Consider the following 114929-nt stretch of genomic DNA (forward strand, 5'->3'; position numbering starts at 1 on the left):
CCCAGATCAAACTCACTGAACCCCGCCATCGCCATGTAAGTCAGCGTCCCGGCCAGCGCCACCGGCAGGCTTAACGGATTGGCCATGGACGTCGCCTGACTCATGCTCAGCCCGCAACGCCGCAACAACGGCACAGTCATGACGCTGCCGCCCACGCCGAGAAACGTCGCGACCGCGCCGATTCCTGCGCCACCACCCGACACTTCCGCCCTCCCCAATCGCCGTGGGATTGCGGTGTCGGACGCTGTTAGAAAACCGCGTCGGAACAGGCAGTCGACGATGGTTACGCCCAGGTACGCGATGAACGCATAACGAATCAATTCACCACTCACCCACATCGCGGCGCCTGCTCCGACGATTGCGCCCAGGCCGATGAATCCGCTCAACGGCCACAGGTAATGGTGAATGAGATGACCAGCGCGGTGATGTTTTCGGGTGGCGATCAACGCATTGACGACCATCACACCAGTCGAAGTGGCCACTGCAATGTGCATCGCCGATTGGCCGATAGGGTCGTCGACACCGTGGCTGGCAGTGAGCAGGCGGTAGAGCAATGGCACCACGACGAAGCCGCCACCAAAACCGAACAACACCGCGGTGACACCCGTCATGCAGCCGAAAAATGCCAATAAGAGATAAAACATCACGCGTCGTCCGTTGATTGAGAGCGGTCGACAATAGAGCGATGCGTCTTGGCCTGCTTCAGCAAGTCAGCCAATAATGTTCGCGTTTACGCCAACTGCTGGAAGCCGCTCAATGCGCAATGTTTCGATCAATCTGCTGGACGACACGCCCCGCTCGGTGGTGGCGGTCGGTACGGATTATTCCCACGGTCATGTGTTGCCCCGTCATACGCATAGGCGGGCACAACTCCTGTACGGCGCCACGGGGGTGATGCAGGTCAGCACGCATGACGGCAACTGGGTGGTGCCGCCGCAGCGGGCGGTGTGGATTCCGGCGGGAGTGGCGCATGAAGTGCTGATGCTGGGGGTGAGCACGCGCAGTTTGTACATCGAACCAGGCACGGTTGATCTGGGGGCTCGTTGCCAGGTGATCAGTGTGTCGCCGTTGATGCGGCACTTGTTGATGGAAGCGGTGGAGATCCCGCTGGCGTATGACGAGGCCGGGCGCGATGGCGCGCTGATCGACTTGCTGCTGCATGAACTGGCGCGCAGTGCTCACTTGCCGTTGCACATTCCGTTACCGGTCGACGTGCGGTTGCTGGGGTTGTGCCAAGGCTTTTTGCAGCGGCCCGACGCGCATCAATCGCCACAGCAATGGGCCGATCATTTGCACATCAGCCTGCGCACGTTCAATCGGCTGTTCCGCCAGCAGACTGGCCTCAGTTTCAGCCAATGGCGCCAGCGGGCCTGCGTGGTGCTGGCCCTGGCGCGGTTGGCGGCGGGTACGCCGGTAACGCGCATTGCGCTGGATTTCGGTTATGACAGCCCGGCGGCATTCTCGACGATGTTTCGCCGCGTTTTGGGACAGGCACCGTCCGTCTGGATGGAGGGGGCGAAATAGCAAAAATCAAAAAATGAGTTTGATCCGGGCGCAAAACAACTGTACAAAATCACAGTACTTTTTGGATTAGCACTCTCGAGCCCGGAGAACACCATGGCCTCTCTTGCGATGAAAATCACCCTGGAACGTATCACCCTTTTCCAATTCACCCCGGCCCACTGTGCCCAGGCCCGAGTGATGCTGGGTTGGAGCGTGGAAGAGCTCTCGGAGGAGTCCGGTGTCTCCGTGGACGCCATTGTGCGATTTGAGGCTGAACGCGATGTGCTGGATGTCACCCGGCTGGCGTTGGCGTATCGGTTTGAATCCGAAGGCCTGGTGTTCTTCCCGGGATTTGCGCCGGGTCGGGGGATGAATGTGAAAGGGTCGACGCCTGATCCGGTGGGTCGGGCGGACTACGCGATGGTTGAGTGAGGAGTCAGCAGATGAATGGAATCAATGAATGCGACAGGCGCGGTGATCCGTCTTCGGGTGCTGCCGATGTGGGTGAGATGAGGGCCAAGGCCGAATACCTCATGAAGATAGGCATGCTGCTCGACACCGGTCAGTTGGGCAAGGTGGAAGCGGCGCAAAGGCTTGGGCTGTCAGCGGGGGAAATGGATGAAATTCTCGACGGGAATGTTCGCGACCTGACGGTGGCGAAGATCGCGGGCCGCTCCATGGCGAGCGGCCCGACGGCAGAGGATCAGGCGTTCTGAGTGACGACCAGATCGCGTTCATCTTCCAGCCTGGACCACCAGGTTCTTCCCCGCTGCGGATACATGACGTTGAACGCCTCGCCCATTTGCGGCGTGGTGATCGACACATTGCGTTCCCAGGCCAATGCGAGAATCCGGTCGAAGGGCTCGAACCAGGCGTGCATCGACAAATCGAAGGTGCCGTTGTGAATCGGCAATAACCAGCGCCCTTTGAGGTCGATGTGCGCTTGCAGGGTTTCCTCAGGCTGCATGTGAATGTGCGGCCACTCGACGTTGTAGGCGCCCGTTTCCATGAGGGTCAGGTCGAACGGGCCGTGCTGTTCGCCGATGCGTTTGAAGCCATCGAAATAACCGCTGTCGCCGCTGAAGAAGATCCGCGTGTCGCCATCGATCATCACCCACGAGGCCCAGAGCGTGCTGTTGCCATCGAACAGGCCGCGCCCGGAAAAGTGCTGGGACGGTGTGGCGATAAACTGGATGCCATGCACTTCCGTGCCCTGCCACCAATCGAGTTGGCGCACTTTGCTGGCATCGACGCCCCACTTTATCAGGGTGTCGCCCACGCCCAGTGGGGTCAGGAAGTAGTTGGCCTTATCCGCGAGTTTGAGCACCGTTTGATAATCGAGGTGGTCGTAGTGGTCGTGGGACAGGATCACCGCTTCAATCGGCGGCAGTTCTTCGAGGCTGATTGGTGGCTGGTGAAAACGCTTGGGGCCGGCCCACTGCACGGGTGAAGCGCGCTCGGCGAAGACCGGGTCGGTGATCCAGAATTTGTCCCGCAGTTTCAGCAGTACGGTGGAGTGGCCGAGGCGGTAGACGCTGTGGTTGGGGGCCGCAATCAACGCGGCCTGGGTCAGGGCTTGCACCGGGACGGGCGCCGTCGGGCGAGTGTTGCGCGGTTTGTGGAAAATCATGTTCCACATGATGCGCAGCATTTTTCGCAAGCCTTCACGTTGCACAGGCACATGATTTTGGAACAGCCCTTGTGCCTGACGGGAGGCTTCAGGCGTGGAGGCATTGTCCACGGGGGAAACTGAGTTGGCCATGACTGAGGAACTCCAGAAAACCGCAAAGCGGTATTTCACGGTGGGACGATAATTGGCCAAAGCACGCACGCATCAGCCGAAGATTCTATTGTTCACTGTGCAGGATTAACGAAACATTACACTGCACAGTGTAGTTTCTAGGTTGCATCAAAGCCGATCACAAGTAAACTGCCGAGTGTAATTCTTCTCTGGCCACTGCCGAAACGTACTTATGACAGCTCCACAGCGCCTCACCGACCGAAAACGCGAAGCGATCATCCAGGCGGCGATTGCCGAATTCCGTGCCAACGGTTTCGACATCACCAGCATGGACAGGATCGCCGCCACTGCTGGCGTGTCGAAGCGCACGGTGTACAACCACTTCCCCAGCAAGGAAGAATTGTTCGCCGAAATCCTCAATCAACTGTGGGCCCGGGTGACGGCCGAACAGGAAACGCCCTACCGCCCTGACCTGCCCCTGCGCGAGCAAATGCGCCGGATGTTGCAGGCAAAAATGCAGATGCTGGGCGATGACAATTTCCTCGACCTGGCACGGGTGGCCATCGCCGCCACCATTCATTCTCCTGAGCGCGCGCAGAACATGGTGGCCCGAATGGGTGAGCGTGAAGAGGGCCTGACCGTGTGGATTCGCGCCGCCCAGGCGGACGGTCGATTGAAACCGGTCGACCCCGAATTCGCCGCCCAGCAGATCCAGGGAATGCTCAAATCCTTTGCGTTCTGGCCGCAGATTTCCATGGGGCTACCCGCGCTGTCAGGCGAGATGCAACGCACCGTGGTGGAGTCGGCGCTGGACATGTTCCTGGCCTGTTATCAGCGCTGAATCGAGCTGCCATAAATGACAATCTCTGCCGGAAGGATCGATCACGGGACGCGCTGAATAAAACGCGGCAATGTGTTTCAGGATGAAACTGGCGCTGGGGCTATAGTGAGCGTCAGTCCCAGCGCCAGGCAGAGAGCATCATGACCACCCCGACCCACGAAACCAAACCCTCCGCTGCAGTCGATCACCTGCGCTTTCACCGCCCCCACGCTCACTTGGCGCCAACGTTCGGCAACGACAAGTTTGCCCTGCGTGCCGAAGCCTTTGCGCGTTTTTTCGGTACACCGACCTTTTTGGGCGCCCAGACGCTGATTGTGGTGCTCTGGGTCTGCCTCAATGTCTTTGGCGTGACCCACTTCGACGTTTACCCGTTCATCCTGCTCAACCTGGCGTTCAGCCTGCAATCGGCTTACGCCGCGCCCCTGATTCTGCTGGCCCAGACCCGTCAGGCGGCGCGGGACAAAGCCCAGTCCGATGCCGACGCCCTGCACCGGGAATCCCTCGCCGTGGCCAACAGCGAACGTCAGGCACAAGCGGCACAGACCACCACGCAACTGCTTGAACTGCTCGAACAAAACACCCGGCTCACAGAAATGACCAAGACCCTGACCGAACGCATCGAAAACCTCACCTCGGAAATGCATCAGCATTTAGTGAAAGATCATCCGAAGGATTAGCACCCGGTCACGGCAATCGAAGCGCCCGCCCCAACTCATCGAACAACGTCACCACCGAACGCAACGCGCGGCAGTCCGGACGGGTCAGCAACCACAGCGCGGTGTCGTAGCCGTTCAACGGGCCGGTCAGCGGTTGCAGTTCGTCACCGATCAAGAAGTCCGGTAACGCCGCGACGCCCAGCCCGGCACGCACCAACTCGGTCACCGACAACATACTGTTACAGCGATAACCGGGCGTGACGCCGGGCAATTGCTGGCGCCGCCACGCAACGGTGGGATGGTCGGGTAGAAAGTCATCCGGCGCGATCCAGGTCAGTGAAGCCAGGTCTTCAGGATCGACCGATTTCAGGTATGCCGCACTGGCACAGACACGATAGGAAATATCCGCCAGACGTCGGCCGACCAGATGCTCGGGCGGTGTGCGAGTCAGTCGCAAGGCGATGTCGGCATCCCGGCGGCTGAGGTTGGCGAAGTCGTTGGAGGTGCTCAGTTCGAGGGTCAGCGCCGGGTAGGACGGCATGAACTGCGCCAGCGCCGGCAGCAGCAACCCTTGCAGAACAGAGTCGGTGCAGGTCAGCCGCACCGTGCCGCTGATGACTTCACCGCCCTGCTCCACACCAATGCGCGCCGCGTCCAGCGCTTGTTCCGCGCGCTCGGCTTGCTCGGCCAGGGTCTGGGCGAGCGTGGTCGGCAGGTAACCGGCACGGCTTTTTTCGAACAGTTGCTGGCCCAGCGCGGCTTCCAGTCGGCGAACGGCGCGAAACACCGTCGAAACGTCGACCTTCAACAGCGCCGACGCCCGAGCCAGAGAGCCGCCGCGCACCAAGGCGAGAATCAGCGCCAGGTCTGGGTAGTCGAGTCGATAGTGCGTTGCTGCATTGATCACTTGGAATAACGCCAATATTGAATGCGTGAACGCCAATCTATAGTGGGTGCCGGGAATCAACAAGCGTCGAGATCACTCATGGAAACCACCGCAATCCGCATTGCCCTGATCGGTGACTACGACCCACAGGTCACCGCCCACCAGGCCATCCCCGTGGCACTCGGCATGGCTGCCGAACAGCTGAACGTGGATGTGCACTTTCAGTGGCTGGCCACCGACCACATAAACACCGCCACCCCTTTGCAATACTACGACGGTTTCTGGTGCGTGCCCGCCAGCCCTTACCGCGACATGGACGGCGCGTTACGGGCGATTCGTTTTGCCCGTGAACAGCAGCGACCGTTCCTCGGCACCTGCGGCGGTTTTCAACATGCGGTGCTTGAGTTCGCTCGAAACGTATTGGGCTGGGAGGACGCCGAACACGGCGAAACCCATCCCGATGCTGCGCGCGCGTTACTCACGCCGCTGACCTGTTCATTGGTGGAAGCAACGGACAGCATTCATCTGGTCGAAGGCTCGTTGATCGCCAATGTGTACGAAAGCGCTGAGATCGTTGAGGGATATCGCTGCCGCTATGGCGTGAATCCAGCGTTCGAGCGTGAGCTGCTGACCCAACAGTTGTGCGCCGTTGGCCATGACTCGACCGGCGACTTGCGGGCGGTGGAGCTCCAGGGTCATCCGTTTTTCGTCGCCACCCTGTTCCAACCCGAACGCGCCGCGCTCATCGGCACGCTACCGCCGCTGGCTCGGGCGTTGGTCGAAGCCTGCAAAAGGCAACAAGCATGATTGCCGATACGCCATCAGCGCCGTACTACGCGGTGATTTTTACCTCTCTGCGCACCGACGGCGATCAAGGCTACGCCGAGGCCGCCGAACGCATGGTGGAACTGGCCCGCGAGCAACCGGGGTTTCTCGGTGTTGAATCGGCTCGGGGCGAAGAGGGGGTGGGGATTACGGTGTCGTACTGGGCCAGCGAGGCGGCGATTCTGGCGTGGAAACATCATCCCGAGCACAGTGAGATTCGTGAGCGGGGGCGGTCGACGTGGTATTCGGCGTGTCATACGCGGGTGTGCAAGGTTGAGCGGGCGTATGGGTTCAAGCAGTAAAGCAATGAGGTGTTCTTTCGGCCTCATCGCTAGCAGGCTAGCTCCCACATTGGATTTGTGTACGACACATATCCACCTGTGGGAGCTAGCCTGCTAGCGATGAGGCCAGCCCTGTCACTACAAAACTCAGCCCCGAACCAGACTCCGCACCGCCGCAATCTCCGGCACTTCCGGCCGATTCATGTACACCCGCAACGGCTCGGTCACGTTGATCCGGTCATCGATATTCTGGTCCAGCAACAATTGAATCAACTCACGCTTGAGCGTCATGGCCTGATCCGGTCCCGATGCCCAGACAAATTCACTGGTGGGAATAATCCCGTCATCAGCCACGTCCATGCCAAACGAGTCTTCGCTGAAACGCACAATGTAGTGGCCGGTCTTGCGATTGAGGCCGACGAAGCCTTTGAGTTGGTCGGCGGCCTGGCAGATAAGCTCGGAAGTGATGCGCATATAAACCTCACAAAAGGTCGTTAACGACCGGTGAACGATGGTTTACACGCAAGGACAAACAATCGGATTTCCCTCTGCCGGGGAAACGCCGGGGCCAAGAGTACTGCAAAGAACTGCACAAAAGCGCTGAAAAAATCTGCTTTAAACATGTTTATGTCGGTCTGGCGATAGCGCTGGCGGCGCTCAGTTGTTAAAAGAGACGTCTTTGAAAACTCAACGCGAAAGGACCTCGACCATGCCTGTTACCTTCACCAAAAGCGCCCTGCTGCTGAGCATGCTGCTGGGCTTCGGCCAGGCACAGGCCGCCAACGAGCCCAGCCCGACTGCACTGGCAACCCGTTTGGGCATCCCGCACCCGGCGGTGATCGCCCACCGTGGCGCGTCCTACGATGCACCGGAATCCACCGCCGCGTCTTATAAACTGGCCCGTGACCTGGGCGCCGACTACTTGGAACTGGACCTGCAACGCAGCAAGGATGGCGTGCTGTTCGCCCTGCACGACAACAACCTGCAACGCACCACCGACGTCGCCACCAAATTCCCTGATCGCAAGGACAGCCCGGCCAACGCGTTCACCCTCGCCGAACTGAAAACCCTGGATGCCGGCAGCTGGTTCAACGCCGCGTACCCGGATCGCGCACGTCCTTCCTACGTCGACTTGAAGATCCTGACCCTCGACGAAATCATCGACATCGCCCAGGGCAATCCACTGCACAAGCCCGGCCTGTACATCGAGACCAAAGAGCCAAAGCAATTCCCCGGCCTCGAGCGCGACCTCAAGGATAAATTGCAGGATCGCGGCTGGCTGAGCCCGGCCGGTTCCAAACTGGCGAAAAGCAATCTGGCGGTCGGCCAGGGCAAAGGCAAGGTCGTGCTGCAAACCTTCGAGAAGAGCAGCCTCGAACTGCTTGAGAAGGAAATGCCGCAAGTGCCGAAGATCCTGCTGCTGTGGGTCGGCGAAGGCAGCATCGAGCCGAAATCCAAAGTGACGTTTGCCGAGTCCGGCGACAAGGACAAGGCCACTTACTACGCCAAACAGGAACCGAAAGACAAAGCCGAATTCCAGCAATGGGTCGAGTACGCCAAGGCCCAGGGTGCGATCGGCACCGGTCCTTCGGCTGCGTTGACCAAGGGGGGCGATCAGAGCTATTCGGACCTGGTGAAACCGTGGATGAACCAGTACACCCACGATCAAGGCCTGCTGGTGCACGTCTACACCATCGACGAAGCGGTTGATTACCAGAAAGTCATGGACGCCGGCGTCGATGGCATCTTCACCAACCGCGCCAGCGAACTGCTGAAGTTCTACAAGCGCCCAGCGGCCGGGACAGTCGCGCAGTTGCTGCAGAACAACGGCTACTGATCGGTAGCAGGCACGACACCGCGTCGACTTCTTCGCGGGCAATCCGACTTGCCCGCGAAACCTTCCAAACGACACGGTCTTTGGAATTAAGGGTGAATTAAGTTGCCACAGTTAATCTGGACTTACTTAAACAGATCACCCCAAGGAAAGAACCCCATGAAAACCCTGACTGCCCTGTTCACTGCTGCTGCCCTGACCCTCACCGCTGGCTTGGCTCAGGCTGACGTTCGTGTCGACCAGATCCCTGAGCTGGTCAAGAGCGGCAAGATCAAGCCACTGGAAGAAATGAACCAGGCTGCACTGAAACTGCATCCGGGTGCGACCATCACCGACACGGATCTGGACAACCACTTCAACAACTACGAGTACGAAGTGGAACTGAAAACCGCTGACGGCAAAGAATTCGACGTGGACTTCGATGCCACCACCGGCAAAGTCCTGAGCGACAAACAAGACACCTGATTCCCGTCTAAAACAAAGCCGCACGATCTTCGGATCGTGCGGCTTTTTTTTGCCTATCGGCTTCAGACAGTGAAGCTTGCGCAGTCCCATGGACCGGACTTGGGATCGACGGTGTAGCGACTCCGCAAGCAAAGCGCTACACAGCCATTTCCATTACGCGCTCAGACGCGCCGTCACTTCATTCAACTGCCCCGACAACCCATGCAAATTACGGCCGGCCGCTTCGGTGCGCTGCACGTTATCCAGGTTGGTGCTGGCGATGCTGGTGATTTCAGTCAGGTTGCGCGAGATGTCCTCGGCCACCGAGGTCTGCTCTTCGGCGGCGGTGGCGATCTGGCGGTTCATGTCGCGGATGGCTTCCACGGCGTGGGTGATCCGCTCCAGCATGGCGCCGGCCTGGGTCACTTGCTCGACGCTTTCTTCACTGCGCGACTGGCCGCTTTCAATCGCCTGAGCCGCGTCCACCGCACCGGTTTGCACGGTCTGGATGATCTGGTTGATCTCGATGATCGACGCCGCCGTGCGCTGGGCCAGGCTGCGCACTTCATCGGCGACCACCGCAAAACCGCGTCCGGCTTCACCGGCACGGGCCGCTTCAATTGCCGCGTTGAGCGCCAGCAGGTTGGTTTGTTCGGCGATGCCGCGAATCACTTCCAGCACCTTGCCAATGCGTCCGCTGTCGGTTTCCAGCTGGCGAATGACCGTGGCGGTATTGGCAATTTCGCCACGCATCCGGGTGATGGTGTGAATGGTGCCCTGCATGACTTTTTCGCCGTGCTGGGCGGACTGGTCGGCATCGTCGGCGGCACGTGCCGCATCGGCGGCGTGACGGGCGACTTCCTGGGCGGTGGCCGACATTTCGTTCATCGCCGTGGCCACCTGATCGGTGCGGTTGAACTGCTCGTTGGTGCCACTGGCCATGAGGCCGGCGATCGAATTCAATTCACCGCTGGCGCTGTCCAGGTCCTTGGCGCTGCGCTGCAAACGGCTGAACGTTTCGGCGAGGAAATCACGCAAAGTGTTGGCCGCGACTGCCAACTTGCCCAACTCATCCTGCCGGGTACTGGCCACGCGGTCGGCAAACTTGCCCTGGCTGAGTTGCGCGACGTAGTCGATCAGTTTGCGGATCGGTTCAACCAGGTAGCGATTGACCAGCCACAGGCTCAACAGGCCGATCAACAGACCCGAGGCGAGCATCACAATGATCCCCAGCAACACCGTGCGATCGGCGTCGGCGCTGATCTGCTTCGATTGTTCGGCTCCCTGCTTGCGCAATTCGCTGACCAACTCGGTCATCTGTTCGCTGGCGGCACGGTCGACACCTTTGACTGCAGCGTCGCCAGCCGTTGGGTCGGCACCGGCCGCCACATAGGCATCACGGCCCTTCTGATAGGCGGCGCCCAGCAGACGGTGTTCGTCACGCAGGCGTTCGATACGGGTTTTCAGTTGCGGCTCGATACCTTTTTGCCCGGCCAGCTCACCGAGAATGCCCTGCACATCGCGCTGACGGTCTTCGAACTGCTTCCAGTATTTGTCCAGGTCGGCCGGTTGCTTGCCACGCAGCAGGACGTTTTTCCATTCCTGAACCTGCACCTTGAATTGCAGGTTGGCTTCGTCGATCAACTGCGAGGTGTGCAACGGGCCTTCGATCAGGTTCGCGTAGCTCTGAACACCGCTGGACAGAAAGTGAAAGCAGGCCAGCGCGATCAGCAACATCGCCAACAGACTGCCGCTCAGCAACGCGAGGATTTGTGCTCTCAGGGATTTTTGCAGCATCGAGTAATACTCATGACAGGGGGTGAGACACGCCGTAACCAAGCGTGAAAGGTGTCCGGACTTCCCTGTCTGCGACGTCGGCGGCTGGCCGAGGGCGCGCAACTTAACCTAAGCGTGATCGGCGTGCCAGAGCGGTTCTTGAGATGTATCCGACCACCGGCAACGCAATCGTTTGCGGTCACTTCATCGTCACAAAATCGTCATCCCGGCTTGCGATGATGCGGCTCAAGTGAACCCAGCCGTAACCCTGCTGCCCCGTAGCAGCTGCCGAGCCTGCGAGGCTGCGTTCGGCTGCGAAGCAGTCGTAAAACCTGATTGCGCGGTCTTCCTGGGACACCGCATCGTCTGATTTCACGACTGCTGCGCAGCCGGACGCAGCCTCGCTGGGGCTCGACAGCTGCTACATAGAGCGATTGCCCCTCTTGCGAGCCCTCATGAACCACAGCATCGACCAAAGCCATCGCGACCCGGACCTGTTCGGTCTGCTCTACGGTTTCAGTTTTCGCCCCGGTGAGCGTGGTCGGGAGATCGACTCGGCCAAGGCGTTGCAATGCCTGCAACAACCGGACGACAGCGATGAATTTCTGTGGCTTCACCTGAACCTCGCGCATGCCGCGTGCGAGCGCTGGATGAAAAGCCATCTGGAATTGCCGGACGAATTTTTCGAGGCGTTGCACGAAGGGTCTCGATCCACGCGCATTGAACATGTGGATTCGGCGTTGCTGGCCGTGGTCAACGATGTGGTGTTCAACCTCAGCAGCATGGTGTCGTCGGATGTGTCGACGCTCTGGGTCTGTGCCCGCAGTCGGCTGATCATCAGCGCCCGCCTGCAACCGCTGCACTCGGTGGACAAGCTGCGGTCGTCGGTGAAGGCCGGCGAGTGCTTCCGTTCACCGCTGGAATTGCTGGTGCATTTGCTGCGCGACCAGGGCGAAGTGCTGACCCAGATCGTGCGCAAGACCAGCCTCAGTGTCGATCAGATCGAAGATGAATTGCTGTCCTCGCGCCTGTCGACCAACCGCGCAGAACTGGGTGCCAATCGCCGGGTGCTGGTGCGCCTGCAACGGTTGCTGGCGCTGGAGCCGGGTTCGTTGTTGCGATTGCTCAACCGGCCGCCGCAATGGTTGCAAAAGGAGGACGTGAAGGAACTGCGCAAGTCCACCGAGGAGTTTGCGCTGATCATCAACGACCTCACGGCGCTGGGTGAGCGGATCAAGCTGTTGCAAGAAGAGATCGCGGCCAACCTGAACGAGCAGAGCAACCGCACGCTGTTCACCCTGACGGTGGTGACGGTGCTGGCGCTGCCGATCAACATCATTGCCGGTTTTTTTGGCATGAACGTGGGTGGGGTGCCATTGTCGGGGGATCCAGAGGGGTTCTGGATTCTGGTGGCGCTGGTCGCGACGTTCACCGTGATTGCGGGGCGTTGGGCGTTTCGTAAGCGCCAGGATTATTGATCTTCAAAACGCCATCAAACCCCTGTGGCGAGGGAGCTTGCTCCCGTTGGGTCGCGCAGCGGCCACGGCATTCTTCCAGCCACACCCTGCCAGCAGGTTTTGCGACTGCTTCGCAGCCGAGCGGGAGCAAGCTCCCTCGCCACAGTCGTGCCCGGCCTCAAACCCGGGGTGAATTCTGATTAACGGGAATGCAAAAACCCCAAACCCTGATCCAAGGCAGTCTCTCTGTAACATTTGGCAACGATCATGACGGACACTCCTTCCTTCTTCAGGATTGTCCGTCATGGCTACGCCGTCCTACACCGCCAAAACCCAGGCTCCCGCCCGTAGCGCCAGGCCCCAATTCGATAAAAAACCCAGCCTGTTCACCCTCGTGGTGTTTTTCGGGGTGCTGGCCAGCGGGCTGTTATTCACCGCTTACAGCCTGATGCACGACATGAACGAACTCGGCACGGTGGTCACCACCTGGACACCGTTTCTGCTGTTGGGCGTGGCGCTGTTGATCGCACTGGGTTTTGAATTCGTCAACGGTTTCCACGACACCGCCAACGCCGTGGCCACGGTGATTTATACCAACTCGATGCCGCCGAACTTTGCGGTGGCCTGGTCCGGGTTCTTCAACTTCCTCGGGGTGCTGCTGTCGAGTGGCGCAGTGGCGTTCGGCATCATCGCCCTGCTGCCGGTTGAGTTGATTCTGCAAGTCGGTTCCTCCGCTGGTTTCGCGATGATCTTCGCCTTGTTGATCGCGGCGATCCTGTGGAACCTCGGCACCTGGTGGCTGGGCTTGCCGGCCTCGTCGTCGCACACCTTGATCGGTTCGATCATCGGCGTCGGCGTGGCCAACGCCCTGATGCACGGCCATGACGGCACCAGCGGTGTGGACTGGGCGCAGGCCACCAAGATCGGTTACGCGCTGCTGTTGTCGCCGCTGGTCGGTTTCGGTTTTGCCGCGTTGTTGCTGCTGGCCTTGCGTGCGTTCGTCAAGAATCGCGCGCTGTACAAGGCGCCGGTTGGCAACACGCCACCGCCGTGGTGGATTCGCGGCATGTTGATTGTGACCTGCACCGGCGTCTCGTTCGCCCACGGTTCCAACGACGGGCAGAAAGGCATGGGCCTGATCATGCTGATTCTGGTCGGCACGCTGCCGATGGCCTATGCGCTGAACCGCACCATGCCGGCCGACCAGGCGCTGCAGTTCGCCGCCGTCGCCGAAGTCACCCAGCAAGCGCTGGTGAAAAGCGCGCCGATGCCGGCTCCGGCCGATCCGCGTCCGGTGCTCTCCGAGTACGTGCGCAGCAAGGAAGCCACGCCGCAACTGATCCCGGCCCTCGCCGCCCTCACGGGCAGTATCGGCGCGCAGGTCAAGGGTTACGGCTCGCTGTCCAAAGTACCCGCCGAGGCCGTGGGCAACGTGCGTAACGACATGTACCTGACCAGCGAAACCATTCGCCTGATGGACAAGAACAAAGTCGGCCACTTCGACGCCGACACCACCGGCAAGCTGCAACTGTTCAAGCAACAGATCGACAACTCGACGCGCTTCATTCCGCTGTGGGTGAAGATCGCCGTGGCGATTGCGCTCGGGCTGGGCACCATGGTCGGCTGGAAGCGCATCGTGGTGACGGTCGGCGAAAAGATCGGCAAGACCCACCTGACCTATGCCCAGGGCGCCTCGGCGGAAACCGTGGCCATGCTGACCATCGGTGCGGCGGACATGTTCGGCTTGCCGGTGTCGACCACTCACGTGTTGTCCTCGGGCGTGGCCGGGAGCATGGTCGCCAACGGCGGCGGCTTGCAGATGAAGACCATCCGCAACCTGCTGATGGCCTGGGTGCTGACCCTGCCGGCGGCGATCCTGTTGTCGGGCAGCCTGTACTGGCTGTTCACCAAACTCTTCTAGTCCCAACACATACCCCTTGTAGCAGCTGGCGAAGCCTGCGTTCGGCTGCGCAGCAGTCGTAAAATCGGAACACGCGGTACATCAGACGGAACGCGTGTGCCGGATTCACGACTGCTGCGCAGCCGAACGCAGGCTTCGCCAGCTGCTACAGGGTTTTTTATCGCCTGTAGAAGGCATTTCGTCGCAAATTCAGGCGTTTGCCTTTTTATTGATCCACCACCCGCCGGATTGCACTTCAGTTTGCTAACGTGTGGCCGACTCTTAAGAGACTCGATGCATTCAGGAGTGGAATCGTGAATCTGTACATCAATCAGCTTCAACACAAAGCTGACTTCAAAGAAGCCATCTACGCCGGCGACATCTTCCTGAACACCCAGCTGCGCGCCGCCAAAGAGCTGTGCGCGTTCGCCCAGGAAAGCATCACCGCCGCCTTCGACGGTGAGACCAACCACAAGGCCCTGCACACGCTGATGCCGGTGGAAGAATTCGTGGTACTGGTGACTCGCCTCAAAGGCCAATTCACCAACAGCCAGCGCGCCAAGGACCTGATCCTGTCGTTTATCGACGAGATCGGCGTCGACCCGCACGAATACATTTTCGACGTGCCGCGCATTCGCGTGGTGCCGAACTATGACTACCTGCACGCCGGTGTCAGCTATGCCTACAAACCGCATCGCGACACGTGGTACGGCAGCGTCGATTGCCAGATCAACACCTGGATGCCGGTGCACACCATCAGCCCCGACCAGACCATGATGATCAACGCCGGTTACTTCGACGTGCCGGTGAAGAACACCTCCAGCGAATGGAGCCTCAACGACTGGATCAGCAACCAGCGGCATAAGGCCAAGGACAACCTCAAAGAGGAAGTCCGCGTGCACCCGGTGCCGATGGAAGCGATCAACACCGCGTCGGAAGTGCGCATTGCCGGCAATACCGGTGAAATGCTGATCTTCTCCGGCTCGCACCTGCACGGCACGGTCGCCAACCACACCAACCAGACCCGCTTCAGCGTGGACTTCCGCCTGATGCACCTCGACGACCTCAAGCACAAGCGCGGCGCGATCAACGTCGACAGCGCCTGCCCTGATGTCGGCGCCGGTTTCAAAGACTATTTCCACGCCCACGACTTCTCGAATTTCCAAGGAATCCAGCAATGACCAAGCGTCGCATCACGCCTGCCGAGGCCCAGTACAACGAAACCCGTGCCAACGTTCTGAAACGGGTCGATGCCGAGTACGTGGCCGACGCCCCGTTCGTCTTCGCCAACCGCATCGGCGTGACCGCTGCGCTGTCGCGCATGGAACTGTTCAAGAAAGTCGCTGAAGTACCGGGCGCGATCATCGAGTGCGGCGTGTACAAGGGCAACTCGCTGATGCTGTACATGCACTTGTCGATGATTCTCGAGCCCTACGCGATCAACCGTTCGATCGTGGGCTTCGACACCTTCGAAGGCTTCCAGAGCATCGACAAGAAAGAAGACCCGGCCGACGTCAACGAGACCATGTTCTCCGACACCGACCAGTCGCTGATCCAGGACATGATCGACGCCAACGACCTGCTGCGCCCGGTTAACCGCATCCCGCGTTGCGAACTGGTCAAGGGCGACATCGTCAAGACCGTGCCTGAGTGGGTCAAGACCCGTCCAGACCTGGTCGTGGCCATGCTAATCCTCGACACCGACCTGTACGAATCGACCAAAGTCGCGCTGGAAACCTTCCTGCCGTACATGCCAAAAGGCGCGATCGTGGTCCTGGACGAAGTCGCTTACCGCAACTTCCCGGGCGAAACCAAAGCCCTGCGTGAAGTGCTGGACCTGAACAAGATCGAACTCAAACGCCTGCCGTTTGATAGCTGCGTAGGCTATTTCCACGTCTGACACATAACCCGCCCCTGTAGGAGCCGGCTTGCTGGCGATTCAGACAACACGGTGAACCAGACACACCGCGTTGCCTGAATCGCCAGCAAGCCGGCTCCTACACGGAACGCGTTAAGTTGTGGACTGGATGACGTTCGCCAGCCAGTCCATGAACGCCCTCACCCGCAGCGGCAAATGCCGTTGCCGGGCGTAGAGCAACGAGACCTCCATCGACGGTGCGCTGAACTGCGGCAACACCGCCATCAGATCACCGCTATCCAAATGCGACTGCATGCCCTTGACCGGTGCCTGAATCAGACCAAATCCCCCCAGGCACGCCGCTTCATAGGCGTCAGTGCTGTTCACCGTGACGCTGCCCGCCATCGGCAATCGATGCAACATGCCGTCCACCTCGTACAAAAAACCCTCCGAGCGCGAACCCAGTACGCCGACGTAATGGACCAGTCGATGGTGTGCCAGATCCTCAAGACTTTCCGGCACGCCAAAGCGCTGCAAGTAGGCGGGACTGGCGCAATTGACCATCGCAAAATCACACACGTGACGCGCAACTACCGATTGATCCGGCTGCACACCGACCCTGACGACGCAATCAAAGCCTTCCCTCTGCAAATCAACCCGGCGATCAGTGGTGCTGACTTCCAGTTCCAGGTTGGGGTGCAGCGCCATGAATTCCGGCAAGCGCGGCAGCACCATCTGACGGCCCAAAAAGTTCGGCATGTCAAAGCGAATCCGCCCGGTGAGCGACGCCGCATCCTGACGAAACAGCCCTTCAATTTCATCCATGTGCGACAACAAATCCCTGCTGCGCTCGTACAGCACCAGGCCGTCCTGCGTTGCCTGAACCCGGCGCGTAGTGCGTTGCAACAAGCGCGTCCCCAACAACGCTTCCAACGCCTGAACGTGCTCCGAAACGGTCGACCGGGGCACGCCCAGACTTTCGCCCGCCAAGGTAAAACTCGACATCTCGCTGACACGAACGAAGGTGCGCAGCAGTTCCAGCTTGTTCATGGGCGGCCCCTCTATTGTTCGGTTTAACCGACCAGTGATTCCAGTTTCAGTCTGTTTATCACCATACGCCGGATAAATAAACTTCCTCCACACCGTCACTCCCCCCCCTTGAGGAAGTCCCATGAACACTAAAATCGCACTGATCACTGGCGCCAGCCGCGGCCTCGGCAAAAACGCAGCCCTGCATCTGGCTGCCCAAGGCGTCGACATTATCGGCACTTACAACAGCAAGGCCGATGAGGCGCAGGCACTGGTCGCCGACATCGAACGCCTCGGCGCTCGGGCGGTGATGCTGCAACTCGATGTGAGCCAAAGCGAACATTTCGAAGCGTTCGCCACCCAGGTCGCCGACGTGTTGCACAGCCGTTTTGATCGCCAGCACTTCGACTTTTTGCTCAACAATGCCGGCATCGGCCTGACCGCGAACTTCGTCGACACCACCGTCGCCCAGTTCGACTTGCTGATGAACATCCACCTGAAAGGGCCATTTTTCCTCACCCAGAACCTGCTGCCGCTGATGGCGGACGGGGGGCGCATCCTCAACGTGTCCAGCGGTCTGACCCGCTTCAGCCTGCCGGGTTACGGCGCTTACGCGGCGATGAAAGGCGCGATGGAAGTGCTGACCCGCTACCAGGCCAAGGAACTCGGTGCCCGCGGCATTTCCGTGAACACCTTGGCGCCGGGCGCCATCGAGACTGATTTTGGTGGTGGCACGGTGCGTGATAACAGCGACGTGAACAGCTACGTCGCCAGCAATACCGCGTTGGGTCGTGTGGGTCAGCCGGATGACATCGGGGCTGCGATTGCATTGCTGCTGGCACCGGGTAGCCAGTGGATCAACGGCCAGCGCGTTGAAGCGTCGGGCGGGATGTTTTTGTAACTGAAACCTGTGGCGAGGGGGCTTGCCCCCTCGCCACAAAAACAACAGCGATCAACTGACTGCGCGAGGCATCAGGATGCGCTCGCGCACCACGTCATACGCCCAGTGATAAACGTAGGTGTACGGCAGGAAAAACAGCAACACGCCAATATCCAGCAGGAACGCCTGCCACAGGCTGACGTTCAGCCACCAGGCAATCAGCGGCACTCCCATCGCGACCAGCCCGCCTTCGAACAACAGGGCATGGACAACCCGTACCCAGGCGTTGTGCACGATGCCGTAGTGTTTGAGCAATCGGTCGAACAGCCCGTTGAAGACCACGTTCCAACCCAGAGCAAGCGCGGCAATCACAACGGTGACAGCGCCCATTTCAATCATCGGTTTGTCCATGATCCAAGCCAGTAGCGGCGTACAGATCAGGATGGCCAGCACTTCGAAACAGATGGCCTGGAAAATACGTTCAGTAATGGATTTGTTGACGCTCATGATCAGGACTCCCTGAGTGACTGTGGTTGCCATGATCCGGCCTCACGCCGATACTTCATAACCAATAACCATCGATCAAGGCGATAGTTCATGGCTTCTCAGGAAGTGTTGCAAGCGTTTGTCCAGGCGGCGACGCAAGGTTCGTTTTCCGCGGCAGCGCGCAAACTGGGGCGCAGTCAGTCGACCGTCAGTGCAGCGGTCGCGAGCCTTGAAATCGATTTGAACCTGGTCCTGTTCGACCGCAGCAGCCGCAAGCCGAGCCTGACCCCGGCCGGGCACGTGATGCTGCAGCGGGCCGAGGAGATACTGGCCGCCACCAGCCGCCTGGAAATGACTGCAAGCCAACTGTCCCAAGGGGTTGAGCCGAAGCTGACAGTGGCGATTTCCGACACCTATCAGTCCGACCGTTTCGAAGCGGCGCTGAGTGCGTTCGATCAGCGTTATCCGGACCTTGAACTCGAATGCCTGATCGCTGAATGCGATGACCTGGTGGCGCTGGTGCAAAGCGGTCGGGCGCATGTGGCCTTCGCCGAAAAGCAGGACAGTTACCCGCCGGACCTGGTCAGCTCGACCGTGGAGGAGCGGACGGAGATTGCCCTGTTTGTGTCCCGCGAGCATCCGTTGGCGGCGCTGGGCCACGTCGATCAAGACGTGTTGCAACAACATCGGGAGTTGCGTCTGGCGACGATCGTCAATCCGTATGAAAGCCGTGCGAAGGGCCGCGTCTGGTCGGCGCCGAGCTATCTGATGCTGCTGGAAATGGCCCAGGGCGGGTTTGGCTGGGCACCGTTGCCGCGATGGTTGGTGGAGCGGTTTGGCCCCGGGACATTGCAGGAGTTGGACGTTCGGGGCTGGCCGAAACCGGTGTTTGTCGATGCCTTGTGGTCGCGGCTGCATCCGCCGGGGCCGGCGGGGAGTTGGCTGCTCGGCAAGATGCTGGAGTGAAGGTCCTTCGGCCCTTTTCGCGGGCAAGCCACGCTCCCACAGGTTCTGCGCCAACCCTGTGGGAGCGGGCTTGCTCGCGAAGAGGTCCGCACATTCACATCACTTCAACGCCTTGATCCGCGCCTCAATAAACCGCCGCTCCGGCACCTGCTGCGTCAATTCCAGCGCCCGTTCATAGGCCGCCCGCGCCTCTTCACTCCTTCCCAACTGCCGACAAAACTCCGCCCGCGCCGAATGTGCCAGGTGGTAGTCCAGCAAATCACCCCGATCCAGAATCCCGTCCACCAACACCAACCCCGCCAACGGCCCATCCCGCCTGGAGATCGCCGCTGCACGGTTCAACTCAATGACCGGTGAAGGCACCGCCGCCAACAGCACGTCATACAACCCCACAATCTGCTGCCAGTCAGTCTCCCCCGCCGTGGGCGCTTCGGCGTGCACCGCCGCAATCGCGGCTTGCAGGCAATAAGGCCCGAAGGTTCCGGTGGTCAGCGCCGCTTCCACCAGCGCGCAACCCTCGGCAATCATCCCGGCATCCCACAGCGAGCGATCCTGTTCATCCAGCACAATCAACTCACCGCTCGCCGACGTCCGGGCCGGGCGGCGTGATTCATGCAACAACATCAACGCCAGCAGCCCCATCACTTCCGATTCCGGCAGCAACTCCATCAACAACCGCCCGAGCCGGATCGCTTCGCGTGTCAGGTCCTCGCGGGTCAGTTCGGCGCCGACAGAGGCCGAGTAACCTTCGTTGAACACCAGGTAAATCACCCTGAGCACACTGTCGAGACGCTCGGGCAGTTCCGCCAGTGTCGGCACTTGATAAGGGATTTTGGCGTCACGTATTTTCGCTTTGGCGCGCACGATGCGCTGGGCGATGGTTGCCGGTGCCGAGAGAAAGGCGCGGGCGATTTCTTCCGTGGTCAGGTCGCACACTTCGCGCAGGGTCAACGGCACCTGGGCATCCGACGCGAGGGCCGGGTGGCAACAGGTGAAGATCAGGCGCAAGCGATCATCTTCCACGTCTTCATCACTCCAGTCGGCCTGCTCCAGCTCCTCCAGTTGAGCAATCAACATCGGCCGGGACGCGGCAAAACGCGCGCGCCGACGCAACACATCAATGGCCTTGAAGCGCCCGGTGGACACCAGCCAGGTGCGCGGGTTGTCCGGCACTCCGTCACGCTGCCAACGCTCGACCGCGACGAAAAACGCTTCGTGCAGAGCCTCTTCGGCGAGGTCGAAATCGCCGAGCAAGCGGATCAGCGTCGCCAGAATCCGCCGCGAATCCTCGCGATAGACCTGCTCGACCCGAGCCGTGACCGAAGCGTCAGTCATCAGTCCGGCATGCCATCAGTCACCAGCGTCACCAATCGATCGAGGCTTTGTCCCCAGCCATCGTAAAAACCCATGGCCTCATGGGCCTGGCGGTCTTCTTCGGACCAGTGCATGGCCCGGGCGGTGTAGAGGGTTTTTCCGTCCCTGTCTTCGAGGGTCACTTCGGCTGACATGAAGGGTTTGCCCGAAGGAATCCAGCCAGGAATGAACGCGTCGGTGAACACCAGTCGCTCAGGCGCGACAATCTCGAGGAAGACCCCCATGGTCGGATACTCAGTCCCGTCCGGCGCGCGCATCAGGGTGCGAAACTGGCCCCCGAACCACAGGTCCATTTCGCACTCGGGCGTGGTCATGCCATGCGGCCCCCACCACTGAACGAGTAGGGCCGGCTCGGTCCAGGCGCGGAAGAGCTTGCGGCGCGGCGCGTCGATCAGACGACTGATGGACAACTCGAATTCGGCAGGCTGATGCTTATAGGGTTGCGGACTCATGCAGATCTCCTGTCTTGTGATTGTTATTCAGGGATTCAACTGGCGAACGGGACGCACCTCGACGCTGCCGACCCGAGCCGCCGGGATATTGCCGGCGACCTGGATCGCTTCGTTGAGGTCTTTGGCGTCGACCAGGTAGAAGCCGGCCAGTTGCTCCTTGGTTTCGGCGAACGGGCCATCGGTGATCGACAGCTTGCCGTTGCGCATGCGCACGGTGGTCGCGGTCTGCACCGACTCCAGCGCCTCGGCCGCGATCATCCGGCCACTGCCCTGAATCGCCTCGGCGTAGGCCATGCACTCGGCGTCATGGGGGCTGTCGGGCAGCGAGTGCAACGCCTGTTCGTTGCTGTAGACCAGGCATAGATACTTCATGTGGGCTCTCCCGGATCGAACTGATCAACTATGGCTGCTGATTGGCATTTTGGCGCTGCTTCCCGATAAACAGCCCGACGATCAGGGCTCAAGGTTGAACAGCGTCGTGCCGCTGGTCATGTCGAACGGGGCCGACCAGTGTTCGTGGACGATGCGCCATTGCCCGGCATCGCGCCGATAGCAGGCGGTCACACGCATCCAGCAGGCCTGGGTTTCACCTTGTTCGTTGGTGCCGCCGCAATGGGCCAGCCAATGGGCGAAGGCGATGTGCTCGTCCGCGACGATGTTCATGTGGTCGAAGTCGAACGTGTGCGCGCCCTGGCACATTTCCATGCACTCCTCCCAATGCGCGCGGTAAGCCGCCTTGCCCCGGAATTGCAGAGCTTTGACCGCGTCGTAGGAGACGATGTCGTCGGCATACAACGGCATGAGTTTCTCGACATTTTTGGCGATGACCGCCTCACGATAGGTGTCGATCAGGGCCTGGATTTCGTGGGTAGCATTCATGGTGGTTCTCCGTGTTTTTTGTTGTGAAGACACCCTTAGTCGTCTGGCGCACCGCCAGATCGACAGTCGAAATAAAAATAATCCATGAACGCAAACTCGTTAGAATCCGACACACATTTACGTTGGAAAAAGGACACTCCAGTGACAACCCGACTCGTGCCTTACGAAAGCCTGAACGCGCGCCAGCGCCAGCAGGTCGAGGCCATCGAAGTGCATAAAGAACAGATTAAGTTCTCCGGCGACATCCACGGTGCGTTGCACACCTTGCTGTCCAAACCCGGCCCCGGCGTCAAGGGATTTGCGCTGCTGGCCAAGGAGGTTCCCGTGGCCTTCCTGCTGCTCAAACGCCCGCCCGTGTTGCCAGACTGGGCCGACGAACACAGTGCGACCCTGCATGCGTTGCAGGTCGATCACCGCGCTCAGGGCAAAGGTTATGGGAAAGCCTGCCTGCAAGCCCTGCCCGACGCGGCTCGGCAGGCGTTTCCGGAGATCAAGGCACTGGAATTGTCGGTAGATGCAGACAACGAGGCCGCCATCGCGCTCTATGCAAAATTCGGCTGGGTCGACAGCGGCGAGGCGTACAAGGGCCGGATCGGTTATGAACGGCGCATGAGTCTGATTTTCTGAGGTGGTTATGCTCGACAGTATCGAAGCACTGGAAGCGATCTACGGCCAACCCCACGACCGCGCCGTGCGCAAGCAGATTGCCTTTCTGAATGAGGACTATCAGGCGATGGTCCGCGCCTCGCCGCTGGTCATCATCAGCTCGGTCGGCCCCGACGGCCTGGATGGTTCGCCCCGGGGTGATTCGCCGGGGTTTGTGCGGATCATCGACCCGAAGACCCTGGCGATCCCGGATCGTCCGGGCAACAACCGCATCGACACGCTGCGCAATGTGGTGCTCGATTCGCGGGTGTCGCTGCTGTTCATCATTCCCGGGATCGGCGAGACGTTGCGGGTCAACGGCACGGCGCACATCAGTGCGGAACCGGCGTTGCTGGAGAGCTTCGCGGTGAACGGCAAACCGGCGCGCACGGTGATGCTGGTGACGGTGGACGCGGCGTACTTCCATTGCTCGAAAGCGATGGTGCGGTCGGACTTGTGGAACCCCGAGAAGCATCTGGATCGCTCGGCACTGCCGACCGCGGGAGCGTTTCACAAGCGGTTGAACGATGGGCAGTTCGATGCCGAAACGTATGACCGGGAAGCGCCGGCGCGGGTGCGGGACAGTCTTTACTGACACGACACAAATCAATGTGGGAGCGGGCTTGCTCGCGAAGGCGGAGTGTCAGACGACATCATTCGTGACTGACACTCCGTCTTCGCGAGCAAGCCCGCTCCCACATTGGATCTTCGGTGCTGGGTAGAGGTTGGTTACAACTCCAACACCATCTCATGCCACGCCATGCCGCCGTGGTCCGAAGCTGACGGCTTGATGTAGGCAAAGCCGAATCCGGCATACAGCGCAATATGCCGCTCCTTGCACATCAGGTGGATGCTGGCCTTGCCCATCGCGCGCATGCGTTCGATGAATTCGCCCATCAAACGCTTCGCCAGCCCCTGCCCCTGATAATCCGGGTGCACCACCACTGACATGATCACGATGTGCGGCCCGGCCGGGTCGTGGCCGATCAGCTCCTTGAACGCTTCGTCTGACATTTCCACTTCAAACGCCGCACCGGCGTTGATGAAACCGGCTACAACGCCGTCCACTTCGGCGACGATAAAACCGTCGGGCCAGGTGGCGATGCGTGTGGCAATTTTTTCCCGGGTGGCTGCTTCGTCACCTTCGTAGGCAACGGTTTCGATGGCGTAGCAGCGGTCCAGATCAGCAGGCAGGACGTTTCGGATAACAGGGTTCGACGAGTTCATTGTGGATCGCAGCGACCTTGGGGCGAGTGAGATGACAGGATAACGCTCGCCGATTCTAGCAATACTTGCTTCCTTTCGAACGCTCCCTATCCACCTCTCGTATGAAGTGCATAGGGTTCAAGGACGGCTCCGTAAAGCTTTCATATAAGTGCTACCCAATGCTCCGGGTTCGTACTATTTATCTGTGCCTCGACGATTGACGACGCCCGGCCAAGGCAGGTTGAGCGCTCCTCGTCCCACCCACAGGACTTTGATCATGAGCACGACTCAAATCGGCCTTCTCGTGTTATTCAGCATTTCCTCGTTCGGCTTCATCACGCTGTACATCGATTTCCTGCACGAGCGCCGGATCAAGAAAGACAAGTGAGCGACCCACGGCCAGGCGCTGCAACCTGCGCCTGCCGTGCCTTACAGCCCCACCAGGCGATAACCTACCTGCAATTCGGTGATGAAATGCTGCGGCTGCGCCGCATCGGCCTCCAGTTTTTGCCGCAAGTGCGCCATGTGCACCCGCAGGTAGTGCGCACGATCGACGTAATCCAGCCCCCACACTTCCAGCAATAGCTGGCGATGAGTCATGACCCGGCCTTGCCCGCGAATCAGCGCGCACAGCAAGCGATACTCGATGGGTGTCAGATGCACCGATTGGTCCTCGCGCCGGACCTCGTGCGTGGCCAGGTCCACGTCGATCATGCCGAACGTCACCTTGCTGGTGACGGCGGCGGTCCCGTTTTGCACATGCCGACGCAACTGGGCGCGGATACGCGCCAGCAGCTCGGGCACGCCGAAGGGTTTGACCAGATAATCGTCGGCGCCCGCATCCAGCGCCGCCACTTTTTCCTCTTCACGATCACGGGCCGACAGCACCAGAATCGGCACAGTCATCCAACCTCGCAACTCACTGATCAATTGTTTGCCGTCACCGTCGGGCAAGCCCAGATCGACAATCACCAGATCCGGTTGACGGCTGGCGGCGTGGATCAGGGCGCGTTTGACGTTGTCGGCCTCGAACACCTGAAAACCTTCGTCCTGCAGCGCGATACCGATGAAGCGGCGGATATTGGCCTCGTCCTCGACAATGAGGATGCGTGCACTGGTCATAGCGATTCCATGGAAGGCGGGTGACCCGCCGGTAGTGTGATGACAAAGCGAATGCCCGAGGTGGCCTGGGGTTGCGCCTCGATCGTTGCGCCATGGGCCTGGACAATCCGTTTGACCAACGCCAGCCCAAGGCCGATGCCGGCCACGGCCGACTCCTGCTGACCCCGGGTGAACGGCTCGAACAAACTCTGAGGCGTGCTGCCCTGAGGACAACCGGGACCGTCGTCGATCACCTCCAGCACAATGCTGTCCTGCTCTTGCCGGGCCGTAACCTGCACCAGCGTTCCGGCCGGGGTGTACTTGGCAGCGTTGTCCAGCAGGTTGACCAGCACGCGTTCGATCAACAGCGCATCGACTTCCACCAACGGCAACAGCGGCGACAGCGCGGTGCGCACCACATGCCGCGCCAACGGCTCGCGCAGTTGACGCAAGGCGCTGCCGACGATTTCCTCCAGCGAGTGCCATTGTCGGTTCAGGCGCACACCGCGCTCCTGCATCCGGGCCATGTCCAACAGGTTTTCGATCAACCGCTGCATGGCGCTGGCCTGATCGCGGATACCGTCCAGCAACGGTGTCAGCGGTCCGGGCGGCGCATGGGGCGCCGCTGCATCGGCCGCACCGATAATGGTGGTCAGCGGCGTGCGCAGGTCATGAGAGATCGCGGCCAGCAGCGTATTGCGCATGCGCTCACCCTCCATCTGTACCAACGTGCTTTGCGCCACTTCGACGAAATGCACCCTTTCCAGCGCGATTGCCAGTTGGCTCATGCAGGCCTCGAGCAAACGCTGCTCTTCAGGCTCGTTCAACCGTTCCGGTTCAGCCAGCTCCAGCACCAACACCCCGCGCACGCGCATCGGGGCCTTCAACGGCAAATAGCGGCCTTGCGCGGCCGCCAGCGTATGGGTGCCCTGTCCAGCGGGTTGCCCATGGTCGTAAACCCATTGGGCAATGCTTTCATCAATCGGGAATGCACCCGCGCCACGAACACGGACACTGTCTGCGGCGTCCGGCAGTGTCAGCCCGACCCGCGCTTCAAATACGCCGCTGAAGGTGATTAGCGCCACCTCCGTGATCTGCTCCACCGTCAGCGCCGCCGACAAGTCGCGAGCCAGCCTCGCCAGCGAAGTCGCACGCCGCTCACGTCCGGCCGCCGTTCGAGCCTCATGGCGCAAGCGTGCCGTGAGCTGGCCGGTGATCAACGCAATCCCCAGCATCAGGGCGAAGGTAAAAAAGTACTGGGTGTCGTTGACCGTAAACGACCAGCGTGGCTGGACGAAGAAGAAATCAAAACACAGCACCGCCAGCATCGCCGCCCAGACACCCGGCCCTCGCCCATAGCGCAAGGCGACCAGCACCACCGTGAGCAAAAACAGCATGACCACGTTGGCCAGATCGAACACCTGTAACAGCAAGGCTGCCACTGCCGTGGCGGCGAAACAGGCCAGGCTGGCCCACAGATATGCCGGCGCCCTGCTGGGCGGCAGCGCGGCATCAGTATTGACCGCCACCGCAACCACGACGGGCAGCGAACCATGAGCGATGACAATCTGATCGATCTCGGGATGCCGACGGCTGATGCGGTCACTGACCGACTGGTGCCAGAACTGCCAGACCTTGCGCGGGTAGTGCCCCAGCACCAGGCGGTTGGCGTTGTGCTCACGGGCAAACGCCACCAAGGCCTCGGCGACGTCCATGCCCGACAAGGTGGCGGTGTCGGCGCCGAATTCGGCGGCCAGCGCCAGGGTCTTCATGGCGGCGGCATAACGGCTCGCCCCCGCTCCACGCCGCTGCGCCGAAGGCACATGGACGACAATCCAGTCCGCCTCGAGCTTTTGTGCCAAGCGCGCTGCTTCCCGCACCAGTCGCTCATCCGAAGGGTAGCCTGCCACGCCCACCAGTAAACGCTCGCGCGCGGGCCAAAGGGTGTTGATGGACCGCTCGCGGCGATAGTCGCGCATCTGTGCATCGACACGATCGGCGGTGCGCCGCAGCGCCAGCTCGCGCAAGGCCAGCAAGTTGCCCTTGCGAAAGAAATGCCGGGACGCGCGCTCAGCCTGAGGTGGCAGGTAGACCTTGCCTTCCTTGAGCCGGCGCAGCAGGTCATCGGGTGGCAGGTCGATCACCACCACTTCATGGGCAGCGTCGAACAGATGATCGGGCACGGTCTCACGCACCCGGGTGCCGATGATCCCGCTGACAATATCGTTGAGACTTTCCAGGTGCTGGACGTTCAGGGTGGTCCAGATGTCGATGCCGGCGCGCAGCAGTTCTTCGACATCCTGCCAGCGCTTGGGGTGACGTGAACCGGGCACATTGCTGTGGGCCAATTCATCCACCAGCAGCACCTCCGGACGCCGCGCCAGCGCGGCATCCAGATCGAACTCGCTGAGGGCACGCTCGCGATGCATCACGTTGTAGCGCGGCAGCAGTTCCAGACCGTTGAGCAGTTCAGCGGTTTCCCGGCGGCCATGGGTTTCTATCACGCCAGCCACCAGGTCACGGCCCTGGGCCACTTCGCGCTGGGCCGCGGTGAGCATGGCGCAGGTTTTCCCTACCCCGGCATTGGAACCGAAATAGATGCGCAGTTTCCCGCGCAGGGCAGCCTGTTCGTCTTGTTGAAGCTTCTCCAGCAGCGCGTCGGGATCAGGACGGCCGTCACGTGAAGCGGTGGACGTATCAGTTTCGAGCATGGCAATCCTTTTGAACGGTCCGGCGCCACAGAGGGCGCCGGACCGTCAGTCCTTTCAAACCAAGCCAAGCCCGGCCAACAGCATGTCGATCACCTTGATCCCCGCGAACGGCACCAGCACGCCACCCAGGCCATAGATCAGCAGGTTGCGATTGAGCAACGCCGCCGCGCCGATGGCTCGGTAGGTCACGCCCTTGAGCGCCAGCGGGATCAGAAACACGATGATCAGGGCATTGAATATCACCGCGCTGAGAATCGCCGAATTCGGGCTGCTCAGGTGCATCACGTTCAGGGCGCCCAGTTGCGGATAGGTCGCGACGAATGCGGCCGGTACGATAGCAAAATACTTGGCCACATCGTTGGCTACGCTGAAGGTGGTCAACGCGCCGCGCGTCATGAGCATCTGTTTGCCGACTTCAACCACCTCGATCAACTTGGTCGGGTTGCTGTCCAGATCGACCATGTTGCCCGCTTCCTTGGCGGCCTGAGTCCCACTGTTCATGGCCACCGCCACGTCCGCCTGGGCCAGTGCCGGCGCATCATTGGTGCCGTCGCCGGTCATCGCCACGAGCTTGCCCTGGGCCTGGTAGTCGCGGATCAGTTGCAGTTTGTCTTCCGGCCGGGCCTCGGCAAGAAAGTCGTCAACTCCGGCTTCCACGGCAATCGCTGCCGCCGTCAGGCGGTTGTCGCCGGTGATCATGACCGTCTTGATGCCCATGCGCCGCAGCTCGGCAAAACGCTCCTTGATGCCACCCTTGACGATGTCCTTGAGCTCGACCACACCCAATGCCTTTTCACCATCGCACACGACCAGTGGCGTACTGCCCCGGCGCGAGACTTCATCGACCTTAATCTGCAATCCCGGCGGAAAGCTGCCGCCCAGCGCCTCGACGTGCTGGCGAATGGCATCTGCTGCGCCCTTGCGGATGCGCCGGCCACCGGCCAGATCGACGCCGCTCATGCGGGTTTGCGCGGTGAAATGCACGAAGCTCGCCCCCAGGGCATTGAGGTCCCGCGCCCGCAGGTCGAACTTCTGCTTGGCGAGCACCACAATGCTGCGTCCTTCCGGTGTTTCGTCGGCCAGCGAGGCCAATTGCGCAGCGTCCGCCAGTTCCGATTCCTTGACCCCGGGTGCCGGCAGGAAACCGCTGGCCTGGCGATTACCCAAGGTAATGGTGCCGGTCTTGTCCAGCAGCAAGACATCCACGTCACCCGCCGCTTCCACGGCTCGCCCAGAAGTGGCAATGACGTTGGCCGACATCATCCGGCTCATGCCCGCCACACCGATCGCCGACAACAGACCGCCAATGGTCGTAGGAATCAGGCAGACCAGCAGCGCCACCAGAACCGTTGCGCTGACCACGTCGCCGCCGCTCATGCCCACCGCAAACATCGAGTACGGGCCCAGGGTCACGATCACCAGCAGAAACAGAAACGTCAGGCCCACCAACAAAATGGTCAGTGCCACTTCGTTGGGGGTTTTCTGGCGTTTCGCGGATTCGACCATGGAAATCATGCGATCCAGAAACGACTCGCCGGGATTGACGCTGATACGCACCACCAGCCAGTCCGAAAGCACTTTGGTGCCGCCGGTGACCGATGAAAAGTCGCCGCCCGCCTCACGAATCACCGGTGCCGATTCGCCAGTAATCGCGCTTTCATCCACCGACGCCACGCCTTCGATCACCACCCCATCGAGGGGCACCAGATCGCCCGCCTCGATCAACACCACATTGTCCTTCAGCAGTTCGCCGGAGGGCATCGGCATCCAGGCGGAGCCATGCCGGGGTTGTTTCAAAAGCTTGGCCAGGGTCTGGCGCTTCATCCCACGCAGGCTGGCTGCTTGCGCCCGGCTGCGGCCCTCGGCCAGGGCTTCGGCAAAGTTGGCGAACAGCACGGTGAACCACAGCCACAACGTGATGCTGAGAATGAAACCACTGGGGGCTTCTCCCTTGCCGACCAGTGATTGAACCCACAACAGCGTGGTGAGAATACTGCCCAGGTACACCACAAACATCACCGGGTTCTTCCACTGCGCCTGGGGCAGCAACTTCTTGAACGCATCCAGGCACGCCGTGAGCAACAACCCACGGTCAAACAAAGGCAAACGAGCTTGCTTACTCATGGTTGTTTCTCTTACTCACTGGCCGCAAGGGGTGGCTGATGCGCAGGTTTCAAAGCATCCAGCGCGAGGTTGAGTTGCAGCACATTGACCCGAGGTTCGCCGAGCAGGCCGAAGGTGCGTTGCTCGGTGTGGGTATTCACCCGTTTCAACAGCTCGGCTTCGGGCAGGTGGCGCAGGCGTGCGACGCGCGCCGCCTGAATCTGTGCGTTGGCCACCGAAATGTGCGGGTCCAGGCCTGAAGCCGACGAGGTGACGGCATCCACCGGCACCTGTGCATCGGCTGCCAGGCCATTCTGTTGGCGGTAGGCTTCGACGCGCAGGGCCACGGTGTCGATCAACTTCTGGCTGGTAGGGCCAAGGTTGCTGGCGCCACTGGAACCGGCGTTGTACGGCTGCGCCACGCTCTTGCTCGGGTCCAGTGGATCGGCGCCAAGCGTCATGCTTGCGCGCCCCTGGAAATACTCGGGCCGGGTGAAATGCTGGCCGATCACCGCCGAACCGATCACCAGACCGTCCCGTTCAACCAGACTTCCCTGGGCTTGAAACGGGAACAGCACATTGGCCACCAGGGTGGTGAACAACGGATAGGCAAGACCGGTCAGCAGCATGAAGAACGCCGCCGACATCAGCACCGGACGCAACAGGCCGACAAACAGAAACTGCACTTTGGTTTGTGGTTGAATTTGAGTCATCACAGCCCCCTCACTTGTAGGTCTGGCCGGTCAGCAACTGCAGTTGCTCAACCAGCGGGCCGAGCGCGAGCGCCGGCAGGAAAGTCAGGCCGCCCACCACCAGCACCACGAACACCACGAGGAACATGAACAGCGGTGTGGCGGTCGGGATGGTGCCGGCACCGGCCGGGATGTTCTTTTTCATCGCCAGAGAACCCGCGACCGCGAGCATCGGCAGCATGGTGAAGAAGCGTCCGAGCAACATGGCAAGACCGATGGTGGTGTTGAAGAACGGCGTATTGGCATTCAATCCGGCGAACGCCGAACCGTTGTTGGCAGTCCCCGAGGTGTAGGCATACAACACCTCACTGAAGCCATGGGGCCCCTGGTTGTTGAGACTGTTCAGGGTGTCCGGCCAGAGTGCCGCCAGGGCGGTGAAGCCGAGAATGCAGATCGGGTGCGCCAGTACCGAGAGCATGACCAGCTTGATCTCCCGAGCCTCGATCTTCTTGCCGAGGAATTCGGGGCTGCGCCCGATCATCATGCCCACCAGAAACACTGTCAGCAGGGCGTACTGGATCAGGTTGATAAAGCCCACGCCGTCGCCGCCGAACACGCAGTTGAGCATCATCTGCGCCAGCGGTACGAAACCGCCCATGGGCGTCAGCGAGTCATGCATGGCATTCACCGAGCCGGTGGTGGCACCGGTGGTGGTGGTCACGAACAGGCTGGTGTCGGCAATCCCGAAACGCAGTTCCTTGCCTTCCATGTTGCCGCCACTCTGGGTGGCCGACAGCACCTGGTCCGCGCCCACTCGGGTCAGCAGCGGGTTACCACTTTGTTCAGCGGTGTAAACGATGCTCAGAAAACCGACGAACATCACCAGGAACGTGCCGAAGAATACCCAGCCCTGACGCCGACGCATCAGCATGCTGCCGAAGGTGTATGTCAACGCTGACGGGATCAGCAACATGCTGAGGATGTGCAGCATGTTTGTCAGCGGGGTCGGGTTTTCGAAAGGATGCGCGGCGTTCATGCTGAAGAAGCCACCGCCGTTGGTGCCGATGTGCTTGATGGATTCAAAGCTCGCCACCGCGCCGACGATCAACTGCTGCTGCGCGCCTTCCAGGGTAGTGGCCAGGGCCTGGGAGCTCAGGGTTTGGGGCATGCCTTGCCAGACATACACCAGCGCCATGGCGAAACACAGCGGCAACATCACCCGGTACAGCGTGCGGGTGAAGTCCACCCAGTAGTTGCCGATATCAGCGGAATTCGACCGACTGAGGCCGCGAATGAAACCCGCCGCCGCCACAACGCCCGCTGTTGCGCCGACGAACATCAGGAAGGTAATGACCGCCATCTGGCTGAAGTTGGACAGGCTGGTTTCACCTGAATACGCCTGCCAGTTGGTGTTGGTGATAAACGACGCCGCGGTGTTGAACGCCAGATCCGGTGTTTGTGCGCTCAGCCCCAAGGGGTTGAGTGGCATGAAACCTTGCAGGCGCAACACGATGTAACCCAGCAACATCATTGCCGCGTTCGACAGCAACAGGGCCGAGCCGTAACGCGCCCAGCCCATGGTTTCGGTCGAATCGATCCCCAGCAAACGATACGTGGCGCGCTCGGCCAAGGCATGCTTTTGCCCGGTGAAAACCCGCGTCAGCCACTTCCCCATCAAGACGGCGAGCCCGGTCATCAACCCGAGAATCACCGCAAATTCCAGCATAGTGCTCAACATGTCGATGCTCCGTTCAAATCTTGCCCATGGCGACGATGACCATGGCTGTCGCAGCAAAAAACACCACGCTAACCCCCATGAAAATCAGGTCGTACATTGCCGGTTTCCTTTCTCAAGACCGCCCTGACGGGCGAATAAAAACGCCTGTGCCGCAATGACTGCGGCCATCAGAACTTTTCAGCACGAATAAGGGCGTAACCCAGGTAGGCGAACAACAGGGCGGCACACAGGCCGCTGGCGACGTAGATGAACTCGAGTGTTAACAAGACAGCTCCCCCTGACTAAACGAAGGCACCCGCAATCGGGTCCCGGTAGCGCGCGCCAGAGCATAAAACGCACTGGATACGCGCTCTTATCTGCGCCGTGCAGGTTAGGTGAGGGGGTATCAAGGACGGACACTGATTGGGGGCAGCGGTATTAAGACGGCGTATAGATCGAGCGGAACGGAGGTTGTGCGGGGGTGATGCGAGGTGTCAGCGAACGCTACGAACGGGCACTGTGAAGTGCCCGTCCGGGGCTCGGTTCATTACGGTTTGAGCGGTAGCCAGATTTCCAGCACGCCGGTGTTGAGCTTCGGGTTGAAGTCTTCGCTGTAGCGTTCGAACTCCGGAGCGTCCGCCGCTTGATGGCCAGACTGAGGCAGCCAGGTTTTCCAGATGTACTGGAAGGTCTCGGGTAAATGGTCCAGCGAGCCTTTGTGCTCGAACACCGCGTAATGCTGGGGTTGAACTTCGACCCAGCGATACTTATCGGGTAGGTCGTCGAGTTTGCTGATTTCGACGCCTGCAATGTATTCGAAACCACCTTTGCCATCCGGATTGCAGCAGATTCCGTAGGTCACTTCGCTTTTCTGACCGGGAATCTGGCCAATCTCGGGGATGAGTTTCTCCCAGAGATCGGGAATACCTTTAGTGGTTTGCTGGGTAAATCGTCCGCCAAGCCCGGCAATGAGCAAGAAGTGCCCGTTTTCGAAGCGTGGCTCGGCCGGTTTTACGCCTGTTTGCTCATCCATGACTCAACTCCTGAGACGAAAAAAGTGGGTTCGGCTGGGAGTATAGAAGCCAAACCCGATTCGCCCAATTACAGGGCGCGCAACGGCTCGACGGCGCCCGCACCAACAAACTCGTTATAGCCCGATAGAATCACGTACACCGCGAAATAGCAGAAGATCGCCGCCGATGCCATGTAGGAGTAACGCAGCAGTTTGTCGCCCAGCAACTTGCCGCCGTGGCTAGCGGCGAAGCACAACGCGACGCACCAGAGCACCCCGGCGCACAGAAACCCGCCGAGAAACAGCGTCGAGCTGACGGCATCACCGCCACCGGAGCGCGCGATCAACGTGCCGCCCACGGCCGCAAACCAGAGAATGGCGCTGGGTGACGACATGGCGAGGAAGATCCCGCGGAAAAACTCTTTGCGGTGAGAGTTCTGCCCCACCTCGGCGGACTGCGCCAGCACCGCTTCATGGTGGATCGCCGAATAAATCATCTTCGCCGCGAAGTACACCAGCAACGCTGAACCGCCGATCCACAGCACCCAACGCACGGTTTCGTATTGCAGCAAAACGGTCATGCCCGCCAACGCCAGCACCGCGTAGATCAGGTCGCCGACGCAGGTCCCCAACCCAAGCGCAAAGCCTTGAAAATACCCGCGTTGCATCGCCAGGGTGATCATCGCGATATTGGCCACGCCGATATCCAGGCACAGCGAAAGGCTCAGCAGAAAGCCGCTGGTAAATTCCATCAACCGGTTTCCTTCGGACAAATTTGTTTACAGAGTCGCTGGACAGTGTGCCACAACAGCCCTTACATTCCGCCACAGGCCACCGCAGTGGCCAGCGTCGCTCGGACGGTTCCGGGCGCTCACGTTACCGAGGCAACAATGGCCAACCCAGGTTCGCCGCGCCGCTTTGCGCGCATAGATCGACTCCCCCCTTACGTATTCAATATCACTGCCGAGCTGAAGATGGCCGCCCGTCGTCGTGGCGAAGACATCATCGACTTCAGCATGGGCAACCCTGACGGCCCGACTCCGCCGCACATCGTCGAAAAACTGGTCACCGTCGCCCAGCGCGAAGACACCCACGGCTACTCGACATCCAAGGGTATTCCGCGTCTGCGCCGGGCCATTTCCAATTGGTACAAGGATCGCTACGCGGTCGACATCGACCCGGAAACCGAAGCCATTGTCACCATCGGCTCCAAGGAAGGCCTGGCGCATCTGATGCTGGCCACCCTCGACCAGGGCGACACCGTGCTGGTGCCAAACCCGAGCTATCCGATTCACATCTACGGCGCGGTGATTGCCGGCGCCCAGGTGCGTTCGGTGCCGCTGATCCCTGGTGTGGACTTCTTCGCCGAACTGGAAAGCGCGATTCGCGGCTCGATCCCGAAACCGAAGATGATGATCCTCGGCTTCCCGTCGAACCCCACCGCCCAATGCGTGGAACTGGATTTCTTCGAGCGGGTGATCGCCCTCGCCAAGCAGTACGACGTTTTGGTGGTGCACGACCTGGCCTACGCCGACATCGTCTACGACGGCTGGAAAGCCCCGTCGATCATGCAGGTGCCGGGCGCCAAGGACATCGCGGTGGAATTTTTCACCCTGTCCAAGAGCTACAACATGGCGGGCTGGCGCATCGGTTTCATGGTCGGCAATGCCGAACTGGTCAACGCCCTCGCGCGGATCAAGAGTTACCACGACTACGGCACGTTCACCCCGCTGCAAGTCGCAGCGATTGCAGCGTTGGAAGGCGATCAGCAGTGCGTCAAAGACATTGCCGAGCAATATCGGCAGCGTCGCAACGTGCTGGTCAAAGGCCTGCATGAACTGGGTTGGATGGTCGAGAACCCGAAAGCGTCGATGTACGTCTGGGCGAAGATTCCCGAGGCGTATGCGCATTTGGGCTCGCTGGAGTTCGCCAAGAAGCTGCTGGCCGAGGCCAAGGTTTGCGTCTCGCCGGGTGTTGGATTTGGTGAGTATGGGGATGATCATGTGCGCTTTGCGCTGATCGAAAACCAGGACCGGATTCGTCAGGCGGTGCGCGGGATTCGCGGGATGTTCCGGGCGGATGGGTTAGTCACCAAAACCAACGCCTGATACCGAACCTGTAGGAGCCGGCTTGCTGGCGATGGCATCGACTCGGTTAGAAGTTAAACCGAGTCGTCTGCATCGCCAGCAAGCCGGCTCCTACAAAAGCGTTGCGGTGTTGCTTAAACGAACATCGACAGCAGCAGGATAAAGCCCAGCGCAACGATGGACAGGATGGTTTCCATCGCGGTCCAGGTCTTGAAGGTTTCAGCCACGGTCATGTTGAAGTACTGCTTCACCAGCCAGAAACCCGCGTCGTTGACGTGAGACAGGATCAACGAACCGGCACCGGTGGCCAGCACCAGCAGCTCACGGTTCACACCCGGAATCATCCCCACCACCGGCACCACGATGCCCGCGCCCGTAATGGTCGCCACGGTTGCAGAACCGGTGGCCACGCGAATCACCGCCGCCACCAGCCAGGCCAGCAGGATCGGCGAAATCTGCGCGTTCACTGCCATGTGGCCGATCACGTCACCCACACCGCTGGTCACCAGCATCTGCTTGAAGCCACCACCGGCACCGATGATCAGAATGATCGCGGCGGTCGGCGCAAGGCTGGCGTCGAGCAACTTCAGAATCTTGTTCGATCCCATGCCCTGACGGTGGCCGAAGGTGTACAGCGACAGCAGCAAGGCCAGCAACAGCGCCGAGATCGGGTGACCGACCAGGTCCATGAAGGAGCGTGCGAAATTGCCTTCCGGCAGCACCACGTCGGCAAAGGTCTTGAGCAACATCAGGAACACCGGCAGCAGCACGGTGATCAGGGTGATGCTGAAGCTCGGCAGCTCGGCGGAATCCGGCTCGCGAGCCAGTTGATCCACCAGTTCCTGGTTTGGATGGCCGGGGATGTATTTGGCGATGAAAGTGCCGTAGATCGGGCCGGCAATAATAGCGGTCGGCAGCGCAACGATCAGGCCATAGAGAATGGTTTTACCGATGTCGGCACCGAACACGCCAATGGCCAGCAACGGACCCGGGTGCGGCGGAACCAGGCCGTGCACAGCGGAAAGGCCGGCCAGCAGCGGGATGCCGATCTTGATGATCGACACGCCGGTACGCCGGGCGACGATGAACACCAGCGGGATCAGCAGCACGAAACCGATTTCGAAGAACAGCGGAATGCCGACCAGGAACGCGGCGAACATCATCGCCCACTGCACCTTGTCCTTGCCGAACGCCCGAATCAGCGTCTGGGCAATCTGATCCGCCCCGCCCGACTCGGCCATCATTTTGCCGAGCATCGTGCCCAGCGCCAGGATGATCCCGACGAAACCGAGCACCCCACCGAAGCCGTCCTGGAACGCCTTGATGATGGTGCCGATCGGCATGCCGGAGGTCAGCCCGAGGAAGGCTGCGGCGATGATCAGGGCAATGAAGGGGTGGAACTTGAACTTGGTGATCAGGACGATAAGCCCGATCACCGTGACCACTGCATCGAGCAGCAGGAACGTCTCGTGGGACATGCCAAACATTAGGGGTGTCTCCTGGTTGTTGTTGTTATTAAAGCGGGTAATTCGCAAGCCATAAGGACAGCGCTATCTCTTCCGGCAAAACTCATACGGCCTGTTTCAGGCCATGGGCCTGCCACCAGACATGCGCTTGCTTCGCCAATTGCTCGACGCTGTGATTCGAAGCGTCCAGCGCCAGGGTCAAAGGCTCGCCTACAGGCGATTCAAGCGTGGCGAACTGGCTGTCGATCAACGTCGAAGGCATGAAGTGGCCCGGCCGATGGGAGACACGATCAGCGGCAACTTCAGGGGTCAGCTCAAGGAACACGAAGCCCAGGCCCGGCAAGGCGCTGCGCAGACGTTCGCGGTAACTGTGTTTGAGGGCCGAGCAGGTCAGCACCGGGCGCTGGCCTTGAGCGTCGACGCGGCGCAACTCATCGCACAGGCTGTCGAGCCAGCCGGCACGGTCTTCGTCGTTCAGGGGGATACCCGCGCTCATCTTTTCGATATTGGCGGCAGGGTGGAAAGTGTCGCCTTCAATGGCGGTCGCGCCGCTGAGTTGGCACAAGGCCTCGCTGACGCAAGTCTTGCCGCAACCGGCAACGCCCATGATGACCAGGGCGGTGATGGAATGATTCATGTAACACCTCAGCGCGCAGACAGCGCTACCTTTGCCAGATATGACACTGGATCAAAAGCAGAAGTTGCCGACGCCTTCTTGTCATTTTTGTGGGTTGCAGCATGTTCGTTCCCAATGCCAAAAAGCGGGGATCAGGCAAACCCCGCTCACGCATTTGCAGCTGCATCGAGACAGCGCTACCTTAGTGCCTCGAATTTTGTTTGGCAAGCCGTCCGATGATCTCCCCTAAAAACGATAAAAATACGCGCACCACTGGCCGCCCTACCCTGAACGAAGTTGCACGCTTGGCTGGTGTCAGCCCGATCACCGCCTCCCGCGCCTTGCGCGGCGTCAGCACGGTGGCCACCGAACTGGTGGAAAAAGTGCAGAAAGCGGCCCTTGAACTGAACTACGTGGTCAACCCTGCCGCCCGCGCGTTAGCCTCGGCCCAAAGCCATTCGGTGGTGGTTCTGGTGCCGTCGCTGTCCAACTTGCTGTTCATCGATACGCTGGAAGCCATTCATCAGGTTTTGCGCCCCAAGGGCTTCGAAGTGCTCATCGGCAACTTCCATTACTCGCGCGATGAAGAAGAAAACCTGCTGCGCAATTACATGGCGTATCAGCCTCGCGGTTTGCTGCTGACCGGTTTCGACCGCACCGAAAGCTCGCGCCGGATGATCGAGGCGAGCAACATTCCATGCGTGTACATGATGGAACTGGACAGTGCCGCCGGGCTCAATTGCGTGGGTTTTTCGCAACTTGCGGCGGGTGAAACGGCGGCTCAACATTTGCTGTCCCGTGGGCGCAAGCGCCTGGCCTACATCGGCGCGCAGCTGGATCAACGTACCTTGCTGCGCGGTGAAGGCTTTCGCAAAGCCCTGCAAAAGGCCGGTTTGTATGACCCGGACCTGGAAGTGCTGACGCCGCGCGCCTCCTCCGTCGGCCTGGGCGGCGAACTGTTCCTGCAACTGCTCGCCAGTCATCCTGATGTCGATGCCATTTTCTTCGGCAACGACGACCTGGCCCAGGGCGCCCTGCTTGAAGCCATGCGCTGCGGGATTAAAATCCCCGAACATGTGGCGATCCTCGGTTTCAACGACCTGCCCGCCTCGGCGCACATGGTGCCGCGCCTGAGCAGCATCAGCACCCCGCGTGAGGCGATTGGCCGGCGTTCGGCGGAGTTGATGCTGACCTTGCTGGCGGGCAACACCGTGGCCAAACCGGTGCAGGACATGGGATTTGAGTTGAAGGTACGCGAGAGCACCTAACCCATGTGGGAGCGAGCCTGCTCGCGATGGCGGTGGGTCAGGCTCCATCAATGTTGACTGTCAGGACCTCATCGCGAGCAGGCTCACTCCCACAAGGGATTGCCTCAGCGCCCCATCAGTTCGACAAACGCCATCGCGCCTTTCTGCAACGGCTGGCTCTTGAGCCACACCGCGTGCACCGGCAGCACCAAACCGTTTTCGATGTTGCGGAAACTCAGGCGCTTGAGTCTTCCCGCATCGAGCAACGGCTGCACCACGGATAACGGGAAATTACCCCAGCCCAACCCGGCTTCGACCATTTCCAGCGCCATGGCGAGGGTGTCGGTGCGCCAATAGGATTCGCCCACCAAGGGCCGGGTTTCGCTGATCGGCAGGTCGCGACTGGCAACGATGATTTGCCGCACCTGAACCAGATCCTCCAGAAACAATTCCTCGCCTTGAAACAGCGGATTGTCCGCCGCCAGTGTGGCGATCACGCTCTCGGTGCCGACGAACTGGAATCGCTCCAGCACGTTCATGCTCAACCCCGCGAACGCCAGGCAAACGCTGACGCGACCGCTGTGGAGCATCGCCAGCACATCGTCCTGGGGCGCGCTGAGCACTTCGATTTCCAGGAGCGGATGACGCTCGGCGATGACCTTGATCGCGGCCAGCAAACGGCGCTTGTCGAGGTCCGCCACGACGCCAATCGACAACTTGCTTTCCAGTCCCAACGACAATTCGATTGCATGCACCTGCAACTGCTTGAGCTGCTCTGCGATCAATCGCACGTGCGGCACCAACGCACTGGCCATCGCCGTCGGCACCGGTTCGCGATGGCTGCGATCGAACAGCAGATAACCGAGCTCGGCTTCCAGGTTGGCAATACCCATGCTCACCGCCGACGGCACTTTACCCAGCGCACGCGCCGCCGCCGAAAACGAACCGCGCTCGATCACGGCCAAGAACAATTCGATGCTGTCGCTGTTGAAATTCATTCCTCGTCCTATCAATAAAACTGAAAGCTTCTAACTTTTTCTGTCAGCCCTATTGAAGCTATCTTTCGTCGCCTTCGCCAGTGCTGCTGGCTTCAAGTTCGGAAGAAAGAGGCAAATCAACATGCAAGGCGTTAAACGCAAACTGGTTTACGTGTCGCTGTACGAAATCATCGGCATGTCGTTTTCGGCGCTGGGGCTCGCGTTGTTATCCGGCACATCACCGGGCAACACCGGGCCATTGGCGGTGATCATCACCACGATCGCGGTGACCTGGAATTTCATCTACACCACGCTGTTCGAGCGCTGGGAAAGTCGTCAGCCTTCACGCACACGCACCGTTAAACGGCGCATCGCCCATGCCGTGGGATTTCAACTAACCTTGATAGTGTTTCTCATCCCGCTGATCGCCTGGTGGATGAACATCAGCCTGGTGCAAGCTTTCCTGCTGGACTTGGCGCTGATCATTTTCATCCCGTGCTACACCTTCGCGTTCAACTGGCTGTTTGATCGCACGTTTGGTTTGCCCGCCTCGGCACTGCCGGATCCGGTTTGAAAACCGCGCGATGTCTGTCAGATTCCTGAAGCGTCGAATCGCTAACGGAGTAGCTCAATGGAACATGCACTGAAGATTTTGGGTAAAGCGTCATCCATCAACGTCAGAAAGGTCCTGTGGACCTGTGAGGAACTGGGCGTGACCTACGAACGTGAGGACTGGGGGGGCGGTTATGCGTCCACCCACACGCCGGAGTTTCTCCGACTCAATCCCAACGCGCTGGTGCCCGTGATCATCGACGACGCCGGTGTGCTGTGGGAGTCCAACACCATCTGCCGTTATCTGGCCGGCAAACACCAGAACACCGATCTGCTACCCCACGAACCGGCCGCGCGCGCTCGGGTCGAGCAGTGGATGGATTGGCAAGCCACTGAACTCAATGCCTCATGGAGCTACGCATTCACGGCATTGGTGCGCAAAGATCCGGAGTTCCAGGATCCGCATCACATCGCTGCCGGTGTACGCACCTGGAACCAGAAGATGGGCATCCTCGAGCACCAGCTCGCAGCGACCAAAGCTTACGTCGCCGGGCCACGCTTCACCCTGGCCGACATTGTCATCGGGCTGTCCGTCAACCGCTGGCTGATGACGCCGATGGAGCGGCCCGATTACCCGGCCATCGACGAATATTTCCAACGACTGGCCCAACGTCCGGGCTTCCTCAAGTACGGCTGCAACGGCTTGCCTTGATGCCCGCCCTGTTTGCCGCCAGGCGGCAAAGGTTAACCGCAAACCTCACATCATCCATCCGAAAAATACGCATTAACTGACTGATTTATAGTGATTTTTTATTACAGGCATACTATTTGCTCAAATCACTGCACTACAAATACCTACAAGGTCTACTCATCATGTTGGTCAGCGCCAAACAACAAACGTTAACGGTGCCGCTCCCCAAGAAGCCCGGCGAAGATTCTACCGCCGAAGCCGCTGCCGGACTTCAGGGTGCGATGCTGCAAACGTTGCAAATCAACGTTCAGGCGAAAGCCGCGCAGATACAGCAATCGGCCACTCAAAACGCCACGCAGCAAGTCAGTGAGGCGAGCCGAATCAGCGACAACGTCGATGAAGCGTTCGCGAAAACCCGTGTGGGGCTGCAAGCCTCGTCCGCCACACTTCCAGCCGAGACTCAATTAGCCACGGATGCCTTCAAGGAATACATGAGCAAAACCCCGGAAGAGCGCATGCAAGACGCCATTCTGGAAGAGATGGGTTTGACGAAAGAAGAAGTGGAGCAAATGCCGCCGGAGAAACAACAGGCGATTGCTAAAGAGATGGCCGAGCGCATGGAGGACAAGATCAAACTGGCGCAGGCCGAGAAAGAAAACGCCAGCAGTGAAAAAGGCAGCAGCCAGGTGGTCGACAAGTTCCTCGCTTCGCTTTAACGGCGCTCAACTACAAGAAGGGCCCTTGGAGCGGGCCCTCTCCCTATCTACCGAAAGACAACCATCCGTCGATTTTTTTCATCTAATCGTCCCAACCTGTAATTTCTGACAGTAGTCGTCTCTGTTGATCCGATAAATCATTCCTACTCCTGATCTGAAAGCTAGTTCGTGAATTGCTTTCGCATTCGCATATGCGCTTGTCTAAGCGAAATTCAGGAATTTAATTCACAACATTTTGGATCCAAATACCGAAGGAAGGGTAACCAATCATGAGCCTGGACGATTACGTTTTTGAAGCAACTATCGTTGAAAACACGGATGGAACTGAGCATAAAATCACTACACACGTTCCTGAATCCACCATCACCGGCAGCCAATTTGAGGTCGTCGGACAGGTGCCTCCCTCCCTTCGTTCAGTCGCAATCTATATTAGGGATAGATCAGGTTCAATAACCGCCAAGAGATACGATTTCCCTAACAACAACGACCCTGACCGCCCTGCTTATGGTGGCCACTATAACCCTGACCGAGAAGAAAACTCCTGGATCGGGACTGCAGGGCACATCCAAATAACCGAATACGATTCGAAAAATAAAAGAGCTAAAGGAGTGTTTGAATTCACTGCTGTATGGGAGGGCGATCCTAAGAAAACAGCAGAGATCAAAGGCCGTTTTAATCTAGGAAACACGCCACCAACAAAAACGAGCTAAAACCGCCGAACTCGCACCTTCACCCGCCCCTGGACGAACAAACTTCGTTGAGGGGCGGTTTACGTTCAATTAGTTTATTTGCAACGTCTCGCTGAACTGGCTGATCGCATCGACCACATGCCGCGACCCTTGCTGAATCTCCAGGATCACTTCCCCCGCCTCGTTCGCCAGTTCCACCCCAAGTCCGGTTCGGCTCAAGCTCGACTGCATGCTCGACACCGCGCTCAACGACAGATCGTGGTTCTTGCGCACCACGTCGACAATCTCCAGCGTCGCTTGGCTCGTGCGTGCCGCGAGGCTGCGCACTTCATCAGCGACGACCGCAAACCCTCGCCCATGCTCCCCCGCCCGGGCAGCTTCGATGGCTGCGTTGAGCGCCAGCAAGTTGGTCTGGTCGGCAATGCCACGAATGGTCTGGACGATGGTGCCGATGATGTCGGACTGTTTGCTGACCGCATCGATACTGAGCGCGGCTTCGTTCAGGTCCCGGGAAATGTCCTGGATGATCTGCACCGTTTGCTGCACCACCTGAGAACCTTTCTGTGCACAGGCATCGTTTTGCACGGACGTGCTGTGCGCCGACTCCGCAGCGGCTTGCAAGGTAGTGACTTGCTGGGTGATGTCGCTGGCAAACTTCACCACTTTGTAGAGCCGGCCCTTGGCGTCGAACAAGGGGTTGTAGGAGGCTTCGAGAAACACGGTATGGCCGTGTTTGTCTTTGCGTTCGAAACGATGCGAGTGATATTCGCCGCGATTGAGTGACGCCCAAAACGCTTTGTAGGCCGGCGACTCGGCTTCGGCGCGGTGGCAAAAGAGACTGTGGTGCTGCCCCACCACTTCGTGGAGCGAGTAATGCATCGTCTTCAGGAAGTTTTCGTTGGCCGTGATGACTTTGCCCTCGGGGGTGAATTCGATCACGGCCATGGAACGACCAATGGCAGCCAGCAGGCTTTCGTTTTCATGCTCCTGATTGATGCGCGTGGAGATGTCCGAGGCGACTTTGATCACGCTTTTAACCTGGCGATCAGCGTCGAGCACCGGCATATAGCTGGCTTCGAGCCAAACTTCCTGACCGCGCTTGTTCAAGCGCAAGAAAGTCCCGCTCACCGGTTCGCCACGGGCCAGGTCGCGCCACAACTTCGCGTAAGCCTCGCTGCGATAAAAAGTTTCTTCGCAAAAGATCCGGTGATGTTTGCCGCGCACTTCGTCAGTGCTGTAACCCATGACACTGCAAAAGTTGTCGTTGGCATCAAGCACGATGCCGTCCGGAGTGAACTCGATCATCGCCATTGATCGACTGACCGCTGCCAACTTGGCGTTGGCCTCCGTCAACGCACAGCTGAATCGTTGGATTTCCAGCAGGTCAGCCTTGTGATGTAGGTTAAACATGGTCGTATCACCTTCAGCGCGTTCTTTGATTGATGAAAGTTCTTTGGTCTTTCAACGGAATCCACCACATCGCTCTATGGAACAGGCACACGCGTTCCTCCATGGGAGGAAGTGTCAGGTGATCAATGATGTTCAATCGGAGGGTCCATGCAGCAACGCTCTTATCAAGACATCCTTCTCTTGATAGCCCGGGACCGGGCCAGCCCTAACGTTTTCATAAGTAACTCCCTTTACCGGCCAGCTCCGTTTTTGCTCCGTGTCGGCGCCTTGGGTTGGGCACTCTTGCTGCGCCATCTTTCATATGGCGAGCGACATGGTTAGCTACGAGTCAGCTTAGACACCCACTTCAGGGACGCAAGGCCACTAGTCGGCCAGTATTGAGGACAAAATCGGTTCAGCGAGGGTGTTTGGCGTTTATTGCTGAATGGGTGTAAGCCTCTAGATCATCGCGGGCAAGCCCGCGATGGCGGCAGCTCAATCGCTGCAAAAACATCAGGGAAAACTACAAACTCGCACTCACCTTGGTGGCCACCTCCCCCGGCACCCAGGCTTTCCAGATCTGCGGCTGATCGCGCAAGAACGCCTCGGCCACCTGACGCGGTTGCTGGCGTTTTTCGCTCATCTGCCCCAGCGTCTGGTTCAGTAGATCGATCGGAAAATCGACCTTTTCAAAGAACGCCACCAGGTCCGGGTATTGCGCCTTGAACGGCGCAGACACACCAATCGCCAGGCTCGCCGGCATCGAGCGCGTGCCTTTCGGATTTGGGTTTTTGGCATCAGCCAGGGTCTTCCAGGCTTCGGCATCGAACGGCGGCTCGTCGAGCTTTACCAGTTTGAAGCGCCCGAGCAGCGGTGTTGGCGACCAGTAGTAAAACAGCACCGGTTTGCCGCGGCGGATCGATGAAGCGACCTCAGAATCCAGCGCCGCGCCGGAGCCGGTACGGAAGTTGACGTAGCTGGCGGTCAGGTCATAGGCCTTGAGCTTCTGGCTGTTGACGATTTCCGATGTCCAGCCGGTCGGGCTGTTGAGGAAACGACCGCGGCTCGGGTCTTCCGGGTCGCGGAACACATCCTTGTATCGGGCCAGGTCGGCGACGGACTTCAGCTCCGGGGCCAACGGCTTGATGCCGCGCTCCGGGTCGCCCTTGATCACGTACTCGGGCACCCACCAACCTTCGGTGGCGCCTTTGACCGTGTCGCCCAAACCGAACACCTTGCCCTCGGCGGACGCCTTGACCCACGCCGGGCTGCGCCCGGCCCACTCTTCGCCGATCACCTGAATGTCGTTTTTGGCCAATGCCGCTTCGAGGCTGACGGTGCTGCCCGGCAAAGTATCGGTCGGGTAGCCGTACCCCTTCTCGACAATCAGCCGCAGGATTTCGGTGATCAGACTTCCACTCTCCCAGGTGATGTCACCAAAGTGAATTGGCGCGTTTTTTTCGGCTGCCGGAACCTGGAAAGCCACCAGGCTCAGGGCCAGCAGCGAACTGCCGAGCAGGGTTTTGATCGATCTCATGCGGACCTCTGGGTCAAGGGTTGGTTGGCACTGTGCTGGGCGCACAAGGCGTGGGTGCGGGTCATGTAGACGCTGACCGAGCGCTGGGAAATGCCCAGCTCGGCGGCAATTTGCGGGTACGTCAGACCGTCGACGCGGGACATCAGGAACGTCGCCCGGACTTTGCCCGGTAAGCGATCAAGGGTGCGGTCCAGACTGTTCAGGGTTTGGGATAACTGCAGCAAATCCTCAGGCGACCGCCCACCGACAAGGTCGGTCTGCTGCAGGTGTTCCAGGTGTTGGCGCTCCAGATCGCGGCGACGCCAGAGCTGATAAACCAGGCGACGGGCGATGGTGGTGAGCAAGGCGCGAGGCTCGCGGATGGGTGTCAGCACTGGCGATTCGAGCAGGTGCACGAAGGTTTCGGCGGCGATGTCTTCGACACTGGTGTGGGTGCCCAGGTGTCGGCGCAGACGTGCGCAAAGCCAGGGGTAATGGGCGCGGAACAATCCGCCCACGTTGTTGCGATGAGACACGTCGGCGCCGGACATAGAGGCTCCAAGGGTTAGGGGTCGCTGAATGTCCGGTGATCCGGTAACGCGATCCTAGCAAGGGGCCTTATTCTTTAATAATACTTAAAAAGTATTTTTATATTCCTTTAAAGAATTTAGATGATGAGTGCCTGATCTATCGCTTTCGCGGGCAAGCCACGCTCCCACAGGGTTCACCGACACCCTGTGGGAGCGTGGCTTGCCCGCGATTGATGTCATTGTCGACACAACTTTTATGCCTCATCGCAACCGCCCATACCCCAACGCTTCAGCCTCCTGCTCATAGTCGAGAATCACTTGATAGTCGGTCTCGGTGGCCGGCAGCACTTCTTCCAGACCAAGGATTTGCGCGACGTCGGGCAACTCATGCAACGAGGTGTTCATCACCTGCCGAAGCGCCTCAACTTGTTCATCGGTCAGCGTCGCGGCCGTGATGTACGGCAAGGTCGGACTGAACGCGCTTCGGGCCACGACGCGCAGGCCGGCGACTTCTTTGTCGGCATGTCGCGCCAGGTAGGCGAAGGTCACGCTGTCGATGGCCGCCAGGTCTGCCAGCCCTTCGCGCAGCCAGCGCAGACTCTCGCGATGGCTGCCGCTGAGGGCGACACTGGAAAAAAACTGCCCGTCGCGATGCAGCGGCGCCAGGCGGTGCCGCAACAGGTTCATGCCGCTGTTGGAGTCTTCGCCATTGATTACCCCACGACTGCCGCGCAACTCAGGCAAGGTCCGCCGTGGATCATCGGCGCGGCTCAGCAGCAGACTGCAATGGTTGCCGCCGTTGCTGTCGGGGAGTTCATAACGGGGCCGTCCGATGACCCGGACCTTGCCGCGCAATGCGTTCATCAGCGGGTAGCCGCAGGTTTGGGTCAGCAGCAGATCCGGCGATAACCAGAGTTCGGGCAGCGACAGGCCATCGGCACTCAAGCGGGCATGGCCAAGGTGTTCGAGGATGCGCGAGAGCCAACGCTCGTTTGCCGCGCGGATCGGCTCGGGGGCGATGTACATCAGGAGTTCGGCGATGTGTTCAGTCATCAAAAATCTCCCCGACAACGAAATCCCCCTGGGGGACCGTAATGCTGTTCACTTAAGAAAATCTTCAGTCGAGCAAGAAACTTGTGGCGAGGGGGCTTGCCCCCGTTCGGCTGCGAAGCAGTCGCAAAACCGTACAACTCGGTTTGCCTGAACGGACGCTGGGGGCCGCTTCGCAGCCCAACGGGGGCAAGCCCCCTCGCCACAAGGGCTCGCTCCCACAGGAGTCAGGTGTCGATCATGAAAAATCAATGGAATGGGTGCCTTGGGCTATCAATGGCCTTCACTCCATTCTCCCGCCACAACTGCCCATAACCCTGCACCAGAAACCCGCCGCTGCGCGCCACCCATTGCTCGCGGCGCGCCTGGTAGGCGCGTGGCAAGTCGTACCACGGCAGGCCCGGCAAGTCGTGATGCACCAAGTGAAAATTGAGGTTCAGGAACAGCCAGCGCCACGGCCAGGCCGCCTCGTTCAGCACGGTGCGTTGCTCGGGTTCGGCGTGCGGACGGTGTTCATAGTAGGAGCGAATCATGGCAATCGACAGCGCCGGCACGCTGATCAGCAACAGGTAATGCCAGACCGGCAACACACTGTAGCGCGCGATAAACACCAGCATCAGCAGAGTCAGCGCGCCGTGGGTCAGCCACATCAGCCACGCCTGTCGCTCACCGTGGATCAGCCGCTGAAACTCTTCCTTCGCCAGCGCCAGCAAGGCCAGCGGCGCGCCGAGCATGAAGCGCCCGAGCACGGTTTTGTTCAGCCAGTGCAGGCTTTGTTCGAAGAGCGAACTGCCCTGCCACTGCTCGGCCGTCAGGTAACGGCTTTCCGGGTCACGGCCGGGCAGGGTCAGGTCTTCGTCGCGGTGATGCAGCAAATGGCTGTCGCGATACAGGGTGTAGGGATACCAGACGGCAAACGGTGCGTAGCCGAGGAGTTTGTTCAGCAAAGTCCAACGGGTCGGATGCCCGTGAAGCAATTCGTGCTGCACCGACAACCAGAGCACCACCAGCGGAATCAGCAACAACGTGCTCCACCACACCCCCAGCCGATCACTGTTCAGGACAATGCCGAACCAACCGACATACACGCCGGCCAGCAACAGCCAGGTCGGCCACTCGGTGCGAGCGGTGAGGCGTTGGCGCAGGGTTTCGATTTCTTCTCGGTGGGCGGCATCGAAGTAATGGGGCATGGCGTTGCTCAGATCGGGGACCAGTCCCCCTCTGTGCAATGGCGCAGGGAAATCTTGCAGATTATTTGGTTATTTCGACAATCACCTGTAGCAGCTGTCGAGTGAAACGAGGCTGCTACAGGGGGAACAGAAGGTAACTGGACCTCAATGACCGAACACATCCACCTTCTTGGCCTTCTTGTCTGCGCGCTTTTCATCGGCGGTTTTCGCCGGTTTCTTCTTTGCCGCTTTTTTTGAATCCATGCCTTTGGCCATGATACGTACTCCACTCATACGGGATGTGAGATCAGGTATACACCTATCCCTGGCCGCGCGTTCTTTTATAATCGCCCGCTTTGCGCACTGACAGATCAAACCCATGCCCGACACCCAGTACTCCCTGCTCGTCGAGCCGTTATGGCCGTTGATGAACAAGTTTTATCGCGCCCACCAATCGCCGATGAAAGCGGTTCGCGACGCTCAGCTGTGGGTCGCCAGACGCGAGGAGATCATTGGCGCGCTGTGTTTGCGGCCGGTGGCGGGCGGGCATTGGTTGACGGGGTTGTTTGTCGATCCGGCCTGTCGCGAACAAGGCATCGCGGCGGCGTTGATGGCCGCAGCGGTGAGCGGGCTCGACCAACCGGTCTGGCTATTCTGCCACCCGGACTTGCGAGGCTTTTACGAACGCCGAGGGTTTTCCTTCGATCCACAAATGCCTTACGCCATGACCGAACGCTTGAGCCGTTACGCGCGCAGCAAACCGATGATCGCCATGGGCCTGGAACCGTTGGCAGGCCCGGCCACCGATTAAAGTCGGATCGACTGACGTTGCGGTTCGTCAAACCTGCAAAGTGAAGCATTTAAAACCAGTGGAGCCCGCTCCCACAAGGTCTTACGGTTTCCAAAGCTTAGTCGTCGGCGTTCGGGTCGAGGTCCGGGAACATCACTTCGGTAAACCCGAATTTGCTGAAGTCGCTAATCCGCGACGGATACAACCGGCCGATCAGGTGATCGCACTCATGCTGCACCACTCGCGCATGGAATCCCTCGGCAATCCGTACAATCGGCTGGCCCTTGGGGTCGAACCCTTCGTAGCGAATATGTTGATAACGATCCACCGCGCCGCGCAAGCCGGGCACTGACAGGCACCCTTCAAAGCCCTCTTCCATCAGCGGGCTCAACGGCGTGATCAGCGGGTTGATCAGGATGGTCTGCGGCACTGCTTCAGCGTCCGGATACCGTTCGCTGTGCTCGAACCCAAAGATCACCAGTTGCAGATCGACACCGATCTGCGGCGCGGCCAGGCCAACGCCGCCGACGCTTTCCATGGTCTGGAACATGTCGTCGATCAGTTGCCACAGTTCAGGGCTGTCGAACATTTCCGCAGGGACCGGCGGGGCAATGCGCAGCAGGCGTTCATCGCCCATTTTCAGGATTTCACGGATCATTTGGTGACTTCGTCAGTAGCAGGCTTGATCGAGTGATCCCGACCCAGTCCCGAAACATGCTGCTTGGGTTCGTGGTCGAGTTCGCCGGGGACTTTTTCGCCATCATTCTTGCCCTCGGTCGACATGTGCTCGATCACCGCATTCATCTCCGCGCCGAGCAACAACACCGCGGCGGAAATATAGAAATAGAGCAACAGCACGATGATCGCGCCGATACTGCCATACATGGCGTTGTAGTTGGCGAACTCCTTGACGTACAGGCCAAAGCCCACGGAAGCGAGGATCCACACCACCACCGCCAGCACCGAGCCTGGGGTGATAAAACGAAACTCCTGTTTGACGTCGGGCATGACGTAATAAATCAGCGCCACGGCCACCATCAGCAAAATCACCACCACGGGCCAGCGCACAATGGTCCACAGGGTCACGATGAAGTCTTCCATGCCGACTTGCGCGGCAATCCAGCCCATCACTTGCGGCCCGAGCACCATCAGCGCAGCGGCAATCAACAGCATGCCGGCGATGCCAACGGTGTAGATGATCGACAGCGGAAAACGCTTCCACGCGGGCCGGCCTTCAACCACGTCGTAGGCGGCGTTCATCGCACTCATCATCAGCCGCACGCCGGCGGACGCGGTCCACAGGGCAATCACGATACCAATCGACAGCAAGCCACCCTTGGACTGCTGGAGTTGGTCGATCACCGGGTTCACCTGTTCCAGCGCCTGGGGCGGCAGGACCAGCTCGGATTGCAGGCGCAACCAGGAGAAGAAGTCCGGCAGGTGCAGGAAACCGATCAGTGCGATGAGAAAAAGAATGAAGGGAAACAGCGAAAACAGCATTTGATAGGCCAATGCCGAGGCATAGGTCGACATCTCATCGTCGACGAACTCGGTGACCGTGCGCACCATGACACGGTGCAGGCGCAGGCCTTTCATGTGTGGGAAAAACATTAGCGTCTCCTTTCGCCGCAAAAATGGGTTGAAGTCGAGGCGACTCAGGGGCCGTTTTCTACATCAAAGTAGCCTACTTGGCGACTTTGAAACAATTTCCGTGTGCAAGTTCAGGCTGACACAAAAACGGCCATCCGTGGATGGCCGTTCCTGTTGCTCATCAAAGGCCGAATCACGCCTTGTCGACGCCTTTCTTGATCGCGTCCTTGGCTTTGCCGACCGCTTGCTGGGCCTCGCCTTTCCTTTCCTGCACGACGCCTTCGGCGCGCATTTTGTCGTTACCGGTGGCCTTGCCGACGCCTTGCTTGACGTTGCCGACGGCTTCGTTGGCCAAGCCTTTTGCTTTATCGCCAGTGCTGCTCATGGTGTTTCTCCTGTGAACAATTCAACGGAAAAAGTCGTTACACAAAGATTGACCGGGGGCATTTGCACGGAGTTTCATTTATTTTCACGGTGACATTTCATCGTTCAGTGCAGGTTGGGCTTTATGTTTGCCGACCAACCCCCGAGAATGCGCAACGTATTCAGGCCATGGCGCTGAAGATCCAATCCCGTAGGAATGTTATGAAACTCGATAAAAAGCAGGCCATTGCCCGCAGAAACCTGGAACTCGGCGGTGCTGTGCTTGGCGTCAACAACTGCCATTTCACCGAACTGAACCGCAACCGCAACATCTGGTGGTTCGATATACCGGTGGCGCGCCTGGCCATTGGTCAGTACGAATGGGTTCACCTGCTGATGCACACGCCGGAAACCGACGAACTGCTGCACCTGAAAGTGCCGACGGTGTTCCTGCGCGAGAAGCTTGAAGGCCTGGTGGTGCGCAACGAAGGCAAGCGCAAAGCCGCTTTGAGCCTGGAACTGAGCGCGGACAAGGACTCGTACCTGCAAGACATGCGCCCGGCGGGTACCAACGTCAATTTCGCGCCGTTTCGCCTGTAAATAACACATCCCCTGTGGCGAGGGAGCTTGCTCCCGCTGGGCTGCGAAGCAACCCTGAAACCTGCAACCCCGTTTCGTCAGATGCACCGCACACGCCGGGTTTGCGACTGCTTCGCAGTCGAGCGGGAGCAAGCTCCCTCGCCACAAAAGCGGTCCTGATAGCGCTATAAAAAAAGCCCCGCATCTGCGGGGCTTTTTGTGGGTTACGCGCCGACTTTCTTGGCGTTGAGCTTCTTCAGCTCTTCGTCGCGCAATTCGCGGCGCAGGATCTTGCCGACGTTGGTGGTCGGCAGCGCATCGCGGAACTCCACGGAGCGCGGGACCTTATAACCGGTGACGTTGGCACGCATGTGCTCCATCACCTGCTCCTTGGTCAACGTCACGCCCGGTTTGGCGACGATGAAGATCTTGATCGCCTCGCCCGACTTCTCGTCCGGTACACCGATGGCCGCGCATTGCAGCACGCCCGGCAGGGTCGCCAGTACATCTTCCAGTTCGTTCGGGTAAACGTTGAAACCGGACACCAGGATCATGTCTTTCTTGCGATCGACGATGCGCATGTAGCCGTCCGGCTGGATCAGCGCGATGTCACCGGTCTTCAACCAGCCTTCGCTGTCGAGCATTTCATCGGTGGCGTCCTGACGCTGCCAGTAGCCCTTCATCACTTGCGGACCTTTCACACACAGTTCGCCGATTTCGCCCAGCGGCTGCTCAACGCCTGCATCGTCGATGACTTTGCACACGGTCGATGGAACCGGAATACCGATGGTGCCGATCTGGATGTGCTGAATCGGGTTCACGGTGGCCACCGGGCTGGTTTCGGTCATGCCGTAACCTTCGCAGATGGCGCAACCGGTGACCGCTTTCCAGCGCTCGGCTGCCGCCAGTTGCAGGGCCATGCCGCCGGACAGGGTGACTTTCAACGCCGAGAAATCCAGCTTGCGGAACGCTTCGTTGTTGCACAGCGCAACGAACAGGGTGTTGAGGCCGACGAACCCGCTGAACTTCCACTTCGACAGTTCCTTGACCATCGCCGTCAAATCGCGCGGGTTGCTGATCAGGATGTTGTGGTTGCCGATCAGCATCATCGCCATGCAATGAAAGGTGAACGCATAGATGTGGTACAGCGGCAGCGGTGTGATCAGGATCTCGCAGCCTTCGTTGAGGTTGGAACCCATCAGCGCCTTGCACTGCAGCATGTTCGCCACGAGATTGCGATGGGTCAGCATCGCGCCCTTGGCCACGCCGGTGGTGCCGCCGGTGTATTGCAGGACGGCAACGTCACTGCTGGCCGGGTTGGCTTCAGCCACTGGCTGGCCGTGGCCCTTGCTCAGCACGTCGTTGAACTTGATCGCCTTGGGCAAGTGATACGCCGGGACCATCTTCTTCACGTACTTGATAACGCTGTTGACCAGCAGGCGCTTGAGCGGTGGCAGCAGGTCGGCCACTTCGGTGACGATCACGTGCTTGACGCCGGTTTTCGGCACGACGATTTCCGCCAGATGCGCCATGTTGGCCAGGCAGACCAGGGCTTTGGCACCGGAATCGTTAAATTGATGTTCCATTTCCCGCGCGGTATACAGCGGGTTGGTGTTGACCACGATCAGCCCGGCGCGAATGGCACCGAACACGGCGACCGGGTACTGCAACACGTTGGGCAGCTGCACGGCGATTCGATCGCCCGGCTGCAAGTCGGTATGCTGTTGCAGGTAAGCGGCAAAGGCACCGGACAATTCGTACAGTTCACCGTAGGTGATTGTCTTGCCCAGGTTGCTGAATGCCGGTTTGTCGGCGAAGCGCTGGCAGGAACGTTTCAACACTGCCTGAATATTCGGATACTCGTCTGGATTGATCTCGGCAGCAATCCCGGCAGGGTACTTATCCTTCCAAAAGTCTTCGTTCATGGAAGCCCACTCCTCAGCAACGCGAATTCAGCACCGCATTTGATGCGATTATTATTGGTGTGTGTTTGTCGGTGAATCTAGCGCTTTCATAAGCCCGAGACGTCACAAAGCGCGCCGAGAGTAGCAGCTTTGCCAAGGGTCGACTAGAGCCAAAAGCGGCCTCCACGGTCACAATTGTGACTCAAGAATTGCTAGCGGTCATTTTAGAGCAAAGATTCTATACCACCCTGAAAGCCCCGTATTTTGGGGCTTCCCTTAAAAGCATCGCGGGCAAGCCCGCTCCCACAGGATCAGCGATGACCTTGTGGGAGCGTGGCTTGCCCGCGATCCGCGCAAGCGCGGCCATTCAACGCCTATGCAATATCACGCAGTTCCCGTCGCAGAATTTTCCCGACTGGTGTCATCGGCAACGACTCCCGCAAGACAATGTGCTTGGGCACTTTGTACGCCGTGAAGTTTTCCTTGCAGTACGCCTTCAGCTCCTCAAGGCTGACCCCCGACTCACGGGCCACCACAAACAGCTTCACCGCCTCCCCCGAACGCTCGTCCGGCACACCGATCACCGCGCAGTTGGCGACTTTCGGGTGAGCCATCACGATGTCTTCGATCTCATTCGGGTACACGTTGAAGCCCGAGACGATGATCATGTCTTTCTTGCGATCGACGATGCGCACAAAACCGTCCGGGTCGATCACCGCGATATCGCCGGACTTGAACCAGCCCTCGGCATCCAGCACCTCGGCGGTGGCCTCCGGTTTCTGCCAGTAGCCCTTCATGATCTGCGGGCCCTTGATGCACAGTTCGCCACGCTCGCCCAGCGCCTGCTCGACGCCTTCATCGTTGATCACTTTCAGCGTGGTGCCCGGCACCGGCAGGCCGACCGTGCCGATCCGTGATTTGTCGCCGTAGGGGTTGGTGCACGCCACCGGTGAGGTTTCGGTCAGGCCGTAGCCTTCGGTGATGCGGCAACCGGTGATCTGTTCCCAGCGCTCGGCGGTGGCCTTGACCAGCGCGGTGCCGCCGGAGTTGGTGAGTTTGAGGCTGGAGAAATCCAGGGTCTTGAAGTCTGGATGGTCCATCAGCGCCACGAACAGCGTATTGAGCCCCAGCAACGCCGAGAACCGCCATTTCTTCAGCTCCTTGATGAAGCCGCCGATGTCGCGAGGGTTGGTGATCAGCACGTTGTGATTGCCGGTCACCATCATGCACATGCAGTTCGCCGTGAAGGCATAGATGTGGTACAGCGGCAGCGGCGCGATCATCACTTCCTGACCTTCGCGCAGCAATGGCTGACCGTCGCTGCCGAACTGCCCAAGGCACGCCCGCGCCTGTTGCATGTTCGCCACCAGGTTGCCGTGGGTCAGCATCGCGCCCTTGGCCAGGCCGGTGGTGCCGCCGGTGTATTGCAACACCGCGATGTCGTCGAGGCTGACGTTCAGCGGCTTGATGCCCAGGCCCCGGCCCAGACGCAGGGCGCTCTTGAAGGAAATGGCCTGGGGCAAGGAATAGTCCGGGACCATTTTCTTGACCTTGCTCACCATCGTGTTGACCAGCCAACCCTTGGCGGCAGGCATCAGGTCGCCCATCTTCGCTTCGATCAGGTACTGGATGTCGGTGTCGGGCAGCACTTCCTGGACCTTGGCCCCGAACATGTTCAGGTACACCAGCGCCCGGGCGCCGGAGTCCTTGAACTGATGACGCATCTCCCGCGCGGTGTACAGCGGGTTGGTGTTGACCACGATCAGCCCGGCGCGCAAGGCACCGAACACGGCAATCGGGTAATGCAGGACGTTGGGCATCTGCACCGCGATGCGATCCCCCGGCACCAGATCGGTGTGGGCTTGCAGGTAACCGGCGAACGCCAGGCTGTAGCGTTCCAGTTCGGCGTAGGTCAGGGTCACGCCCATGTTGCTGAAGGCGGGGCGATCAGCGAATTTCTTGCAGGAACGCTCGAACACCTCAAGCACCGACTTATAGGCCCCAAGGTCAATATCCAGGGGCACGCCGGCCGGGCGTTTGTCATTCCAGAAATCAGGTTGCATTGTTCTTGTCCTCTTTACCTGAGCCTATCCGGGCCGCTTTTCTCCGCTTCAAAAACAAGGAGCGAAAGGCGGGGCTTCACGGACACTAGCAGTTATGGCGAATCAGGCAAATATGCCAATGGGCGTCATTGACCGTGTGAATCTTGCTGCAGCGGCGTGGCCTGATCAGACGGGAGCGAAAGGATGCGCTATACAATGCATCGTGCCTGTGACCCATCCATGCAAAGGAATCGCCATGATCCACGACACTTTCTGGCTGACCGCGAGTGACCGCAGCCGCCTCTACGTCAACCAGTGGCTGCCCGATCCGCATTTGAAAGCCGTGATCCTACTGGCCCATGGCATGGCCGAACACAGTGGTCGCTACGCCCGCCTGGCGGAAAAACTCTGCGCGCAGGGTTACGGCGTCTACGCGCCGGACCTGCGTGGACATGGCAAAACTGCCGAAAACGGGACACTCGGCCATTTCGCCGATGACGATGGCTGGTGCAAAGTGGTCGGCGACCTGGCCAGCCTCAACCAGCACATCGGCCAGCAACATCCCGGCGTGCCGATCGTGCTGCTCGGCCACAGCATGGGCAGCTACATCGCCCAGGCCTATCTGCTGCATCACAGCGCCAGCCTGCACGGCGCGGTGCTCAGTGGTTCGAACTTCCAGCCCATCGCGCTCTATCGCGCGGCGCGTCAGATTGCCCGTGTCGAAAAACTGCGTCAGGGTCCCAAGGGCCGCAGTGCGCTGATCGAATGGCTGTCGTTTGGCTCGTTCAACAAGAAATTCAAACCGGTGCGCACGCGCTTCGACTGGCTCAGCCGCGATCCGACGGAAGTCGATCTGTACGCCAACGACCCGCTCTGCGGCTTCAGGTGTACCAATCAGCTGTGGATCGATTTGCTTGGCGGCTTGCAGCAAATCAGCAAAGCGTCCAATCTCGCTCAGATTGATCCGGGCCTGCCGCTGCTGGTGATTGGCGGTGAATGTGATCCGGTGAGCGAAGGCAAACGTCTGAACGATCTGGCCCAAGCGCTACGCGCGGCCGGCAGCCAGAACCTGCAACTGACTATTTACCCGCAGGCACGGCATGAACTGTTCAACGAGAGCAACCGCGATGAAGTGATCAATGACGTGTTGAGCTGGATCGCCCAGGCGCTGAGCCACCGTCGGCCACCCAGATCGGAATAGTTTTTTTTGTGAATTTATTTATTCGTGACAGGAATTGAAACAGATGACCCAGGTTACCAACACCCCTTACGAAGCCCTCGAAGTCGGCCAGACCGCCAGCTACAGCAAGACAGTCGAAGAGCGCGACATTCAGCTGTTCGCCGCGATGTCGGGTGATCACAACCCGGTGCACCTGGACGCCGAATACGCCGCTGGCACCATGTTCAAAGAGCGTATCGCTCACGGCATGTTCAGCGGTGCGTTGATCAGCGCGGCCGTGGCGTGCGAGTTGCCTGGGCCGGGGACTATTTACATCGGTCAGCAGATGAGCTTTCAGAAGCCGGTGAAGATTGGCGACACCCTGACCGTGCGTTTGGAGATCCTCGAGAAACTGCCGAAGTTTCGTGTACGGATTGCCACTCGCGTGTTTAACCAGCGCGATGAATTGGTAGTGGATGGCGAAGCCGAGATCCTTGCGCCCCGCAAGCAGCAGACCGTGACGTTGACTACCCTGCCGGCGATCAGCATCGGCTGATTCACTGCTCACCTGTTGTAGGCAGGTTGGGCTTCCTGTGGCGAGGTGGCTTGCCCCCTCGCCACAATGATTGCGGCGCAGCGTACTTAGCGTTCACTGACCTGCACACTCGCCGTCATCCCCGAACTCATATTCATCCCCTGCGGCAACTGATCGATCTTGATCCGCACCGGAATCCGCTGCGCCAGCCTTACCCAGTTAAACGTCGGTTCTACCTCCGCCAACAGCTGCCCGTCCGGCGTGGTATTGCGATCGGTAATCCCGCGACTGATGCTTTCCACATGCCCGTCCAGCGCTTCGCCCGCGCTCATCAGCCAGATCTTCACTGGATCACCAACCCGAATCCGCGGCAACTTGGTTTCTTCGAAATACGCCTGCACATAAAAGGTCGAATCATCGATCAACGCCATCACCGGTTGCCCGGCATTCACGTAGTTGCCTTGGGCCAGGCGCAGGTTGGTGATGTGGCCGCTGCGAGGCGCATGAACCTGGCTGCGCGCCAGATTGAGCTCGGCAACCTTGGCTTCCGCCTGAGCTTCACGCAATTCACCCCGGGCGATGCCGGCGTTGATTTGCGCGTTCTCGCGCAGCTCGGCACTGATGGCTTGCGGCCCGAGGCTGGCGCGGCGACTGGCTTCGCGTTCGCGCAGATTGAGTTGTTGTTGGCGGGTCTGCACCACTGCCTGGGCCTTCTCCAATGCAGCTTCGAAACGATCACGATCGATGCTCAGCAACAGATCGCCGGCCTTGACTTGCTGGTTGTCGAACACTTTGAGCTCACGCACCCACCCCGAGACGTCCGGGGCGATGACCACCACATCGGCGCGGATCCGCGCATCCCGGGTCCAGGGCGTGAGCATGTAGTACTGCCACAAATGAAAGCCGGCAAAGATCGCCACCGCCACCAGGCACAGGGTTACCGCGACACGTACTGGAGTACGCATTTTCAACTCCTTACAAAGGTCCGAGGACGACGGTGATCACGGTCAATACACAAACGTACAAGGCGCAATCAAATAATGCTTCGTGCCAGATCCAGCGGCCGACCGGTGTCAGGCGCAAAAGCATGCGCAAGGCTGCGGTGACCAGCAGTGCCAGCAGCACATAAATCAGAAACGGACTGAGCAGCACACCGCCCACCGACCACTCACGCAAACCCATGGCTTTGCTCCTGTTGACGGCACCAGGCGCGCCAACTGCTTTGCAATTGCAGCACGGCGCCCTGAGCCAGTTTCACCGCGTCGCTGGGCGGCAACGCGTACAAGGTCTTCAAGAAAGCTTCGCTGGGTTGTTCCAGCGCATCGGCGCGGTTGCCCGCAGGGCCCTGCTCAAGGACTTTTTCCAGCTGCTCGAGATAACGCCGTTGAGGTGCGCTGACCGGCACTTGCGCCACCGCCAGGCTCAACCGCAGATGCAACAATTCATCGCCGATATCGAGGCCGAGCAAGCCGTCATCCCAGCGACTGCGCGCCGGTTCCGGTAACTCGGGATAGTGCCGCGCCAGTTGCAGCAAGCGGTCGGCCATACGTCCGCCAAACCAGCTTTCGGCACCCCGCAGATTGCGGCGGGTCAGCCGCACCAAATCGTCGAGCGTCGCCGCCAGCAAGCGGCGGCCATGCCACGCCGGGTTACGCAGGATCAGTAAATGAAACGCCAGAACCGCCGCGCCAACACCGACCACCATCGCCTGGGCGCTGTTGAAGAACGTGGCGACGTCGAATTTCATCGCGTTCAGCGGCGACACCAGCACGATGAAATGCAGACAGAATGAAGTGGCCGTGGCGCCAATCTGCGGCTTGGCCATGCCCAGCGCACCGAAAAACAACGGCACGCCCATGCCCATGCAGAGCAAGGCAAATCCGCTCCATTGCGGCAACAGAATCTGCCCGACGAAAAACGCCGTCGGAATCGCCAGAAAAATGCCCCGCATGAAACTCATACCGATCTGCGCACCGTTCTCGCGACTGGCGAACAGGCTGCACACCACGCACGTCAGCACCAAAGCGCCCGACGCGGCGGGCCAGGCCGTCGCCAGCCAGAAGCACGACACCACCAGAAACGCCAGGGCACTGCGCGCGCCGAACACCAGCGCCAATGACAGGTCGCGGTGCGGCGTCAGGGTGCGTGGCGGATCGACCGTTTCGCGGCCCTCCTCCACCGCGTTCAACGCCGCGTTGGCCGCCATCGCGGTATCGAGCAGCAAGGTGAAACGGGCCAGGCAGTAACTCTGCGCGGAGCTGATGTGCGGGTCATGGGAGGCATCGAGCAACCTCGGCCGCAACGCTTGCAAGGTCGCGGTATCGTCGCCGCTGAGCGCAACCTGAACCTCGGTCATCCACGGCAACAGTTGCTCGGCTTCCTGTGGTTCCAGCTGCTTCCACTGACGGCGCACCGAACGGGCGATGCGCAGCAGCATCAAGAGCTTCTGGCTCAAGCCGCTGATGGCTCGTGCCCGTTGCCGACCCAGGCCACCTTCAAACCAGGCATGTTCGCGCTGGGCATCGACTGCGACGATTCGCCCGAGGATTTCCAGCAAACCCTTGCGTGCCTGAGCATCGCCCGCCAGCGTTGCACGTGCAGCGTTCATCCCGCTGTTCCAGGCGGCTCGTGCCTGATCCGCCAGTTGTCGCTCGACGCGCATCGGCCACAGCAACGCGCTGGCCGCCGTGGCGCACAAGATGCCCAGACAGATTTCCGTGCAGCGCGCCACGGCTTGGTCGAACACCGTCAGCGGATGAGTGATGGCCGGCAACGCGATAATCGCCACCGTGTAACCGGCCAGCACAAATGAATAGGACCAGGCACTGCGCAGCAAGGTCGAACTCGCCGTACACAGCCCGAGCCACAACGCCAATGCCAATAAAAACAGCCAGGGCGTCTGGGCGAACAGCCCCATGAACACCACCGACATAATCGTTCCGACCAGCGTGCCGAGCAGCCGCGCCAGCCCTTTCTGCACCACCATCCCGGACAACGGTTGAGCGACGATGAACGCCGTCATGAGCGCCCAGGCGGGTTGCTCAAGACCCCAACGCAACGCCAGCCACAGGGCCAGGCCACCACCGATCAAGGTTTTGATTGCGAACTGTAGGGCGCGGCGGTCAGGCGCAAACAAAGCCTGCAAAGTGATAGGCACGTAGAAGACTCTTGAAAGGACGTTTTTAACGATAGTCGGGTTCACTGAAGTCACTTGGAAAACAAATTATTAGCGAGCTATCTATATCCCGTCCAGCGATAAATCCCAGACACAAAAAAACGCCAGACTGGCTGGCGTTTTTGACAGGCTACGAGCGCTTAAGAGCGAGCGCGCGCCTGGTTACGCAGGGCTTTTACCTGGTCGTGGTTGCGTTGCACGCCGTGGTACTGACGTTCAACCAGGTCACGAATGCCCACCAGGTTGTGCTTGTTGATTTTTTCGATGGCTTCTTTGTAAGCCTTCAGCGCATGGTCTTCACCGCGTTCAGCTTCGTTCAGCACGGCTTCTTCATCCTTGCCGGTGAACATCGCTTTAACGTCGACCCAACGACGGTGCAGGTCACCGCTGACACTGGTGGACGTTTCCGGATCACCACCCATCGAACGCACGGCGCTCTGAAGTTCAGCAGCGGCGGTGGCGCAGTCGGCGGAGCGTTGCACGAAAAGGGTTTTGAGTTCAGGGTGTTTGATGTCTTCAGCGCAAGTCTTGAACCCTTCCTGACCGTCTTTGCTGGTTTCAATCAGGTCGTTGAGTACAGAGATCGCTTCTTTATTCATGTCGGTCATTTTTCAATTCCTTGCGGGTTGATGAAAGATGCAATAGTTATTGCACCCTGCATGCCAGATTCGAACTGATAATTTATCCCTTATTTTTCAATAAGTTAGCTTTAGCGACAAAATCTGTATCCGCTTTTTTTGCATGAACTGTCAATTGGCCTGCATGCAGAATGCCTGTATTTTTCCAGCCTGATGAATGAAGACGACCGATAGATGAACCCCGAAAAGCTCGAACTGTTGATCACCCGTGAAATGCCCTTCGGCAAATATAAGGGTCGCATCATTGCCGACCTGCCCGGCCAATACCTGAACTGGTTCGCCCGGGAAGGTTTCCCCCATGGCGAGCTGGGCGGATTGCTGGCCCTGATGCAGGAGATCGACCACAACGGTCTGTCGGACCTGCTCGAACCGCTGCGCGCCAAACACGGCAAACCTGCCCCGCGCCACTGACATTGCAATCAAAAAAACCGAGTAGCTCATGCCCGATAACACCCGTCGCGCCCGTGATGAACACTTCTGGAAGACCTTTGCCGACCGCTACGCGGTCGAACCCGGGCCCATCAACCTGGAAAACGGGTACTTCGGGCGCATGTCGCGCACCGTGGTCGAGGAGTACCAGCGCAACATCGAGCTGATCAACCGCAGCAACTCGGTGCATGTCCGCCAGCGTTTCGAACAGATCGAAAGTATCGAGATCCGGGCGCACCTCGCCAGCCTGATCGACGTTCCAGTCGACACCGTGGCCCTCACCCGCAACGCCTCGGACGGCCTGCAATCGTTGATCCGCAATTACAATCGCCTTCAGCCGGGCGATCAGGTGCTGATTTGCGATCTGGAGTACGACACGGTCAAAGGCGCGATGCGTTGGCTGGCCCGGCATCGCGGCGTGGAAGTGATTGAAATCGACCACGCGCACCCCGCCACTTTTGACAGCTTACTGGCCACCTATCGCGACACCTTCGCGCGTTATCCAAAGCTCAAACTGATGGCCCTGACCCATGTCACCCATCGCACCGGACTGGTCATGCCCGTACAGGCCATTGCTGCCGCCGCCAAAGAACATGGTATCGACGTGATCCTCGATGGCGCCCATGCCCTCGGCCAGATCGAGTTCAACCTGGATGAACTGGGCGTTTCTTTCGCCGGTTTCAATCTGCACAAATGGATCGGCGCGCCCCTGACGCTGGGTTTTATCTACATTGCCCCCGAGCGCCTGGCCGACATCGACCCGGACATGGGCGAGATGCACTTCCCGGTCAACGATATTCGCGCCCGCACGCCCTACAGCACGCCGAACATCCCGGCCCTGCTGACGCTGCCGCTGGTGTTCGAGGAGCATCTCGCCATGGGCGGCGCCGCTGCCAAGAGCACACGGCTCAACTACCTGCGCAACCGGTGGGTCAACGCGGTTCGCGAGCTACCGGGGATCGAGGTCATGACACCCGATGACCCGCGACTGTATTGCGGCATTACCTCGATGCGCTTTACCCGGCATACCGATCAACAGGCGATGGTCGAGCGCCTGCTCAGCGACTACAACCTGTTCACTGTGGTCCGCAGCGGCGCGGCGAGCGGGCCCTGCATTCGCATTACACCGGGGCTCACCACCACCGCTGCCGACATGGATCTGCTGGCCCGGGCGCTAAGCGAGTTGCGCTGACGTCATACCGTGTATTTGTCGAAGTCCTCCGGCTTGATTTGCGTCGAAGCGGCGAACGTGTCGATACCGATGGTCGTATGCCCGAAAAAGCCATCCTCGTTCGAGTCTCGACCGAGGGTGTGGACCGTCAATGTCGAGGCCTCGCCGCCCTGATCCCGGTAATAAGTGTCTTCATTGTTGCTCAACGGCGAGACCGATCGACCGCTGTACTCCCTGGCGTTGAGCACCGAACGTGAGGCGGGTTCGGGAAAGTAGAGCTGACCGACCCACGCAACATGCCGCTCCTCGAGAAAATTGTTGCCGGACGTGATGCGCACGGCGACATGGATGTGCAAGGTACGGCCGGCATAGAACCCCGGGTAGATGGTGGTAAACCGCACCACACCCTTCTTGTCGGTGAATTGCCCGCCACGCAGGTAGGTGTCGTCGTCAGTGCGCGGGACCGAGCCGATGTCACCGACATCGACTTCCTGGTCCGGGTTGATCTTGCTCCAGCCCGAATAGGCACCACGCGCATTGCAGTGCCAGATATCGACCAAGGCCCCGGGCACCGGCTCACCCGTCATGGCATCGACAATGGCCAGTCGCAACACCAGGGGAATGCCATCGGCGCTTTCGCTGATGTTGCGCCGGATCAGTTTCGGATTGCGGAAAAACGGGCCGGCAATTTGCTCGGGAGACAGCAGGTAAATCGGCGGTGGGGGTGCAACGAAGGTGTTGTCGTCCATGACGTTCTCTCTTCCATAAGATGAACGCAGGTTAACGCTGGATGGGCGGCGAGAGGCGGTAACTATGTATCGCTTGATGTCCCTTGTGGGAGCTAGCCTGCTAGCGATAGCGGCATGACTGACACCCAGAAGTGAATGTCAGATCGCTATCGCTAGCAGGCTAGCTCCCACAGTTTTTTTGCGGGCAAAAAAAAACGGTGCACCGACCAAGCGCACCGTAAAGCCGTAGAACACACAACGAAGTGTTTGGTAAAAGCCGATCAGTCCAGCAGCGCCAATGCCTCGGCGGTGCATTCCTGAATGCGGGCCCAGTCGCCGTTCTTGATCCACTCGGGATCCAGCATCCAGCTACCGCCCACGCACATCACGTTTTTCAACGCCATGTAGCTCTTGATGTTGGCCGGGCTGACGCCGCCAGTCGGGCAGAATTTCACTTCACCGAACGGGCCGCCCAGGGCCTTGATGGCCGCGACGCCGCCGCTGACTTCCGCCGGGAACAGCTTGAAGCGGCGATAGCCCAGACCATAGCCTTCCATGATGCCGGAAGCGTTGCTGATGCCTGGCAACAGCGGGATCGGGCTGTCGACGCTGGCTTCGAGCAGGTCGCGGGTGATGCCGGGGGTGACGATGAACTGCGAGCCGGCCGCTTCGGCAGCGGCGAGCATCGTGCGATCCAGCACAGTACCCGCACCGGTCACCAGCTCCGGACGCTGCTCACGCAGAATCTGGATCGCCCTGAGGCCGAACTGCGAACGCAGCGTCACTTCCAGGGCAGTCAGGCCACCGGCGGCCAGGGCGTCGGCCAGGGGCAGGACGTCCTGTTCGCGAGCGATGGTGATCACCGGCAGGATCCGCGCCTTGGCGCAGAGGCTGTCGATCAGGGCAACTTTGTCCGCCATGGAAACGGTCGGGGATGTGATTGTCATAGCGGCTGATCCTTGGCTCATGGGCACCAGTAAATCTCTAACGTAGGTTGCAGAAACGCGCGAATCGGCATGGCGGCGACATCGTCACCGGCCAATGCGGCACTCAGAGTGGTCAGTTTGGACTGACCGGAAATCGATAGAACGGTGGTCTTGGCCGAAGCCAGCAGCGCACGACTCATGGTCAGGCGCTGATGCGGCACGGTCGGCGCCAGCATCGGGTAGCAACGACGGGTGCCGTCGACCTTCAAGGCATCGGCCAGGTTCGGGCTGTTGGGGAACAGTGAAGCGGTGTGGCCGTCATCGCCCATGCCGAGGATGAGCACGTCGATCGGCGGCAACTCGGCGAGCAAACGGTCGGCCTGCTCGGCCGCCAGTTCAAGGTTCGCGGTGGCGCTGTACAGGCTCAGAAACTGAGCCTTGGCCGCCGGGCCTTGCAACAGGTAACGCTTGAGCAGACCGGCATTGCTGTCGGCATGCTCGACCGGCACCCAGCGCTCGTCGGCCAGGGTAACCACGACCTTGGACCAGTCCAGTTTCTGCTTCGCCAGGTTCTGGAAAAACGCCACCGGGCTGCGGCCACCGGACACCACCAGCGTCGCAGTGCCGCGAGCGTCGATGGCGTCACTCAGTTGCTTGGCCACATTCAGCGCCAGACCATCGGCCAGCAGCACCGGGCTCTTGAACTCATGGGCGCTGACGCCCTGAGGCAGTTGCAAATTAGATATCGCCATACCACGACCTCCCATCCCGCGTGATCAGAGCAATGGAGCTCATCGGTCCCCAGGACCCAGCCGCATACGGCTTGGGCGCATCACCGGATTTTTTCCACCCGGCGATCAACTGGTCACACCACTTCCACGCGGCTTCGATTTCATCTTTACGGACAAACAGGTTCTGATTGCCGCGCATCACTTCCAGCAACAAACGCTCGTAGGCATCGGGAATCCGTGCGCTGCGATAAGTGTCGGAAAAATTCAGCTGCAACGGACCGCTGCGCAGCTGCATGCCCTTGTCCAGGCCTTGTTCTTTGGTCATCACACGCAAGGAAATGCCTTCGTCCGGTTGCAGGCGGATAATCAGCTTGTTGCTGATTTGCAGGCGCTGCTCGGGGGCGAAGATGTAGTGCGACGGTTCCTTGAAGTGGATGACGATCTGCGACAGCTTCTGCGGCATGCGCTTGCCGGTACGCAGGTAAAACGGCACGCCGGCCCAGCGCCAGTTGCGGATGTCCGCACGCAGGGCGACGAAGGTTTCGGTGTCGCTCTGGGTGTTGGAGTTGGGCTCTTCCAGGTAACCGGGAACCGATTTGCCTTCGCTGTACCCGGCGATGTACTGGCCGCGCACCACTTGCGTGGTCAGGCCTTCCGGGCTGATCGGCGCCAGGGCCTTGAGCACTTTGACTTTCTCGTCACGGATGCTGTCGGCGGACAGGTCGGCCGGCGGGTCCATGGCGATCAGGCAGAGCAGTTGCAGCAGGTGATTCTGGATCATGTCCCGCAGCTGACCGGCCTTGTCGAAGTAACCCCAGCGGCCTTCGATCCCGACCTTCTCGGCCACGGTGATTTCCACGTGGGAGATGTAATTCTGGTTCCACTGGGTTTCGAACAGGCTGTTGGCGAAACGCAGGGCGATCAGGTTCTGGACGGTCTCTTTGCCCAGGTAGTGGTCGATGCGGTAGGTGCGGTTCTCCGGGAAGAACTGCGCCACGGCGTCGTTGACCTTGCGCGAGGACTCCAGGTCAGACCCGATGGGTTTTTCCAGCACCACGCGGGTGTTTTCGGTCAGGCCGACCTTCGACAGGTTCTCGCAGATCGCGCCATAAACGGCAGCCGGTGTGGCGAAGTAGGCAATCACACGTTGGGCGCTGCCGGCCATTTCGGCCAAGGCGACGTAATCGTCAGCCTTGAGGAAGTCGACATGCAGGTAGCTCAAACGGGCCAGGAAGCGTTCGACCACAGCTTCGTCCAGCTCTTTGGCACCTACATAACGGCGCAGTTCGGAGGCGATGAACGCCAAGTGTTCCTGCTCGCTGCCAGGCTCACGGGCCAGCGCGATAATCCGCGTATCCTCGTGCAGCAGGCCTGCGCCATCGAGTTGATAAAGGGCAGGAAACAGTTTGCGCAGGGCCAGGTCGCCGAGGGCGCCGAACAAGGCAAAGGTGCACGGTTCAACCGTAATCGAAGGCATGATGTTTGTTCTTTTATCAAGTTAAGCTACAAATACCTTTTTTCAAGGCATCACTCAAGGGAAAATGTAGTAATAACCACAACATTTTCGCAAAATACAGATTCCGAGTGGTGGTCGGTCGGAGCCATCAGTAGGATAGGCCACCGTTACGGGCCGTATCAAAGGCCCAATTTGCATAGCCGAACGCTTATTTGCGCTGCTGACCTAAGGAACATGAAATGGACCGCGTGCGAAATTTACTGGAACAGATCCAGAATCGCCTTGAAGACCTGAACAAGGCGGAACGCAAAGTCGCCGAAGTGATCCTGCAAAACCCACAGCAGGCCACCCGGTTCAGCATTGCCGCCCTCGCCCAGGCCTCGAAGGTCAGCGAGCCGACGGTCAACCGTTTCTGCCGTTCGTTCGGCGTCAGTGGCTACCCGGAGCTCAAGCTTCAACTGGCCCAGAGCCTGGCCAGCGGCGCGGCGTATGTCAGCCGTGCGGTCGAGGCTGATGACAATCCCGAGGCGTATACCAAGAAGATTTTCGGCAGCGCCATCGCGTCGCTGGACAGTGCCTTGCAGGCACTGGACCCGAACCTGATCAGCCGCGCCGTCGACCTGTTGATCCAGGCCCGGCAGATCCACTTCTTCGGCCTTGGCGCCTCGGCCCCGGTGGCGCTGGATGCGCAGCACAAGTTCTTCCGCTTCAACCTGGCGGTCACCGCCCATGCCGACGTGCTGATGCAGCGCATGATTGCGTCGGTGGCACATACCGGCGAGTTGTTCGTGATCATTTCCTACACCGGCCGCACCCGCGAACTGGTGGAAGTGGCGCGTATTGCCCGGGAAAACGGTGCTTCGGTATTGGGCCTGACGGCCGAGGGTTCGCCATTGGCCAAGGCCAGTACCTTGAGCCTGAACATTCCGTTGCCGGAAGACACCGACATCTATATGCCGATGACGTCGCGGATCATCCAGCTGACTGTGCTGGATGTGCTGGCCACCGGCATGACCTTGCGCCGGGGCGTGGATTTCCAGCCGCATTTGCGCAAGATCAAAGAGAGCCTGAATGCCAGTCGGTATCCGGTTGGGGATGAGTTCAACTAGGTCAACATCTTCATTGCCTGATCCGGCCTCATCGCGAGCAAGCTCGCTCCCACACTAGATCTTCTGTGACTGCATTATTTGTGTCCAAAACCGATCCACTGTGGGAGCGAGCCTGCTCGCGATGAGGCCCGCTACAACACCGCCGACTTTGGGCTAAACCCCAACCCGCGCCTGCAAACTCAAATGCGCCTTCTGCCCCGGCGCCAGGCTCAAACTGTCCGTTCCGCCACTCGCCGCCTCGACACACACAAATTCGGATATCTCGTTCCAGCTCACCCCCAGCAACGGCCGTGAACCCGGATGCCAGACCACCGTGTCCGCATGGTCACCAGTGTCGATGCACAATTCCCGCTGCCAGGCATGGTCCTTGAGCTGCAATTCACCCTCATGCTGGAACACCCGCTGACACCCGCCGTCGACTCTCAGTTCGCCTTCCTGCTGGCAAACCTGGCGGTTCAACTGGTCGTAACCGTGGACACCATCGAGCCCAGACAGCGCTATCTCACCGACATCACCAATACGCCAATAGGCATGCAACGCCTGGCTCAATTGGCACGGCAGGCTGTCCTGATGCTCGGTACTCAGGCGTAATTCCATGCGTTCGCCCAAGTGGGCGTGCAGGTCCACTTGCCAGTCGCAGAGCTGAAGTTGCCAATGCAGGCGCACGCCCTCGTCGTCATAGCTGCTGTCGAGCAGCTTCCAGTCGATCAACCGTGCCCAGCCATGGGAAGGCCAGGCGTTTTCGCTCGGATGACGGCCATACCACGGCCAGCACACCGGCACGCCACCACGAATCGCACCGACTTGCGGCCACTTCGCCGCGCACCAGAGCCAGGGTTTCTGGCCCTTGGGCTGGAAGTGCAGCAATTGCGCGCCCTGACGACTGAACACCGCCTGACATAGCGGATGGTCGATCACCAGCACGTCGCGCTTCTGATAGCGCTCCCATGCAAACACCGGACGTTCGCGCAAGGATTTGAAGAAGCGTTGTAGCGGATGCTCATGCATGTGCCGCGGTCCTGAAAATCATGGGTGTACTCATACGCCTTACTAGCGAACTTACTGTGGCGAGGGAGCTTGCTCCCGCTCGGCTGCGAAGCAGTCGTAAACCCGATGCACGCGATTTACCTGTAACACTTGGATGGCTGATTGTGGGGCCGCTTCGCAGCCCAGCGGGACGGTGCGGCGATCCGACAAGCTCCCTCGCCACAGGTCCTCATCGACCCACACAAAAAAAAGCGGACAGCCAAGGCTGTCCGCAAAAATGCGCACATAGAGAGGAGCTTATCGCAACAGCGTTAGAACACCGACTGAATTTTCAGGCCGGCCACCAGCGCGTTGTCGACTTCATCCACACCGCCCGGGTGAGTGATGTATTGCAGGTTGGGACGCACGGTCAGCCAGTTGGTGACGTGGAAGCCGTAGTTGATCTCGTAGTTGTATTCAGTGTTACGCAGCGGCGCGAACAGCGGGTCCTGATAGTCAGTGACATTGTTGGAGGCGTTGACCAACTCCGAGTTTTTCTTCACGTCATCGTTGACATGGATACGGGCGGCACCGATACCGAAGTCATCCTTCGGACGTGCATCGAACGGGCCTTTGTACACCAGCATCAGCGACTGGTAGTTGTCGACGAAGTTGGTGTCCTTGTCGTGGAAGGTGGCGTTGGCAGCAATGTTCAGGCCGCGAGATTTGTCACCGTTGTGGCTGGTGAGTTGTTGTTGCGCCACGAACCAATAGCCGGATTTGCTATCGTGACTGCGATAGGCGTTGCCGCTGGTGGCCGCATCATTGCCGTTGGCATCTTCGCGGACGTCATCGGCATTGGCCGTGCTTTTGTAGTAACCGACACGGTATTCGCCCGGCAGGTTATTAGGGTTAGGCAGCCAGACCAATTCGACCGGCAACACGGTGCCCTTGGTACCACTGCCGCTGAGCTTGAAGCCGTTACCGTGCTCCAGTTGCGACGGGTTCTGGTTGTACGCGCCGATCTGCGCATACCACTCAGGCGAGATGTTGTACTTCACGCGGATCGCGGCCTGGCTGATCGGCCAGTTGTACCAGATGTTGGTCGCCCAGTTGCCCACTTGGGAACCGCAGAACGCCAGGTTCTGGAATTCGCACGGGAAGGTGTTGAAGTCTTCGCCTTCGCCAAAGTAACCGGCCTTGACGTCCAGTTTGCCGTCGAGGAACTGGTGTTTGATCCACAACTGGGTCAGACGGACCATGTGGCCACGGCCGTAGACTTCCTGGGAGGAACTCAAGGTGCCGGCACGCGGATCGCCGACACGGTCATTGGAGATGTTTTCACCGTTACGGTTGGTGAACTGGACCTTGGCCTGGGTGTTATCCCAGCCCCACAGCTTTTGCAGATCCAGCGCCACGCCCAGGCCAAACTGGTCGGCGTAACGCGCGGTCTTGTCGTTGTTGTAGCCACCGTGAAGGTTGCCACCGACTTCACCGACGTAGTCCATCTTGATGTCGATACCTTGCTCAATCAGCTTGGTCCGCTCGCCACCCCAATCGCCGGTCATCCATTCGGAATCGGCGCTGAACGCGTCAGCCGCGTGCACACTACCGGCCAGCATCATGGCCGCAACCGCGGACAACTGGCAGATAAGCTGAGCGTTGTTGTTCTTCTTCATCCCTACATCCTCGTTTTATTGTTATTAACTGTTTTTATTTAACGCGGTTACATCAGGTGCGGCGGATAACAGGCTATCCACCGCGTATTCCCCCTGTGGAGCGAGCTTTTGTGGGAGCTGGCTTGACTGCGATGCAGACGACTCGGTTTAACGTCTAACCGAGTTGATGCCATCGCGGGCAAGCCCGCTCCCACACAATCCCATTCCCACACTTGATCTTCAGCGGCCTTTGAATTGGGCGACGTTGGCGCTGTGGCTCTCGGCTTTTGGTTGACCGGCAACCCCCAGGCGCTCACCGGTCTTGGCATCGAACAACAGCACTTTCGATGGATCGAATTGCAGGGTCAGGGTCTCGCCCACGTTCGGCGCGACGTCCGGCGCCAGGCGGCAGCAGACTTTGGTGTCGTTGAGATTGACGAACACCAGGGTGTCGGGACCGGTCGGTTCGGTGACCTGGACTTCGGCGCGAATGGTCGGCAAACCGTTCGGCTCGCTGCCCGCCAGCACGATCTGTTCCGGGCGCAGGCCGAGGATCACTTCGCGATCTTCGAGCCCTGCGTCCTGCATACCCATCGGCAATTCGCAGCGGGCCTGGCCGCTGTCGAGCAGCGCCACCAGACGACCGTCCTTGCGCTGCAAACGCAGGGGGATGAAGTTCATCGGCGGCGAGCCGATGAAACTCGCCACGAACAGGTTGGCCGGATTGTTGTAGATGTCCTTCGGCGTACCGAATTGCTGGATGATCCCGTCCTTCATCACCGCCACTTTGTCGCCCAGGGTCATCGCTTCGATCTGGTCGTGGGTCACGTAGACCGTGGTGGTTTTCAGGCGCTGGTGCATCAGTTTCATTTCGGTGCGCATCTCGACGCGCAGCTTGGCGTCGAGGTTGGACAGCGGTTCGTCGAACAGGTAAATCTTCGGCCGACGCGCCAGGGCACGGCCCATGGCGACGCGCTGTTGCTGGCCACCGGAGAGCTGACCGGGCTTGCGGTTGAGCAGGTGTTCGATCTGCAGCAGCTTGGATACCCGCGCCACTTCCGCTTCGATGTCGGCGGCGGGCATTTTGCGGATCTTCAAGCCGAAAGCGATGTTCTCGCGCACGCTCATGGTCGGGTACAGCGCGTAGGACTGGAACACCATGGCGATGTCACGGTCTTTCGGGCTCATGCCGCTAACGTCCTGATCACCGATCATGATCGCGCCGCCGGTGATGGTCTCAAGGCCGGCGATGCAATTCATCAGGGTCGATTTGCCGCAACCCGAAGGTCCGACCAGGATCAGGAACTCACCGTCCTTGATCGACAGTTCGATGTTCTTGAGGGTGTCCGGCAGGCCTGGGCCATAGGTCTTGTTTACATTGCGAAGTTCGAGCGTAGCCATGATTACCCCTTGACTGCGCCGGCCGTCAGCCCGCGCACGAAATACTTGCCTGCGACCACATAGACCAGCAGGGTCGGCAGCCCGGCGATCATCGCCGCCGCCATATCAACGTTGTATTCCTTGGCCCCGGTACTGGTGTTGACCAAGTTGTTCAACGCCACCGTAATGGGTTGCGAATCACCGCTGGAAAACACCACGCCGAACAGGAAGTCGTTCCAGATCTGAGTGAACTGCCAGATCAGGCAGACCATGATGATCGGGGTGGACATCGGCAGGATGATCAAGCGGAAGATGGTGAAGAAACCCGCGCCATCGAGCCGCGCCGCCTTCACCAGCGCATCGGGAACGCTGACGTAGTAGTTACGGAAGAACAGCGTGGTGAACGCCAGGCCGTAGACCACGTGCACGAACACCAGGCCCGTGGTGGTGCTGGCCAGGCCCATCTTGCCGAGGGTGAACGAGGCCGGCAGCAGGACGGTCTGGAACGGCAGGAAGCAACCGAACAGCAGCAGACCGAAGAACAGTTGCGAGCCACGGAAACGCCACATCGACAGCACATAGCCGTTCAGTGCACCGATGGCGGTGGAGATCAGCACCGCCGGGACGGTGATCTTGATCGAGTTCCAGAAGTACCCGTCAACCGTGCCCCAGGCCTTGACCCAGCCAATGCCGCTGACCACGGTCGGCCAGCTCAGCAGGTTGCCGGAGTTGATGTCTTCGGGTGTCTTGAAACTGGTCAACAGCATGACCACCAGCGGTATCAGGTAAAGGAATACCGCCAGGATCAGCACGCCGTAGATGGCGATGCGACTCAGGCTGATGGATGGTTTGGCAGCGAAATTAGTCATGACGCTTGGTCCTCAGCTCGGAGTACAGGTAAGGCACGATGATTGCGAGAATCGCACCGAGCATCAGAATCGCACTCGCCGAGCCCATGCCCATCTGGCCGCGACTGAAGGTGAAGGAATACATGAACATCGCAGGCAGGTCGGAGGAATAACCCGGGCCACCGGCAGTCATTGCCGCCACCAGGTCGAAACTCTTGATCGCGATGTGGGCCAGGATCATGACCGCGCTGAAGAACACTGGGCGCAGGCTCGGCAACACCACTTTCAGGTAAATGCGCGGCATGCTCGCGCCATCGATCTGGGCCGCACGGATGATCGATTGATCAACGCCACGCAGGCCGGCGAGGAACATCGCCATGATGAAGCCCGAGGCTTGCCATACCGCCGCAATCACAAGGCAATACACGACGCGATCCGGGTCGATTAGCCAGTCCAGGCGAAAGCCTTCCCAACCCCAGTCACGCAGCAATTTGTCCAGGCCCATGCCCGGGTTAAGCAGCCATTTCCAGGCGGTACCGGTGACGATCATCGAGAGCGCCATCGGGTACAGGTAAATGGTGCGGATGAAACCTTCGCGACGAATGCGCTGGTCAAGAAACACCGCCAGCAGCACACCGATCACCAGCGTGATGCCGATGAACATGCCGCCGAACACCGCCAGGTTCTTGCTCGCTACCCACCAACGGTCGTTGTCGAACAGCCGCTGGTACTGCGCCAGGCCCGCCCATTTGTAAGTCGGCAGGAAGGTCGATGTGGTGAACGACAGGACGAAGGTCCACAGGATATAGCCATAGAAGCCCACCAGGACGATGAACATGCTGGGCGCCAGCACCAGTTTCGGGAGCCAGCGCTGCAGTGCATCTAACGGCGAGGCCTTGCTGAACACAGCAACAGAACTCATGGGAAGATCCAGTACGAGAGAAAAATTACGTTGGAATGCGTCCCTTGTAGGAGCCGGCTTGCTGGCGAATGCGGTGTGTCAGTTAATAAATCCGCTGACTGACAGTCCGCTATCGCCAGCAAGCCGGCTCCTACAGGGGCCAAGCATTACTTGGCAGCTTTGACCGCGGTGCCCAATTGCTTGGCGGCAGTCGCAGGATCGGCTTTCGGGTCGTTGATGAAGTTGGTTACGACATCAAAGAACGCGCCCTGTACCGCCAGCGTGGTCGCCATGTTGTGCGCCATGCTCGGCTGCAGGCCTCCGGACTTGGCGTCCACCAGGAAATCCTTGGCCGCAGTCTGGGCGCAGGAGTCGAAACCGTACTTGCCCATGTCGTTCAGCATGTCGATTCGAACCGGGATCGAGCCTTTGTTGATGCTGAAGACTTTCTGGAAGTTCTCACCCAGCACGACCTTGGCAATGTCCTGCTGAGCCGCAGCAGTGCCCGCGTCTTTCTGCTTGAACACGGCCAGGGAGTCGATGTTGTAGGTGAAGGCCTTGTCGGTGCCCGGGAAAGCTACGCACTCGTAGTCCTTGCCCGCGACTTTCTTGGCCGCTGTCCACTCGCTCTTGGCCCAGTCACCCATGATCTGCATGCCGGCCTTGCCGTTGATGACCTTGGCCGCTTCCAGGTTCCAGTCCTGGCCTTTGCCGTCGGCGTCCATGTAGGTCGCGACTTTCTTCAGTTCGGTCAGCGCCTTGACCATTTCAGGACCGGTCAGTGCAGCGTTGTCCAGGTCGACCAGGGCTTTCTTGTAGCCGTCGACGCCCATGACCGACAGGACCACCGCTTCGAACACGGTGCTGTCCTGCCAAGGCTGGCCGCCGTGGGCAAGCGCAATGAAGCCCGCTGCCTTGAGCTTGTCACCGGCTGCGTAGAATTCTTCAAGGGTGGTTGGCGCTTTCTCGATGCCGGCTTTCTTGAAGACTTCCGGGTTGATCCACAGCCAGTTGACGCGGTGAATGTTCACCGGCACGGCCACGTAGTCACCTTCGTACTTCACGGTATCGGAGACTTTCTTGTCGAGCAGGCTGTCCCACTTCTCGGTTTTGGCCGCGTCTTTCAAGACGTCGGTGTCGAGCAGACCGGTCGACGCCCATTCCTGAATGTCCGGGCCTTTGATCTGTGCAACGCCCGGCGGGTTACCGGCAACGGCGCGGCTCTTCAGTACGGTCATGGCCGTAGCACCGCCGCCACCGGCGACTGCGCCGTCCTTCCAGGTGAAACCGTCTTTTTCGACTTGGGCCTTGAGGACATCAACGGCCGCTTTTTCGCCACCGGAGGTCCACCAGTGAACGACTTCTACCGAACCTTTGGAATCGGCGGCAAGTGCACTGAGAGGGAATGCAGAGATTGGAAGCAATGAGGCAAGAGAAATGACAGTAGCGAGGCGAGAAATCGCATTCATCTAGAATTACCTTTCTTGTTGTTATGCATGCAAGTCTGGTGCTTGCGCTGCATAGGATTTTAAACAGGAGTTATCCCCTCGCAGGTAACGAAGGGACGCTTGAATGTCACCACATGGTTACACAGGAGCGCTCTGGGACAACTGCCCCAAGGCTGTGGCCATGCTCGGCGCCAGCGGCAGGCGCGGGATCAGGACGGCCTGCCAGGCGTGATACAGATCCGGTTTACCGGCCCAAATATCGGCGCTCGGACGGTTTTGCGGGTCGAGTTCATGGTGCCAACTGCCATCGCAGCGGTCGATGAAATGACTGTCACAGAATTCCCAGAACAGTCGGTACCAGGTTTCGTATTGCGTATCCCCAGTGCGTTTAAGCAGCGCGCTGGCGGCGGCGCTGGCTTCGCAATGGGTCCAGTGCAAGCGATGGCGAACCACCGCGCGATTGTCCCAGTCGAGGGTGTAGACAATGCCCGGCGCACCGTCGACATCCCAACCGTGACGGCAGTTGTGGTCGAACAGTTTTTGCGCGTCAGTGGCCAGCCAACCCGGCGTGAGCATGCCGGCTTGCACGCGTGCCGCTTCGAGGTGCAGCAACAGCCGCGCCCATTCGAAACCGTGGCCCGGCGTGGTGCCGTAGGGGCGGAAACCGTCGGCCGGGTTGTCGTGGTTGTACTCGCGCAGCGGCTGCCAGTCGCGATCGAAATGCTCGACCACCAGGTAGTCGTTGGCAGCGGCGTGGACATGGATGACTCTTTCAACAATGCGTTGAGCACGGCACAGCCAGCGGTTGTCGTCGGTGACATCGGCCAGGGCGAGAAAGGCTTCGGTGGCGTGCATGTTGCTGTTGGCGCCGCGGTAGGCTTCTTCACCGCTCCAGTCGCGAGCAAAGGATTCGCGCATCGCGCCCTCCTCCTCGCTCCAGAAATGCGTGTCGATAATGTTGATCGCGTCATCGAGCAACGCTTGTGCACCGGGGCGCCGAGCGACGACCGCCGAACTCGCCGCGAGCGCCACGAAGGCGTGCAGGTAGGCCGCCTTGCCGGTGTTGCCATCGCGGTGATGGGCAACTGCAAACCAGCCGCCGTGTTCGGCATCGCGCAATGGGCCGCTGAGCGCCTGGATACCGTGATCGACCAGCTCGGCAAAACCCGGCAAGCCCTGGATGTGCGCCATGGCGAAGCTGTGGGTCATGCGTGCGGTGTTCATGGTTTCGGCGTGGGCGTTGGCCGGGAGACGGCCCTTTTCATCGAGATTGCCGAAACCTTCAGCAAGCTTTGAAGCCTTGGCAAACGCCAGCAGGCGCAGGCCTTCGGCCGCGAGCCATTGCTGATGGGCAGGTGCGTTCAGCCAACTGCTGAAGGCAGGTTGGAAGGTGTCCATGGGGTGCCTTTTTTGTTGTTTTGACTGGGGGCAGTCTAAACAACGGGCGGGGGCGGGCTTGTAACGAAGGGGGCGAGTTATGTCACCAGGCTGTGACATACAGATTTTGTGACAGGTGATTATTTGTGGCGAGGGAGCTTGCTCCCGCCGGGGCGCGAAGCGGCCCCTCAAAGAAGGACTGCTGCGCAGTCCAGCGGGAGCAAGCTCCCTCGCCACAGGGGCTGCGTCAATCGATCGAACGAGGCAACTGCAACGTCACCCGCAACCCGCCTTCACGCAGGTTTTGCAGGCTGACCTCGCCGCCATGGCTATGGGCAATGTTGCGGGCAATCCCCAACCCCAAGCCATAACCCTGCTGCTGCCCGGCCAACCGGAAGTGCGGTTCGAACACCTGCTCCATCCGTTGCTCCGGCACGCCCGGCCCTTCGTCATCGACGTGCAGGATGAAGGCGCTCTCGTCGTCATCAATATGCAAATGCGCGTTCTGCCCATACTTCAACGCGTTGTCGATCAGGTTGCCGATGCAGCGCTTGAGCGCCAGCGGTTTGCCCGGGTACGCCGCCAGCGCCCGGCCCTGCTGGGTCACGCGACCATTGCCGTTGGGCGCCAGATACGGCTCCACCAGACAGTCGAGCACATGGTTCAGATCCACCGGCTCGATGTTTTCGTGAATATCGGTGTCTTTCACGCATTGCAGCGCACCTTTGACCAGCAGTTCCAGCTCATCCAGATCGCGGCCGAACTTGGCTTGCAGCTGTTCGTCTTCAAGCAATTCGACCCGCAGCCGCAACCGGGTAATCGGCGTGCGCAGGTCATGGGAAATCGCGCTGAACAACTGGCTGCGCTCGGTCAGGTAACGGCTGATGCGCTCGCGCATCGCATTGAAAGCGCGGCCCACTTCAACCACTTCACTGCCGCCGCCTTCGGCCACCGGTTCGACTTCGGCACCGAGGGACATGTCCCGCGCCGCCCGCGCCAGACGCTTGAGCGGACGACTCTGCCAGTGCACCAACAGGCCGATGAACAACAGCAGGAAACCGCTGGTGAGCACGATGAACCAGACCTGCTGCGCTGGCAGGCCTTGCTCTTCAAGGCTGGTGTAGGGCTCGGGCAAGAGCGAGGCGATATACAGCCACTCGCCCGGCGCCATCTGAATTTGCGTGACCAGCACCGGCGGGTTCACCGGCTCCAGCGTGAGCGCGTAATGCGCCCAGGAGCGCGGCAATTCATCGAGTTTCAGCCCGCTGTTGAAGATCCGCAGATCTTCGGGGCTGACGAAGGTCACCGAGATATCCGTGTCTTGGCCGAGGGACTCGCGCAACACCTGGTCCACCGCCTTGAGCACGGCTTCCTTGCGCGGGGTGATCGGCAGCACTTCCATGCCCAGGGGCTTGTCGTTGAGGGTCACCACGAAACGGGTGCCGCCCATGCTGCGCAATTGGTCGAGCACCAAGGGACGAAACGCCACCGGCAGCGAACGAAAGTAACTGACGCTGGCCGTCATCGAATGGGCCAGGCTACGGGCGCTGGTCACCAGGCCTTCAAGCTGCGTGGCACGCAGTTGCGACACCCAGATCACGCTCGACAAGGTCTGCGCGAACAGCACCGCCAACAGGGTCAGCAGCAACATGCGCCCGAGCAAAGATCGCGGCATCGGCACGCGGGCGGCGAGCTTGCGCAGCCACTCAGAGGCCATTGCTGGCAACCACGTTGGCAGCCAGTTGGTAGCCGCTGCCTCGCACAGTGCGGATCAGTCGCGGCGGTTTTTCGGTATCGCGCAGGCGCTGACGCAAACGGCTGACGGCCATGTCGACGATGCGATCCAGCGGCATCAGATCGCGGCCACGGGTGGCGTTGCCGATGGTGTCGCGGTCGAGGATTTCCTGCGGGTGATCGAGGAACAGTTTCAGCAGCGCAAAATCGGCGCCGGAGAGAATCACTTCTTCGCCGTCGATGTGGAACAGCCGGTGGCTGACCATGTCCAGTCGCCAGTCGTCGAACGCCAGCACTTCACCGCCGGAACGCTCCTGACCGAACTGGGCGCGGCGCAACAAGGCCTTGATGCGCGCCTGCAATTCACGGGGGCTGAAGGGTTTGCCGAGGTAGTCGTCAGCGCCCAGTTCCAGGCCGATCACACGGTCGGCTTCATCGGAGCTGGCGGTGAGCATGATGATCGGCACCTGAGCCTGACGCGGGTGCTGGCGGATCCAGCGGCAGAGGCTGAAACCGTCTTCGTCAGGCAGCATCACGTCGAGAATCACCAGATCGCTCGGCGCTTCGTTCATCGCTTGGCGAAAGCCTGCACCATCGGGCGTGGTACGGACCTGGAAACCGGCGCGGGTCAGGTAGGTGTCCAGCAACTCGCGTATCTCTTGATCGTCATCGACCAACAAAATCGACTTGTTGACTGAGCTCACGGGGCGGCGTCCTTGTTGTTTGAATTGGGCGGATTATGCCTGATGAACCTTGGAAATTTGTTGCCTGTTCTGGCCTCATCGCGGGCAAGCCACGCTCCCACAGGATTACCTACATTCTAAAAATGTGCGCATAACCTTGTGGGAGCGGGCTTGCCCGCGATGAAGGCGACTCGGTTTCAGGCCTGATCGAGCGCCACACCCGCGCCCATCAGGCCGGAATACGGCGCCGTCACCAGCCACACCGGGATGCCTTTGAAGTAATCGCTCATGCAGCCCTTGTCGGCGAAGCAGCGGGCGAAACCGCTTTCGACGAAGAAATCGGCAAACCGTGGAATCACCCCGCCGACGATGTACACGCCACCGCGTCCACCGGTGGTCAGCACGTTATTGCCGGCGACACGGCCGAGCCAGCAGCAGAACTGCTCCAGCACTTCCAGCGCAATCGGATCACCCGCCAGACCGGCAGCGGTAATCGATTCCGGGGTATCGAGCACCGGCTCATGACCGTCCACCGCACAAATCGCCCGGTAAACCCGCGGCAAACCGCTGCCGCTCAACGCGGTTTCAGCGCTGACATGCCCGATCTCATTGAAGATGTGCTGCCACAACTGAGTTTCACGTGGGCTGCTCAGGGGAAGATCGACGTGACCCCCCTCCCCTGGCAATGCGGCAAAACGACCTTCACCCAGGTCCAGCAACGTGCCGACGCCCAGGCCCGTGCCCGGACCGATCACCACGGCAGGCCGCAATGGTTCCGGCGTGCCTTCGCAGACCACCCGAAACTCGTCCGGCTGCAAACGGGTCATGCCCAGCGCCATCGCCGAGAAATCATTGACCAACAACAATTGATCGACCTGCAGCGTCTTGCAAAAAGCTTTGCGACTGAGCCGCCAATGATTGTTGGTGAACTTGAATTCGTCACCGCTCACCGGGCCGGCCACCGACAGGCACACCGAGCCGATCGAGCCCAACGCCAGGCCAAGCCCGCTCAGGTAGAGGGCAATTGCCTCCTCCGGGCTGGCGTGGTCGGCCGTCGCCAGCACCTGTATTGCTTCCAGTTGCTGGTTTTTCCACAACGCGAAACGTGCGTTGGTCCCTCCGATGTCACCGACCAAAGCCAGTTTCAATTAAGCGTCTCCAGGGCAGAAGTAAAGGCGCTGGCGCCCTGCTCTGCGGAGCTGAAGGCCATGCGCATGAAACCAAACAGTTCGCGACCGCTGCCAATGTTATTGCCCAACAGGCCCTTGGCCGGGGTGCGCGCTGCAAATTCTTCGGCGTCCACCTTAAGCTCCAGGGTGCCTTTGACGCCATCGACGCGGATGATATCGCCCTCTTGCACCCGCGCAAGAGCGCCGCCGACATAAGCTTCGGGACTGACATGAATCGCCGCCGGGATTTTCCCCGACGCGCCGGACATGCGCCCGTCGGTCACCAGCGCGACCTTGAAACCGCGATCCTGCAGCACGCCGAGGAACGGCGTCATCTTGTGCAGCTCCGGCATGCCATTGGAGCGCGGGCCCTGGAAGCGCATCACCGCGACAAAATCCTTCTCCAGCAAACCGGCCTTGAACGCATCGGCCAGGTCCTGCTGATCCTGGAACACCATGGCTGGCGCTTCGACGATCTGGTTTTCCAAGGCCACGGCGGAGACTTTCATCACGCCACGCCCGAGGTTGCCTTCCATCACCCGCAAGCCGCCCTCAGGCGAGAACGCACGCGCGACTGGGCGAAGGATGGTTTCGTCGAGACTTTCGATCGGGCCTTCGCGCCAGACCAGTTCGCCGTTTTCGAGGAACGGCTCCATGGTGTAACGGCTCAAGCCGTGGCCCAGCACCGTGTTGACGTTTTCGTGCAACAGCCCGGCTTCCAGCAGTTCGCGGATCAGGAACGACATGCCGCCCGCCGCCTGGAAGTGGTTGATGTCGGCTTTGCCGTTCGGGTAGACGTGGCTCAGGGTCGGCACGACTTCGGAGAGGTCGGCCATGTCCTGCCAGGTCAGTTGAATGCCGGCCGCCATGGCGATGGCGGGCATGTGCAGGGTGTGGTTGGTCGAGCCGCCGGTGGCGTGCAGCGCCACGATGGAGTTGACCAGCGAGCGCTCGTCGACGATTTCGCCGATCGGCATGAAGTCGCCGTTCTGCTTGGTCAGGCGCGTGACCTGATGCGCCGCCTCGCGGGTCAGGGCATCGCGCAACGGGGTGTTCGGGTTGACGAAAGACGCGCCCGGCAAATGCAGGCCCATGACTTCCATCAGCAACTGGTTGGTATTGGCAGTTCCGTAGAACGTGCAGGTGCCGGGGCTGTGGTAGGAGTTCATTTCCGATTCCAGCAGTTCTTCGCGGCTGGCCTTGCCTTCGGCATAACGCTGGCGCACATCGGCTTTCTGCTTGTTGGAAATGCCCGAGACCATCGGCCCGCCCGGGACGAAGATCGTCGGCAGATGACCGAAACGCAGCGCGCCCATCATCAGGCCCGGCACGATCTTGTCGCAGATGCCGAGCATCAGTGCGCCATCGAACATGTTGTGGGACAGCGCTACGGCGGTGGAAAGTGCGATCACTTCGCGACTCGGCAGGCTCAATTCCATGCCTGGCTCGCCTTGGGTCACGCCATCGCACATCGCTGGAGTGCCGCCGGCGAACTGGCCGACGGAACCGATTTCGCGAAGGGCTTTTTTGATCTGTTCAGGAAAGACTTCGTACGGTTGATGCGCCGAGAGCATGTCGTTATATGACGAAACAATCGCAATGTTGGCGGAGTTCATCATCCGCAGACTGTTTTTGTCTTCGGTGCCGCAACCGGCCACGCCGTGGGCGAAGTTGGCGCATTGCAGCTTGCCGCGCATCGGACCGTCGCTGGCTGCATCGCGAATGAGCGCAAGGTAAGCCTCACGGGTTGCACGGCTGCGGGCGATAAGCCGTTCGGTGACCTCAATTACGCGGGGATGCATGTGTAGAACTCCAGGCTAACGGATGTGGCGACCTGATTGTCTATGCTGAACAAGAGCCGGTGTCGATGGGATGACAGACGGTTTTCTTGATCGGTCGGACCAGTTGATTCAGGTCACTCGTTGTAGATTGAACAAAATATTGCCATTAAAAAGGCTTGTTTTCTATTTTTATGCGAATAATCTTGTAATTCCAACAACAAAACGACGGCGGCCCTGTTAAATGACTCTTCGAATCGCAATCAATGGTTTTGGCCGAATTGGCCGCAACGTCCTGCGTGCACTGTATACCCAAGGTTATCGCCAAGACCTGCAGATCGTTGCCATCAATGACCTGGGCGACAGCGCGATGAACGCTCATCTGCTCAAGTACGACACCGTTCACGGCACGTTCGACGCCGATGTCCAGCACGATCAGGAAAGCCTGACCGTCAACGGTGACCGCATTGCAGTCAGCGCCATTCGCAATCCGGCCGACCTTCCTTGGGCCGCGGAAAAAATTGATGTCGTGTTCGAATGCACCGGTCTGTTCACCGACCGTGCCAAAGCCGCCGCGCATATTACGGCCGGCGCGCGCAAAGTGATTATCTCGGCCCCGGCCAAAGGCGCCGACGCCACCGTGGTGTACGGGGTTAACCACGACATTCTGCGCCAATCGCACCAGATCATTTCCAACGCGTCGTGCACCACCAACTGCCTGGCCCCGGTGGCTCAGGTGCTGCACCGCGAGCTGGGTATCGAAAGCGGCCTGATGACCACGATCCACGCCTACACCAATGACCAGAACCTGACCGACGTCTACCACACCGACCCGTATCGCGCCCGTTCGGCCACCCAGAACATGATCCCGAGCAAGACCGGCGCCGCCGAAGCGGTCGGCCTGGTGCTACCGGAACTGGCCGGCAAACTGACCGGCATGGCGGTGCGTGTTCCGGTGATCAACGTGTCGCTGGTGGACCTGACCGTGCAGCTCAAGCGTGAAGCGTCGGCCGATGAAGTGAACGCGCTGCTGAAAGAAGCCAGCCAGCACTCGAAGATTCTCGGCTACAACACCCTGCCGCTGGTCTCCAGCGACTTCAATCACAACCCGCTGTCGTCGATCTTCGACGCCAACCACACTAAGTCCAGCGGCAAGCTGCTCAAGGTACTGGCCTGGTACGACAACGAATGGGGCTTCTCCAACCGCATGCTCGATAACTGTCTGGCGCTGTGCAACGCCGAATAACTCTTCGCCTACAAATCAGCACTTGACCACTCGAGCGGATGATAAGCATTATCATTCGCTCGAAATGGATCAGGTCCTCCCGTGAGTCAATCTCGCTTCAATCACGTCTTCATCGCCCAGCGAGTTTCTCTGCTGCGCACGCTGGAGCGGATGGTCAACAATCACAGCACCGCCGAAGACCTCTTGCAGGAGACCTACCTGCGAGTGACCCGGGCACTCAGTGAACGGGCCATCGATCACCTTGAACCTTTCGTTTTCCAGACCGCACGCAACCTGGCGCTGGACCATTTGCGTGCGCGGCGCATTCAGTCACGCACGATGCTCGACGACGTGCCACTGGACGTGGTGGAAAGCGTTGCCGCCCCCGCCAGCAGTGCCGAGGATGCTGCCCATGCCGAACAATTGCTGGAGCGTTTGAACGTGAGCCTCAGTGAACTCAGCCATCGTCAGCAGCAGATTTTCATCCTCAGCCGGCTGCACGGGCACAGTTATCTGGAGATCGCCGAGAAGCTCGGCGTGTCATTGAGCACCGTACAAAAGGAGCTGAAATTGATCATGGCGATCTGCATCGGCGTAGCCGAACGGTTAAACGGCGACTGAATCTGTAGGTTAATTCTCTATTTCCGAGGATGACCTGCACTGACTATCGGGCTTTGCTACCCTTGCCCCACTTTCAAGCTTCACTAAAAAAACAGCGGTGCCAAGACACTGCCGAGGAAACACCGTGACGGACACCCACCGCTCCCCTCCGCCCTCCCCGGCGCGGGACGCCGCAAGCGCGATGGACCAGGCTTTGGACTGGCTGATCGTGCTGGGCAGTCCGAGCGAAGAACAGACCCGACAGTTTCATGCCTGGCTGGCCGCCGACCCGTTGCATGCCGAAGCGTTCGCCAAGGCCCAGGCAATCTGGGATGGCCCGCAAGTGGTGCAATGCGCGCAAAACCTGGCCGCCCGGCCGCCGAAAGTGCCGGTCCTGTCGCGCCTGCGTCCGCACTGGAAACCGCTGGCGACCGCCGCCGTGTTGATCCTCGGCCTGTTCAGTTTCAGCAACCTGCCGATGCGCCTCCAGGCCGATCACTTGACCGTGGTCGGTGAACGCCAGCGCCTGCAACTGGAGGACGGCTCGAAAGTCCTGCTCAATACCAACTCGGCGTTCTCCAGCACCATCAACGATCAACAGCGCGTGGCTCGGTTGTATCAGGGCGAGGCGTTTTTCGAGGTGCCGGCCAATCGCGGCCAGCCGCTGGAAATCGATGCCGGCCCGGTCAAGGCCAGCGTGCGCGATACCGCGTTTGCCGTACGTTATTTGGACGGTGTGGCACAGGTTCGGGTGCAGCGTGGGGATGTCGACTTGCGAGCGACCCGCGACGACGCGCGGATTCGCTTGTCCGCCGGGGAAAGCGTGCGCATCGGCCCCAACGGATTTGATCACCCGGCCAAACTCGATGCGACCACTGATCTGGCGTGGGTCCAGGGCCGACTGGTGTTCGAAAACTGCCCGCTGAGCCAGGTGCTGGCGGAGCTGCGCCGCTATTACCCGGGCTGGATCATCAACAACAACGAGCAGTTGGCCGACGTCGCCGTGACCGGCAATTACCGTCTCGACCAACCGCTGGACGTGGTCCGCTCCCTTGCTCACATCACCTCCGCGCGCCTGCAGGAATTTCCGGCTTTGGTGATCTTGAACTAAATGAGAATTATTTTTACTCGATAGCCGAAGCTCGTTCGTCTCGTTATAGCCAATGCAATTGATTCGCATCTAGCCATGCCAATCAGCACCTATAAAGATTCGTGCGACACGGAGCGCTATCGATGTCCTCTCGCCATACCCGCCAGTTTTCTTCACCTTCCCGCGTGCTGTCGCTGCTGACGGCCGCCATCCTGATGGCCGGTGCTGCGCCGCTCATGGCGGCCACCGCCGCCGGGCAGCCGACGCGCAACATGGGCGACTACTCGTTCGCCATCCCGCAGCAGTCGCTGGTCTCGGCACTCAATGCCTTTACCGCAGTGACAGGCTGGCAGGTCGGCTTGCCGGCCGAACTGGCGGACGGCGTCGCCTCGCCGGGTGTGCGCGGTTCGTTGCCGCCGGAAAAGGCCCTTGATCGCCTGTTGGTGGGGACCAACCTGAGCTATCGCAAACTGGGCAGTAACAACATCGTGCTGGAAAAGCGCAGTAATAGCAGCGCGATCAACCTGGATCAGGTGACCATCAGCGCCACCCGTAATGAACAGGACGTGAGCAGCGTGCCGAGCACGGTGACGGTCCAGACCCGCGAAGACCTGGACCGCAACAACGTCAATACCATCAAGGATCTGGTGCGCTACGAGCCGGGCGTATCGGTCGGCGGCGCTGGCCAGCGTGCCGGTCTCACGGGCTACAACATCCGCGGCATCGACGGCGACCGCGTGCTGACCCAGATCGACGGCGTGCAAGTGCCCGACAGCTTCTTCAACGGCCCTTATGCCCAGACCAACCGCAACTACGTCGACCCCGAGATCGTCAAACGCGTGGAAATCCTGCGCGGCCCGGCGTCGGTGCTTTACGGCAGCAACGCCATCGGCGGCGCGGTCAGCTACTACACGCTGGACCCGGACGACATCATCAAGCCGGGCAAGGACGTCGGCGCACGTCTGAAAACCGGTTATAGCTCGGCGGATGACAGCTGGCTGACCTCCGGCACGGTGGCCGGTCGCACCGGTGACTTCGACGGCTTGCTGCACTTGAGCCAACGAAACGGCCATGAAACCGAATCCTACGGCGAAACCGGCGGGACCGGCCTGAACCGCACCGAGGCCAACCCCGAGGACGTGCGCACCACCAACGTGCTGGCCAAACTGGGCTGGGACTACGCCGACGACGCGCGCCTGGGCCTGACCTACGAGCATTACAAGGACGACCGCGACACCCATCAATTGAGCGCCGTGGGTGGCCCGTTCAACGCCGGACGCGGTTTCGGCTTCTACAAGTCCCGCACCGGCAACGACACAGTCACCCGCGAACGCTTTGGCCTGGAGCACAGCTTCGGTCTGGACAGCGTGCTGGCCGACAACATCAAGTGGTCGCTGAACTACCAGATCGCCAAGACCGACCAGAGCACCGAAGAAATCTACGCGCCGTCGCGTACCGTGCTGCGCAACCGTGACACCAACTACAAGGATCGCCAATGGGTGTTCGATGCCCAAGCTGACAAGTCGTTCGCCATTGCCGACACCGAGCACCTCGTGACCTATGGCACCACTCTCAAGCAGGACAAAGTCACCGGCCTGCGCACCGGCAGCGGGACGTGCCTGACCGTGGCCGGTGCCTGCCGGGTCATCGGTGCGCCGAGTGCCGCCGACACCCTGAAACCGGCCAGCGACTTCCCGGACCCGACCATCAACAGCTACAGCCTGTTCGCCCAGGATCAGATCAGCTGGGGCAACTGGACTTTCCTGCCTGGCGCACGCTACGACTACACCGAACTCAAGCCGCACATCACCGACGAGTTCCTGGCCACCGCCGACCAGAGCGGCAACGGTGTGGTGAGCGACAGCACAAAAACCTGGCATCGTCTGTCGCCAAAATTCGGCACCACTTACAGCTTCAACGACAACTACACCTGGTATGGCCAGTACGCCGAAGGCTTCCGCACGCCGACGGCCAAGGCCCTGTATGGTCGTTTCGAAAACCTTGCGGGCGGCTATCAGGTCGCGCCGAATCCGGACCTGGAACCGGAAAAGAGCAAGAGCTACGAAACCGGCCTGCGCGGCCAGTTCGAGGCGGGCACGTTCGATGTGGCGGTGTTCTACAACAAATACCGCGACTTCATCGATGAAAACGCCATCACCCCCGGCTACACCGAGACCACCTTCCAGAGCAACAACATTGCCCACGCCACCATCAAAGGCGTCGAGCTCAAGGGTCGCCTGAACCTCGACAGCTTCGGCGCCCCGACCGGCCTCTACACCCAAGGCTCGGTGGCCTACCTGTATGGCCGTAATGATGACAACGGCCAGCCACTGAACAGCATCAACCCGCTGACCGGCGTGTTCGGCTTCGGTTACGACCAGGATAACTACGGCGCCCTGTTGAGCTGGACCCTGGTCAAACGCAAGACCCGCGTCGACAGCACCAGCTTCAAAACCCCGGACGGCACCAGCACCCAGTTCAAGACTCCGGGTTATGGCGTGCTCGACCTGGCCGGCTTCTACAAGGTGACCGACGACGTGACCGTCAACGCCGGCCTGTACAACCTGACCAACAAGAAATACTGGCAGTGGGATGACGTGCGCGGCTACGACAGCGTCGGCGAAGCCTCGGTGACACAACCGGCCAACCTCGACCGCCTGACCCAACCGGGTCGCAACTTCGCGATCAATCTGGTCTGGGACATCTGACGCTGAACAGCTCACTGCGCTGCTTTTATATAAGCGGTGCAGTGAGGTTTTTTTACTGTCAGGCACCTGCTTATTCGTCTCGTTACCAAGCGCCTCTTTTTCTCAAGGATTTCTCATGACCACTCAGGACACTGCTCAACGGCCTGCTCTGCGTTCGCAACGCTTGAACCAGATAACCAACGAGCCTCACACCCAACTCGATGCCCTGGTCAAAGCCCACGCACCGTTTGAAACCCAGGCCAACTTCGCCCGTTTCGTGGTGGCGCAGTATCTGTTCCAGTCGGAATTGGTCGCGCTGTACAACGATGCCGAGCTGACGGCCATCGTCCCGGACTTGCCGGCTCGTTGCCGGGCCGACGCGGCCAAGGCTGACCTGGCGGATCTTGAAACCGAAGTACCGGCGCCGGTGGCCGGCGCGGTGAAGAATCCAGGCAAAGCCGAAGCACTGGGTTGGCTGTTTGTCTCCGAAGGTTCGAAGCTGGGCGCGGCCTTCTTGATCAAGCGTGCTATCGGTCTGGGCTTGAGCGAAACCTTTGGCGCCCGCCACCTCGGCGAACCGGCCGGCGGCCGCGCTGAAGGCTGGAAGCGCTTCGTCAAAACCCTCGATGGATTGGAGCTCAGCGCACAAGAAGAAGCCGAGTTGGATAAAGGCGCCATCGACGCGTTCAACCGCTTCACCGTGTTGTTAGAGCAGGCCTACACCCCAGAACTCGCCTGACACAACATCCTCCTTGTAGGAGCGAGGCTTGCCCGCGAAAAACGATAACGCGGTCAGCCTGAAGTACCGCGCCGTACCCTTCGCGGGCAAGCCTCGCTCCCACAGGTTTTTCGTAGGCCCTATGAACCCCACTTCAAAACTCACCCGCCTTCTGTTCGGCCTGCTGGCCTATGTAAGCCTGGGCATCGGCCTTATAGCCATCGTTATCCCCGGCCTGCCGACCACCGAATTCATCCTCCTCGCCGCCTGGGCCGCGACCAAAAGTTCGCCGCGCCTGAGTGCCTGGCTGGAAAACCATCGGCTATTCGGTTCCATCCTGCGCAACTGGCGCAACGGCAAAATCGTCGCCCGCCGGGCCAAGGTCAGTGCCACTATCAGCATGCTGCTGTGTGCGACGCTGATTCTGGTGATGCTCGATCACGGCTGGCCGATTTATCTGGCGATTGCTGGCATGAGCCTGGGTAATTTGTGGATCTGGTCACGCCCGGAATCATTGCAGCAACTGTCTTGATCGACGCCGCGATTTACTCCCGTTTTAAACCCGCTTTGCGGCACATTTTTCTGCGCAAACGTTCAACCATGACCGCTCGTCGGAGCCACCATCATGCATCCTCGTCCCACGCCGATGTGCATTGAATGGCGCTGAATGGATTTGGCGAACCGGGTCGACATCGGCCCACAGCCAACACTTCATCCCTTCGCGAGTTCGCCCTATGTTCGACTCTCTCTCTATCCGCCTGAAAATCGTCTTGCTGTCCGGCCTGTGCCTGCTTGGCGTGGTCGCGTTGATCGTCGGTATGAACTTCTACCAGACCAACCAGAACGACGATCTGGTCAGCGCCTCCAGCCGCAAGATGCTCACCACCAGCGTGCAGGACCTGCTTCAGGCCAAGGCCGCCGAACAAGCGGTGCGGGTGCAGAAGACCTTTGGTGAAAGCCTGCTGGTGGTGACCGCCCTGGCCGATCAGATCAAGGACATGCGCACCATGGCCGCCAAGCGTTCGCTGGACGCCGGCGCCTTGCGTGAAGAGTTGAACCAGAGCCTGCAAACCGCGTTCGAGCGCAACGCTAAGGTGCTGGGGATCTGGCTGGCGTTCGAGCCCAACGGCCTGGACGGCAAGGACAGCGAGTTCGCCAATGATGCAGCACGCCAGTCCAATGAATCGGGGCGTTTTGCCAGTTACTGGAGCCGTGCCGGTGGGGCCGGGATCAACACGATCATGGTCGAAGATGACATGACCAAAACCACCTTGAGCCTCAGCGGCACGCCTTACAACAGCTGGTACACCTGCCCTCGCGACAGCAAACGCACCTGCCTGCTGGACCCGTATGCCGACACCGTCGGCGGCAAGGAAATGCTGATGACCACCATTTCCGTCCCGCTGCTGGTGGACGGCAAATCCATCGGCGTGGTCGGTATCGACATCGCCCTCGACGCCCTGCAAGCAGCGGCGGTCGATTCCCAACGTGACCTGTTCAACAGCGCCGGGCACATGCTGATCGTCTCCGGCAGCGGTGTCTTGGCCGGTTACAGCGTCGACGCGAGCAAAGTCGGCAAAAGCATCGGCGACACTCTGGGCGCTGAAGGCAAGGACATCCTGCAACTGCTCAGCGGCGGCACACCGAAGATCCTCGAACAGGGCGACCTGATCCGCGCGGTGTACCCGGTCAGCCCGATCAGCGACTCCAAAGCCTGGGGCGTGGTGATCGACCTGCCGAAACAAGTGCTGCTGGCCGACTCGGTCAAGCTGCAAGCGGTGCTCGATGACGCCCAGCAAAGCGGCACGATCAAAGCGGTGCTGGTGGCTGTCGCGGCCGGCCTGGTCGGCCTGTTGCTGATCTGGCTCACCGCGTCGGGCGTGACCCGGCCGATCAACAGCGTCGCCGAGATGCTCAAGGCGATTGCCAGCGGCGACGGCGACCTGACCCAACGCCTGCACTACAGTAAAAAAGATGAACTGGGCGAACTGGTCAGCTGGTTCAACCGCTTCCTCGACAAGCTGCAGCCGACCATCGCGCAGATCAAACAAAGCATCACCGACGCCCGTGGCACAGCCGACCAGTCTTCGGAAATCGCCCGTCAGACCAGCGAAGGCATGCAGGTGCAGTTCCGCGAAATCGACCAGGTCGCCACCGCGTCCAACGAAATGAGCGCCACCGCCCACGACGTCGCCAACAGTGCCTCGAACGCGGCCAATGCGGCCAAAGGTGCGGATCAATCGGCCCGCGATGGCATGTCGATCATCGAGCGCAGCACCCGCGACATCAATCAACTGGCCGACGAAGTCAGCAAAGCCGTGACCGAAGTCGAAGCGCTGGCCGTTAACAGCGAGCAAATCGGTTCGGTACTGGAAGTGATCCGCAGCATCGCCGAACAAACCAACCTGCTGGCCCTCAATGCTGCTATCGAAGCAGCCCGAGCCGGCGAAAGCGGTCGCGGGTTTGCGGTGGTGGCCGATGAAGTGCGCAACCTGGCCAAACGCACTCAGGATTCGGTGGAAGAAATCCGCATCGTCATCGAGCGCATCCAGACCGGCACGCGCGGTGTGGTGGCCACCATGCATTCGAGCCAGACCCAGGCCCACAGCAACGCCGGGCAGATCCAGCAAGCGGTCCAGGCCTTGAGCAAAATCAGCGACGCGGTCACCGTGATCAGCGACATGAACCTGCAAATCGCCAGCGCCGCCGAACAGCAAAGCGCGGTGGCCGAAGAGGTCAATCGCAACGTCTCGGCGATCCGCACCGTCACCGAAACCCTGACCGGCCAAGCCACCGAATCGGCGCAGATCAGCAGCCAGCTCAACGCCCTGACCACCCACCAGATGAAATTGATGGATCAGTTCCGCGTTTAAGGTTGAAACACCGCCCCCTGTGGCGAGGGGGCTTGTCGGAACGCCGCACCGCCCCGTTCGGCTGCGCAGCAGTCGTAATCCATCACATGCGGTGTACCAGACACACCGGGATTGTAGGTTTTGGGGCCGCTTCGCGACCCAACGGGGGCAAGCCCCCTCACCACAAAGGCCCGCTCCCACAAGGGGATTTTCATCCGGGTCGGCATTGTTTTGATCTATGCTCGGGCTCTCGTTCCGGAGGGCCTTCGATGACTGGTTTACTCACGTCCATTCAAGCCGCACTCGGCTTGCCTCACACGCCGATTCCTTTCACGTCCAGCGGCGCCCTGCCCTCGGCGTTTGCCGTGACTGACCTGGCCTGCGCCAGCATCGCTGCCGCCGGCCAAGCAGTCAGCGATTTTTTGCAGCAACACACCGGTCGCTTGCCCAGCCTTGAAGTCGACCGCCGCCTGGCCTCTTTCTGGTTCGCCACCTCGATCCGCCCCGTGGGCTGGAGCGTTCCACCGCTGTGGGACCCGGTGGCCGGCGACTACGCGACCCAGGACGGCTGGATCCGCTTGCACACCAACGCACCCCACCACCGCGCCGCCGCCGAACGCGTGCTCGGCACCTGTGCCGACCGTGCCGCGATGGCGAGCAAGGTTGCGCAATGGGCGAAAACCGATCTGGAACAGGCCGTGGTCGATGCCGGTGGTTGCGCCGCCGAGATGCGCAGCTGGGCACAATGGCAGGCGCATCCCCAAGGCCTGGCGGTGAACGCCGAGCCGTTGATTCAGTTCAGCGCCAGCGGCGGTCAACACGCGAAACCCTGGAAAGGTTCTGTGGCGCAACCGTTGGCAGGCATCAAGGTGCTGGACTTGACCCGCGTGTTGGCCGGTCCCGTCGCCAGTCGTTTTCTCGCCGGCCTCGGCGCCGATGTGTTGCGCATCGATCCACCAACCTGGAACGAACCCGGCGTGGTGCCCGAAGTCACGCTGGGCAAACGCTGTGCACGGCTGGACCTGCACAGCAAGGACGATCGAGCCGTGTTCGAAAGCCTGCTCAAGGACGCCGATATCGTGCTCCACGGCTACCGCGCCGACGCACTGGAAAAGTTGGGCTACGGTGTCGCCGAGCGAGAAAAACTGGCGCCGGGCCTGATTGATGTGTGCCTCAACGCCTACGGTTGGAGCGGTCCGTGGAAAAACCGCCGCGGCTTCGACAGCCTAGTGCAGATGAGTAGCGGCATTGCCGACGCGGGCAGGCAGTGGAAGAAAGCGGACAAACCGATGCCGCTGCCGGTTCAGGCGCTGGATCATGCAACCGGGTATTTAATGGCGGCTGCGGCGATCACGTTATTGGGACGGGGTGGGTCGGCCAGGTTGTCGTTGGCGCGCACAGCGAAGTTGTTGATTGAGAACGGTGCCGGGACGGGTGAGGCGCTGCGAGCTGAAGATGAAAACGATCAGGGGTTGCTGATAGAGCAAACCCCTTGGGGGCCGGCACATCGGCTTCATGTGCCGCTGAAAATAACCGCTACTCCATTGCAATGGGCACTTCCAGCTTCGGAATTGGGTGCCCATCGCGCGCAGTGGTGGTGACCGTCAGATAGCTATCGCGAGCAGGCTCGCTCCCACATTGGATCTGCGTCGAGCACAAAACCTGTGAGAGCGAGCCTGCTCGCGAAGGGGCCAGGACACTCAACACAAAACCGGTGCCCGCAGCCACCTCACAACGACAGCAACCCGCTGTACAACCCATACGCCGCCAGCCCAGCCCCGCTGATGACGCAGGTAAAAATGCCTTTCTCGATATGAGTGAACAACGGCTCACCCTGCTCATGCTTGGCCTTGGCAAACAAGATCACCCCCGGCGCATACAACAACGCCGACAGCAGCAGATATTTCACCCCGCCCGCGTACAACAACCACACCGCGTAACCCAGAGCGATGCCGCCGATCATCAGGTCCTTGGTCCGCTCGGCCGACGCGTGCTCATAGGTTTCGCCGCGTCCGCTCAACAGCACCGCATACGCCGCCGACCACAGATACGGCACCAGGATCATCGACGACGCGAGGTAGATCAGGCTGGTGTAAGTGCCTGCCGAAAACAGCGTGATCAGCAGGAAAATCTGGATCATCACGTTGGTCAGCCACAGCGCATTGACCGGCACATGGTTGGCGTTTTCCTTGGTCAGAAAGGCCGGCATGGTCTTGTCTTTAGCCGTGGCGAAGAGGATTTCGGCGCAGAGCAGCGCCCAGGACAACAACGCCCCCAACAACGAAATCGCCAGGCCGATGCTGATCAGCAGCGCCCCCCAAGGGCCGACAATGTGCTCCAGCACCGCCGCCAGCGACGGATTTTGCAGGGTGGCCAATTCCGGCTGGCTCATGATCCCGAGGGACAACACGTTCACCAGCACCAATAACGCCAAAACGCCGAGAAAACCGATCACCGTTGCCCGGCCGACATCCGAGCGTTTCTCCGCCCTGGCCGAGTAAACACTGGCGCCTTCAATGCCTATGAACACGAACACGGTGACCAGCATCATGTTGCGCACCTGCTCCATCACGCCGCCGAAATTCGGGTTGCTGCTGCCCCAGATATCGCGGGTGAAGACTTCCGCCTTGAAGGCGACGGCGGCGATGACGATAAACATGATCAGCGGCACGATCTTGGCCACGGTGGTCAGTTGGTTGATGAACGTCGCCTCCTTGATCCCGCGCAGCACCAGAAAATGCACGGCCCACAGCAGCACCGAGGCGCAGCCGATGGCGATCGGCGTGTTGCCCTGGCCAAACACCGGAAAGAAATAACCGAGGGTGCTGAACAGCAGAACGAAGTAACCGACGTTGCCCAGCCACGCACTGATCCAGTAACCCCACGCGGATGAAAATCCCATGTAATCGCCGAACCCGGCCTTGGCGTAGGCGTACACCCCGGAGTCCAGTTCGGGTTTGCGGTTGGCCAAGGTCTGGAACACGAAGGCCAGGGTCAGCATGCCGATGGCGGTGATCGCCCAACCAATCAATATCGCCCCGACATCGGCACGCGCCGCCATGTTTTGCGGCAAGGAAAAAATCCCGCCGCCAATCATCGATCCCACCACCAGGGCGATCAGCGCACTAAGGCGAAGCTTTTGCGTCGGTTGCGACATTGAGGGCTCCCCTTCGTTCAATTATTTAACAAAGTAGATAAAGCGCAGTAACGTTTATTAATTAACGCCTATTAACGAATTTTATTTATAACCGAACAATCTATGACAATTAGCACATAGCAGTTTTATGTGTCATTCCTGATAAAGCAATTCTGTACTGAAAACAGACGTTAAAAAGTTGCGAAAACCCAAAAACAGACTAGCTTCATAACTCCTGGCAATTCCGGTTGTGCTCATTCAATCTAGCCGAGGCCTCTGGAAAGGGCATTTGCGGTTATACAGTTATGCCCGCGAAAAGTTCATAAGTCTTTCATTAACAATGGAATGTGCGCATGCACTGATCTATGTCAGCTAATTGAACAGTTAATAGATTTAGTCTGTTGTCTCTCTTCTCCTGCATTGGAGTCATGCAATGTCTGATACCCCCGGAAAACTGAAACTCGGCGCACTGGTTGCACTGGTTGTCGGCTCTATGATTGGTGGCGGGATTTTCTCTTTGCCCCAGAACATGGCCGCCAGTGCCGACGTCGGCGCCGTGCTGATCGGTTGGGCCATCACCGCGGTCGGCATGCTGACCCTCGCGTTCGTCTTCCAGACCCTCGCCAACCGAAAACCTGACCTGGATGGCGGTGTCTACGCCTACGCCAAGGCCGGGTTCGGCGACTACATGGGTTTCTCGTCCGCCTGGGGTTACTGGATCAGTGCGTGGCTGGGCAACGTCGGGTATTTCGTGTTGCTGTTCAGCACCCTCGGCTACTTCTTTCCGATCTTCGGCGAAGGCAACACCGTGGCGGCCGTGGTCGGCGCGTCGGTGCTGCTCTGGGCAGTGCATTTCCTCGTGCTGCGGGGGATCAAGGAAGCGGCGTTCATCAACCTGGTGACCACTGTCGCCAAGATCGTGCCGCTGGTGCTGTTTGTCCTGATCGCAATTTTCGCGTTCAAACTGGACATCTTCACCGCCGACATCTGGGGCCTGAAAAACCCGGACCTGGGCAGCGTGATGAACCAGGTGCGCAACATGATGCTGGTTACCGTGTGGGTGTTCATCGGCATTGAAGGCGCGAGCATCTTCTCGGCCCGCGCGGAAAAGCGCAGCGACGTCGGTAAGGCCACCGTGATCGGTTTCATCACCGTGTTGCTGTTTCTTGTGCTGGTGAACGTGCTGTCGCTGGGCATCATGACCCAACCGGAACTGGCCAAACTGCAGAACCCGTCGATGGCGGCGGTACTGGAGCACGTCGTTGGTCCGTGGGGCGCGGCGTTCATCAGTGTTGGCCTGATCATTTCCCTGCTCGGTGCGTTGCTGTCGTGGGTGCTGCTGTGTGCGGAGATCATGTTCGCCGCCGCCAAGGACCACACCATGCCGGCGTTCCTGCGCAAGGAAAACGCCAACCATGTACCGGTCAACGCCCTGTGGCTGACCAACGCAATGGTTCAACTGTTTCTGGTCATCACCCTGTTTTCGGCCAGTACTTACCTGTCGCTGATCTACCTCGCCACTTCGATGATTCTGGTGCCTTACCTGTGGTCAGCGGCTTACGCCCTGCTGCTGGCGGTACGTGGCGAGAGCTATGAAAACGCTGCGGCCGAACGCAGCAAAGACCTGTTCATCGGCGCCGTCGCGTTGATCTACGCGATCTGGCTGATCTATGCCGGCGGCGTCAAATACCTGCTGCTCTCCGCCTTGCTCTATGCCCCCGGCGCGATCCTGTTCGCCAAGGCCAAGCTGGAAGTCAACAAACCGGTTTTCACCAACGTCGAGAAGCTGATTTTTGCCGCTGTTGTCGTCGGCGCCCTGGTGGCGGCCTACGGCCTGTATGACGGCTTCCTGACCCTGTAACACACGACTCATTTGTCATCTGGAGGATCACTGTAATGACCACGGAAAAAGTTAAGTACGGCGTACATTCCGAAGCCGGCAAACTGCGCAAAGTCATGGTTTGCTCCCCAGGCCTGGCCCATCAGAGGCTGACCCCGAACAACTGCGACGAGCTGCTTTTCGACGATGTGCTGTGGGTGGCCCAAGCCAAGCGCGACCATTTCGACTTTGTCACCAAGATGCGTGAACGCAACATCGATGTGCTGGAAATGCACAACCTGCTGACTGACATCGTCGCCATCCCCGAAGCCCTTGACTGGATTCTGGAACGCAAGGTCACCGCCAACTCGGTCGGCCTGGGTCTGATCCACGAAGTGGGTTCGTGGTTGCGCAGCCTGGAGCCGCGCCATATCGCCGAGTTCCTGATCGGCGGCGTTTCCGCCGATGACCTGCCGGACAGCTTCGGTGGCAAGACTATCCAGATGTTCCGCGATTTCCTCGGCCACTCCAGCTTCATTCTGCCGCCGCTGCCCAACACCCAGTTCACCCGCGACACCACCTGCTGGATCTATGGCGGCGTGACGCTGAACCCGATGTACTGGCCGGCGCGTCGTCAGGAAACCCTGCTGGCCACCGCCATTTACAAATTCCACCCACAGTTCACCAACGCCGACTTCGAGATCTGGTACGGCGACCCGGACAAAGAACACGGCAGCTCCACCCTTGAAGGCGGCGACGTGATGCCGATCGGCAACGGTGTGGTGTTGATCGGCATGGGCGAGCGTTCGTCCCGCCAGGCCATCGGCCAACTGGCGGTAAACCTGTTCAAGAACAAAGCCGTGGAGAAAGTCATCGTCGCCGGTCTGCCGAAATCCCGCGCAGCGATGCACCTGGACACCGTGTTCAGCTTCTGCGACCGCGACCTGGTGACGATTTTCCCGGAAGTGGTGAACCAGATCGTCGCCTTCACCCTGCGCCCTGACGAAAGCAAACCGGGCGGCATCGATATTCGCCGAGAAGAAACCAGCTTCCTCGACACCGTCGCCAAGGCCCTCAACCTCAAAACGCTGCGCGTGGTGGAAACCGGCGGCAACAGCTTCGCCGCCGAACGCGAGCAATGGGACGACGGCAACAACGTGGTGGCCCTGGAGCCCGGCGTGGTGATCGGTTATGACCGCAACACTTACACCAACACCCTGCTGCGCAAGGCCGGCGTGGAAGTCATCACCATCAGCGCCGGCGAACTGGGACGCGGCCGTGGCGGCGGCCACTGCATGACCTGCCCGATCATTCGCGACCCTATCGACTATTAATTTTTATGCCCTGCTTCGCGCTTATAAAGCGTGAAGCAGGCGGATAACCGAAACCCAAGGAGATCCAAAATGGCTTTCAATATGCGCAACCGCAGCCTGCTCTCGCTGATGCACCACACGACTCGCGAGCTCAATTACCTGTTGGACCTGTCCCGCGACCTCAAGCGCGCCAAATACACCGGCACCGAGCGTCCGCACCTGAAAGGCAAAAACATCGCGCTGATCTTCGAAAAAACCTCGACCCGCACCCGTTGCGCCTTCGAAGTCGCGGCCCATGACCAGGGCGCCCACGTTACCTACATCGACCCGGTGTCGTCGCAGATCGGCCACAAGGAAAGCATGAAAGACACCGCCCGCGTGCTGGGGCGGATGTTCGACGCCATCGAGTACCGGGGCTTCGAACAGGAAATCGTCGAAGAGCTGGCCAAGTTCGCCGGTGTGCCGGTGTTCAACGGCCTGACCGCCGAATTCCACCCGACGCAAATGATCGCCGACACCCTGACCATGCGTGAGCACAGCGACAAGCCACTGCACGACATCAGCTACGCCTACCTCGGCGACGCGCGCTACAACATGGGCAACTCGCTGCTGATGATCGGCGCCAAACTCGGCATGGACGTGCGCATCGCCGCACCGAAAGCCTTGTGGCCGCACGCTGATTTCATCGCCCAGTGCAAAGCCTTCGCTGAGGAAAGCGGCGCGCGCATCATCATCACCGAAGACCCGAAGGAAGCGGTCAAAGGCGTGGACTTCATCCACACCGACATCTGGGTGTCGATGGGTGAGCCGGTGGAAGCGTGGGACGAGCGCATCGAGCAACTGCTGCCGTACCAGGTCAACGCGGCGATGATGAAAGCCTCGGGCAACCCGCGCGTGAAATTCATGCACTGCCTGCCGGCGTTCCACAACAGCGAAACCAAGGTCGGCAAAGACATCGCCGCGCGCTACCCGAACCTGGCCAATGGCGTGGAGGTGACTGAAGAAGTCTTCGAATCGCCGGCCAACATCGCCTTCGAGCAAGCGGAAAACCGCATGCACACCATCAAGGCGATCCTGGTGTCGGCGTTGGCGGATATCTAAGCACCGATGCGGTCGGCTCTTTGTGGGAGCGTGGCTTGCCCGCGATAGGATCGCCGCGGTGTACCTGATGCACCGAGGTCTCTGCATCGCGGGCAAGCCACGCTCCCACAGGGAACTGTGTCGCCCGTTACTTCTCTGTCTAGAAGGACTGCATTATGCGTATCGTCGTTGCTCTGGGCGGTAACGCCCTGCTCCGCCGGGGTGAACCCATGACCGCGGACAATCAGCGCGCCAACATCCGCGTCGCCACTGAACAGATCGCCAAGATTTATGCCGGCAACGAACTGGTGATCGCTCACGGCAATGGTCCGCAAGTCGGCCTGCTGTCGCTGCAAGCCGCCGCCTACACCTCGGTTTCGCCGTACCCGCTGGACGTGCTCGGTGCCGAAACCGAAGGCATGATCGGCTACATCATCGAACAGGAACTGGGCAACCTGCTGGATTTCGAAGTGCCCTTCGCCACCCTCCTGACCCAGGTCGAAGTCGACGCCAACGACCCGGCGTTCCAGAACCCCACCAAACCCATCGGCCCGGTGTACGCCAAGGCGGAGGCGGAAAAACTTGCCGCCGAGAAAGGCTGGGCGATTGCCCCGGACGGCGACAAATACCGTCGCGTGGTGGCCAGCCCGAGACCCAAACGCATCTTCGAAATCCGCCCGATCAAATGGCTGCTGGAAAAAGGCAGCATCGTGATCTGCGCTGGCGGCGGTGGCATCCCGACGATGTACGGCGCCAGCGGCAAACTGCAAGGCGTGGAAGCGGTCATCGATAAAGACCTGTGCTCGGCGCTGCTGGCCGAACAGCTGGAAAGCGATCTGCTGGTGATCGCCACCGACGTCAACGCCGCGTTCATCGACTTTGGCAAACCAACCCAGAAAGCCATCGCCCAGGCCCACCCTGACGACATGGAAAAACTCGGCTTCGCCGCCGGCTCCATGGGACCGAAGGTGCAGGCCGCTTGCGAGTTTGCCCGCCATACTGGAAAAACCGCAGTGATCGGTTCACTCTCGGACATCGAAGCAATCGTCCAGGGCAAGGCCGGCACGCGCATCAGCACGGCGACACCTGGCATTACTTACTTATAAGGAGAAACGTCAATGGCAACGTTCGAGCCCGGTCACTTGCACATCGAGCGCCACGCGCTGACCCCGGATGATGTCAACTACAACGTGCACCTCGACTATGAGGTCAGCAAGAACGACAAAGGGGAACAAGGCATCCAGTTCACCATGCACGGCAGCATTCAGGGCAAGGACATGTCAGAGCCTTTCTTCCTGCCCAAGGCGGAGGCCTATAACTTCGCCAGGGATGTGACAAGAATTGCCGAGAAGTACGGAATTCCGAAAGAGCACAGCCAGATAGGCTCAGTCCACAAGCATTACGATTCGATGTTTGAAGACATCCGGGAGAAGTTGGATATGAAATCCGGCGACCCGGTAGACCTCAAGAACTTCGAGTAACCCAATTCCCCTGGATAAACGCTGTACCTGTGGGAGCGGGCTTGCCCGCGATGGCGGTTTAACATTCAACATCTATGTTGCCTGACACACCGCTATCGCGGGCAAGCCCGCTCCCACAGGGTTCATGTGTCACCCTGAAGTCCTGCGCAGGATTTCACCATTCGCCCGCCCCAAGGCATACTTGCCACCCTCCGTATTCCAGAACCCAAAACCGCCCCATGCGTATCCACGTCAGCTTCATCGACCGCGTCGGCATTACCCAGGAAGTCCTGGCCCTGCTCGGTGGGCGTAATCTCAATCTGGATGCGGTGGAAATGGTCCCGCCCAACGTTTACATCGATGCCCCGACCCTGAGCCCGGAAGTGCTCGAAGAACTGCGCGATGCGTTGCTCAGTGTGCGCGGCGTTCAAGCGATGACGGTGGTCGACATCCTGCCCGGCCAACGCCGGCACTTGCAGCTCGATGCGCTGCTCGCCGCCATGACCGACCCGGTGCTGGCCCTGGACAGCGCCGGCAAAGTGCTGCTGGCCAACCCGGCGCTGATCGCGTTGTACGGTCGCGAACCGGCCGGTGAAAGCGTCGCCGACCTGTTCGACGACCCGGCGCTGCTCGGCGTATTGCTCGAAAATGGCTTCCGCCTGCCGCTGCGCGAAATAACCGTCAACGGCCAGACCCTGCTCCTGGACGCCACCCCGATCACCGACGCCGGCGCCCTGCTGACCCTGTATCAGCCGAATCGCATTGGCGAACGCCTCTCGGCGCTGCACCACGATCACGCGGAAGGTTTCGATGCGTTGCTCGGCGAATCCCCGGCGATCCGTACCCTCAAGGCACGTGCCCAGCGCGTGGCGGCACTGGATGCACCGTTGCTTATCCAGGGCGAAACCGGCACCGGCAAAGAACTGGTGGCGCGGGCCTGCCACGCCATCAGCGCCCGGCACAGTTCGCCGTTCCTGGCGCTGAACTGCGCGGCATTGCCGGAGAACCTCGCCGAAAGCGAACTGTTTGGCTACGCCCCCGGCGCCTTTACCGGTGCGCAACGGGGCGGCAAACCGGGGCTGATGGAACTGGCCAACCAGGGCACGGTGTTCCTCGATGAAATCGGTGAAATGTCGCCGTACTTGCAGGCGAAGTTGCTGAGGTTCCTCAACGACGGCAGCTTCCGGCGAGTCGGGGGTGATCGCGAGGTAAAGGTCAACGTACGCATCCTCAGCGCGACTCACCGCAACCTGGAAAAAATGGTCAGCGAAGGTTCGTTCCGCGAAGACTTGTTCTATCGCCTCAACGTCCTGAATGTCGAAGTCCCGCCCCTGCGTGAACGCGGTCAGGACATCCTGCTGCTGGCGCGCTATTTCATGCAGCAGGCCTGCGCGCAGATCCAGCGCCCGGTCTGTCGCCTGGCGCCGGGGACTTATCCGGCACTGCTGGGTAACCGCTGGCCGGGCAACGTTCGGCAATTGCAGAACGTGATCTTCCGTGCAGCGGCGATTTGCGAAAGCAGCCTGGTGGACATCGGCGACCTCGACATCGCCGGCACCTCGGTGGCGCGCCAGAGTGACAGCGACGTCGATAGCCTTGAGCAGGCGATGGAAGAGTTTGAAAAGACGCTGCTGGAAAAGCTCTACGTCAGCTACCCCTCGACCCGGCAACTGGCCAGCCGCCTGCAGACCTCCCACACGGCGATTGCCCATCGGTTGCGCAAGTACGGGATTCCCAATAAGCCCTGAAATTGCCGAAACACACCGTAGCCCCCTGTGGGAGCCAGCCTGCTGGCGATTGCGGTGTGGCAGGCGAAAAAGATGTCGACTGACATAACCTCATCGCCAGCAGGCTGGCTCCCACAAGTTCTGTGTTCAGTGAAACCTATTTAAAAACGACCTCCACCTGTACTGAAAGCGCTACAGCGGAACGATATCGCTACACCCTCCCCCGATCACCGCTGTGCAAGGCTTTGATCCTCCTAGGCTTTTTTCTTTGCTTCTGGCTGTAGCGATTTCGCTACAGTCGTCAGAATTCTATGCGTATTAAAAAGACTCAAGCCATTGATTTATAAAGACTAAATAACATTGGCCGCGATCTTGCTTAGTAACCACCCATAAAGCAGGGCTTTAGCCCAAGCATTCCATCGCGTCCACCAGACGAGTCTGGCCCCCATAGGAGTTTCCATGAGCGAGTTGCGTTTTACTGAAGATCACGAATGGCTGCGCACCGAAGCTGACGGCAGCGTCACTGTCGGCATCACCGCCTTCGCACAGAACGCCCTGGGCGACGTGGTTTTCGTACAACTGCCTGAGCTGCAGTCCTACGACAAAGGCGCTGAAGCCGCCACCGTGGAATCGGTAAAAGCCGCCAGCGGCGTGTACATGCCGCTAGACGGCGATGTGTTGGAAGTGAACCCGGCACTCGATAGCAGCCCTGAACTGGTCAACGAAGACCCGATGGGCGAAGGCTGGTTCTTCCGCTTTCAGCCAACCGACGCTTCGGCTGTCGCCAAACTGCTGGATCAGGACGCTTACGACCGTCTGATCAAAGCCAACGCCGAAGCCTGAGGAACCGACATGTCCCAAGTAAATCTCAGCACTGCCAACGAATTCATCGCCCGCCACATCGGCCCGCGTTCCGGCGACGAGCAAGCGATGCTCAACAGCCTCGGCTTTGACTCCCTGGAAGCCCTGAGCGCCAGCGTCATCCCCGACAGCATCAAGGGCACCAGCGTCCTCGGTCTGGAAGACGGCCTGAGCGAAGCCGATGCCCTGGCGTTGATCAAGTCCATCGCCGGCAAAAACCAGCTGTTCAAGACCTACATCGGCCAGGGTTACTACGGCACCCACACGCCGTCGCCGATCCTGCGCAACCTGCTGGAAAACCCGGCCTGGTACACCGCGTACACCCCGTACCAGCCAGAAATTTCCCAAGGTCGTCTCGAAGCGCTGTTGAACTTCCAGACCCTGATCAGCGACCTCACCGGCCTGCCGATCGCCAACGCCTCGCTGCTGGATGAAGCCACTGCCGCTGCCGAAGCCATGACCTTCTGCAAGCGCCTGAGCAAGAACAAAGGCAGCCACGCCTTCTTCGCGTCCGTGCATTGCCACCCGCAAACCCTCGACGTACTGCGCACCCGTGCCGAGCCGTTGGGCATCGACGTGGTCGTCGGTGACGAGCAAACACTGACTGACGTGACACCGTTCTTCGGCGCCCTGCTGCAATACCCGGCGAGCAACGGTGATCTCTTCGATTACCGCGAACTGACCGAACGCTTCCACGCCGCCAACGCGCTGGTCGCCGTCGCCGCTGACCTGCTGGCCCTGACCGTGTTGACTCCGCCGGGTGAATTCGGCGCCGACGTCGCCATCGGCAGCGCGCAACGCTTCGGCGTGCCGCTGGGCTTCGGTGGTCCGCACGCGGCTTATTTCTCGACGAAAGATGCGTTCAAGCGCGACATGCCAGGCCGTCTGGTCGGTGTCTCCGTGGACCGCTTCGGCAAGCCGGCCCTGCGCCTGGCGATGCAAACCCGCGAGCAACACATCCGCCGCGAGAAGGCCACGTCGAACATCTGCACCGCGCAGGTTTTGCTGGCCAACATCGCCAGCATGTACGCCGTGTACCACGGTCCGAAAGGACTGACGCAGATCGCCAACCGCATTCATCACCTGACCGCGATTCTGGCCAAAGGCTTGAGCGCATTGGGTCTGAACGTCGAGCAAGAAAGCTTCTTCGACACGCTGACCATTAAAACCGGCGCCAACACTGCCGCGTTGCACGACAAGGCTCGCGCCCAGCAGATCAACCTGCGCGTCGTGGATACCGAGCGTCTGGGCCTGTCCCTCGACGAAACCACTTCGCAAGCCGACGTGGAAACCCTGTGGACCCTGTTCGCCGACGGTAAGGCGCTGCCAGACTTCGCGGCCCTCGCCGCTTCCGTGGTCAGCACCCTCCCGGCCGCGCTGGTTCGCCAATCGCCGATCCTCAGCCACCCGGTGTTCAACCGTTATCACTCGGAAACCGAGCTGATGCGCTACCTGCGCAAGCTGGCCGACAAGGACCTGGCCCTGGATCGCACCATGATCCCGCTGGGTTCGTGCACCATGAAACTCAACGCCGCCAGCGAAATGATCCCGGTGACCTGGGCTGAATTCGGTGCCCTGCACCCGTTTGCCCCGGCCGAGCAAAGCGCCGGTTACCAGCAACTGACCGACGAACTGGAAGCGATGCTGTGCGCTGCGACTGGCTACGATGCAATCTCGCTGCAACCGAACGCCGGTTCCCAGGGTGAGTACGCCGGCCTGCTGGCGATTCGCGCCTATCACCAGAGCCGTGGCGAAGACCGTCGCGACATCTGCCTGATCCCGTCGTCCGCCCACGGCACCAACCCGGCCACCGCCAACATGGCCGGCATGCGCGTGGTGGTGACGGCGTGCGATGCCCGCGGCAACGTCGACATCGAAGACCTGCGCGCCAAGGCCATCGAGCACCGCGAGCATCTCGCGGCATTGATGATCACTTACCCGTCGACCCACGGCGTGTTCGAAGAAGGCATCCGCGAAATCTGCGGCATCATTCATGACCACGGCGGCCAGGTGTACATCGACGGCGCCAACATGAACGCGATGGTCGGCCTCTGCGCACCGGGCAAGTTCGGCGGCGACGTGTCGCACCTGAACCTGCACAAAACTTTCTGCATCCCGCACGGCGGTGGCGGCCCGGGCGTCGGTCCGATTGGCGTCAAGTCGCACCTGACCCCGTTCCTGCCGGGTCACGGCACCATGGAGCGTAAAGAAGGCGCGGTCTGCGCGGCACCGTTCGGCAGCGCAAGCATTTTGCCGATTACCTGGATGTACATTCGAATGATGGGTGGCGCCGGTCTCAAGCGCGCTTCGCAATTGGCGATCCTCAATGCCAACTACATTTCCCGTCGCCTCGAAGAGCACTATCCAGTGCTGTACACCGGTAGCAACGGCCTGGTGGCGCACGAATGCATCCTAGACCTGCGTCCATTGAAAGACAGCAGTGGCATCAGCGTCGATGACGTCGCCAAGCGCCTGATCGACTTCGGTTTCCACGCCCCGACCATGTCCTTCCCGGTGGCCGGCACGCTGATGATCGAGCCGACCGAAAGCGAATCCAAGGAAGAACTGGACCGCTTCTGCGACGCCATGATCCGCATACGCGAAGAAATCCGCGCAGTGGAAAACGGCACGCTGGACAAGGACGACAACCCGCTGAAAAACGCTCCACACACCGCGGCGGAAATCGTCGGCGAGTGGACGCATCCGTACAGCCGTGAGCAAGCGGTGTACCCGGTCGCGTCGCTGATCGAAGGCAAGTACTGGCCACCGGTCGGTCGGGTCGACAACGTGTTTGGCGATCGCAACCTGGTTTGCGCTTGCCCGTCGATCGAAAGCTACGCTTGATCCATAGGGGGCGGCATGTCCGCCCTCGCATGAACGCCACAAAACCTGTAGGAGCTGGCTTGCTAGCGATGGCATCAACGCGGTGCATCATTTCGACCGAGGTGATGCCATCGCTAGCAAGCCAGCTCCTACAGGACCGCATTCAGTCACAAGATTCTCGCCAATTCCTATAACAAGAAACCGGAGAACAACCATGTCGTTAAGCGTGTTCGACCTGTTCAAGATTGGCATCGGCCCCTCCAGCTCCCACACCGTCGGCCCGATGCGCGCTGCTGCGCGTTTCGCCGAAGGCTTGCGCCGTGAAGGGCTGCTGACTGCAACCGCCTGCGTCAAAGTCGAGCTCTACGGCTCGCTCGGCGCCACCGGAAAAGGCCACGGCAGCGACAAGGCCGTGTTGCTCGGCCTGGAAGGCGAACACCCCGACACCGTGAACACCGAAACCGTCGCCGCCCGTCTGCAAGACATTCGCGGCAATGGTCGCTTGAACCTGCTCGGCGAACACAGCATTGCGTTCAACGAGAAAGAACACCTGGCGATGATCCGCAAACCGTTGCCCTATCACCCCAACGGCATGATCTTTCGCGCGTTCGACGCGGCGGGTCTGCAGATCCGCAGCCGCGAATACTACTCGGTCGGCGGTGGTTTTGTGGTCGATGAAGACGCCGCCGGCGCAGACCGCATTGTCGAAGACGCCACGCCACTGACCTTCCCGTTCAAAAGCGCCAAGGACCTGCTCAGTCATTGCGCCACGTACGGCTTGTCCATCAGCCAGTTGATGCTGACCAACGAAAGTGCCTGGCGCCCGGAAGCGGAAACCCGCGCCGGACTGCTGAACATCTGGCAAGTGATGCAGGACTGCGTCGCCGCCGGTTGCCGCAATGAAGGAATCCTGCCCGGTGGCTTGAAAGTCAAACGTCGGGCCGCTGCGCTGCATCGGCAGCTGTGCAAGAACCCGGAATCGGCGCTGCGTGATCCGCTGTCAGTGCTGGACTGGGTCAACCTGTACGCGCTGGCGGTCAACGAAGAAAACGCTAACGGCGGGCGCGTCGTCACCGCGCCCACTAACGGTGCAGCGGGCATCGTCCCGGCGGTGCTGCATTACTACATGCGGTTTATTCCCGGCGCCAACGAAGACGGCGTCGTGCGCTTTCTGCTGACCGCCGCCGCCATCGGCATTCTCTATAAAGAAAACGCCTCGATCTCTGGCGCCGAAGTCGGTTGTCAGGGTGAAGTCGGCGTCGCCTGTTCCATGGCCGCCGGCGCGCTGTGCGAAGTGCTTGGCGGCACGGTGCAACAAGTGGAAAACGCTGCGGAAATCGGCATGGAACACAACCTCGGCCTGACCTGTGACCCCATTGGCGGGCTAGTGCAAGTGCCTTGCATCGAGCGCAACGCCATGGGTTCGGTGAAAGCCATCAATGCCGTGCGCATGGCCCTGCGCGGCGACGGTCAGCACTTCGTCTCCCTCGACAAGGTCATCCGCACCATGCGCCAGACCGGCGCCGACATGAAAAGCAAATACAAGGAAACCGCCCGTGGCGGTTTGGCGGTCAACATTATCGAGTGCTGATGCCCACGCGCATCCGCACACTTTTTCAGGAGCTGAATATGTCCACCGAACAATTGCTGAAAACCCCGCTGCACGCCCTGCACATCGAACTCGGCGCGCGCATGGTGCCGTTCGCCGGCTACGACATGCCGGTGCAATACCCGTTGGGCGTGATGAAAGAACACCAGCACACCCGTGATCAGGCCGGGCTGTTCGATGTCTCGCACATGGGCCAGATCCGCCTGACCGGCGCCAATGCCGCCAAGGCCCTGGAAACCCTGGTGCCGGTGGACATCATCGACCTGCCGGTGGGCATGCAGCGCTACGCGATGTTCACCAATGAAACTGGCGGCATCCTCGACGACCTGATGGTCGCCAACTTGGGTAACGACGAACTGTTCCTGGTGGTCAACGCCGCCTGCAAGGATCAGGACCTTGCGCATCTGCAAAAGCACATTGGCGACCAGTGCAAAATCGAACCGCTGTTCGAAGAACGCGCGTTGCTGGCCCTGCAAGGCCCGGCTGCCGTGACTGTACTCGCTCGTCTGGCGCCTGAAGTGGCGAAGATGACCTTCATGCAGTTCACCCGCGTGAAACTGCTGGGTGTCGAGTGCTTTGTCAGCCGTTCGGGCTACACCGGTGAAGACGGTTTCGAAATCTCCGTACCGGCCGCCAACGCCGAAGCCCTGGCGCGCGCCCTGCTGGCTGAACCTGAAGTGGCGGCCATTGGCCTCGGCGCTCGCGACTCCCTGCGTCTGGAAGCCGGTCTGTGCCTCTATGGCCACGACATGAACACCGAAACCACCCCGATCGAAGCCAGTCTGCTGTGGGCCATCTCCAAGCCACGTCGCGCTGATGGCGCACGGGCCGGCGGCTTCCCTGGTGCCGAGACCGTGTTCGCTCAACAACAAGCCGGCGTCAGCCGCAAGCGTGTCGGTCTGCTGCCTCAGGAACGCACGCCAGTGCGTGAAGGCGCAGAAATCGTCAACGAAGCGGGCGACATCATCGGCGCCGTGTGCAGCGGTGGTTTCGGCCCAACCCTGGGTGGTCCATTGGCCATGGGTTACCTCGACAGCGCTTACATCGCCATCGATACACCTGTATGGGCGATTGTGCGTGGGAAAAAGGTGCCTTTGCTTGTAAGCAAAATGCCATTTGTTCCACAACGCTACTATCGCGGCTGATTGTCTGTTTCTATAAGTAACGCGGTTGCGTTAACAGTGCACTAATGTGTAACGCAACCGCCATAAAACAGTGCATGTCTTTGGCTCTATGCTTCGTTTATGAACGTTGCTTATAACGTTCGAAAACAATTGAACAACCCTATCGAATAAGCCAGCACTAGTGGACACACTAACGCCATCAACCTGAGCAAAACCGGGCCTCTCGCAGGGGCTTGTTTTTTCTCCCGTAGTTGGCGTAGAGTTTGTTCACTGTGTTTGCATGGGTCGCTTGGAATCGTGACCTGGGCAGTAGCCTACAAGTTAGCTACATCCCGTTCGACGTCTTCTTACTCTCCTGCAACCAGCCCCAGTACTCTTTCATGAGAAAGAGACTGTCATTAATTATTGCGTCAAAGGAAATAAGAAATGTCCCAACGTCAGAGCGGTACCGTCAAGTGGTTTAACGACGAGAAAGGTTTTGGTTTTATCACTCCAGAAAGCGGTCCGGATCTGTTCGTGCATTTCCGCGCTATTCAGGGCAACGGCTTCAAGAGCCTGAAAGAAGGCCAGAAAGTGACTTTCGTTGCTGTGCAAGGCCAGAAAGGCATGCAGGCTGACGAAGTACAAGCAGAAGCCTAATCTTCTGTAACGAAAAAGCCCCTGATGCTGACATCAGGGGCTTTTTTGTGCGCGTAAATCCGTAAAATGGATTCTTTTTTCCGTCCAGAGGCTGCCATGTCGAAACACCTGCTCAACCCCCAGGGCGACTTTCCCGCCGCCACCCTGGGCCGTCGCCTGGCAGCGATGTTCTATGACTTCCTCTTGTGCACCGCCCTGCTGATCGTCACCAGCGGCATTTACAAGATGATCCAGATGGCGATCATCGGTGAAGACAAAATGCGCACCCTGACCGAAGCCGGCGCGCTGGACGGTGATCCACTGCTATCGACGGTGTTGCTGTTTGTGTTGTTTGGTTTTTTTGCCAAGTTCTGGACCTGGTCCGGTCAGACGCTGGGCATGCAGGTGTGGTGCATTCGCGTGCAGAACGCGGATGGTTCGTCGATCAGCCTGTGGCAGGCGCTGTTGCGGTTTGTGGTGTCGATCGCGTCGCTGTTGTGTGTTGGTCTTGGGTTCTTCTGGTCACTGTTCGATAAACAGAAACGCAGCTGGCATGACATGTACTCGAACACTCAGCTGGTGCGGATTCCGAAGAAAACCAAGTAATCCCGGACACCGAAAACCAATGTGGGAGCGGGCTTGCTCGCGATAGCGGCGCATCAGTCAACATTGATATGACTGACAGACCGCTATTGCGAGCAAGCCCGCTCCCACAGTTTTTTTGCGAACTCTTAAGCGTTACCGGCCAGTTTCATCCGCGCCGCCTGGGTGAAATCCAGCATCCGCTTCAACGGCCGAATCGCCTGCGGAATCAACGCCGGATCCACAAATATCTCGTTAGTCCCTTCCTTCAAGCACTTCAGCGTGCGCTCAAGGGTGTTCATCGCCATCCACGGGCAGTGCGCGCAACTGCGGCACGCTGCGCCATTACCGGCCGTTGGCGCTTCGATGAAGACCTTGTCCGGGCACAGCTGCTGCATCTTGTAGAAGATGCCGCGATCGGTGGCGACGATCAGGGTCTTGTTCGGCAGGCTCTGTGCCGCCGCAATCAACTGACTGGTGGAACCGACGGCATCCGCCAGCTCGATAACCGAGGTCGGCGACTCCGGGTGCACCAGAATCGCGGCTTCCGGGTACAGCGCTTTCATGTCTTCAAGCTGCTTGGACTTGAACTCTTCGTGAACGATGCAGGCACCGTCCCACAGCAGCATGTCCGCGCCAGTCTGGCGCTGGATGTAGGTGCCCAGGTGTTTATCCGGGCCCCAGATGATGGTTTCGCCGTTATCCATCAGGCTTTCGACGATCTCCAGCGCACAACTGGACGTTACCACCCAATCCGCCCGGGCTTTGACCGCCGCCGAGGTGTTGGCATACACCACCACCGTGCGTTCCGGATGCTGATCGCAGAACGCCGAGAACTCATCCACCGGGCAACCCAGGTCCAGCGAGCAGGTCGCTTCCAGGGTCGGCATCAGAATGCGTTTTTCAGGATTGAGAATTTTTGCGGTTTCGCCCATGAACTTCACTCCGGCGACCAGCACGGTCTTGGCCGGGTGAGCACTGCCGAAGCGGGCCATCTCCAGTGAGTCGGAGACGCAACCACCGGTTTCTTCGGCCAGGGCCTGAATCACCGGATCGCAATAGAAGTGAGCAACCAGCACCGCGTCCTGAGCCTTGAGCTCGGCAGCGATGGCGGTACGGTAAAAAGCTTCCTCCTCGACGGTCAGCGGCTTGGGCTGCTTGGCGTCGAGGTGGGCTTGAACCAGAAGGCGTTCGGAAATTTGCGTCATGTTCGCAAGACCTGCAGGCGCTTTCGCGCGAAAGTCGAGTATACACCCGGCTCCGGACCCTTCAGGGTACCGCCGGGAGAGTGAGTATCATCAGGCACGGACAGCGGTGAAGATGCGCAAGGCTACAGAATATCCCGTGGATGCAAAAGATGATTCTGACCTGCGTGACGCGGTGCAGCCCCGCGTTGAGCCGACCTCAAATCGCAGGCAAAAAAAAATCCGGAAATCCTCACTTGCGTGGGCCTTCCAGACTTTTAAAACTGCTACAAAAATGGTGGGTCGTGTGGGATTCGAACCTACGACCAATTGGTTAAAAGCCAACTGCTCTACCAACTGAGCTAACGACCCGCTGTGTGGTGGCGCGTATAATACTGATTTTTAAGGACTATTCAACACCTAATTTGAAATAAATCAAAAATAAGGTGTTGGATCGCTCACGCCGGCCGCTGCAAAGCCTTCTGCACGCAGTCGGCAGCTGTCGCATTTGCCGCACGCACGGCCGTTATCATCCGCCTGATAGCAGGAAACGGTCAGCCCATAATCGACCCCCAGCTTCACGCCTGCCTGGACGATCTGTGCCTTGCTCAGGTTCTGCAGCGGCGCCTGGATGCGGAAGCCATTGCCCTCGACACCGGCCTTTGTCGCCAGATTGGCCGTGCGCTCGAAAGACTCGATGAACTCGGGACGGCAATCCGGGTAACCGGAGTAATCCACCGCGTTCACGCCGATAAAGATGTCACGCGCGCCGAGCACTTCAGCCCAGCCCAGCGCCAGGGATAGAAACACCGTGTTGCGTGCCGGCACGTAGGTCACCGGAATCCCCTCACCCGCCACTTCCGGCACGTCGATGCTGCTGTCGGTCAGTGCCGAACCGCCGATTCCGTTCAGGTTCAGGCCGATCACCTTGTGTTCCACCACGCCCAGATCCCGGGCGACACGATCGGCGGCATGCAGCTCGGCGTGCGAGCGCTGGCCGTAGTCGAAGCTCATGGTGTAGCAGCTGTAGCCTTCAGCACGGGCCATGGCCACGACCGTCGCGGAGTCGAGGCCACCAGACAGCAGGATGACCGCACGTTTTTCAGCAGTGTTCAGTTGTTCAGTCATCTCAGCGCCCCGGCTCGTCATTCCAAAGATATTTATGCAGCTGCAATTGCAGACGCACTGGCAGGTTGTCCGCCACCACCCAATCAGCCAGGTCTCGCGCATTCAGGTCATGATGGCTTGGCGAAAACAGCACTTCGCCTGCACGCTTGTCCAGACCGTACTGAATCAGCTTGGAGACGGCCCAGTCGTAGTCGTCCCGCGAGCAGATGACAAACTTCACCTGGTCGTTGGGCGTGAGCAGTTCGATGTTCTCGTAGCGGTTGCGGTGTGCTTCTTTCGAACCAGGGGTTTTCAAGTCGACGACGCGACTGACCCGTGGATCGACCGCCGAGATGTCGAGCGCGCCACTGGTTTCCAGCGACACTTCGTAACCGGCGTCACACAACTGCTTGAGCAGTGGGATGGCGTTGGGTTGTGCCAACGGCTCGCCACCGGTGACACAGACGTAACGCGGACGGAAACCGGCCACTTGCTCGAGGATATCGTCGAGCGGGCGAATGGTGCCGCCTGTGAACGCGTAGGCGCTATCGCAGTATTGGCAACGCAAAGGGCAACCGGTCAGGCGCACAAAAACTGTGGGCAGCCCGGCAGTCCGCGTTTCACCCTGCAACGAGTAGAAAACTTCGGTGATTCTCAATGTGTCTTGCATAGTCGCCACGGGCATAACAGCTAAACAGGCTGTCCGCCTCCGTCAGGCACTTCAAGGAACCCCGCCAACGCGCAGATCCCAAAAAGCGTGTTTCATAAAAAGGGCGTGAATTCTAACGAAAAAACCCGCGACAGGCGCGGGTTTCTTCAATACGGGTCAAACAACCTTACATACGCTGCAAGTCGCGTTGGGCCAACTGAGCGGCGGAAGTGCCCGGGTATTGCGACACGACCTGTTGCAGAATGCCTTTGACCTTGTCGGTGTGACCGAGGCGGCGCTCTACATCAGCCAGCTTGTACAGCGAATCAGGCACTTTTGGATGCTTGGGGTACAGCTGCGAAACCTTGGCAAAAGCCTGACCTGCGCCTTGCAGATCGCCTTTGGCCAAATTCACTTCGCCCAACCAGTACTGGGCATTGCCCGCATACTGGCTGTTCGGGTACTTGCGCAGGAATGCGGCAAAAGCCTGGCTGGCCTTGTCGAAATCCTTGGCTTTGATCAAGTCGAAGGCTGCATCGTAATACAGTTTTTCCTTCGCCGGGTCAGCCGGCTCGCTACCCGCAGCAGGCGCTTGAGCGGCGGCCGCTCCTGCACCTGCGCCAGCGGCTGCACCGGGGGCATTCAAACTGCCACCGGTTGAAGAATTATCAGGAGTCGCGGCTGGTGCAACGCCGGTTCCTATGCGCCGATCAAGATCCTGATATCGCTCCAAGTTCTCTTGCTTCATGCGCGCTACATCATTTTGCAGAACTTCGATCACACCCTGTTGGCGTGAGATCTGCTCCTGCATGGATTGCAATTGGTTGAACAGCTCGCCCTGTGCCGAGACAGGGGCCGAAACCCCTCCCCCGGCATAGGCGCCGTTCGTACCGTAACCCGCAGGCGGATTACTAGTCCCGCTATTGTTATAGCCGGAGTCGTTATCGACCACAGGAACCGCAGCCCACACCGCAAGCGGTGCGAGGCTGAGAGCCAAAACAGTTACAGCACGACGGCACGTTCGCATGACGAATTACTTACGCAGTTCGACGCGACGGTTTTGAGCCCAGGACTGCTCGTCGTTGCCGGTAGCAACTGGACGCTCTTCGCCGTAGGAAACCAGTTCCAGCTGAGCTGGGGAAACACCTTGCAGTACCAGGTAGCGCTGAACGGCTTTCGCACGACGCTCGCCCAGTGCCATGTTGTACTCACGAGTACCACGTTCGTCGGTGTTGCCTTCCAGAACAACGCGAGCGCCGTTTGCTTTCAGGTCTTTGGCGTGAACGTCCAGAGCGCGCATGGCTTCTGGCTTCAAGTCCGAGCTGTCGTATTCGAAGTAGAAGGTGGTGATTGCGCGCAGAGCAGCTTCTTCGCTCAGGGAACCGTCAACGGCACCAGTGTTTGCGCCGTAACCAGCGTTTGGATCAACAGCGCCTTCACCGGCGTTGTCGCCGCCTTTGGACGAGCAACCTACAGCTACAGCCATGGCCAGAGCCAGCGCAGCAAATTTACCAAACTTCAGCATTTCCATCGTGAAACTCCTAATGAACCCCAGTGTGTTAAGTAAAACGTGTAGCGCCGCGTCAGTTCAGGTAAGGGGACCAGGAAGGTTCTCTGACTTCGCCTTGTGCGGTAGGAAGCGGGAGCCTTACGCGTCCATTAATGGACACGAGCATCAAGACTCCCCGGCCCTGCTGGCGGGTGGCGTAGATTACCATGGTGCCGTTGGGCGCAACAGTAGGTGACTCGTCCAGAGTGCTATCAGTGAGGATCTTTACACTACCTCGCTGCAAATCCTGGGCCGCCACCTTGAAATTAGTGAAGCCATCCTGGCGGTGAATCATCACCAGGGTCTTTTCATCAGCCGAAAGTTTAGGGTTGGCGTTGTAGTTACCAATAAAGGTCACGCGTTCCGCACCGCCACCACCGACGCTGGTTTTATAAATCTGTGGCTTGCCGCCACGGTCGGAGGTGAAGTAGATGGTCGAACCATCCTTGCCCCAGAACGGTTCGGTGTTGATGCCGGGACCGTTGGTAACGCGAGTGATCTGACGCGAACCCAGGTTCATCACGTAGATGTCCGGGTTACCGTCTTTCGACAAAACGAATGCCAGGCGATTGCCATCCGGCGACCAGGCGGGTGCGCCATTGAGGCCTTCGAAGTTGGTGATCTGCTCACGGCGACCGGTGTCGATGTTCTGCATGAAGATACGCGGACGCTTCTGCTCGAACGAAACGTAAGCGATGCGCTTGCCGTCCGGCGCGAAACGCGGCGACAGGATCGGCTCGCGCGATTGCAACAGGGTCACGGCGCGGGCACCGTCATAGTCCGAGCGTTGCAGCGTGTAGCGCGTGTTCTTCTCGGAGAAGCGTTCGGCCGTCACGTACAGCAGACGTGTCGAGAACGCACCTTTGATACCGGTGAGTTTTTCGAACGACTGGTCGGCGATGTAGTGCGACATGTCGCGCAGTTGATCGACGCTGCCCGACACGCTGCCGGTCAGCACTTGCTGCTCGGTGGCGACGTTGAACAGAGCATATTGAACCTGCAGGCGACCGCCCGCTGGCACGATGCTGCCGACCATAATGTATTGGGCGTTGATCGCCTTCCAGTCACGGAAAATGATTTCGCTGGCCTGGCTCGGCTGGCTGATCATGTTCTGCTTTGGAATCGGCGCGTAGTAACCCGAGTTGCGCAGGTCGTTGCCGATGATCTCGGCCATGTCGTCCGGCAGCACGGTGCCGCCCTGGAAACCAAATGGCACTACGGCAATTGGAGTTGCCTGGGAGCTACCACTGCTGACCAGGATATTTTTTTCATCTGCGGTGGCCAGTCCTGCAAAGCAGAACATGACGACAAGCAGTCCTCGAAGAAGGTTTCTCACAAGGCTAGATCCTCAGGTGTGAATGTCATCTTGAATGAACGATAGGGTGCGAAATCAGCTGGCTTCAGACCCTGCATTTCGGTCAATCGACCAATATTTTTTACCGCCGCTACCGCTGAACTGTCGAACGGTACATCACCGCTGGACTTGGCAACCGATACGCCGGAGATTGTTCCATCAGGCAGCATGTTGATCTGCAGGATCACCTTCATGCCCTTGCGGGCCGACGGTGGCTGCGCCCAACCTTCAGAAGCACGGGAGCGAATCAAGTCGTCGAAGTTACCCGCGACTTCATCACCCTGCTCATCCGCCAAGGCCTGCTGACGCTCTGTCGTGTCGGAAAGCAAATCGGCCAGGGCCTGAGCCTTTTTCTCATCGACGGATTTACGTGCCGCTTCCTGCGATTTCTTCTTCGCAGCATCGGCAGCAGCTTTCTTCTTCGCGTCTTCGGCGACTTTCTTCTTCGCCTCTTCAGCTTCAGATTTCTTCTTGGCGTCTTCCGCGGCTTTCTTCTTCGCGTCTTCGACGATCTTTTTCTTGGCTTCTTCAGCGGCCGCTTTTTT

The 114929-nt window shown here is 59.8% G+C and carries 110 protein-coding genes, 1 tRNA gene and 2 pseudogenes (2 of these 113 only partly in view); 51 read left to right on the top strand and 62 right to left on the bottom strand.

Going from position 1 to position 114929, the window contains the following annotated elements:
- Window positions 1–644, bottom strand: the 5' portion of a protein-coding gene (locus tag ACA075_RS22830) for a sulfite exporter TauE/SafE family protein (protein WP_497295496.1). The gene continues 172 nt to the left of window position 1, outside the view; only the first 644 of its 816 coding nucleotides appear in the window; it begins with the start codon at window positions 642–644; the stop codon falls past the left edge of the window.
- Window positions 645–756: 112 nt separating this feature from the next.
- On the opposite strand from ACA075_RS22830, the gene ACA075_RS22835 reads away from it, so the two are divergent.
- From ACA075_RS22835 to ACA075_RS22845, 3 genes are all read left to right on the top strand, one after another.
- On the top strand, window positions 757–1524 hold the full coding sequence (locus ACA075_RS22835) for an AraC family transcriptional regulator (RefSeq protein WP_497295497.1): 768 nt from the start codon (window positions 757–759) through the stop codon (window positions 1522–1524).
- A 93-nt stretch (window positions 1525–1617) separates the two neighbouring features.
- Window positions 1618–1935 carry a helix-turn-helix domain-containing protein gene (locus tag ACA075_RS22840; RefSeq protein WP_497295498.1) on the top strand — a complete coding sequence of 106 codons (318 nt, stop codon included), beginning with the start codon at window positions 1618–1620 and terminating at the stop codon, window positions 1933–1935.
- Window positions 1936–1946: 11 nt separating this feature from the next.
- The gene (locus tag ACA075_RS22845; RefSeq protein WP_141213502.1) at window positions 1947–2219 is read left to right on the top strand and encodes an XRE family transcriptional regulator; all 273 of its coding nucleotides are present in this window, start codon (window positions 1947–1949) and stop codon (window positions 2217–2219) included.
- Here ACA075_RS22845 and ACA075_RS22850 read toward each other — a convergent pair.
- Window positions 2207–3265: an MBL fold metallo-hydrolase gene (locus ACA075_RS22850; protein ID WP_497295500.1), complete on the bottom strand. Its 1059-nt coding sequence runs from the start codon at window positions 3263–3265 to the stop codon at window positions 2207–2209. The genes ACA075_RS22845 and ACA075_RS22850 overlap by 13 nt on opposite strands.
- Before the next feature lie 211 nt (window positions 3266–3476).
- Here ACA075_RS22850 and ACA075_RS22855 point away from each other — a divergent pair, with 211 nt between their 5' ends.
- Window positions 3477–4085, top strand: coding sequence for a TetR/AcrR family transcriptional regulator (locus ACA075_RS22855; protein ID WP_497295502.1), 609 nt, complete (start codon window positions 3477–3479; stop codon window positions 4083–4085).
- 140 nt (window positions 4086–4225) lie between these two features.
- On the top strand, window positions 4226–4762 hold the full coding sequence (locus tag ACA075_RS22860) for a DUF1003 domain-containing protein (protein ID WP_497295504.1): 537 nt from the start codon (window positions 4226–4228) through the stop codon (window positions 4760–4762).
- A 7-nt stretch (window positions 4763–4769) separates the two neighbouring features.
- On the opposite strand, the gene ACA075_RS22865 is transcribed toward ACA075_RS22860, so the two are convergent.
- Complete coding sequence (locus tag ACA075_RS22865) at window positions 4770–5711, bottom strand: LysR family transcriptional regulator (protein WP_497295505.1); 942 nt, start codon at window positions 5709–5711, stop codon at window positions 4770–4772.
- A 15-nt stretch (window positions 5712–5726) separates the two neighbouring features.
- On the opposite strand from ACA075_RS22865, the gene ACA075_RS22870 reads away from it, so the two are divergent.
- Window positions 5727–6434: a CTP synthase C-terminal region-related (seleno)protein gene (locus tag ACA075_RS22870; RefSeq protein WP_497295507.1), complete on the top strand. Its 708-nt coding sequence runs from the start codon at window positions 5727–5729 to the stop codon at window positions 6432–6434.
- Complete coding sequence (locus tag ACA075_RS22875) at window positions 6431–6754, top strand: antibiotic biosynthesis monooxygenase family protein (RefSeq protein WP_497295509.1); 324 nt, start codon at window positions 6431–6433, stop codon at window positions 6752–6754. Before ACA075_RS22870 ends, ACA075_RS22875 begins: the two co-directional genes overlap by 4 nt.
- A gap of 126 nt (window positions 6755–6880) precedes the next feature.
- Here ACA075_RS22875 and ACA075_RS22880 read toward each other — a convergent pair whose 3' ends face one another.
- Complete coding sequence (locus ACA075_RS22880; protein ID WP_497295511.1) at window positions 6881–7207, bottom strand: DUF2025 family protein; 327 nt, start codon at window positions 7205–7207, stop codon at window positions 6881–6883.
- 235 nt (window positions 7208–7442) lie between these two features.
- Between ACA075_RS22880 and ACA075_RS22885 the strand changes: the two genes are divergently transcribed.
- Window positions 7443–8570 carry a glycerophosphodiester phosphodiesterase gene (locus ACA075_RS22885; protein ID WP_497295513.1) on the top strand — a complete coding sequence of 376 codons (1128 nt, stop codon included), beginning with the start codon at window positions 7443–7445 and terminating at the stop codon, window positions 8568–8570.
- Window positions 8571–8726: 156 nt separating this feature from the next.
- Window positions 8727–9032 carry a PepSY domain-containing protein gene (locus ACA075_RS22890; protein WP_010457288.1) on the top strand — a complete coding sequence of 102 codons (306 nt, stop codon included), beginning with the start codon at window positions 8727–8729 and terminating at the stop codon, window positions 9030–9032.
- Window positions 9033–9185: 153 nt separating this feature from the next.
- Here the strand turns inward: ACA075_RS22890 and ACA075_RS22895 are convergent, their stop codons facing one another.
- Window positions 9186–10808: a methyl-accepting chemotaxis protein gene (locus ACA075_RS22895; protein ID WP_497295515.1), complete on the bottom strand. Its 1623-nt coding sequence runs from the start codon at window positions 10806–10808 to the stop codon at window positions 9186–9188.
- A 434-nt stretch (window positions 10809–11242) separates the two neighbouring features.
- Here ACA075_RS22895 and ACA075_RS22900 point away from each other — a divergent pair, with 434 nt between their 5' ends.
- From ACA075_RS22900 to ACA075_RS22915, 4 genes are all read left to right on the top strand, one after another.
- The gene (locus ACA075_RS22900; protein ID WP_219095432.1) at window positions 11243–12265 is read left to right on the top strand and encodes a transporter; all 1023 of its coding nucleotides are present in this window, start codon (window positions 11243–11245) and stop codon (window positions 12263–12265) included.
- A 283-nt stretch (window positions 12266–12548) separates the two neighbouring features.
- Window positions 12549–14165 (top strand): inorganic phosphate transporter, encoded by a 1617-nt coding sequence (locus ACA075_RS22905; protein WP_497295517.1) that lies wholly within the window; start codon window positions 12549–12551, stop codon window positions 14163–14165.
- 293 nt (window positions 14166–14458) lie between these two features.
- Window positions 14459–15325: a 2OG-Fe(II) oxygenase family protein gene (locus tag ACA075_RS22910; protein WP_219095434.1), complete on the top strand. Its 867-nt coding sequence runs from the start codon at window positions 14459–14461 to the stop codon at window positions 15323–15325.
- Entirely contained in the window at window positions 15322–16044 is a 723-nt protein-coding gene (locus ACA075_RS22915; protein ID WP_046031989.1) for a TylF/MycF/NovP-related O-methyltransferase, read from the top strand. The genes ACA075_RS22910 and ACA075_RS22915 overlap by 4 nt, the downstream gene beginning before the upstream one ends.
- Window positions 16045–16155: 111 nt before the next feature.
- Here the strand turns inward: ACA075_RS22915 and ACA075_RS22920 are convergent, their stop codons facing one another.
- The gene (locus ACA075_RS22920; RefSeq protein ID WP_497295519.1) at window positions 16156–17052 is read right to left on the bottom strand and encodes a LysR family transcriptional regulator; all 897 of its coding nucleotides are present in this window, start codon (window positions 17050–17052) and stop codon (window positions 16156–16158) included.
- 121 nt (window positions 17053–17173) lie between these two features.
- On the opposite strand from ACA075_RS22920, the gene ACA075_RS22925 reads away from it, so the two are divergent.
- Window positions 17174–17932: an SDR family NAD(P)-dependent oxidoreductase gene (locus tag ACA075_RS22925; RefSeq protein ID WP_094471074.1), complete on the top strand. Its 759-nt coding sequence runs from the start codon at window positions 17174–17176 to the stop codon at window positions 17930–17932.
- Between the two features lie 51 nt (window positions 17933–17983).
- On the opposite strand, the gene ACA075_RS22930 is transcribed toward ACA075_RS22925, so the two are convergent.
- Window positions 17984–18418: a multidrug/biocide efflux PACE transporter gene (locus ACA075_RS22930; protein ID WP_497295521.1), complete on the bottom strand. Its 435-nt coding sequence runs from the start codon at window positions 18416–18418 to the stop codon at window positions 17984–17986.
- Between the two features lie 90 nt (window positions 18419–18508).
- On the opposite strand from ACA075_RS22930, the gene ACA075_RS22935 reads away from it, so the two are divergent.
- Window positions 18509–19363: a LysR family transcriptional regulator gene (locus ACA075_RS22935; RefSeq protein WP_497295523.1), complete on the top strand. Its 855-nt coding sequence runs from the start codon at window positions 18509–18511 to the stop codon at window positions 19361–19363.
- A gap of 99 nt (window positions 19364–19462) precedes the next feature.
- On the opposite strand, the gene ACA075_RS22940 is transcribed toward ACA075_RS22935, so the two are convergent.
- From ACA075_RS22940 to ACA075_RS22955, 4 genes are all read right to left on the bottom strand, one after another.
- Window positions 19463–20698, bottom strand: a complete 1236-nt coding sequence (locus tag ACA075_RS22940; RefSeq protein WP_497295525.1) for an RNA polymerase sigma factor — start codon at window positions 20696–20698, stop codon at window positions 19463–19465.
- Complete coding sequence (locus ACA075_RS22945; protein ID WP_497295526.1) at window positions 20698–21189, bottom strand: SRPBCC family protein; 492 nt, start codon at window positions 21187–21189, stop codon at window positions 20698–20700. Before ACA075_RS22945 ends, ACA075_RS22940 begins: the two co-directional genes overlap by 1 nt.
- 27 nt (window positions 21190–21216) lie before the next feature.
- Window positions 21217–21561 carry a YciI family protein gene (locus ACA075_RS22950; protein ID WP_497295528.1) on the bottom strand — a complete coding sequence of 115 codons (345 nt, stop codon included), beginning with the start codon at window positions 21559–21561 and terminating at the stop codon, window positions 21217–21219.
- An 81-nt stretch (window positions 21562–21642) separates the two neighbouring features.
- Window positions 21643–22068, bottom strand: a complete 426-nt coding sequence (locus tag ACA075_RS22955) for a YybH family protein (protein ID WP_497295530.1) — start codon at window positions 22066–22068, stop codon at window positions 21643–21645.
- Window positions 22069–22209: 141 nt separating this feature from the next.
- On the opposite strand from ACA075_RS22955, the gene ACA075_RS22960 reads away from it, so the two are divergent.
- Both ACA075_RS22960 and ACA075_RS22965 read left to right on the top strand, forming a co-directional pair.
- Window positions 22210–22695, top strand: coding sequence for a GNAT family N-acetyltransferase (locus tag ACA075_RS22960; protein WP_497295532.1), 486 nt, complete (start codon window positions 22210–22212; stop codon window positions 22693–22695).
- A gap of 7 nt (window positions 22696–22702) precedes the next feature.
- Entirely contained in the window at window positions 22703–23308 is a 606-nt protein-coding gene (locus tag ACA075_RS22965) for a pyridoxamine 5'-phosphate oxidase family protein (protein ID WP_497295534.1), read from the top strand.
- A gap of 134 nt (window positions 23309–23442) precedes the next feature.
- On the opposite strand, the gene ACA075_RS22970 is transcribed toward ACA075_RS22965, so the two are convergent.
- The 9 genes from ACA075_RS22970 to ACA075_RS23010 form a co-directional block, all read right to left on the bottom strand.
- On the bottom strand, window positions 23443–23940 hold the full coding sequence (locus ACA075_RS22970; RefSeq protein ID WP_497295536.1) for a GNAT family N-acetyltransferase: 498 nt from the start codon (window positions 23938–23940) through the stop codon (window positions 23443–23445).
- 408 nt (window positions 23941–24348) lie between these two features.
- Complete coding sequence (locus ACA075_RS22975; protein WP_497295538.1) at window positions 24349–25041, bottom strand: response regulator; 693 nt, start codon at window positions 25039–25041, stop codon at window positions 24349–24351.
- Window positions 25038–27731, bottom strand: a complete 2694-nt coding sequence (locus ACA075_RS22980) for a DUF4118 domain-containing protein (RefSeq protein WP_497295540.1) — start codon at window positions 27729–27731, stop codon at window positions 25038–25040. Before ACA075_RS22980 ends, ACA075_RS22975 begins: the two co-directional genes overlap by 4 nt.
- Window positions 27732–27785: 54 nt before the next feature.
- The gene (gene kdpB, locus ACA075_RS22985; RefSeq protein ID WP_497295542.1) at window positions 27786–29855 is read right to left on the bottom strand and encodes a potassium-transporting ATPase subunit KdpB; all 2070 of its coding nucleotides are present in this window, start codon (window positions 29853–29855) and stop codon (window positions 27786–27788) included.
- An 11-nt stretch (window positions 29856–29866) separates the two neighbouring features.
- Window positions 29867–30547 (bottom strand): K(+)-transporting ATPase subunit C, encoded by a 681-nt coding sequence (gene kdpC, locus ACA075_RS22990; protein WP_497295544.1) that lies wholly within the window; start codon window positions 30545–30547, stop codon window positions 29867–29869.
- A gap of 10 nt (window positions 30548–30557) precedes the next feature.
- Window positions 30558–32264 (bottom strand): potassium-transporting ATPase subunit KdpA, encoded by a 1707-nt coding sequence (gene kdpA / locus ACA075_RS22995; RefSeq protein ID WP_497295546.1) that lies wholly within the window; start codon window positions 32262–32264, stop codon window positions 30558–30560.
- Between the two features lie 167 nt (window positions 32265–32431).
- Window positions 32432–32530 (bottom strand): K(+)-transporting ATPase subunit F, encoded by a 99-nt coding sequence (gene kdpF, locus ACA075_RS23000; protein ID WP_219095442.1) that lies wholly within the window; start codon window positions 32528–32530, stop codon window positions 32432–32434.
- Between the two features lie 260 nt (window positions 32531–32790).
- A complete protein-coding gene (locus ACA075_RS23005; protein WP_497295548.1) occupies window positions 32791–33276 on the bottom strand; it encodes a GyrI-like domain-containing protein in 486 nt (161 codons plus the stop codon).
- Between the two features lie 68 nt (window positions 33277–33344).
- A complete protein-coding gene (locus ACA075_RS23010; protein ID WP_497295550.1) occupies window positions 33345–34007 on the bottom strand; it encodes a LysE family translocator in 663 nt (220 codons plus the stop codon).
- A gap of 138 nt (window positions 34008–34145) precedes the next feature.
- Between ACA075_RS23010 and alaC the strand changes: the two genes are divergently transcribed.
- Complete coding sequence (alaC, locus tag ACA075_RS23015) at window positions 34146–35363, top strand: alanine transaminase (protein WP_497295552.1); 1218 nt, start codon at window positions 34146–34148, stop codon at window positions 35361–35363.
- A gap of 113 nt (window positions 35364–35476) precedes the next feature.
- On the opposite strand, the gene ACA075_RS23020 is transcribed toward alaC, so the two are convergent.
- Window positions 35477–36829 (bottom strand): GntP family permease, encoded by a 1353-nt coding sequence (locus ACA075_RS23020; protein ID WP_219095445.1) that lies wholly within the window; start codon window positions 36827–36829, stop codon window positions 35477–35479.
- A gap of 82 nt (window positions 36830–36911) precedes the next feature.
- On the bottom strand, window positions 36912–37445 hold the full coding sequence (locus tag ACA075_RS23025) for a gluconokinase (RefSeq protein WP_010457327.1): 534 nt from the start codon (window positions 37443–37445) through the stop codon (window positions 36912–36914).
- A 215-nt stretch (window positions 37446–37660) separates the two neighbouring features.
- Between ACA075_RS23025 and gntR the strand changes: the two genes are divergently transcribed.
- Window positions 37661–38692: an HTH-type transcriptional regulator GntR gene (gene gntR / locus ACA075_RS23030; RefSeq protein ID WP_497295555.1), complete on the top strand. Its 1032-nt coding sequence runs from the start codon at window positions 37661–37663 to the stop codon at window positions 38690–38692.
- Window positions 38693–38796: 104 nt separating this feature from the next.
- Here the strand turns inward: gntR and ACA075_RS23035 are convergent, their stop codons facing one another.
- Window positions 38797–39669, bottom strand: coding sequence for a LysR family transcriptional regulator (locus ACA075_RS23035; RefSeq protein WP_497295557.1), 873 nt, complete (start codon window positions 39667–39669; stop codon window positions 38797–38799).
- A 121-nt stretch (window positions 39670–39790) separates the two neighbouring features.
- Here ACA075_RS23035 and ACA075_RS23040 point away from each other — a divergent pair, with 121 nt between their 5' ends.
- The 4 genes from ACA075_RS23040 to ACA075_RS23055 all read left to right on the top strand — a co-directional run bounded on the left by ACA075_RS23040 (window position 39791) and on the right by ACA075_RS23055 (window position 42317).
- Window positions 39791–40222: a PACE efflux transporter gene (locus ACA075_RS23040; protein WP_497295558.1), complete on the top strand. Its 432-nt coding sequence runs from the start codon at window positions 39791–39793 to the stop codon at window positions 40220–40222.
- A gap of 57 nt (window positions 40223–40279) precedes the next feature.
- Window positions 40280–40912 carry a glutathione S-transferase family protein gene (locus ACA075_RS23045; protein ID WP_094471055.1) on the top strand — a complete coding sequence of 211 codons (633 nt, stop codon included), beginning with the start codon at window positions 40280–40282 and terminating at the stop codon, window positions 40910–40912.
- Window positions 40913–41073: 161 nt separating this feature from the next.
- A complete protein-coding gene (locus tag ACA075_RS23050) occupies window positions 41074–41607 on the top strand; it encodes a hypothetical protein (protein ID WP_497295561.1) in 534 nt (177 codons plus the stop codon).
- 269 nt (window positions 41608–41876) lie between these two features.
- On the top strand, window positions 41877–42317 hold the full coding sequence (locus ACA075_RS23055) for a hypothetical protein (protein WP_497295563.1): 441 nt from the start codon (window positions 41877–41879) through the stop codon (window positions 42315–42317).
- A gap of 69 nt (window positions 42318–42386) precedes the next feature.
- On the opposite strand, the gene ACA075_RS23060 is transcribed toward ACA075_RS23055, so the two are convergent.
- The 6 genes and pseudogenes from ACA075_RS23060 to ACA075_RS23085 form a co-directional block, all read right to left on the bottom strand.
- A complete protein-coding gene (locus ACA075_RS23060) occupies window positions 42387–42881 on the bottom strand; it encodes a methyl-accepting chemotaxis protein (protein WP_497299315.1) in 495 nt (164 codons plus the stop codon).
- A gap of 42 nt (window positions 42882–42923) precedes the next feature.
- A pseudogene (locus tag ACA075_RS23065) lies at window positions 42924–43706 on the bottom strand (PAS domain-containing protein); the annotation flags it as partial.
- Between the two features lie 502 nt (window positions 43707–44208).
- Window positions 44209–45222, bottom strand: a complete 1014-nt coding sequence (locus ACA075_RS23070) for an ABC transporter substrate-binding protein (RefSeq protein ID WP_497295565.1) — start codon at window positions 45220–45222, stop codon at window positions 44209–44211.
- On the bottom strand, window positions 45219–45752 hold the full coding sequence (locus ACA075_RS23075; protein WP_497295567.1) for a sigma-70 family RNA polymerase sigma factor: 534 nt from the start codon (window positions 45750–45752) through the stop codon (window positions 45219–45221). The genes ACA075_RS23070 and ACA075_RS23075 overlap by 4 nt, the downstream gene beginning before the upstream one ends.
- A gap of 240 nt (window positions 45753–45992) precedes the next feature.
- Window positions 45993–46784, bottom strand: coding sequence for a phosphate/phosphite/phosphonate ABC transporter substrate-binding protein (locus tag ACA075_RS23080; RefSeq protein WP_497295569.1), 792 nt, complete (start codon window positions 46782–46784; stop codon window positions 45993–45995).
- Between the two features lie 245 nt (window positions 46785–47029).
- On the bottom strand, window positions 47030–47971 hold the full coding sequence (locus tag ACA075_RS23085; protein WP_497295571.1) for a fatty acid desaturase: 942 nt from the start codon (window positions 47969–47971) through the stop codon (window positions 47030–47032).
- A gap of 358 nt (window positions 47972–48329) precedes the next feature.
- On the opposite strand from ACA075_RS23085, the gene ACA075_RS23090 reads away from it, so the two are divergent.
- The gene (locus tag ACA075_RS23090; protein WP_497295572.1) at window positions 48330–48761 is read left to right on the top strand and encodes a GNAT family N-acetyltransferase; all 432 of its coding nucleotides are present in this window, start codon (window positions 48330–48332) and stop codon (window positions 48759–48761) included.
- A gap of 97 nt (window positions 48762–48858) precedes the next feature.
- On the opposite strand, the gene def is transcribed toward ACA075_RS23090, so the two are convergent.
- The 3 genes from def to ACA075_RS23105 all read right to left on the bottom strand — a co-directional run bounded on the left by def (window position 48859) and on the right by ACA075_RS23105 (window position 50715).
- Entirely contained in the window at window positions 48859–49398 is a 540-nt protein-coding gene (gene def / locus ACA075_RS23095) for a peptide deformylase (RefSeq protein ID WP_497295573.1), read from the bottom strand.
- Complete coding sequence (locus ACA075_RS23100; RefSeq protein WP_497295575.1) at window positions 49395–50351, bottom strand: YihY/virulence factor BrkB family protein; 957 nt, start codon at window positions 50349–50351, stop codon at window positions 49395–49397. The genes def and ACA075_RS23100 overlap by 4 nt, the downstream gene beginning before the upstream one ends.
- Before the next feature lie 172 nt (window positions 50352–50523).
- Complete coding sequence (locus tag ACA075_RS23105) at window positions 50524–50715, bottom strand: CsbD family protein (RefSeq protein WP_497295576.1); 192 nt, start codon at window positions 50713–50715, stop codon at window positions 50524–50526.
- 200 nt (window positions 50716–50915) lie between these two features.
- Here ACA075_RS23105 and ACA075_RS23110 point away from each other — a divergent pair, with 200 nt between their 5' ends.
- A complete protein-coding gene (locus ACA075_RS23110) occupies window positions 50916–51293 on the top strand; it encodes a hypothetical protein (RefSeq protein ID WP_497295577.1) in 378 nt (125 codons plus the stop codon).
- A gap of 203 nt (window positions 51294–51496) precedes the next feature.
- On the opposite strand, the gene fadD1 is transcribed toward ACA075_RS23110, so the two are convergent.
- Window positions 51497–53197 carry a long-chain-fatty-acid--CoA ligase FadD1 gene (fadD1, locus tag ACA075_RS23115; RefSeq protein WP_219095456.1) on the bottom strand — a complete coding sequence of 567 codons (1701 nt, stop codon included), beginning with the start codon at window positions 53195–53197 and terminating at the stop codon, window positions 51497–51499.
- Between the two features lie 353 nt (window positions 53198–53550).
- Window positions 53551–55239, bottom strand: coding sequence for a long-chain-fatty-acid--CoA ligase FadD2 (gene fadD2, locus ACA075_RS23120; protein WP_497295579.1), 1689 nt, complete (start codon window positions 55237–55239; stop codon window positions 53551–53553).
- Between the two features lie 235 nt (window positions 55240–55474).
- Between fadD2 and ACA075_RS23125 the strand changes: the two genes are divergently transcribed.
- Window positions 55475–56419, top strand: coding sequence for an alpha/beta hydrolase (locus ACA075_RS23125; protein WP_497295581.1), 945 nt, complete (start codon window positions 55475–55477; stop codon window positions 56417–56419).
- 43 nt (window positions 56420–56462) lie between these two features.
- The gene (locus ACA075_RS23130; protein ID WP_045061536.1) at window positions 56463–56933 is read left to right on the top strand and encodes a MaoC family dehydratase; all 471 of its coding nucleotides are present in this window, start codon (window positions 56463–56465) and stop codon (window positions 56931–56933) included.
- Between the two features lie 86 nt (window positions 56934–57019).
- Here ACA075_RS23130 and ACA075_RS23135 read toward each other — a convergent pair whose 3' ends face one another.
- The 4 genes from ACA075_RS23135 to ACA075_RS23150 all read right to left on the bottom strand — a co-directional run bounded on the left by ACA075_RS23135 (window position 57020) and on the right by ACA075_RS23150 (window position 60695).
- Window positions 57020–57877 carry an efflux RND transporter periplasmic adaptor subunit gene (locus ACA075_RS23135; protein WP_497295582.1) on the bottom strand — a complete coding sequence of 286 codons (858 nt, stop codon included), beginning with the start codon at window positions 57875–57877 and terminating at the stop codon, window positions 57020–57022.
- Between the two features lie 10 nt (window positions 57878–57887).
- Window positions 57888–58094, bottom strand: a complete 207-nt coding sequence (locus ACA075_RS23140; protein WP_497295583.1) for a DUF1656 domain-containing protein — start codon at window positions 58092–58094, stop codon at window positions 57888–57890.
- Window positions 58081–60069 carry an FUSC family protein gene (locus ACA075_RS23145; protein WP_497295585.1) on the bottom strand — a complete coding sequence of 663 codons (1989 nt, stop codon included), beginning with the start codon at window positions 60067–60069 and terminating at the stop codon, window positions 58081–58083. The genes ACA075_RS23140 and ACA075_RS23145 overlap by 14 nt, the downstream gene beginning before the upstream one ends.
- A gap of 158 nt (window positions 60070–60227) precedes the next feature.
- A complete protein-coding gene (locus tag ACA075_RS23150) occupies window positions 60228–60695 on the bottom strand; it encodes a ferritin-like domain-containing protein (RefSeq protein WP_497295586.1) in 468 nt (155 codons plus the stop codon).
- 204 nt (window positions 60696–60899) lie between these two features.
- On the opposite strand from ACA075_RS23150, the gene ACA075_RS23155 reads away from it, so the two are divergent.
- Both ACA075_RS23155 and ACA075_RS23160 read left to right on the top strand, forming a co-directional pair.
- Entirely contained in the window at window positions 60900–61136 is a 237-nt protein-coding gene (locus ACA075_RS23155; RefSeq protein ID WP_010457368.1) for a DUF3820 family protein, read from the top strand.
- A 28-nt stretch (window positions 61137–61164) separates the two neighbouring features.
- Window positions 61165–62346 carry an aminotransferase class V-fold PLP-dependent enzyme gene (locus tag ACA075_RS23160; RefSeq protein ID WP_497295587.1) on the top strand — a complete coding sequence of 394 codons (1182 nt, stop codon included), beginning with the start codon at window positions 61165–61167 and terminating at the stop codon, window positions 62344–62346.
- 2 nt (window positions 62347–62348) lie between these two features.
- On the opposite strand, the gene ACA075_RS23165 is transcribed toward ACA075_RS23160, so the two are convergent.
- The 4 genes from ACA075_RS23165 to zwf form a co-directional block, all read right to left on the bottom strand.
- Window positions 62349–63074, bottom strand: a complete 726-nt coding sequence (locus ACA075_RS23165; protein WP_497295589.1) for an intradiol ring-cleavage dioxygenase — start codon at window positions 63072–63074, stop codon at window positions 62349–62351.
- 260 nt (window positions 63075–63334) lie between these two features.
- On the bottom strand, window positions 63335–64000 hold the full coding sequence (locus ACA075_RS23170; protein ID WP_497295591.1) for a bifunctional 4-hydroxy-2-oxoglutarate aldolase/2-dehydro-3-deoxy-phosphogluconate aldolase: 666 nt from the start codon (window positions 63998–64000) through the stop codon (window positions 63335–63337).
- 17 nt (window positions 64001–64017) lie between these two features.
- Window positions 64018–64731, bottom strand: coding sequence for a 6-phosphogluconolactonase (pgl, locus tag ACA075_RS23175; RefSeq protein WP_497295592.1), 714 nt, complete (start codon window positions 64729–64731; stop codon window positions 64018–64020).
- Window positions 64718–66187, bottom strand: a complete 1470-nt coding sequence (gene zwf, locus ACA075_RS23180; RefSeq protein WP_219095463.1) for a glucose-6-phosphate dehydrogenase — start codon at window positions 66185–66187, stop codon at window positions 64718–64720. Before zwf ends, pgl begins: the two co-directional genes overlap by 14 nt.
- Window positions 66188–66414: 227 nt before the next feature.
- Between zwf and ACA075_RS23185 the strand changes: the two genes are divergently transcribed.
- Window positions 66415–67275: a MurR/RpiR family transcriptional regulator gene (locus ACA075_RS23185; protein WP_497299316.1), complete on the top strand. Its 861-nt coding sequence runs from the start codon at window positions 66415–66417 to the stop codon at window positions 67273–67275.
- A gap of 153 nt (window positions 67276–67428) precedes the next feature.
- Here ACA075_RS23185 and ACA075_RS23190 read toward each other — a convergent pair whose 3' ends face one another.
- From ACA075_RS23190 to edd, 11 genes are all read right to left on the bottom strand, one after another.
- Complete coding sequence (locus ACA075_RS23190; RefSeq protein WP_497295594.1) at window positions 67429–68283, bottom strand: D-hexose-6-phosphate mutarotase; 855 nt, start codon at window positions 68281–68283, stop codon at window positions 67429–67431.
- A gap of 290 nt (window positions 68284–68573) precedes the next feature.
- On the bottom strand, window positions 68574–69920 hold the full coding sequence (locus ACA075_RS23195) for a carbohydrate porin (RefSeq protein ID WP_497295596.1): 1347 nt from the start codon (window positions 69918–69920) through the stop codon (window positions 68574–68576).
- A 219-nt stretch (window positions 69921–70139) separates the two neighbouring features.
- A complete protein-coding gene (locus ACA075_RS23200; protein ID WP_219095466.1) occupies window positions 70140–71300 on the bottom strand; it encodes an ABC transporter ATP-binding protein in 1161 nt (386 codons plus the stop codon).
- Window positions 71301–71302: 2 nt separating this feature from the next.
- A complete protein-coding gene (locus tag ACA075_RS23205; RefSeq protein ID WP_077748691.1) occupies window positions 71303–72148 on the bottom strand; it encodes a carbohydrate ABC transporter permease in 846 nt (281 codons plus the stop codon).
- Window positions 72141–73049, bottom strand: coding sequence for a carbohydrate ABC transporter permease (locus ACA075_RS23210; protein ID WP_497295597.1), 909 nt, complete (start codon window positions 73047–73049; stop codon window positions 72141–72143). Before ACA075_RS23210 ends, ACA075_RS23205 begins: the two co-directional genes overlap by 8 nt.
- Before the next feature lie 146 nt (window positions 73050–73195).
- The gene (locus tag ACA075_RS23215) at window positions 73196–74497 is read right to left on the bottom strand and encodes an ABC transporter substrate-binding protein (RefSeq protein ID WP_497295599.1); all 1302 of its coding nucleotides are present in this window, start codon (window positions 74495–74497) and stop codon (window positions 73196–73198) included.
- 117 nt (window positions 74498–74614) lie between these two features.
- The gene (locus ACA075_RS23220) at window positions 74615–75874 is read right to left on the bottom strand and encodes a D-mannose isomerase (RefSeq protein WP_497295601.1); all 1260 of its coding nucleotides are present in this window, start codon (window positions 75872–75874) and stop codon (window positions 74615–74617) included.
- 226 nt (window positions 75875–76100) lie between these two features.
- Window positions 76101–77570 (bottom strand): ATP-binding protein, encoded by a 1470-nt coding sequence (locus ACA075_RS23225; RefSeq protein WP_497295603.1) that lies wholly within the window; start codon window positions 77568–77570, stop codon window positions 76101–76103.
- A complete protein-coding gene (locus ACA075_RS23230) occupies window positions 77560–78291 on the bottom strand; it encodes a response regulator (protein ID WP_497295605.1) in 732 nt (243 codons plus the stop codon). The genes ACA075_RS23225 and ACA075_RS23230 overlap by 11 nt, the downstream gene beginning before the upstream one ends.
- A gap of 176 nt (window positions 78292–78467) precedes the next feature.
- Window positions 78468–79418: a glucokinase gene (locus ACA075_RS23235; RefSeq protein ID WP_497295606.1), complete on the bottom strand. Its 951-nt coding sequence runs from the start codon at window positions 79416–79418 to the stop codon at window positions 78468–78470.
- Complete coding sequence (gene edd / locus ACA075_RS23240) at window positions 79415–81241, bottom strand: phosphogluconate dehydratase (protein ID WP_497295608.1); 1827 nt, start codon at window positions 81239–81241, stop codon at window positions 79415–79417. The genes ACA075_RS23235 and edd overlap by 4 nt, the downstream gene beginning before the upstream one ends.
- A 220-nt stretch (window positions 81242–81461) precedes the next feature.
- On the opposite strand from edd, the gene gap reads away from it, so the two are divergent.
- The 9 genes and pseudogenes from gap (at window position 81462) to ACA075_RS23285 (ending at window position 91990) form a co-directional block, all read left to right on the top strand.
- Window positions 81462–82463: a type I glyceraldehyde-3-phosphate dehydrogenase gene (gene gap / locus ACA075_RS23245; protein WP_461976146.1), complete on the top strand. Its 1002-nt coding sequence runs from the start codon at window positions 81462–81464 to the stop codon at window positions 82461–82463.
- A gap of 81 nt (window positions 82464–82544) precedes the next feature.
- Entirely contained in the window at window positions 82545–83063 is a 519-nt protein-coding gene (locus ACA075_RS23250; protein ID WP_219095473.1) for an RNA polymerase sigma factor, read from the top strand.
- Between the two features lie 124 nt (window positions 83064–83187).
- Window positions 83188–84153 carry a FecR family protein gene (locus tag ACA075_RS23255; protein ID WP_497295610.1) on the top strand — a complete coding sequence of 322 codons (966 nt, stop codon included), beginning with the start codon at window positions 83188–83190 and terminating at the stop codon, window positions 84151–84153.
- 122 nt (window positions 84154–84275) lie between these two features.
- Window positions 84276–86840, top strand: a complete 2565-nt coding sequence (locus tag ACA075_RS23260; protein ID WP_497295612.1) for a TonB-dependent receptor — start codon at window positions 84276–84278, stop codon at window positions 86838–86840.
- 115 nt (window positions 86841–86955) lie between these two features.
- On the top strand, window positions 86956–87558 hold the full coding sequence (locus ACA075_RS23265; protein WP_497295614.1) for a biliverdin-producing heme oxygenase: 603 nt from the start codon (window positions 86956–86958) through the stop codon (window positions 87556–87558).
- Between the two features lie 121 nt (window positions 87559–87679).
- Window positions 87680–88069 (top strand): YbaN family protein, encoded by a 390-nt coding sequence (locus ACA075_RS23270; protein WP_497299317.1) that lies wholly within the window; start codon window positions 87680–87682, stop codon window positions 88067–88069.
- Between the two features lie 475 nt (window positions 88070–88544).
- Window positions 88545–89552: pseudogene (locus ACA075_RS23275) on the top strand (methyl-accepting chemotaxis protein); the annotation flags it as partial.
- 102 nt (window positions 89553–89654) lie between these two features.
- Complete coding sequence (locus ACA075_RS23280; RefSeq protein WP_403107341.1) at window positions 89655–90410, top strand: methyl-accepting chemotaxis protein; 756 nt, start codon at window positions 89655–89657, stop codon at window positions 90408–90410.
- Window positions 90411–90658: 248 nt separating this feature from the next.
- The gene (locus ACA075_RS23285; RefSeq protein WP_497295616.1) at window positions 90659–91990 is read left to right on the top strand and encodes a CoA transferase; all 1332 of its coding nucleotides are present in this window, start codon (window positions 90659–90661) and stop codon (window positions 91988–91990) included.
- Window positions 91991–92118: 128 nt separating this feature from the next.
- Here the strand turns inward: ACA075_RS23285 and arcD (ACA075_RS23290) are convergent, their stop codons facing one another.
- On the bottom strand, window positions 92119–93546 hold the full coding sequence (arcD, locus tag ACA075_RS23290; protein ID WP_497295617.1) for an arginine-ornithine antiporter: 1428 nt from the start codon (window positions 93544–93546) through the stop codon (window positions 92119–92121).
- 412 nt (window positions 93547–93958) lie between these two features.
- Between arcD (ACA075_RS23290) and arcD (ACA075_RS23295) the strand changes: the two genes are divergently transcribed.
- The 12 genes from arcD (ACA075_RS23295) to ACA075_RS23350 all read left to right on the top strand — a co-directional run bounded on the left by arcD (ACA075_RS23295) (window position 93959) and on the right by ACA075_RS23350 (window position 108565).
- Window positions 93959–95386, top strand: a complete 1428-nt coding sequence (arcD, locus tag ACA075_RS23295; RefSeq protein WP_497295619.1) for an arginine-ornithine antiporter — start codon at window positions 93959–93961, stop codon at window positions 95384–95386.
- Between the two features lie 35 nt (window positions 95387–95421).
- Window positions 95422–96678 (top strand): arginine deiminase, encoded by a 1257-nt coding sequence (arcA, locus tag ACA075_RS23300; protein ID WP_497295620.1) that lies wholly within the window; start codon window positions 95422–95424, stop codon window positions 96676–96678.
- A gap of 69 nt (window positions 96679–96747) precedes the next feature.
- Window positions 96748–97758 (top strand): ornithine carbamoyltransferase, encoded by a 1011-nt coding sequence (locus ACA075_RS23305; RefSeq protein WP_497295622.1) that lies wholly within the window; start codon window positions 96748–96750, stop codon window positions 97756–97758.
- A gap of 155 nt (window positions 97759–97913) precedes the next feature.
- On the top strand, window positions 97914–98843 hold the full coding sequence (gene arcC / locus ACA075_RS23310; RefSeq protein ID WP_219095483.1) for a carbamate kinase: 930 nt from the start codon (window positions 97914–97916) through the stop codon (window positions 98841–98843).
- Window positions 98844–98855: 12 nt separating this feature from the next.
- Window positions 98856–99218: a DUF5064 family protein gene (locus ACA075_RS23315; RefSeq protein WP_497295623.1), complete on the top strand. Its 363-nt coding sequence runs from the start codon at window positions 98856–98858 to the stop codon at window positions 99216–99218.
- A gap of 218 nt (window positions 99219–99436) precedes the next feature.
- Entirely contained in the window at window positions 99437–100945 is a 1509-nt protein-coding gene (gene gcsR / locus ACA075_RS23320) for a transcriptional regulator GcsR (RefSeq protein ID WP_497295625.1), read from the top strand.
- Between the two features lie 438 nt (window positions 100946–101383).
- Window positions 101384–101767, top strand: a complete 384-nt coding sequence (gene gcvH / locus ACA075_RS23325) for a glycine cleavage system protein GcvH (protein WP_219095485.1) — start codon at window positions 101384–101386, stop codon at window positions 101765–101767.
- Window positions 101768–101776: 9 nt separating this feature from the next.
- Entirely contained in the window at window positions 101777–104629 is a 2853-nt protein-coding gene (gcvP, locus tag ACA075_RS23330; protein WP_497295627.1) for an aminomethyl-transferring glycine dehydrogenase, read from the top strand.
- Window positions 104630–104822: 193 nt separating this feature from the next.
- The gene (locus tag ACA075_RS23335; protein ID WP_145309233.1) at window positions 104823–106199 is read left to right on the top strand and encodes an L-serine ammonia-lyase; all 1377 of its coding nucleotides are present in this window, start codon (window positions 104823–104825) and stop codon (window positions 106197–106199) included.
- A 38-nt stretch (window positions 106200–106237) separates the two neighbouring features.
- Window positions 106238–107362: a glycine cleavage system aminomethyltransferase GcvT gene (gene gcvT, locus ACA075_RS23340; protein ID WP_497295629.1), complete on the top strand. Its 1125-nt coding sequence runs from the start codon at window positions 106238–106240 to the stop codon at window positions 107360–107362.
- Between the two features lie 405 nt (window positions 107363–107767).
- The gene (locus tag ACA075_RS23345) at window positions 107768–107980 is read left to right on the top strand and encodes a cold-shock protein (protein ID WP_003175786.1); all 213 of its coding nucleotides are present in this window, start codon (window positions 107768–107770) and stop codon (window positions 107978–107980) included.
- Window positions 107981–108076: 96 nt separating this feature from the next.
- Window positions 108077–108565 (top strand): RDD family protein, encoded by a 489-nt coding sequence (locus ACA075_RS23350; RefSeq protein ID WP_497295630.1) that lies wholly within the window; start codon window positions 108077–108079, stop codon window positions 108563–108565.
- A 125-nt stretch (window positions 108566–108690) separates the two neighbouring features.
- Here ACA075_RS23350 and nadA read toward each other — a convergent pair whose 3' ends face one another.
- The 8 genes from nadA to tolA all read right to left on the bottom strand — a co-directional run.
- Window positions 108691–109749, bottom strand: coding sequence for a quinolinate synthase NadA (gene nadA / locus ACA075_RS23355; protein ID WP_497295631.1), 1059 nt, complete (start codon window positions 109747–109749; stop codon window positions 108691–108693).
- A gap of 272 nt (window positions 109750–110021) precedes the next feature.
- A tRNA-Lys gene (locus ACA075_RS23360) sits at window positions 110022–110097 on the bottom strand.
- A gap of 63 nt (window positions 110098–110160) precedes the next feature.
- Window positions 110161–110853 carry a 7-cyano-7-deazaguanine synthase QueC gene (gene queC, locus ACA075_RS23365; protein ID WP_497295632.1) on the bottom strand — a complete coding sequence of 231 codons (693 nt, stop codon included), beginning with the start codon at window positions 110851–110853 and terminating at the stop codon, window positions 110161–110163.
- A gap of 1 nt (window position 110854) precedes the next feature.
- Window positions 110855–111502, bottom strand: coding sequence for a 7-carboxy-7-deazaguanine synthase QueE (gene queE, locus ACA075_RS23370; protein WP_219095497.1), 648 nt, complete (start codon window positions 111500–111502; stop codon window positions 110855–110857).
- A gap of 166 nt (window positions 111503–111668) precedes the next feature.
- The gene (gene ybgF, locus ACA075_RS23375) at window positions 111669–112508 is read right to left on the bottom strand and encodes a tol-pal system protein YbgF (RefSeq protein WP_497295633.1); all 840 of its coding nucleotides are present in this window, start codon (window positions 112506–112508) and stop codon (window positions 111669–111671) included.
- Window positions 112509–112514: 6 nt separating this feature from the next.
- The gene (pal, locus tag ACA075_RS23380; RefSeq protein ID WP_003178634.1) at window positions 112515–113012 is read right to left on the bottom strand and encodes a peptidoglycan-associated lipoprotein Pal; all 498 of its coding nucleotides are present in this window, start codon (window positions 113010–113012) and stop codon (window positions 112515–112517) included.
- A gap of 52 nt (window positions 113013–113064) precedes the next feature.
- Complete coding sequence (tolB, locus tag ACA075_RS23385) at window positions 113065–114333, bottom strand: Tol-Pal system beta propeller repeat protein TolB (protein WP_461976189.1); 1269 nt, start codon at window positions 114331–114333, stop codon at window positions 113065–113067.
- Between the two features lie 29 nt (window positions 114334–114362).
- Window positions 114363–114929: the 3' portion of a cell envelope integrity protein TolA gene (tolA, locus tag ACA075_RS23390; protein ID WP_131059802.1), read on the bottom strand. The gene runs 513 nt beyond the window's last position; only the last 567 of its 1080 coding nucleotides appear in the window; its start codon lies beyond the right edge, outside the window — the gene reads right to left on this strand; it ends in the stop codon at window positions 114363–114365.

The organism is Pseudomonas sp. LBUM1663 (assembly GCF_059695905.1).

Bases quoted from the DNA above. Each gene is read 5' to 3' on its own strand.
- ACA075_RS22835 (WP_497295497.1), top strand. From the start codon at position 757: ATGCGCAATGTTTCGATCAATCTGCTGGACGACACGCCCCGCTCGGTG.
- ACA075_RS22840 (WP_497295498.1), top strand. From the start codon at position 1,618: ATGGCCTCTCTTGCGATGAAAATCACCCTGGAACGTATCACCCTTTTC.
- ACA075_RS22845 (WP_141213502.1), top strand. From the start codon at position 1,947: ATGAATGGAATCAATGAATGCGACAGGCGCGGTGATCCGTCTTCGGGT.
- ACA075_RS22850 (WP_497295500.1), bottom strand. From the start codon at position 3,265: ATGGCCAACTCAGTTTCCCCCGTGGACAATGCCTCCACGCCTGAAGCC.
- ACA075_RS22855 (WP_497295502.1), top strand. From the start codon at position 3,477: ATGACAGCTCCACAGCGCCTCACCGACCGAAAACGCGAAGCGATCATC.
- ACA075_RS22860 (WP_497295504.1), top strand. From the start codon at position 4,226: ATGACCACCCCGACCCACGAAACCAAACCCTCCGCTGCAGTCGATCAC.
- ACA075_RS22870 (WP_497295507.1), top strand. From the start codon at position 5,727: ATGGAAACCACCGCAATCCGCATTGCCCTGATCGGTGACTACGACCCA.
- ACA075_RS22875 (WP_497295509.1), top strand. From the start codon at position 6,431: ATGATTGCCGATACGCCATCAGCGCCGTACTACGCGGTGATTTTTACC.
- ACA075_RS22880 (WP_497295511.1), bottom strand. From the start codon at position 7,207: ATGCGCATCACTTCCGAGCTTATCTGCCAGGCCGCCGACCAACTCAAA.
- ACA075_RS22885 (WP_497295513.1), top strand. From the start codon at position 7,443: ATGCCTGTTACCTTCACCAAAAGCGCCCTGCTGCTGAGCATGCTGCTG.
- ACA075_RS22890 (WP_010457288.1), top strand. From the start codon at position 8,727: ATGAAAACCCTGACTGCCCTGTTCACTGCTGCTGCCCTGACCCTCACC.
- ACA075_RS22895 (WP_497295515.1), bottom strand. From the start codon at position 10,808: ATGCTGCAAAAATCCCTGAGAGCACAAATCCTCGCGTTGCTGAGCGGC.
- ACA075_RS22900 (WP_219095432.1), top strand. From the start codon at position 11,243: ATGAACCACAGCATCGACCAAAGCCATCGCGACCCGGACCTGTTCGGT.
- ACA075_RS22905 (WP_497295517.1), top strand. From the start codon at position 12,549: ATGGCTACGCCGTCCTACACCGCCAAAACCCAGGCTCCCGCCCGTAGC.
- ACA075_RS22915 (WP_046031989.1), top strand. From the start codon at position 15,322: ATGACCAAGCGTCGCATCACGCCTGCCGAGGCCCAGTACAACGAAACC.
- ACA075_RS22920 (WP_497295519.1), bottom strand. From the start codon at position 17,052: ATGAACAAGCTGGAACTGCTGCGCACCTTCGTTCGTGTCAGCGAGATG.
- ACA075_RS22925 (WP_094471074.1), top strand. From the start codon at position 17,174: ATGAACACTAAAATCGCACTGATCACTGGCGCCAGCCGCGGCCTCGGC.
- ACA075_RS22930 (WP_497295521.1), bottom strand. From the start codon at position 18,418: ATGAGCGTCAACAAATCCATTACTGAACGTATTTTCCAGGCCATCTGT.
- ACA075_RS22935 (WP_497295523.1), top strand. From the start codon at position 18,509: ATGGCTTCTCAGGAAGTGTTGCAAGCGTTTGTCCAGGCGGCGACGCAA.
- ACA075_RS22940 (WP_497295525.1), bottom strand. From the start codon at position 20,698: ATGACTGACGCTTCGGTCACGGCTCGGGTCGAGCAGGTCTATCGCGAG.
- ACA075_RS22945 (WP_497295526.1), bottom strand. From the start codon at position 21,189: ATGAGTCCGCAACCCTATAAGCATCAGCCTGCCGAATTCGAGTTGTCC.
- ACA075_RS22950 (WP_497295528.1), bottom strand. From the start codon at position 21,561: ATGAAGTATCTATGCCTGGTCTACAGCAACGAACAGGCGTTGCACTCG.
- ACA075_RS22955 (WP_497295530.1), bottom strand. From the start codon at position 22,068: ATGAATGCTACCCACGAAATCCAGGCCCTGATCGACACCTATCGTGAG.
- ACA075_RS22965 (WP_497295534.1), top strand. From the start codon at position 22,703: ATGCTCGACAGTATCGAAGCACTGGAAGCGATCTACGGCCAACCCCAC.
- ACA075_RS22970 (WP_497295536.1), bottom strand. From the start codon at position 23,940: ATGAACTCGTCGAACCCTGTTATCCGAAACGTCCTGCCTGCTGATCTG.
- ACA075_RS22975 (WP_497295538.1), bottom strand. From the start codon at position 25,041: ATGACCAGTGCACGCATCCTCATTGTCGAGGACGAGGCCAATATCCGC.
- ACA075_RS22980 (WP_497295540.1), bottom strand. From the start codon at position 27,731: ATGCTCGAAACTGATACGTCCACCGCTTCACGTGACGGCCGTCCTGAT.
- kdpB (WP_497295542.1), bottom strand. From the start codon at position 29,855: ATGAGTAAGCAAGCTCGTTTGCCTTTGTTTGACCGTGGGTTGTTGCTC.
- kdpC (WP_497295544.1), bottom strand. From the start codon at position 30,547: ATGACTCAAATTCAACCACAAACCAAAGTGCAGTTTCTGTTTGTCGGC.
- kdpA (WP_497295546.1), bottom strand. From the start codon at position 32,264: ATGTTGAGCACTATGCTGGAATTTGCGGTGATTCTCGGGTTGATGACC.
- ACA075_RS23005 (WP_497295548.1), bottom strand. From the start codon at position 33,276: ATGGATGAGCAAACAGGCGTAAAACCGGCCGAGCCACGCTTCGAAAAC.
- ACA075_RS23010 (WP_497295550.1), bottom strand. From the start codon at position 34,007: ATGGAATTTACCAGCGGCTTTCTGCTGAGCCTTTCGCTGTGCCTGGAT.
- alaC (WP_497295552.1), top strand. From the start codon at position 34,146: ATGGCCAACCCAGGTTCGCCGCGCCGCTTTGCGCGCATAGATCGACTC.
- ACA075_RS23020 (WP_219095445.1), bottom strand. From the start codon at position 36,829: ATGTTTGGCATGTCCCACGAGACGTTCCTGCTGCTCGATGCAGTGGTC.
- ACA075_RS23025 (WP_010457327.1), bottom strand. From the start codon at position 37,445: ATGAATCATTCCATCACCGCCCTGGTCATCATGGGCGTTGCCGGTTGC.
- gntR (WP_497295555.1), top strand. From the start codon at position 37,661: ATGATCTCCCCTAAAAACGATAAAAATACGCGCACCACTGGCCGCCCT.
- ACA075_RS23035 (WP_497295557.1), bottom strand. From the start codon at position 39,669: ATGAATTTCAACAGCGACAGCATCGAATTGTTCTTGGCCGTGATCGAG.
- ACA075_RS23040 (WP_497295558.1), top strand. From the start codon at position 39,791: ATGCAAGGCGTTAAACGCAAACTGGTTTACGTGTCGCTGTACGAAATC.
- ACA075_RS23045 (WP_094471055.1), top strand. From the start codon at position 40,280: ATGGAACATGCACTGAAGATTTTGGGTAAAGCGTCATCCATCAACGTC.
- ACA075_RS23050 (WP_497295561.1), top strand. From the start codon at position 41,074: ATGTTGGTCAGCGCCAAACAACAAACGTTAACGGTGCCGCTCCCCAAG.
- ACA075_RS23055 (WP_497295563.1), top strand. From the start codon at position 41,877: ATGAGCCTGGACGATTACGTTTTTGAAGCAACTATCGTTGAAAACACG.
- ACA075_RS23070 (WP_497295565.1), bottom strand. From the start codon at position 45,222: ATGAGATCGATCAAAACCCTGCTCGGCAGTTCGCTGCTGGCCCTGAGC.
- ACA075_RS23075 (WP_497295567.1), bottom strand. From the start codon at position 45,752: ATGTCCGGCGCCGACGTGTCTCATCGCAACAACGTGGGCGGATTGTTC.
- ACA075_RS23080 (WP_497295569.1), bottom strand. From the start codon at position 46,784: ATGACTGAACACATCGCCGAACTCCTGATGTACATCGCCCCCGAGCCG.
- ACA075_RS23085 (WP_497295571.1), bottom strand. From the start codon at position 47,971: ATGCCCCATTACTTCGATGCCGCCCACCGAGAAGAAATCGAAACCCTG.
- ACA075_RS23090 (WP_497295572.1), top strand. From the start codon at position 48,330: ATGCCCGACACCCAGTACTCCCTGCTCGTCGAGCCGTTATGGCCGTTG.
- def (WP_497295573.1), bottom strand. From the start codon at position 49,398: ATGATCCGTGAAATCCTGAAAATGGGCGATGAACGCCTGCTGCGCATT.
- ACA075_RS23100 (WP_497295575.1), bottom strand. From the start codon at position 50,351: ATGTTTTTCCCACACATGAAAGGCCTGCGCCTGCACCGTGTCATGGTG.
- ACA075_RS23105 (WP_497295576.1), bottom strand. From the start codon at position 50,715: ATGAGCAGCACTGGCGATAAAGCAAAAGGCTTGGCCAACGAAGCCGTC.
- ACA075_RS23110 (WP_497295577.1), top strand. From the start codon at position 50,916: ATGAAACTCGATAAAAAGCAGGCCATTGCCCGCAGAAACCTGGAACTC.
- fadD1 (WP_219095456.1), bottom strand. From the start codon at position 53,197: ATGAACGAAGACTTTTGGAAGGATAAGTACCCTGCCGGGATTGCTGCC.
- fadD2 (WP_497295579.1), bottom strand. From the start codon at position 55,239: ATGCAACCTGATTTCTGGAATGACAAACGCCCGGCCGGCGTGCCCCTG.
- ACA075_RS23125 (WP_497295581.1), top strand. From the start codon at position 55,475: ATGATCCACGACACTTTCTGGCTGACCGCGAGTGACCGCAGCCGCCTC.
- ACA075_RS23130 (WP_045061536.1), top strand. From the start codon at position 56,463: ATGACCCAGGTTACCAACACCCCTTACGAAGCCCTCGAAGTCGGCCAG.
- ACA075_RS23135 (WP_497295582.1), bottom strand. From the start codon at position 57,877: ATGCGTACTCCAGTACGTGTCGCGGTAACCCTGTGCCTGGTGGCGGTG.
- ACA075_RS23140 (WP_497295583.1), bottom strand. From the start codon at position 58,094: ATGGGTTTGCGTGAGTGGTCGGTGGGCGGTGTGCTGCTCAGTCCGTTT.
- ACA075_RS23150 (WP_497295586.1), bottom strand. From the start codon at position 60,695: ATGACCGACATGAATAAAGAAGCGATCTCTGTACTCAACGACCTGATT.
- ACA075_RS23155 (WP_010457368.1), top strand. From the start codon at position 60,900: ATGAACCCCGAAAAGCTCGAACTGTTGATCACCCGTGAAATGCCCTTC.
- ACA075_RS23160 (WP_497295587.1), top strand. From the start codon at position 61,165: ATGCCCGATAACACCCGTCGCGCCCGTGATGAACACTTCTGGAAGACC.
- ACA075_RS23165 (WP_497295589.1), bottom strand. From the start codon at position 63,074: ATGGACGACAACACCTTCGTTGCACCCCCACCGCCGATTTACCTGCTG.
- ACA075_RS23170 (WP_497295591.1), bottom strand. From the start codon at position 64,000: ATGACAATCACATCCCCGACCGTTTCCATGGCGGACAAAGTTGCCCTG.
- pgl (WP_497295592.1), bottom strand. From the start codon at position 64,731: ATGGCGATATCTAATTTGCAACTGCCTCAGGGCGTCAGCGCCCATGAG.
- zwf (WP_219095463.1), bottom strand. From the start codon at position 66,187: ATGCCTTCGATTACGGTTGAACCGTGCACCTTTGCCTTGTTCGGCGCC.
- ACA075_RS23190 (WP_497295594.1), bottom strand. From the start codon at position 68,283: ATGCATGAGCATCCGCTACAACGCTTCTTCAAATCCTTGCGCGAACGT.
- ACA075_RS23195 (WP_497295596.1), bottom strand. From the start codon at position 69,920: ATGAAGAAGAACAACAACGCTCAGCTTATCTGCCAGTTGTCCGCGGTT.
- ACA075_RS23200 (WP_219095466.1), bottom strand. From the start codon at position 71,300: ATGGCTACGCTCGAACTTCGCAATGTAAACAAGACCTATGGCCCAGGC.
- ACA075_RS23205 (WP_077748691.1), bottom strand. From the start codon at position 72,148: ATGACTAATTTCGCTGCCAAACCATCCATCAGCCTGAGTCGCATCGCC.
- ACA075_RS23210 (WP_497295597.1), bottom strand. From the start codon at position 73,049: ATGAGTTCTGTTGCTGTGTTCAGCAAGGCCTCGCCGTTAGATGCACTG.
- ACA075_RS23215 (WP_497295599.1), bottom strand. From the start codon at position 74,497: ATGAATGCGATTTCTCGCCTCGCTACTGTCATTTCTCTTGCCTCATTG.
- ACA075_RS23220 (WP_497295601.1), bottom strand. From the start codon at position 75,874: ATGGACACCTTCCAACCTGCCTTCAGCAGTTGGCTGAACGCACCTGCC.
- ACA075_RS23225 (WP_497295603.1), bottom strand. From the start codon at position 77,570: ATGGCCTCTGAGTGGCTGCGCAAGCTCGCCGCCCGCGTGCCGATGCCG.
- edd (WP_497295608.1), bottom strand. From the start codon at position 81,241: ATGCATCCCCGCGTAATTGAGGTCACCGAACGGCTTATCGCCCGCAGC.
- gap (WP_461976146.1), top strand. From the start codon at position 81,462: ATGACTCTTCGAATCGCAATCAATGGTTTTGGCCGAATTGGCCGCAAC.
- ACA075_RS23260 (WP_497295612.1), top strand. From the start codon at position 84,276: ATGTCCTCTCGCCATACCCGCCAGTTTTCTTCACCTTCCCGCGTGCTG.
- ACA075_RS23265 (WP_497295614.1), top strand. From the start codon at position 86,956: ATGACCACTCAGGACACTGCTCAACGGCCTGCTCTGCGTTCGCAACGC.
- ACA075_RS23270 (WP_497299317.1), top strand. From the start codon at position 87,680: ATGAACCCCACTTCAAAACTCACCCGCCTTCTGTTCGGCCTGCTGGCC.
- ACA075_RS23280 (WP_403107341.1), top strand. From the start codon at position 89,655: ATGCAGGTGCAGTTCCGCGAAATCGACCAGGTCGCCACCGCGTCCAAC.
- ACA075_RS23285 (WP_497295616.1), top strand. From the start codon at position 90,659: ATGACTGGTTTACTCACGTCCATTCAAGCCGCACTCGGCTTGCCTCAC.
- arcD (WP_497295617.1), bottom strand. From the start codon at position 93,546: ATGTCGCAACCGACGCAAAAGCTTCGCCTTAGTGCGCTGATCGCCCTG.
- arcD (WP_497295619.1), top strand. From the start codon at position 93,959: ATGTCTGATACCCCCGGAAAACTGAAACTCGGCGCACTGGTTGCACTG.
- arcA (WP_497295620.1), top strand. From the start codon at position 95,422: ATGACCACGGAAAAAGTTAAGTACGGCGTACATTCCGAAGCCGGCAAA.
- ACA075_RS23305 (WP_497295622.1), top strand. From the start codon at position 96,748: ATGGCTTTCAATATGCGCAACCGCAGCCTGCTCTCGCTGATGCACCAC.
- arcC (WP_219095483.1), top strand. From the start codon at position 97,914: ATGCGTATCGTCGTTGCTCTGGGCGGTAACGCCCTGCTCCGCCGGGGT.
- ACA075_RS23315 (WP_497295623.1), top strand. From the start codon at position 98,856: ATGGCAACGTTCGAGCCCGGTCACTTGCACATCGAGCGCCACGCGCTG.
- gcsR (WP_497295625.1), top strand. From the start codon at position 99,437: ATGCGTATCCACGTCAGCTTCATCGACCGCGTCGGCATTACCCAGGAA.
- gcvH (WP_219095485.1), top strand. From the start codon at position 101,384: ATGAGCGAGTTGCGTTTTACTGAAGATCACGAATGGCTGCGCACCGAA.
- gcvP (WP_497295627.1), top strand. From the start codon at position 101,777: ATGTCCCAAGTAAATCTCAGCACTGCCAACGAATTCATCGCCCGCCAC.
- ACA075_RS23335 (WP_145309233.1), top strand. From the start codon at position 104,823: ATGTCGTTAAGCGTGTTCGACCTGTTCAAGATTGGCATCGGCCCCTCC.
- gcvT (WP_497295629.1), top strand. From the start codon at position 106,238: ATGTCCACCGAACAATTGCTGAAAACCCCGCTGCACGCCCTGCACATC.
- ACA075_RS23345 (WP_003175786.1), top strand. From the start codon at position 107,768: ATGTCCCAACGTCAGAGCGGTACCGTCAAGTGGTTTAACGACGAGAAA.
- ACA075_RS23350 (WP_497295630.1), top strand. From the start codon at position 108,077: ATGTCGAAACACCTGCTCAACCCCCAGGGCGACTTTCCCGCCGCCACC.
- nadA (WP_497295631.1), bottom strand. From the start codon at position 109,749: ATGACGCAAATTTCCGAACGCCTTCTGGTTCAAGCCCACCTCGACGCC.
- queC (WP_497295632.1), bottom strand. From the start codon at position 110,853: ATGACTGAACAACTGAACACTGCTGAAAAACGTGCGGTCATCCTGCTG.
- queE (WP_219095497.1), bottom strand. From the start codon at position 111,502: ATGCAAGACACATTGAGAATCACCGAAGTTTTCTACTCGTTGCAGGGT.
- ybgF (WP_497295633.1), bottom strand. From the start codon at position 112,508: ATGCGAACGTGCCGTCGTGCTGTAACTGTTTTGGCTCTCAGCCTCGCA.
- pal (WP_003178634.1), bottom strand. From the start codon at position 113,012: ATGGAAATGCTGAAGTTTGGTAAATTTGCTGCGCTGGCTCTGGCCATG.
- tolB (WP_461976189.1), bottom strand. From the start codon at position 114,333: ATGTTCTGCTTTGCAGGACTGGCCACCGCAGATGAAAAAAATATCCTG.